The organism is Collinsella sp. HCP3S3_E11 (assembly GCF_052067375.1).
GTDB lineage: Bacteria > Actinomycetota > Coriobacteriia > Coriobacteriales > Coriobacteriaceae > Collinsella.
Map to the genome: position 1 here is coordinate 1 of NZ_JBQHQI010000002.1, position 115,343 is coordinate 115,343.

Genomic DNA, 115,343 nt, shown 5'->3' on the forward strand with positions numbered 1-115,343 from the left:
TGGGCATCGAGGCGGTCAGGGCGGGGCGCGAGGTCAGGTTCGTGGACTGCGCCCGGCTCGTCGAGGACCTGGAGGACGCCTCGTCGCGCGGCATCCTCAAGAAGAGGCTCAGGTACTACGCCCACTCGAGGCTGCTGATCATCGACGAGCTCGGCTACCTCGACGTCGGCAGCGCGGGCGCGGACCTGCTGTTCCAGCTGATATCGACGCGCTACGAGCAGCGCTCGACGATCATCACCACCAACGTGGGGATCAGCGGCTGGGGCAGGGTGTTCGGGGACGACGTGGCGGCGAGCGCGATCGCGGACAGGGTGTGCCACCACTGCCACCTGGTCAAGATAACCGGCAGGTCCTACAGGCTGAAGGACCTGCCGAGGGACGGTCCCGTCAAGCCGTGACCGGAATCGGTGAAAATACGTTAGCGCAACCGGTGAAACCGCCTTTGCGCAAACGGCGCGCCTGTTTAGCGAAACTGGTGAAAAATAGATTGACGCTAACACAGGACGAGATATGGCAGGAGTCCAGGTACTTCTCGGAGGCGAGGATGAACGAGCTCTACGACGACGGTCGCACCCGGGGGATCGACGGTCCCGTCGAGTGGGCGCGGCTTGAGGCGGAGGCCAGGAAGATGCTCGAGTCCGGCCTCGAGCTTGCGGACAGGGTCGAGGCGGCATAGGATATCAACCGTATTCCAGATTCTGGGACGCCGGGCCGACTCGCTTCGGATCGGGCGCTACACCAACTTTCTCGACACTACCGCCTTATCCCCTCCGAGTTGCGGTGAAATAAGGACTGAATAGGCCTTTTAACGGCTAAAACACTCCCTATTTCACCGCAACTCAGGGGGGGGATTGCATTACTGGTAGCGCAGGCACTCCACGGGGTCGAGTTTTGCGGCCCGGCGGGCGGGGTAGAAGCCAAAGATTACGCCGATGCCGACGGAGACCGCAAAGGCCAGCAGCACCGTGGCGATCGAAAAACTCGGCGTTATGGTACCGCTGGCACCGAGTTCGCCAAGCACGCCGGAACCCGAGGCGAACATCGCTAGGCCCCAGGCAAGCAGGTAGCCAATCAGGACACCTAGCAGACCGCCGGTGATGCACAGCGCCGAAGACTCGGCCAAAAACTGTGCGGTGATATCGCGACGGCTGGCACCCAAGGCTCGACGAATACCGATCTCGCGGATGCGTTCGGTCACATTGGTGAGCATCATGTTCATGATGCCGATACCGCCCACGAGCAGCGAAATGCTGGCAACGGCGCCCATGATGAGCGAAAACGCGCCCATAAAGGAGTTGAGGGCGTCGATGGCGCTTTTCATTGAGGTCGCCGACACGCTGTCATATTCGTCGTCATCCGCGATGTCCTTCATGCTGCGCACCTTGGATTCAATCATCTTGCACAGCTCATCCATGTCCGTACCCTCGGCGGCGAGCGCCGTTACGCTGGGAAAAGACGGGTTCTCGTCGCCAAAGAGGCCCGAGATGGTCTCGCGCGGCATGTAGAGCGTGAGTGAGCCCATGGAGTCGCTGCCGCCGTCGATAACGCCGATAATCTGCACCTCGCCGTTCGACACCTTGATGGTCTTGCCGAGCGCGTCCTGTTCGTTGCCGTACAGCTGGTCCGCGCCGCCGCGGCTGATGAGCGCCACGCGTGCGCCAGATTGGGACTCAGCCTGGGTATAGGTGCGCCCCGCGACGAGCTTGCTGGCTCCCACTGCGTCGAGCATGTCGCTATCGACGCCCTGCGCCATGACGTTATAGCTTTTGTCACCGGCCTTGTACTCGGTATAGGCACTGTCCACGATACCGATCTGCTCGATCTGCGGCACCATCTTGCGAAGCTTCTCAACGTCCGACTCGGTGAGCTCTTGCGACGAATAAATCTGCACCATACGCGCGGCGTTGAGGCCCAGGCTGTTGACCAGGCTGTTTTGGATACCGCCGATAAGCGAGGTCATGGCAATGACGGAGGCGATGCCAATAACAATGCCCAGGATGGTGAGTAGGCTGCGTCCCTTGTTGGCCTCGAGGGAGTGAAGGGCTTCTTGGATAAGGTCGCACGTGCTCATGCCTTCACTCCTTTCGTCGGATTGGCGTGTGCGGAAATCATGGGCAGGTTATCAATGGCGCCGTGCAGGGTCTGCGGTGCGTGCGCGATGTACGCGCCGTCGTGGATTCGGCCGTCGCGAATGGTTACGGCACGGTCGGCCTCGGCGGCGATACCGGGATCATGCGTGATGAGCACAATGGTCTTGCCACGTTCCTGGAGTTTGTGGAAGGTCTCCATCACGAGCGCTCCGGTGGCGGAGTCCAGGTTTCCCGTCGGCTCGTCCGCCAGGATGATGGGCGGGTCGTTGACGAGGGCGCGCGCGATGGCAACCCTCTGCATCTGTCCGCCTGAGAGCTCGGAGATGCGGTGGTCCCAGTGGTCGACCGGCAGCGTGACGGCTTGCAGCGCATGAACGGCGCGCATCTCACGCTGAGCCCGCGGCACGTTGGTGTACGACAGCGGCAGCATGACGTTTTCGATGACCGATAGGCGCGGCAGCAGGTTAAAGCTCTGAAAGACAAAGCCGATGCTCAGGGCGCGGACTTCGGTGAGCTCGTCATCGTCGAGCTCCGCCACGTTGAGGCCCTGCAGGTAATAATCGCCTGCCGTTGGCTTGTCCAGGCAGCCCAGGATGTTCATGAGCGTTGACTTGCCCGAGCCAGAAGGGCCGGTAATGGCCACGAATTCGCCGGGATTCACTGCCAGGCTCACGTTATGCAGGATATGGGCGCAGCCGGCCTCGCTCTCAAAAATGCGATGCACGTTGCGGATGTTGATGACGGGACGCATTACAAGCCCTCGTCGGCAGACATGCTGCCAGAGTCGTCGCCGTCGGCCGTCATGCCTGCGCCGGTGTCCACGATGAGGGTGTCGCCGTCGCGCAGCTTGGTAACCGGTACGTCTGCGTTGATCTCATTGCCCTGGTCGTCGCGCTTGACCTGCGTCTTGCCGACCACGGCGTCGTTTTCGTTTTGCGTCACAATGGTCACCTTCACGCGGCGCATCTCCTTGCCTTCACCGTCGGTTGCCACGTTGACGTAATAGTGCTCGCCATCCTCGGTCATGAGCGCCATGGTCGGCACCATCACCACATCGTCGAGCTGCTCGGTTACCACCGAGACCTCGGCGGTCATGCCCGGCTTGAGGCGCGCGTCGGGCGCGTCAATCAAAATATCGACGTTATAGGTCACGCTACCGCCGCCACCGTAGGTGGAGTCGGAGTTTGCCACCGAAGCGATTGTCGTGACCGTTCCCTGGCTCACGATATCGGGAAAGGCCGGATAGGTAACGTTGGCGCTCTGGCCCACTGCGATCTTGGCGATATCCTTTTCGCCCACCTGAACGGTGACCTTCATCTTGGAGAGGTCAGCGATCTGCATGCACTGCTTGCCGCCGGTCGTATCGCCTTCGCCCATAATCATGCCGCCCGTCACCGTGGCGCCGACCTTGGCGTTGAGCTCGACGATGCTGCCCGAGCTGGGCGCGGTCACAGTGCGCTCGGCGGCTTTGGCGTTGGCCTGGTCCAGGGTCGCCTGGGCCGAGGCCAGGTTACGTTGGGCGCTCGAGATGGCGCTCGTGTCGGCACTCGTGCCGGTGCTACCGCTGGCGCCACTTGCGCCTGCCGCATCTGTGTCAGTCGCCGGAGCGGCTTGGGCGGCAGCTACCGCTTTCTGCGCGTTGGCGAGGTCTTCCTGTGCCGCCGCCACCGCGCGCTGCGCCTCGGCAACGTTGCGATCGAGCTCGTCATTTTTAATGGTCATGAGCACATCGCCCTCGTTAACGGACTGGCCGGCTGATACGTTGATCGATGCCACCGTGCCGGCGACAGAAGGGGAGACCACCGAAGCCGAGATAGGCTTGAGCTGGCCTTTAGCCTCGACGGTGGTCGTAAATGTACCCTCGGTGACCATGTCGGTCACCGGCCCGTTGGTACCTGCGGGCCGTGCGTTAATGACGAAGGTTACGACAACGGCGATGAGCACAATGGCGGCCACGACGCCGGCCGCAATGCCGCGTCGGATGAGCTTTTTGCGCCGACGCTCGGCACGCTTCGCCTTGAGCTTGGCGTAGGCCTCTTCGTCAGAAATCTCGGTTGCATCGCTTGTGCTGCCGTTTTGCTGTGTGGCGCGCATGTTTGTTATGAGGGGAAGCGTTTCGGTGGCACCCTCGGGCGCTCGCTCGGTATCATTCGGTCCCGGGGTGATGGTGGGGACATTCGACATGGCGTCTCCTTTATAGAAAGTTCTTCGATAAGTATATGCGCCCGTCGCGAGAAGCGGGCGCATATGGCGGATTCTTTCGGAACTGTTAGATTGGAGCGTCAGTTCCCCGTTGTGCGAAGGCGTGTTTCCCTACGAGTGCACGACCACGCATAGGCCTACGTTGATGCAATCGTGGAGTGCCTTGGCATCGGCCAGACGCAAGTTGATGCAACCGTGGCTGCCGCACCATTTGTACGAATTTGGGTCGTCAAAGCTCTGATCGTTTTGCCATGTTGCATCATGGAAACCAACCATGTTGCCTTCAAACGGCATCCAATATGACACGGGGCTTTCGTATTTTGGTTTTCCGGTCTTTGGGTCTTTGGCACCGATGAGCTTGCTTGCGCCGTCATTGCTATTGATCTGCCAAACGCCCTCGGGGGTGGCATCCTCTCCCGGTTTGCCCGAGATAAAGTTGGCCTCCCAAACGATATTACCGTTCTCGTCATAGTAGCGCGCGTGCTGCTCGGACAGGTCGACGTCGATATACGCCTTCCAGTCGGGCTCTCCCTTTGCGGTATAGGTGTCGGCCTTCTGGGAGTACTTAATCTCGATTTCGCCGGTCTGCTTGTTGTTAATGGCGTCCTCGACCTGCTTGGCGAGCGCGTCGCTATCGACGGACCAGCCAAAGTCACCGCCCTCGACGGCACATTCTTTGCCGTCGGCACGCGTCCACCAGCGGGTGGTGCCCACGGTATTAAAGCCGTTGGCGAGCTCGGCTGCCCAGCTACCGATCTGCGACGTATCGAGTGTGGGGTTGGCCGGATCGGCAAAGCTGATCCACTGCAACACGGAGCTGCCGTCGACCTTGCCGGCATCCTCGCCGTTGAGCTTGAGGGTCACGTTGACGCCCAAGAAGTTGTTGGCGGCATCGCATGCGGCCTGAATCTGATCATTGGTCAGCGTTTCATTGAGCGGCTCATAGGCATCGTTGCCGAGCTTGGAAAGATCTACGGTCTCGGCCAGCGAGGCAAGCTCGAGCTCGGCATACTTAATGACATGCTCGCGGTTGAGTTTTTCGTTGGAGCGCGCCTTCTCGACGGTAAACTTGCCGGCTTGCTCGTCATAGGAGCTATTGGCCTCGAACGTACCCGAACGGCCCTCGTTAAACTCGTCAATGGCGGCGCCCAGATCCTCCTCAAACTTCTTTTGGTCAAAGGTGTCAGAGAGCATGGACAGGTCGACGTCTTGTTCAAGATCGACTTCGTTGGAGGTAGCGATTGTTTTGGTCTTGCCGCTTAAGGATTCCACAAGGCGGACCGGCCATATAAAGGCTTCGTTGCGGCTGATGATTTCTTTTGCGGCAGCTTCGCCGTCGACGATGGGTTCATCGGACTCGGGCTGATAGCTCCAGTTAAAGTCATCGCCTGTCACCGTGAGCTTATAGTGCTTCCATGCCGAGTTGACCTTAGTGGCAGCAGACGAAGCATTGGAGAACGAGACGTCGACGCCGGCAATGGTGGTGTTGGGGTAGGCTACCTGCGAAAACGCGACAACGCCAACAATGTAAACGACAACAATGAGGCCCAGAGCAACGAAAAGGGTCATTTTGGCCCCGGATTTTTTCCCGTTGGCGTGGTTCTCTGACCCACGGGGGCCCTTGTGATGGTTTTGCGTGTGTGAAGGCGCGTGCTTAGTCGCTTTATTGCTCTGACGCTGCTGATACGCATGGGGGTTCTGGCGCTGTGAGGTGTTTCCCGAACCATGCTTTGTGCTATGCGTTGGCGTAATGGGGCGCGGCGACTGAACGCCGCCGGTAGGCCTAGAAGGCTGCTGCGGATCGGGAATCAGTTGGGTGCGGTCGTTTTGCGACATCGTATGCATATCCTTCGAATTTCGCCTTGCGGCTCATCGTGTTTTTACTGGGCTTGCATTATAGCGATTACCTAGTTGTTTGTGGTATTGAAACGGTGGCATTGGCAAGAGGTTGGACATTTGTCCCACCTCTCGTTTTGGACTGCTCTTTATCCGCACACGCCGCATTTAGCGCAAGCCGAAAGTGCTGCGGGAGCTTGTGCGATGCCGCCCTTGGCCGTCTCGCGCAGCGTGGCCGGCAACGCGTGGCCCACCGAGAGCATGACGTGTGCCATCTGGTCGAAGGGCACAAGGCTTTTGATACCTGCAAGGGCGAGCTGCGCCGAGCTAAATGCGGCCGCCACGCCGATCGCGTTGCGGTTTTGGCATGGCACTTCGACAAGGCCGCCCACGGGATCGCATACAAGACCAAGCAGATTGCTCAGTGCGATAGAGCTGGCGTCGAGTGCCTGCTCGGGCGTACCGCCCAGCATCTGGACGAGCGCGGCAGCGGCCATGGCGGCGGCGCTGCCCACCTCAGCCTGACATCCGCCTTCGGCACCCGCGACGCAGGCACTTGTGGTGAGGTTGAGACCAATCGCGGCAGAGCAGTAGAGTGCGTCCATGACCTGTTCGTCATCGAGCTGTAGATGGTCGGCGAGCGCCAACACGCAGCCGGGCACGACGCCCGCAGAGCCGGCCGTGGGGGCTGCGACGATGACGCCCATGGTGGCAGAGCGCTCAAGCACGGCCATGGCGCGGGCTACGGCTTCGGTTTGGACCGCGCCCATCAGGTTTGTGCTCAGATCGTTGCGGCGTGTGGCGTCGACGAGTTTTGCCTCGCCGCCGATAAGCCCGCCGAGCGAGCGCTGCGGTGCGGCGATGGGCGCCGTTGTCTCCTCGCGCATGACCTCGAGTACGAGGCGCATGGCGGCGACGGCGTGCTGCTCGCCGGTCAGGCGGGCTTCGCGTACGGCCATGACGGCGCCAATGTTGAGGCCCAGTTCGGCGCAGGCGTCGAGGAGCTGTTCGCCATCGTCGAAGATTTCCTTGGCGGAAACGCCGGGGGAGAGCGATGAGGCCGAGCCGGGAAGCTCAATGAAGGTGGCGTAATCGACATGGTCGAGCATGCGTAGCATGGGAACGACGATGTCATCGGGGGTGCCGTCGGTCTCAAAGACGGAATAAGCTTGGCCGCCTACCTCGGTGCGGTAGGTGCGGCAGAAGGCAATGTTTACGTGTGCGTAGGCGAGCTGGTTCGTGAGCGCGGCGAGAACGCCGGGGACGTCCTGGTGCGCCACAAACAGGGTGGAATACATGCCCGAGATATCGACGCCGACGCCGTTGATGCGGCTGATGCGCATCTTGCCGCCGCCAAGGCTCTCGCCGCGGACCTGCGCCGTGGCGCCCGTGTCATCGACCATGTCGATGTCGACGGTGTTGGGGTGGATGGAGGCGTCGTCGCCCTTAATGTCAAAGTGATAGCTGAGGCCCCGCTCGCGCGCGAGGTCAAAGGCCTGCTTGATGTTTTCGTCGTCGGTATCGAGGCCCAAGATGCCCGCGACGAGTGCGCGGTCGGTGCCATGGCCGCGGTAGGTGTGGGCAAAGGAGTTCCACAGGCCAAAGGTGACCTTGGTGATGCGGCCTTCCAGCAGGCTGGCGGCAACCTGGGCGCAACGCAGGGCGCCGGCGGTGTGCGATGAGCTGGGGCCGACCATGATGGGGCCCAAGATCTCGAATGCCGAGGTCGTAGCTAGTGTTTGCGGCTTGCCTGCCATGGCTGCTCCTTTTCTATCCCGTCGTCCCGAGGGGCGGGGCATACGCTGTCCCGCCGTTCCGAGGGCTTTAGTATTTGGTCGCCTGCTCGGACAGTCCTGACTCGCACGGAGAGCACATTAAGTGGCCTCCGGCTCGTGCGGAACTCGCGATCGACCTTATGCCCCGCCCCTCGGGACTAAGGATACATGGTAGAAGTGCGCGTGCGCAAAATTCATTAGCTGGTGACGCGTCATGCATTGCATATCGAAATATCTTCACCACCGTTCAAATAAAAAAGAGGTACCGGTTGTTCCGGTACCTCTTTTTGGTGCGTTTTTATTTGGCTGTGGTTTTTCTCGTTAGCTTACAGGCCGCAGGCTGCTTTGAGTTCGTCGATGCGGTCCGTTTTCTCCCAGGTAAAGTCGGCGTCTTCGCGGCCAAAGTGACCGTAGGCTGCCGTCTTTTCATAGATGGGGCGACGCAGGTCCAGGTCGCGGATGATTGCGCCCGGGCGCAGGTCAAAGGTCTTCTCCACGGCCTCGACGATCTTGTCCTCGGCAACATGCGCGGTGCCAAAGGTGTCGACCATGATCGACAGCGGCTTGGACACGCCGATGGCGTAGGCCAGCTCGACCTCGCAGCGATCGGCCAGGCCGGCGGCGACTACGTTCTTGGCGACCCAGCGAGCGGCGTACGCGGCAGAGCGGTCGACCTTGGTGCAGTCCTTGCCGCTAAAGGCGCCGCCGCCGTGACGGCCGTAGCCGCCGTAGGTGTCGACGATGATCTTGCGGCCGGTCAGGCCCGTGTCGCCCATGGGGCCGCCCACGACAAAGCGTCCGGTGGGGTTCACATAGATATCGGCGCCATCCCACGGCATGTTCTCGGCATCCATGACGGGTGCGATGACATGCTCGATGAGGTCGGCCTTGATCTTGCCCATGTCCTCAACTTCGGCAGCGTGCTGCGTGGAGATGACGATGGTTGTGACCTCCACGGGCTTTCCGTCCTCGTAGCGCACGGTGACCTGGGTCTTGCCGTCGGGGCGCAGATAGGGCAGGGTGCCGTCGTGGCGCACGGCGGACAGGCGTTCCGCCAGGCGGCTTGCCAGGTAGTGCGGCATGGGCATGAGGGTCTTGGTCTCGTTGGAGGCGTAGCCAAACATCATGCCCTGGTCGCCGGCACCGATCAGGTCGATCGGGTCGGTGGTGGCGCCGGTCTGGGTCTCAAATGACTCGTCGACGCCCTGGGCGATATCGGGGGACTGCTCGTGGATGAGGCTCATGACGCCGCAGGTATCGCAGTCAAAGCCAAACTTGGCGCGGTTGTAGCCGATGCGGCGGATGACGCCACGGGCGATTTCCTGCACGTCGACGTATGCCTGGGTGCGAATCTCTCCGGCGACGATGACGGTGCCGGTGGTCACGAGGGTCTCGCAGGCGCAGCGGACGTTTTCAACGTTGGCGGGCACGCCGTTGGGCGCAATATAGCCCTGCTCCTGCAGCTCTATTTCTTTGGCGAGGATTGCGTCGAGGACGGCATCGCTGATCTGGTCGGCGATCTTATCGGGATGGCCTTCGGTCACCGACTCCGACGTAAACACAAAAGACCCCTGCTGGGGCGGGATGGAACGAAGCTCTTCTGACATGATTGTCCTTTCGAATAACGTGTCCCAGCGACCGTTACCATTCCGCTGGGCTCTGTATGCAGGGGCACATCATAGCGCGTAAATCCAACATTCACACCCTTTCCGCACCTACTCATTAGGTAGCTAATTTGGGACGGGGCTTTTTTAGCTACCCCGGCTGATTGTTTGCTGGTTTAGCCGATAGCCTGCCGGGGCAGCTAAAAAAGCCCCGTCCCAAATTAGCTACCCGGCTTCGATGACTGGGTCGGTGCCCTTTGTGCGGAGGTGGGCATTGTTGCTTTATACTGGTGCGGTTAGACATCCATCCTGCAATCGAGGAGATTTCCATGGCATCAGACGTTCGCGTCCGCTTTGCACCCTCACCGACGGGCAAGCTGCATATCGGCGGCGCCCGCACCGCTATCTATAACTGGGCTTTTGCCCGCGCAAACGGCGGCACGTTCATCCTGCGCATCGACGACACCGATCCCACCCGCTCTACCGACGAGAACACGCAGATCATTCTGCGCGCTATGCGTTGGCTGGGCCTGGACTGGGACGAGGGTCCCGAGGTTGGCGGCGACTTTGGCCCCTATGCCCAGACCGAGCGCCTGGACCTGTACAAGCAGGCCGCCCAGAAGCTTTGGGACGAGGGCAAGGCCTATCCCTGCTTCTGCACCAAGGAGCAGCTCGAGGCCGACCGTAAGGCCGCCCAGGAGCGTAAAGACCCCTTCCAGGGCTATCAGCGCCGCTGTCGCGATCTCGATCCCGAGGAGGCACGCCGCCGCATCGAGGCCGGAGAGCCCTACGTCCTTCGCATCAAGGTGCCCGAGGACCGCGGCGATGTCGTCATCCACGACGCCGTCCACGGCGAGGTGACCTTCGACGCCAAGGAGCTCGACGACTTCGTCATCTTCCGCTCCGATGGCACGCCCACGTATAACTTCGCGACTGTCGTCGACGACGCCATGATGAAGATCACCCATGTCATCCGCGGCGATGACCATCTGTCCAACACCCCGCGCCAGGTCATGGTTTACGAGGCCCTTGGCGCCCCCGTTCCCACGTTCGCCCACATCTCCATGATCTTGGGTGCCGACGGCAAGAAGCTCTCTAAACGCCACGGCGCCACCTCGGTGGAGGAGTACCGCGACGCCGGCTACCTGTCCGACGCGTTCGTTAACTACCTGGCGCTGCTCGGCTGGTCGCTCGACGGCGAGACCACGATCATCCCGCGCGATGTCCTTGCCAGTAAGTTCTCGCTCGACCGCATCTCTAAGAACCCGGCGACCTTCGACCCCAAAAAGCTCGACTGGGTCAATGCCGAGTATATCAACAACATGTCCGACGCCCAGTTTGCCGACGAGATCATGGTCCCCGAGCTGCACGAGGCCGGCATGATCGAGGGTAACATCGAGTACGGCGAGGACTGGATCGACGCGCTTGCCGCCATCGTCAAGCCTCGCACCAAGATGCCGGCCGACGCCGTGACCGTCGCCGCCCCCATCTTTGCCACGGCCGAGACGCTCGAGTATGACGAGAAGTCTGTCAACAAGGGTCTGGCCAAGGAAGGCATGGGCGCCATTCTGGATGCCGCCAAGGCCGCGCTCGAGGGCGTGGATGAGTGGACGGCTGCCAACATCGACGCCGCGCTTGAGCCGCTGCCCGAGCAGATGGACCTCAAGAAGCGCGTGGTGTTCCAAGCTGTGCGCGTCGCCGTCTGCGGTAACATGGTGAGCCCCCCGCTGGGCGAGACCATGGCGCTCGTCGGCCGCGACGACTGCTTGGCGCGTATCGACCGCGCCCGCACGATGGCGCTGTAGCAGCTGCGTAAACGTATGTTTCCGAGCCCCGTTCACCCGAGCGGGGCTCTTGTTTCTAAAGACGTATGGGATGGGAGGTACAGAGACCATGGTCGAGCAACTGTCGCTGTTTGGTTCGCCGGAACCTAAGGGAGCTCCGAAGTCCGAGGCCTCTGCCGCCGTCCCGGCGCAGCCCGAGCTCGCACCCGAACTCGTCTCCGCCTACGCGAGCGTGGTCCTCGACATCCCGACCCGTGCGCTCTCCGAGCCATTCGACTACGGCATCCCGCAGTCCCTTGCCAACGATGCCCAGATCGGGTCCACGGTCCTGGTCCACTTTGGCAACCGTGCGGCCGCGGGCTATATCGTCGATATCGCGCCCGAGCTGGGCGACCTGCAAGGCAACGACGCCCTCGACCCCTTGCGCATCAAGCCCATCGAGGCCATCCTCAGCAAGCCGCTCTTTACCGCCGAGGCTGCACGCATTGCGCGCTGGATGAGCCACGAGTACGTCGCGACGCTTTCCGAGTGCCTGCGTCTGTTCTTGCCTCCGGGCGGCAGCCCGCGTGTCGTAAAGGGCGATGACGGCGTGTGGACCGTTGAGCGCCCCGCCGTAAAACCCATCCAAAACCGTTGGGTCATGCTCACGCCCGAGGGTTTCGACTACACGCCGCCTAAGACAGCGGTCCGTCAGCGTCAGCTCATCGACGCGCTCCAATGCGGCCCGGTCACGACGCGCGACCTCAACCTGCTCTACAACAGCATGTCGGCGACCATTAAAGCGCTCGAAAAACGCGGTGTCGTGGTGGTGGAGGAGCGCCGCGCCTGGCGTGGGTGTAGCGAGCAGACCACGTTGTCCTCGGCAAGCGGCAAGGCGCCGGTCTCTCTCACCAACGGCCAGCAGCAGGCGCTCGCGCAGATTGAACGCGCCCGCCTTGATGCCCATGGCGACGTGGTCCTTGTCGATGGCGTCACCGGTTCCGGTAAAACCGAGGTTTACCTTTCGGCCATTGAGCGCGTGCTGGCGGCCGGCCGTTCGGCCTGCGTGCTCGTGCCCGAGATTTCGCTGACGGCGCAGACTGTCGGCCGCTTCCGCTCGCGCTTTGGCGAGACGGTCGCGGTCTTCCACTCGCGTCTTTCGGCCGGCGAGCGTCTGGACCAGTGGGATATGGTTGCCAGCGGTGCCGCGCGCGTGGTCGTGGGCGCCCGCTCGGCGCTCTTTTGCCCGCTCAGCGATCTTGGCCTCATCATCATCGACGAGGAGCACGAGACCAGCTACAAGCAGGGCTCCAGCCCGCGCTACCATGCGCGCGAGGTGGCTGCCGAGATGGCGCGCCGCTATCGGTGCCCGCTCGTGTTGGGCTCCGCCACGCCCTCGGCCGAGGCCCTCGACCGCTGTCGTCGCGGTATGTACAACGGTGCCACCTGGACGCGTGTCGAGATGCCCGAGCGCCCGGGACACGCCGTGCTGCCCACGGTCCGCATTGCCGACCTGCGCCGCGAGTTCGCGCACGGCAGCCGCTCCATGTTATCAAAACCGCTGATGGAGGGCTTGGAACGCGTGGTCGAGCGCCGCGAGAAGGCCGTACTGCTGCACAACCGCCGCGGTTTTGCGCCGTTTTTGATGTGCCGTGAGTGCGGCTGCGTCCCCACCTGCAACCACTGTTCTACCGCACTCACGTACCACGAGCGCACGCACACACTGCAGTGCCACACCTGCGGATCGTCCTGGCGCGTGCAGCCCTATCCGGCGCCCACGAGTCGTTGTCCCAAGTGCGGCAGCCGCTACCTGGCAAAAATGGGCCTGGGTACGCAGCAGATCGAGGACGCCCTACACCAGATACTGCCCGAGGACGTCGCCATCATTCGTATGGACGCCGATTCCACACGCGGCAAGGATGCGCACAAAAAACTACTCGAGCAGTTCGATGCCGCCGATTGCGCGGTGTTGCTGGGTACCCAGATGATTGCCAAGGGCCTCGATTTTCCCGAGGTCACGCTCGTGGGCGTGGTCAATGCCGACTTTGCGTTAAAGCTGCCCGATTTTAGGGCGGGGGAGCGCGCCTACGATTTGCTGGAACAGGTCGCCGGTCGCGCCGGTCGCGGCGATCGTCCCGGCGAGGTTATCATCCAGACGTATCTGCCCGAGGACCCGGTCATTCGCGCCGTTGCCGAGCACGACCGCTCGATCTTTACCGACTACGACCTGGACCAGCGCCGCGACGCCCTGTACCCGCCTTTCGTGCGTCTTGTCAACATTTTGGTGTGGTCGGCGAATCGTGATAATGCGCAGGACTACATTGGGCGCATCGCAAAGCTTCTCAAGCGCCGCTGGCATGCCGCCGCGCCTGACTTTTTGCGGGCCGGAAGTGTCGTGCCGCAGGTGCTGGGCCCGGCTTCGTGTGTAATCGAGAGAGCCAAAGACCGTTATCGCTTCCATCTGCTTGTCAAGTCGCCGGTAGGGTACCATGTCTCTGATGATATCGACGCCTGCCTCAAAGAGGTGGGCTCCGTGCGCGGCGTGAGCGTGAGCGTTGACGTCGACGCCTATGATTTGATGTAACAACCCGAAAGGATGGCCATGGAAGCCAACGGAATCGTACTTTCGCCCGACCCTCGTTTGCGCCAGGAGTGCGCCGTCATCGAGGAGATCACCCCGGCGATCGAGGCGCTTGCCGAGAAGATGAAGAAGATGATGTTCGACAACGGCGGTTGCGGCCTGGCTGCCCCGCAGATCGGCGAGCTCATCCAGCTCGTCACCATCGACTGCGACTACACCGACAAGAACGACTATGACCCGTACGTGCTCATCAACCCTGTCATTGTTGAGCAGAGCGACCATCTGGTGCCGTTTAGCGAGGGCTGCCTTTCTATCCCTGGCATTAGCTGCGAGATCGAGCGTCCCGACCATGTCGTTGTCGAGGCATACGATCTGGACGCCAATCTGATTCGCTATGAGGCCTCTGGCGACCTGTTCTGCGTGTGCCTGCAGCACGAGATCGATCACCTGCACGGCAACACCATGTTCGAGCGACTCAAGCCGATGCAGCGCATCAAGGCCGTCAAGGAGTACCAGGACGCCCTGGCCCGCGGCGCTCGACCGGGCGAGACTGAATAAGGTCGTCCGTCCCTGGGGCTGGCCGCCTATATATCGTCCCGCGCGCAGTTTCGCAGCGCAGCGAGAATGTTTGAGCACGGGATGATATATAGGCGGCCAGCCCCAGGGACTACTAGTTCTTGACTCGGTTCGCTCGGGTGCCGTCGGGCCAGGGAGGGGCGTCTTCGCTGATAATTGCTTTGTTGGAAGAGCTGCTTTTATTGCGGCTCTTTCTTTGGTTTTGGGTATATTTGTTCTTGTTGAATTGTTATTGCGGATGGGCTGGCGACTTGGCTTTCCGCTGTTATTTGTAGCCGTCTCGGTTTTGTTTGAGGGGAGACGTTCTTTATGCGTATTGTGTTTATGGGTACGCCCGATTTCGCGGTGCCGTCGCTGACTTCGCTTGTTGAGGCTGGGAATGAGATTACGCTGGTAATTACGCGTCCCGATGCTGTTCGCGGGCGTGGTAAAAAGCTGGAGCCGTCTCCTGTTAAGGCCAAGGCGCTTGAGCTTGGTCTGCCCGTTGTTGAGGCAAATCGTATGACGCCGGATGTTATTGATCGCCTTAAGGCTGCTGATGCCGATATTTTCTGTGTGGCTGCCTATGGCTGCATTTTGCCCGATGAGGTGCTGCATATGGCGCCGCTCGGTATTGTGAATGTTCATGCTTCGCTGCTGCCGCGTTGGCGTGGCGCTGCTCCCATTCAGCGTGCCATTCTTGCTGGTGACGAGGTTGCCGGCGTTTCCATTATGCGCATTGGGCATGGCGTGGATACGGGCGCTTATTGCGCGCAGGTGTCGACCTCGGTTGCCGGTAAACATGCCGAGGCACTCACGATGGAGCTTGGTGAGCTGGGCGGTAAGTTGCTTGCCGATACGCTTCCCTCGCTTGCCGATGGCTCGGCTGTTTGGATTGAGCAGGATGAGTCACTCGTCACTCATGCTGCCAAGATTTCCAAGCAGGAGATGCGTCTGGATCCGCAGATGGGGGCGCTTGATTGCGTGCGTCATGTGCTTGCCTCTTCCGACACCGCTCCCGCTCGCTGCGTGATTGCCGGCAAGACCGTGCGCGTGCTCGATGCCGCGCCGGCAGATGTATCGCTTGGCGAGGGGCTCGTCGCCGTTCAGGCCAAGCGCGTCTACCTGGGCCTGTCCGATGGCGCGGTCGAACTGCTCGAGGTTAAGCCCGACGGTAAGCGTGCTATGGCTGCTTCTGCCTGGGCTGCCGGCCTGCAGGGTGCGGATCTTTCGTGGGGTGTTTTGTCATGAGTAAGCTTTCCCCCGCGCGCAAGCTCGCGCTCGATGTTTTGATGGAGGCCGATCGCCGCGGCATGTACGCGCGTGACGTGCTCTCGTCCCGCGCCTCGGCCAAGGCCATTGACCAGCGCGATTCTGCTTTTGCCGCTCGTTTGGCACTGGGCGTTACAGCCACCCAAGGCATTTTGGATGAGCTGCTCGACCAGTTTCTCGATAAGCCTAAAAAGGTCGCGCCTCGTGTGCGCATGGCACTTCGTATTTCGGCCTTCGAGATGCTCTACCTGCATACCCCGGGTCGCGTTGCGGTGAGTCAGGGCGTTGAGCTCGTGCGCAGCGGTGCTAAGTCTGCCGCCGGTCTGGCGAACGCCGTGCTGCATAAGGTTGCGAACAACGTCGAGGACTTTGCCACTGCGGCGGATGCCGATGAGTCCGAGCGCCGTTTGGTTCGCCTATCTCGCCTGATGGGCATGCCGCGCTGGCTGTGCGCTCGCATTATGGCGTCGTTCGATACACCCGAGGGCGCGCTCGGCTTTGCCGGCAATCTGGCGCCCGCGCCGCTGGCTTTGCACGAGAATGCCTTTGCAACAAAACCCGATCCGTACATTTCGCAGCTTGTGGCACCCGTGTTCCCGGGTTGCCATGCGCCGGTCGACGCGCAGGCCACGGTTGCGTCGGGTGTGTTTGAGCGCGCGGCTGCCGTGGCCTCGGACCTTAACGCCCAGCTCATCGCTACCGCGGCGACCCGTCCCGGGCGTTGTCTAGAGATCGGCGCCGGTCGTGGCACCAAGACCTATGTGATGATGTGCCAGGCCAAACGTGCCGGTTACGACCGTCAGCACACCGCACTCGATTTGCACGACCGCAAGTGCGACCAGAATCTCGCACGTCTGTATAAGGCGGATATTACGGGTGTTCGTACGGTGTCGGGCGATGCCTGCGAGCTCAATGAGGTGCTCACGTCCTTTGACGCGATGCTTGGCGAGCCTGCCCTGTTCGACACGGTGTTTATCGATGCTCCGTGCTCGGGCACCGGCACCATGCGCCGTCATCCCGAGATACCGTGGCGTCTTGCCGAGGGCGACGTTACGACTGAGCTGCCCCGCCTGCAGCTGACGATGCTCAAGGAAGCAGCCGCGCGCGTGGCTGCCGGCGGTGAGCTTATCTATGCCACCTGCTCGGTCTTCGACGAGGAGAACACGCAGGTCGTTGATGCCTTCCTGGCCTCTCCCGAGGGCGCCTGCTTTACCGTGGCGCCCCTCTCCGAAGCCCAGATTTTGCAGCTCCCCGATTTCGCGCAGGCAAAGAAGCTTGTCTCCGTACGCCAGAACGACCGTGGACTTTTCCAGAGCGTCCCCGCAAACGCCGATTCCTACGACGGCCACTTCTGCGCCAGACTGATCCGCAAGTAAAACGGATTTCAAGGGTAGCTAATTTGGGACGGGGCTTTTTTAGCTGCCCTGGCCGCCAGTCGGCCAAACATTTGCGTTATCAGCTGGGGCAGCTAAAAAAGCCCCGTCCCAAATTAGCTACCCTACGTTTCAAGGTGACCTGCCCGCCACGAAATGGGCCTATCTACTACATTAAACCCATTACCCTCAACCATGCCAAATTTAGCGAAATCAAAACCGCAGGTAGACGGCTCGTCGATTTTGTAAAAACGCAGGTGTGCTCGGACCATACGGGTCAAACGTAGTAGATAGGCCGTTTTCGTGGCGCAACCCCAGACCAGTCGCCGGGGCGTGGGACATTCCTGAAAAATTCGACCCCGCGATCGGGCTTGAACGCGGGACCGCTTGTCGCTAGTGGTTGTTCGGGCAGTCGGCGCAGCAGCCACTGGTGGCGCTGGTGCTGGACCCGCCACTGCGCTGGTCGGTGTTGTAGAAACCGCTGCCGTCGAACTTAATGCCGCTGGCCGAGAACGTCTTGGATGCCGGGGCGCCGCAGCTGGGGCATACGACCTCGGGAGTCTCGGACATGGGGTGCTCAACCTCAAAAACGTTGCCGCAGCTCGTGCACTTGTATTCGTAGCGCGCCATAATACTTCCTTTTCAGCACAAAGCGGGCAGATCGCTCTGCCCGCAAAAATTCAAACAGCTGTAACTGTACCCCATATCGGGGGTTTTATCACGCTTCGCCCCAGAATCTATGGGTGCTGCGCAGGAGCTTCGCAGTTTTCCCTTCGGCCTCCGCAACGTCTGCCTCTTGTGCCTGCCACGTCCAGTTGCCTGTGGCTACACCCGGCACGTTCATACGTGTGTCATCGCCCAGCCCCAGCACATCCTGCAGCGGCATCATAACGAGCGGAGCATCGCTTGCCAAGGCATTGCCCATGAGCTCTCTTGCCACCTCAGCACCGCTCGGCTCGTCGCCGCCTGCAAAGGAGCGCGTGCACCAGCCAGCGAGCGTCGAAGTGTCGTGCGTCGAGGTGTACAGGATTTTGCCCGGCGTGGGATGAATTCCGCAGCGAACGTCGTAGTCACTAAACTCCAGTACGTCCATGCCGGGAAAACCGCAGGTCGAAGCCATAGCGCGAACGCCAGGCGTCAGATAGCCCAGATCCTCGGCAATAAAATTGAGCGGACCCAGCTCGTCGTAGGCGGTCTGGAACAGATCCTTGCCCGGACCAGCAAGCCAGCGGCCGTCGGCACAGGCTTTGCCAGCGGGAATGCTAAAGTAGTTGTGGAAGCCCAGGAAGTGGTCCAGGCGCACGCGGTCGTAGAGCGCGAACGCTCGGCGCAGGCGATCGAGCCACCAGCGATAGCCGTTCTCCTTCATGTGATCCCAGCGGAAGGTGGGGTTGCCCCACACCTGACCTTCGGGCGCAAAGTTGTCGGGCGGCGCACCGGAGATCTCGATTGCCTTGCCGGTATCGGACAGCCAGAAGTTCTCGGGCTCGCTCCACGCATCTGCCGAATCGTCCGATACATACATCGGGATATCGCCGATGACCTCGATGCCCTTCTTGTGCGCATAGTTCATGAGCTCGCACCAAGCCAGGTCAAAGCGGTACTGCATGTACGCCTGAAGCTCGGCCTCGTCGTGGAAGCGCTTGTCGTCGATCAGATGCTCGTTGTAGCGCGCGACATCTGCCGGCCAATCGTGGCGCGACTCGCCCTCAAAGTATTTCTTAACGGCCATGTAGACGCAGTACTTCTCGAGCCAATCGGCATTGCGATGTTTAAACGCGGTGTACAGCGGGTCGGCATCTTCGCCACCGTGGGCCTTCCAAGAAGCGAAGTCGGCGGCCAGCTCCTCGTGACTCTCGGGCAGCAGGTCGATGTTACCCGCAAAAGCCGAGGGTCCGGCATAGGGGGAGCGGAAGAAATCCGTCGGGTTGACGGGCAGGACCTGCCAGTAGCGCATGCCCATGGCGGCCAGGTGGTCGATAAAGCGGCGCGTGGGTGCGCCGATCGTACCCGGCTTGCCATCGTCAGTCGGCACCGAGGTAATGTGGCATACGACGCCCGCACCATGATCGAGCGGCTCTTGCAGGCGCCTCTCGGCATGGTGATAGATGATCGAAGAGCCCAGCGGGTACAGGTCGAGCGTAACCGTGCCGTTGTGGATCTCGCACTCGTGGCCGCTGATCACGTCGCTCGCGCATTCACCGAGCGCCGGAATCGTCACGCGGTGCGAATTGCGCAGGCTGCGATTGACGATAACAGTCGCAGCCTCGCCGTCTTTGCCCGTGCGGGTGTAGGCTAGGACGTCGTCGTTAAGCGCGAAGGCCTTGATCTCGCCGTCAACCATAAACGGCAACGCGCGGCGCAGGGCAGATGCGTTCTTCACGATGGCCAACGTATCGAAATCGTGGAGCTGGTCCTTTGTCGGCAGGGTACGGCGGTTGCCCGGATCGGTGAGGCCCTCCAGGCCGTACTCATCGCCATAATAGATCGAGGGCACGCCGGGGAAGGTCATCTGCATGAGCGTCGCCAACCAAAAGCGCCTCTTGGCCAGGTCCATGGAGTTCTCGTCCAAGCGCCATTTGCTACGCTCGCTCTCGGGTAGCTGCGACTCGTCGGGACCACCGCCGAGCACCGAGATAATGCGCGGACGGTCGTGGCTCGAAAGCAGATTGAGCGCGCAGGCCAGTGCCTCGCGCGGGTAGTTCTCGCGCAGTGTCTCGATGTCCTCGGCAGCCTGATAGGCATCTCTGTAGCCCATCAAAAAGCCGATGACCATGTCGCGGAAGGGGTAGTCCATGGCGGAATCGAGTTCGGAGCCCTGCAGATAACGGCGCAGACGGCCATAGCTGATCTTGTTGGACGCGTCCTCCCAGACTTCGCCGAGCAGCAGCGCATCGGGCTTCTCTTCGAGCACGGCGGCCTTGATATCGGCCAGGAAGTCATCGGAAAGCTCGTCGGCCACATCGAGCCGCCAGCCGTGGGCACCGGCGCGCAGCCACTTGCGAATGACGCCGTCCTTGCCCAGAAGCTTTTTACGCACGAGCTCGGAATTCTCGTTGAGGGCGGGCATGTTGCTCACGCCCCACCAGCAGTCATACGAACCGTCCTCGTGGAAGGTAAACGCATCGCGCCACGGGGAGTCCTCGCTCTGCCACGCGCCGACGCCGGGATAGTTGCCGTAGCGGTTAAAGTAGATCGAGTCGTCGCCCGTATGGTTGAAGACGCCGTCCAGGATGATGGAAATGCCGAGCTTCTCGGCCGCCTCGCATAGCTCCGTAAAGTCCTGCTCGGTTCCCAGAATCGGGTCGATCTTGGTGTAATCGGCCGTGTCGTAGCGGTGGTTGCTCGCGGCCTCAAAGATCGGGTTGAGGTAGATGGCCGTAAAGCCCAGCTCGGCGATGCGGGGCAGGTCATTTTGGATACCCTTGAGAGAGCCGCCGTAAAAATCCCAAGTCTTGATGGATCCATCCTCGGCACGCTCGTACACGGGCGGCTCGTTCCAGTCCTCGACCATGCGACGCTGGATTCCCTTACGCGGTTTTTCGACCTCGGCCAGCGTGCGTTCGCGCCAGTTATCGTCGCGGGCGTAGCGGTCGGGGAAGATCTGGTAGACCATGCCGTGCTCGTACCAGGTGGGACGGTTCTCGCGGTGCTTGTAGACGGTAATCTGGAAGGACGGAACCTCGGCGGAGTTGTATACAACGCCCTCGCCGCCGGTGCGACCCTGCGGCGCACCCAAGCGGACCTCGGACTGGCCTTCGATATTGCATATAAAGCTGTACCATACAAGACAGGGCTCGTCGCAGTTGAGTTCACCGGTAAAGATGCCATCGCCCTTGTGCTCCATGGCGATCAAGGTTTCTCCGATGCCGTCGACCCAGGTGCGCAGGGTGAGCGTTGCCTGGTTGGGGTCGGCATCCTCCAAAATCACCGAAAGCGAAACGGAAGTTCCAGTGGTCACAGCGCCAAAAGGAGTGCGAAACTGCGTCAGGCGGCTGTTGTGTATCAATCTCATAGTACGGTCCAGTTCTATACAATCATGGCCAGCGGGTCATGGGCTTAACGCACAGTGCATAAGTATATCCGTTGCACTTTAGTTGTATAAACTACAGTCGCACACTATCGGCGAACGGTTGTCCTAGAAAATCGTTTTACCAACTATCTACAGAGAAGGGGCGCCCGATTGGAGCGCCCCTTGTTTAGGGTTTTTATTAGGTTTTAGATCGTCTGTGGGCTAGCGGCGCTTGCGGGTGGCCGTTGCCTTGCGGACGGATGTCTTCTTGGTCGGAGCCTTTTCCTCGGCTGGAGCGGCGGGGGAGACCGGGGCCTTCTTGGCGGGTTCGGTCTTTACCGTAGCCTTTGGAGCGGTCTTGACCTCGGCGGCCTTCGGTTCTGGCTCGGCCTTTACTGCGGGTTTGTCCTTGGCTTTAGCCTCTGCCTTGGGAGCGGCTGTCTTGGTCGTAGCCTTTTTGGCCGTTGTCGTGGCGCGCTTGCGTGTGGTGGTCTTGGCGGCCGGCTTTGCCTCGACCGTTGCCTCGGCCTTGGGCTCGGAGGGTGCCTCCTCGACCTTGACGGCGGGCTTTGCAGCAGCCTTCGGGGCCGTCTTCGCGGCGGCCTTCGTCGTAGCAGCCTTGGTCGCCGGCGACTTCGTAGCCGTGGCCTTCTTGGCGGTCGCGGTCTTGGTCGCGGTCGTCTTCTTGGCAGCGGTCTTGGCCGCGGTCTTGGTCGCGGTCTTAGCCTCGGCAGTGGTAGCCTCAGCGGTGGCCTCGGCCTTTACCACGGGAGCGGCCTCGGCTTCGACGGCCTTCTTGGCAGCGGCGGTCGTACGCTTACGCGTGGTGGTTGCCTTGGCAGTGGTGGTCTTGCTCGTGGCGGCCTTCGTGGTCGTGGCCTTCTTAGCCGTCGTCTTGCGGGTCGTCGTCTTCTTGGCGGCAGGCTTCGCCGTGGGCTTTACCTCGCCGTCGTCAGCCGGCTTCTCCTCGGCCTTGGGCTCCTCGGCAGCAGCGGGCTTCTTAACGGGTGCCGCAGGCTCGGCCTCAGCGGCAACAGGCTCCTCCACAGCCGCAGCAGCCTCCACTGCCACCGGCCTCTCAATCTCCGGATGCATAAAGAAGTACAGGTCCAGATACTTATCGGCCGAACGTGTCCAGCTAAAGTCCTGGCTCATGGCCTGCGTGACCAGCTGATTCCAGGCCTCGCGGTTATCCCAGAACAGGCGAGCCGCGCGGAACACCGCGTCGCCCATCTCGTCGCCGTTAAAGTGACTAAATGAGAAGCCCGTGCCCTCGCCGGTAAACTCGTTGTACGGTTGCACGGTGTCCTTCAGGCCACCGGTCTCGCGCACAATGGGCAGGGTGCCGTAGCGCATGGCGATGATCTGCGACAGGCCACAGGGCTCAAACTTCGAAGGCATCAGGAACATATCGGCGGCGGCGTACATGCGCTGCGAAAGCGCCGGGTCAAACTCGATACGCGCCGCCATGGTGCCGGGGTATTTGCCCTGGAAGTAGCGCAGGCCGTCCTCGTAGTCGCGGTCGCCGGTACCCAGCACGGCCACCTGAACGCCACCGGACAGGATGCGGTCGAGCGCGTACATGACCAGGTCCATGCCCTTCTGTCGCGTCAGGCGCGTGACCATCACCATAAGCGGGCGGTCGTCGCGAATCTCGAGCCCCAACTCCTCCTGCAGTTTGGCCTTACATACGGCCTTCCCCGCGCGGTCATCAACCGTGTAGTTGGCGGCAATGCGCTTGTCGGTCGCCGGATCAAAACCCACAACGTCAATGCCGTTGAGGATACCCTGCAGAGCGTACGAACGCTCGCGCAGCACGCCGTCCAGGCCCTCGCCAAACTCGGGCGTCTGGATCTCGCTCGCATAGGTGGGGCTCACCGTGGTGATGGCATCGGCATAGTGCAGCGCGCCCAGCATATAGTTAATGCTGCAGGCGTCACAGCGCAACTGCGTGGCGGCTGCCGGAATATGCGCCATACCCAGTATGTCTTCCATCACGGTGTCGCTAAACTGGCCCTGGAACGCCACATTGTGGATCGAGAACACGGTCTTGACGCGGTCGTAGAGCGGCAGGCCTTGGTAGAACTCTCGCAAGAACACGGGCGCCAGCGCCGTCTGCCAGTCGTTGCAGTGCAGGATGTCGCACTCAAAGCCTTCGGGCAGGTGCTGCAGGCTCTCGGTGATGGCCTTAGAGAAAAACGCGAAGCGCTCGCCGTCGTCAAAGAAGCCGTAGGGATAGTCGCGCGCAAAGTAGTGCTCGTTGTCCACGAACATATAGGTGACGCCGTCGTGCTCGAGCTTCTCCAACCCGCAGTACTCGTTGCGCCAGCTCAGGCTCACGTAAAAGTCGGCAAAGTGCTCCATCTGCGCCTTGTACTCGTCCTTGATGGTGGCGTACTTGGGCACCATCACAATGACTTCGGCGCCAGCGCGCACGAGTGCCGCAGGCAGCGAGCCCGCCACGTCACCCAAGCCACCGGTCTTAACAAACGGTGCGCACTCGGCCGAGGCAAACACGATCTGCATCTTTTTGCTGGTTTGTGCCATTATGTCTCCCATGTTGCAATTCGAGAATAGCCGCCTGGCGCTAACCGGGCGACTATTCTACAAGTTACGTGCGATTATGTGGTGCCAACGTTAACGAGCGATGGTGGTATCGGAAGTTAACGGAGCCTTGCCCAGCACCAGGATATTCTCGGGCGTACCGCGAAGCTCGGTGTTGGTGGGAACCACGTTGTTCTTGTCCAGGATGGCGTTCTCAACACGGGCGCCGCTCTTGATGATGCAGCTCTGGTTGATGATCGAGTTGGTCACCGAGGCGCCTTCCTCGATCACAACGCCGCGCGACAGGATCGAGTTGCGCACGGTGCCCTTGATGATGCAGCCGGCCGAGATAATCGAGTTGCAGGCGTGGCTGCCGGTCGCGTAACGAGAAGGCGGCACGTCGTGGGCCTTGGTCAGGATCGGGCGCTCGGGGTCAAAGAGCTGATCGGCCACGGTCTGGTCGAGCAGGTCCATGCTGCGACGATACAGCGACTTCTCGCTAAACACGCCCACGACCTCGCCCTTGTACTCATAGCTGCACACGTCGATGTTGCCAAAGTCGCCCTGGAGCGCCTCGAGCAGGTCCAGATAGTCGGCGGCTTGGTAGTGGTCGATAATCTCGAGCAGCGTCTCGCGGTTGACGATGCAGCAGTCCATAGAGGCGTTGTCGCCGTACGCGACGCCGGCGCTTACGCCCGTCAGGCGGCCGTTCTCGTTGATATCGAGCTTGGTCTCGTCTTCGACGTTGTGCGTGGCCTTGCAGTACACCACGGTCATCTGGGCACCGGATCTCTCGTGCGCCTCGATAATGGTGTTGAGGTCCATGTTAAAGATGACGTTGGTGCCCATCATCACAACATAGGGCTTGTCCGAGCGCTGGAACAGCGTCTTGTTGGAGATGATGTCGCGGAGCAAGAAGCGCATGCCGCCCTTGGTGGTGCCATACGCGTTGCCGGGCACCATGAACAGGCCGCCCTTCTTGCGGTCCAGGCCCCAGTCCTTGCCCGAGCCCACGTGGTCGATCAGCGAGCGGTAGTTGCCCGGCATGACAACGCCGACGGTCTTAATGCCGGCATTCATCATGTTGGACAGCGGAAAGTCGATCAGGCGGTAGCGGCCCAAAAACGGAACGGACGCGATGGGGCGATCCTTGAGCAGCACGCTGCCGTAGGTCGAAGAGTAGTTAGCGGTGATATAGCCGATGGCCTTGCGATTGATCATCGGATCATTCCCCCTTCCCGACAACGACGTCATTTCCAACGACGGCCGTATCCTTGGTGGTATCGACAGAGCCGAGCTTCACGCCCTCTTCGACCGTGGAGTTCTCGCCCAAAATAGCGCGGCAAATGTGCGCGCCGCTCTTAACGTGCGCACCCGGCAGCAGCACGGAGTCCTCGACCACGGCGCGCTCCTCGATGATGACATCGGTCGAAAGGATCGAGTGGCGAGCGGTGCCGTAGATCTTGCAGCCATTGGAGACCAGGCAGTCGTCCAGGCGACCGTCCGGGCCAATGTAGTGCGGCGGACGCGTGGTGATGTTGGACATGATGGGGAAGCTCTTGTCAAACAGATCGAACTCGGGGTTGTTGCCCAGCAGGTCCATCGAGGTCTCGTGGAAGCTGGCGATGGTGCCGACGTCCTTCCAAAAGCCGTGGAACTCGTAGCTGTACAGGCGCTTGTCCTCGCCGAGCAGCTTGGGGATGATGTCCTTGCCAAAGTCGTGGCTCGAGCGCTGGTCCAGAGCGTCCTCCTCGAGCGCCTTGACCAGCACGTCGGCCGAGAAGATGTAGATGCCCATGGACGCGAGGTTCGAATCGGGCTTCTCGGGCTTCTCCGTGAACTTGGTGATGCGGCCGTCCTCGGGGTCGGTGGTCAGGATGCCAAAGCGGCTGGCCTCCTCCCACGGCACGGGCATTACGCTCACCGTAAGGTCGGCGTTGTTCTCAATGTGCGTCTTGAGCATCTTGCGGTAGTCCATGCGATACAGATGATCGCCCGAAAGAATCAGGACGTACTTGGGGTCGTTGGACTTGATGTAGTCGAGGTTCTGCGTGATGGCGTCGGCCGTGCCCGCATACCATGCGCCACCGGTTTGCGTCTCGTACGGCGGCAGGATCGACACGCCACCGTCGCGACTGTCCAGATCCCACGCCTCGCCAGAGCCCACGTAGGCATGCAGCAGGTAGGGACGATACTGCGTCAGAACGCCCACCGTGTCGATGCCCGAATTGGAGCAGTTGGAAAGCGAAAAGTCGATAATGCGGAACTTGCCACCAAAGCTAACCGCCGGCTTAGCGATCTTTTGGGTGAGTGCCCCCAATCGGCTTCCCTGTCCTCCTGCGAGGAGCATCGCGATGCATTCTTTCTTACTCATCGATTTCTCCTTCTGTCATCGATGTTCCTAAACCCATTAGCGACGGGCGCGGCGCTCGGTCGCGCCCGTCGAGTAATGCCGTGCGGCAAAGGGAACTCGCGGGCTTTACGCGTGCCAGATCTCGTCGCGGTACTCGCGAATGGTGCGGTCGCTCGAGAACCAGCCGCTCGAGGCGGTGTTGAGCAGGGCTTTGCGGTTCCAGGTCTCCTGGTCGCCATAGCTGCCCGTGAGCTTCTCCCATGCATCCACGTAGCTGCGGAAGTCTGCCATAACCAGGTCGGGGTCGTTGTTGTTCATAAGCTCGTTGTAGATGCTCTCAAAGTTACCCGAAAGGCCGGCAAACGTGTTGTCCTTGAGCTCATCCATCACGCGGCCCAGACGTTCGCGATCATTGTTGAGCGTATCCCACGCAAAGTAGCTGTTCGATGCCCAGAGCTGCTCGACCTCGGGAGCGGTCAGGCCAAAGATCGCCTCGTTCTCGCGACCGGCCAAATCGGCGATTTCGATGTTGGCTCCGTCGAGGGTGCCCAGCGTAATGGCGCCGTTCATCATGAGCTTCATGTTGGACGTGCCCGAGGCCTCCTTGCCAGCTGTGGAAATCTGCTCCGAAATCTCGGCGGCAGGGTAGATGAGCTGTGCGTTGCTCACGCGGAAGTTGGGGATAAAGCAGACCTTCATGACTTCGTTGACGCGCGGGTCGTTGTTGATGACCTCGGCCACCGAGTTGATCAGGCGGATGGTCTCCTTGGCAAAGGTGTAGCTCGAGGCAGCCTTGCCGCTAAAGATAAAGGTCGTCGGTGTCACGTGGAAGTTGGGATTGGCGATGCGACGGTTGTAGATGTCCATCACCTTCATGATGTTCATGAGCTGGCGCTTGTAGGCATGAAAACGCTTTACCTGAACATCAAAGACGGTGTTGGGGTCTATAACCAGACCGGTCTCTGCCTTAACGTAGGCGGCAAGACGCTCCTTATTGGTGCGCTTGGAGGCACCCACGGCCTTAAGGAACTCGGTGTCGTTCTGGAAACCTTTAAGTTTCTCCAGCTCAAAGGCGTCCTTCAGCCAGCCGTCGCCAATGGCCTCGGTCACGAGCTTGGCGTAGGTGGGGTTGGCCTCGGCAAAGAAGCGACGGTGCGAGATGCCGTTGGTCTTGTTGTTGAACTTCTCGGGCGTTAAGGCATAGAAGTCCTTGAGCACATTGTTCTTGATGATATCGGAGTGAATCTTGGCCACGCCGTTGACGCTGTGGCTGCAGATCACGGACAGGTTGGCCATGCGAACCTCGCCGTCCCATAGGATGGCGGTCTGGCGCAGACGCTCCTGCCAGCCCTCCTGCGTAGTATCGAACGACTCATGCCAACGACGGCTGATCTCGTCGATGATCTGGTACACACGGGGGAGGAGCTTGGAGAACGTGCCGATGGGCCACTTCTCCAGGGCCTCGGGCAGGATGGTGTGGTTGGTGTAGCTCACGACCTGCGTCACGATGTTCCAGGCGTCATCCCACTCGAGCTTCTTCTCGTCGATGAGGATGCGCATGAGCTCGGGGCCGCACATGGCGGGGTGCGTATCGTTGGTGTGGATGGCCACAAACTGCGGCAGCAGCTCCCAGTTCGCGCCGTGTTCCTTCTCAAAGGTTTCGAGCAAGCTATAGATACCGGCCGAGACAAACAGGTATTCCTGCTTCAGACGCAGCAGACGGCCGTGCTCGCCGGCGTCGTTGGGGTAGAGGATGGCGCTGATGGCCTCGGCCTCGGCGCGCTCGGCGTCGGCCAGGGCGTAGTCGCCGCGGTTGAAGGCCTCCAAATCGAAGTGCTCCTCGACCGGCTCAGCGGCCCAGACGCGCAGCTTGTTGACGGTCTCGCCGGCATAGCCCACCACGGGGATGTCATAAGGGACGGCCAGGATGTCCTGCGTGTCCACGGTTCGATAGAACGTGCGGCCGTTCTCCTCAAAGCCCTCGACGCGGCCACCAAACTTAATGGTCACGGCCTTGTCCTGACGACGGACCTCCCAGGGATAGCCGTTGGTGAGCCACTCGTCGGTGGTTTCGACCTGGCTGCCGTTGACGATCTCCTGTTTAAACAGGCCGTAGCGGTAGCGCATGCCGTTGCCGTAGCCGGCAATGCCCTCGGCTGCCATGGAATCCAGGAAGCATGCGGCCAGACGACCCAGGCCACCGTTGCCCAGCGCCGGATCGGGCTCCTGGCTCTCGATGACGGACAGGTCAAGACCCATATCGTCGAGCGCCTCGGCGACCATGTCGCGCACACCAAAGTTGAGCAGGTAGTTGTCGAGCAGGCGGCCGATCAAAAACTCGATCGAGAAGTAGTACACGCGCTTCTTGCCCTCGGCGGTGGCGCGGGCGTCGCTCTTGGTGGCAACGGTGCGCGCCTTTTCGGCCACGAGCTTGGCCAGGGCGTTAAAGCGATCCAGATCGCTGGCGGCCTCGACGCTCTTGCCGCTAATGCTCATGACGGCATCGCGATAGAGCTCGGTAAACTCCTGCTTGTTGTCGAAGATCTTATTCATACGTTCCTTCCCCCGGGGATGTTTCTCCCGGAACGGTTTTGACTTGTATCCTACGCCCCGCTGGGGCGGGTAATTACAGCTGTAACGGCTTTGTTACGCATCCTTAGGTGATGACTTAACAGAAGCAGGCTTGGGTTTGGTAGCGGCCTTTTTGGCAGCCGGCTTCTTGGTCGCGGTAGCTTTGGCAGCGGGCTTTGCGGCGGCCTTAGCCTTGGCCTTGGTCGTCGTAGCCTTTGCCTTAGCCGGAGCCTTCTTGGCGGTCGCTGGCTTGGGCTTTACCGAGGACGCACGCTTGCGGGTCGCCTTCTTGGGCTCCTCGACCACGGGCGGCTTATAGCTGCTGGGGCCGCGACGCTTAAGCACCACGCCTGCCAGGCTGGGCACCTTAATCTCGATGGAGTCCATCTGCCCGTTCCAGGGATAGGGCTCGCTCGAGCAGGTGTAGGGCTCCTCGCCAGCATAGCCGCTGCCGCCAAACTCGGGACGGTCGGAGTCAAAGATGACCTCCCAGTCGCCCTCACGCGGCACGCCCACACGGAAGCTCTCGTAGGCCGCCGGGTCAAAGTTGATCAGGATCACGAGGTCGTCATCGACGTTCTCGCCCTGACGCACAAAGCTCACGATGGACTGCTTGGAGTTGTCCGCGTCGATCCAGGTAAAGCCGTCGTCATTGTAGCCGCGCTCGTACAGGGCGGGCTCGGCGGTATACAGGTGGTTGAGCGCCTTAATGAACGCCTGATGATGACGGTGAGTCTCGTACTCCTCGGTCAAGAACCACTGAATAGATTCGTAGTAGCGCCACTCGATAAACTGGCCGATCTCGTTGCCCATAAAGTTGAGCTTGGCACCGGGGTGCGTCATCTGGTAGAAGGCGAGCGTGCGCAGGCCGGCAAACTGGCGCCACCAGTCACCCGGCATGCGGCCGATGAGCGAGCACTTGCCGTGCACGACCTCGTCATGGCTCAGCGGGCAGATAAAGTTCTCGGTAAAGGCGTACATGATGGAGAACGTGAGCAAGCCATGGTTGCCGGGGCGCCACGGAAAATCGGTCTGCATGTAGTGCAGGGTGTCGTTCATCCAGCCCATGTCCCACTTGTAGTGGAAGCCCAGGCCGCCGTCCTGCGGCGGATAGGTCACAAGCGGCCACGCGGTGGACTCCTCGGCCATCATCATCACGTCGGGGTAGTGCGCCTCAACAGCGCAGTTGACCTGACGGATAAACGCGCTGGCGTCCAGGTCCTCCTCGGTACCGTACTTGTTGAACTTCTTTTGGCCAGGATCGTCAATGCCAAAGTTGAGGTACAGCATGCTGGACACGCCGTCCATGCGAATGCCGTCCACATGGAAGTTCTCGATCCAGTACAGCACGTTGGAGACCAAGAAGGAGCGGACCTCGCCGCGGGCGAAGTCAAACTTGTGCGTGCCCCAGTTGGGGTGAATCTCGTGCTCAAACAGCATGTGGCCGTTAAAGGTGGCAAGGCCGTGGGAGTCGGCGCAAAAACCGCCGGGTACCCAGTCCATAATCACGCCGATGCCCGCCTCGTGGCACGCATCGATAAAGTGCATGAGCTGCTGCGGGTTGCCGTAGCGCGACGTGGCGGCAAAGTAGCCGGTCGTCTGGTAGCCCCAGGAGCCATCGAAGGGGTGCTCCATAAGCGGCATGACCTCGATATGTGTGTAGCCCATATCGCGCACGTAGTCCACGAGCTCCACCGACAGGTCGTCGTAGGTGTAAAACTCGCCGCGCTGCGCAGGGAAGGGGTCCATGGGACCGGGGTAGTTGCCGTACTCGTCCGGCTCGCCCTGTGGCTCGTCTCCGTGGCGCTTCCACGAGCCAATATGCACCTCGTAGATGTTGAGCGGCTGCGACATGTGGTTGTGGCCGGCGCGGCGCTTGAGCCACGCGGCGTCGTTCCACTGGTAGCCATCGAGGGTCCACAGCACGCTCGCCGTTCCCGGAGGGCACTCGGCCTTAAAGGCGTACGGATCGGCCTTGTAGAGCTTTTCGCCCTCGTTGGTCTCGATGAGGTATTTATAGAGCTGGCCCTGCTCGGCGCCAGGAATAAAGCCTTCCCAGATAGCGCTCGTGTGTACGGGCACCAGCGGGTTGGCTTGTTCGTCCCAATTGTTAAATTCACCGATAACGTGGACGCTCTTAACGTCGGGCGCCCAAACGCAAAAACGCCAGCCGCGCGTGCGCTGCTGCGTGTCGGGATGCGCGCCCATCTTTTCCCAGCTGCGCTCCCACATTCCAATGCCAAACAGATAGACATCGTCCTTGGTGAGCTCCGGTGCGTGCGGGGCGGCTTTACGGGTAGCGGGCTTTTTGGTTGCTGGCTTTAGCTTTGTATCGCTCACGTTTGATCCCATCATGACGCGGCAGCGTGTTGCCTTGGTGACTAGATGCGAAAGGTCCAAGGCTGCACGAATCGAAGGGACGGCGATAGCTCTATGATTCGTCCCACCTCACGTGCTCGGTGGAACTTTCGGCAAAAACCACAATAACACCTGTCCGTTACTTTTATGGACGAAAGTGGATTTACGGTGGCGTTTAATCGGTGAGCGCCATGTTTATGCCACTGACAGAATTGCGATGGTAAAACTCTTGACAGTTTTACCAATTAGGGTTTCAAGATTTTTAGATTTACGTTTGGTAAAACGTTTTTAGCAGGTTGTTTACCATTTGACATTGAAAGGTTTGCGAATGAGCCACACAGCCGCCTCTAATGTTGCTTTTATTTTTGATTGCGACGGCACACTGGTAAATAGCACTCCCGTTTGGGCCTATGCCCAGCCCGAACTATTGCGGCGTCACGGCATTGATGTAACGGTCGACGATTTTGCCCAGTTTGAGCATTTGTCGCTCGAGGACGAGTGCCAGGCCTACCACGACACGTGGGGCATTGGCGAAAATGGCGAGGAGCTGTATCGCGAGCTGAGCGACATCCTGATCGATGGCTACTCCAAGGTGCCGCCGCGCGAGGGGCTCCTGGCATTTTTGGAGCAGGCGAAATTGGCCGGCATTGCCATGTGCGTGGCCACGTCCACGCCGGCCGAGCTGGTGCAGTCCGCACTCGCGGGTGCGGGGCTCGACGCCTATATGGAGTTTATTACCACGACGGGCGAGGCGGGCCGCTCCAAGCAGTTCCCCGATGTGTACGAGCTGGCGCTGCGCCGCCTTGAGGAGCGCCACGGGCACCAGTTTGAGCGCGCGTGGGTGTTTGAGGACGCCGTCTTTGGCCTTAAGAGCTCTGGCACTGCAGGCTTTAAGCGCGTGGGCATTTATGACCCGCACGGCCGTATGGAGCGCGACGAGGTTCGCGATAACTGCGATATCTTTATCGATAGCTATGAGGACTTGGACCTGGCCCGCGTTCTTTCGTTTGAGGGCTAGGCGAGGGCTGTGGCTTGTAAGGTATTAGTTGTTTGCGGCTCGCCGGTGCTGTCGAGCGCGGACCTGTTGCGTCGACTAGCGGGGGAGTGCGACCACGTTGTCGCCGTGGACCGCGGGCTCGATGCACTGCTGGGCGCGGGTCTGGGTTGCGACGTGTATGTAGGAGATGCCGACACGGTGAGCGACGCCGGTCGCGCGTTGGTAGATGCCGCCGAGGCCTTTGAGGTAGAGCGCCACGACCCCTACAAGGACTATACCGATTTGGCACTTGCGCTCGATTCCGTCCGCCGGCGCTGGCCGGGTGCCGAGGTGGTTGCGACCTGCGCCACCGGCGGTCGTCCGGACATGGCGCTTTCCGTAACTGGGCTGCTTGCGGGCTACGAGGATGCTCCCATTTGGATTGCCGAGGACAAGGTGGTCGCCCGCATCCTTCACGCAGGCGAGACCTGGATCATCGAGGGTGCCGAGGGCAAGACGTTCTCCATCATTGCCATAGCCCCTAGGACAGTAGTAAGCGAACACGGTCTCGAGTGGGAACTCGACCACAGCCCTCTAGGCCTGTTAGCTGACACGGGCATCTCTAACGTCGTTAGAAGAACGGCCACGATCCAAATCCACACCGGCACGGCCATCGCTTACCTTTACAAGTAAGGTGCCGCGGCGTGAGGGTTTTATCGGGACGATGGGCGAGTAGACAATCCCCGCGTGAGGGTTTTATCGGGACGGTGGGTTAATTAGCTGGTTTTGGCTAAGCCAAAACCAGCTAATTCAGCCCCGTCCCAGGAAAACCCGTAAGGCAGGGCAACAACCCAAAAAAGTCCTTGCATCAAAGGAAATCTTCCCCTATAGTATCTCCTCGTCACGGGGGCGTAGCTCAGCTGGGAGAGCGCTTGACTGGCAGTCAAGAGGTCAGGGGTTCGATCCCCCTCGTCTCCACCATCGTGAATGCAAAGGCCTTCGGAAAACCGAAGGCCTTTTTTCATACGTGTCCACACTACTAACCAAAGTGACGCTCGCATCAACCTGCAAAAAGTTGCGCAATTACCTCCCCGTTTTGTACAAAGTTTGTTAGCCAAACACAATAGTTTGAGCAATTCATGCCGCCAGTAATACATCTCAGGCAGTGCTCACCAACCCACATACCCCCATAAACCTGCGGCAATGTGTGCAAGGCGGCACAATATCCCCCATAACCACGGCAAGTAACCAATATGTTGCTAAACACACCCCAAAACGTATGGGCTACCTGCTGTGCTAGGATAACTAACATTACATGGGTTCAACTGTGTTCACGGCTCCAGCAAGCCGCAAAGCACAGGGTCGATCAGCATCCGGTCGTAACGGCGGTGCCAGAAAAACCACGAGCTCCAATAGTCGTCATGCGTTTCGCATCGAAAGGCTTTGTTCTTGTCTATGTGCAAGCTGTTCTTTCGATTCGATATTCCATGACTCATCGCAGCAGTCCTACAGCTGTTTGCGTGCGATCCAGTTTTGTTCCCGCTTGACTGGATCGCACGCAGCCAGCTGGGGTTGCGGTCATTTTGCGATACACGTCCGCGACTCTAGCAACTGCACTTATACATACCGTTCACGGTGGGGCAGAGCCACGCGCTTGTCTAACTGGGCTCAGGGTTTGAATATGGAGCGCCTTCGCGCACAAGCGCCCTGGCGAAGCCATACCCAAACCCTGTGAGCCACACGTAAGACAGCAAGGGGGTGGTGCTCGTGTGGTATGTGATCCAGGTCATTAACGGTCGCGAAGATGTAATGCGCGAGCGCATTGAGCGCATGGTGCCGGCTGGCACCATTCAGGAGCTCTTTTATCCCCAATTTCAAACCGAGATTAAAGTACACGGCGAATGGGTCAACACGACCAAGCCGCTCTTTCCCGGTTACCTTATCTGCGATACGGCAGATCCCCGCACCGTGCAACAGTATCTGCTGCGCATGGACGACTTTGCCCGGGTGCTATCCCAGGACGGTCAGTTTGTGCCGTTGGCAAAAGAAGAGGTCCAGCTTATTGGCAGCTTTACGCATAAGGGATACCGCGTAGTTCCTATGAGCGAGGCCTTAAAGGACGGCGACCAGGTCGTAGTGACGGCAGGTCCGCTGCTGGGCCACGAAGGCCTTATCAAAACCATTAACAGACGCAAGAGCACTGCTTATTTGGAGCTCGACCTGTGTGGCCGACGCGTAACTACGCGCGTTGGCCTTGCCGTGCTTTCGGCCGAGCAGCGCGCAATGCGAAACCTTAAAAAGGCGATCGCCTAGCTGCGGGCGACTGTTTAACGGGACAGGGAGGATCCCCGGGGGCGGGGACGTAGGTTTGAAGGAAATAGTGTCAGACAAAACTGAATCTTCAGAAGGAGCGCCGGTGGGGGCTGCGCTCGTTGCCCAGGCCATGAACGGCGGCGACGTGAGCATGCGCTACAAGGCCATGCAGGCCCTCAAGGACTGGGACAACTCCCGCCTGGCCTACCGCACCGTCAAGCGCGCCTTTGACATCGTGTTCAGCGGCTGCGTGCTGGCGGTCATCGCCATACCCAGCCTTGTGCTCGCAGCGGCAATCCGCCTGGAGAGCGAGGGCAACCCGTTCTACAGCCAGATTCGCGTGGGGCAGACCCACCGCGACGGCACCCTGTCTACCTTCCGCATGTGGAAGTTCCGCTCCATGTACAGGGACGCCGACGAGCGCCTCGCCGAGCTCAAGGAGCGGAACGAGATCGCCGGCGCCATGTTCAAGATGAAGGAAGACCCACGCGTAACGAAGATCGGCAAGTTCATCCGAAAGCACTCCATCGACGAGTTCCCACAGTTCGTCAACGTGTTCCTGGGCCAGATGTCCGTTGTCGGCCCGCGCCCGCCTCTGCCCAACGAGGTTGCGGAGTACACCGAGTACGACCTGCAGCGCCTGGCCGTGAAGCCCGGGATCACTGGCTGGTGGCAGGTTACTGACCGTAACTCGACCGGCTTCGACGGAATGGTCCAGCGCGACCTTGAGTATATCGCCAACAGGGGTGTCGTCACAGACCTCAAGATTGTCGTCCTCACGGTGATCGAGGTTATCACAGGCAAGGGTGCGTGCTAATGCTCGATTGTTATTCAAAATACCCCGAACTCAAGCGCGTCCCGGTAATTGATGTCCCAATTACCGGGACGAATATGTCTAGCTGCATTCAATTTCTCACTAAACATATTGATGAGCTCCATGGCGAATACGTATGCGTTTCAAATGCTCACACGTCCGTTATGGCCCACGATGATCCTTCTTATTGGGCCTGCCAGGCTGAATCGGTCATGTCCGTTCCCGACGGTAAACCCCTGTCAGTTTTGGGGTCTAAATCAATTGAATCAATGGACCGCGTTACTGGTCCGGACCTGATGCGCGAGATTTTCAAGATTTCCAATCAATACGGATGGAGTCATTATTTCTACGGAAACGAGCAGAAAAACCTCGACGCTCTAAAGCAATCGCTTCAAAAAACCTATCCTGGCCTGAACATCGCAGGCATGGAGCCATCAGTTTTCCGGCCTTTGACAGAAAATGAGAAGTGCGAGCTCTCCAAGCGTATTGCCGATTCTGGTGCAGATTTTGCCTGGATTGCTCTGGGCGCCCCTCGCCAGGAAGTCCTTATGTACGAGCTCAAAGGCGGTCCTCAACCTTTGATGATTGGCGTCGGCGGCGCCTTTAACGTTCTCGCTGGTGTGGTGCCAGAGGCGCCGATATGGATGCAGGACCTGAGCCTCGAGTGGCTATACAGACTTATTCAAGAGCCGAAACGACTCTTCAAACGATATCTCATTACTAATACCAAATTCCTCTTTTACCAGTTCACAGGTGCAAGGCGCAAGGAAGGCAAGTAGATGAAACCCACGAATGCATTCAAAGACAAGACCCTCATGATCACGGGCGGCACCGGCTCGTTCGGCAACACCGTGCTCAAGCACTTCATGGACACCGACCTGGCCGAGATCCGCATCTTCTCGCGCGACGAGAAGAAGCAGGACGACATGCGCCACCGCCTGCAGGAGAAGTCCCCCGAGCTCGCGTCTAAGGTGCGCTTCTTCATCGGCGACGTCCGCAACGCCCAGAGCGTGCGCGATGCCATGCACGGCGTGGACTACGTCTTCCACGCCGCCGCCCTGAAGCAGGTGCCCTCCTGCGAGTTCTTCCCCATGGAGGCCGTCCGCACCAACGTCATCGGCACGGACAACGTGCTGCACGCCGCCATCGACGAGGGCGTGGACCGCGTCGTGTGCCTGTCCACCGACAAGGCGGCCTACCCCATCAACGCCATGGGCAAGTCCAAGGCCATGATGGAGTCCATCATCTACGCCAACGCCCGCAACGGCGCCGGCCGCACCACCATCTGCTGCACGCGCTACGGCAACGTCATGTGCTCGCGCGGCAGCGTCATCCCGCTGTTCATCGACCGCATCCGGAAAGGCGAGCCGCTCACGGTCACCGACCCCAACATGACCCGCTTCCTCATGAACCTGGACGAGGCGGTCGATCTGGTCCAGTTTGCTTTCGAGCACGCCAACCCCGGCGACCTGTTCATCCAAAAGGCCCCCGCCTCGACCATCGGCGACCTCGCCGAGGCGGTGCAGGAGGTCTTCGGACGCACGGGCACCCAGGTGATCGGCACCCGCCACGGCGAGAAGCTCTTCGAGACCCTCATGACCCGCGAGGAGCGCCTGCGCGCCGAGGACATGGGCGGCTACTACCGCGTCGCCTGCGACTCGCGCGACCTGAACTACGACAAGTTCGTCGTCGACGGCGAGGTGGAGACCCAGGCGGACGAGTCCTACACCTCCCACAACACCGAGAGGCTCGACGTGGAGGGCACCATTGCCAAGATCAAGACCGCCGAGTATGTGCAGCTGGCACTCGAGGGCCGCGAGCACGAGGCGGTGCAGTAGGGTGCGCGTCCTCGTCACCGGCGCGAGGGGCTTCGTCGGGAGGAACCTCTGCTGCGCGCTCAAGAACATCCGCGACGGCAAGGACCGCCGCGCCAAATACCAGCCGCTCCTTCCCCTCGAGGTCATGGAGTACGACCTCGACTCGACGCCCACTGAGCTGGAGGAGTACTGCTCCCGCGCCGACTTCGTCTTCAACCTGGCGGGCATCAACCGCCCCAAGGACCAGGCGGAGTTCATGGAGGGCAACTTCGGGTTCGCCTCCACGCTGCTGGAGACCCTCGAGCGCCACGGGAACACGTGCCCCGTCATGCTCTCCAGCTCCGCGCAGGCGAGCCTGTCGGGCCGCTTCGAGGGCTCCGTCTACGGCGAGTCGAAGCTCGCGGGGGAGGGCCTGTTCCGCGAGTACTCGGAGCGCACCGGCGCCCCGGTGCTCATCTACCGCTTCCCCAACCTCTACGGCAAGTGGTGCCGCCCGCGCTACAACTCCGCCGTGGCCACGTTCTGCGACGCCATCGCCAACGGCCGCTCCTACACCGTGAACGACCCCTCCGTCGAGCTGGAGCTCCTCTACATCGACGACCTGGTCGACGAGATGCTGGGCGCCCTGCTGGGACGGGAGCACCGCTGCGGCTACGAGGGGCTCGAGAGGGTAGAGGGCGACGAGTTCTGCTACGTCCCTAAGACCGACGTGAAGACCCTGGGCGAGATCGTGTACCTGCTGGGCACTTTCCGCGACAGCCGCGAAACGCTCTCCGTACCCGACCTTTCCGAGGGCTCCTTCTCCAAGAAGCTCTGGAGCACGTTCCTGTCCTACTACGAGCCGGGCAACTTCGCCTATAGCCTCAGGCCCAACACGGACTCGCGCGGCTCGTTCACGGAGTTCCTGCGCACGCCTGAGCGCGGGCAGGTCTCCATCAACGTCTCGAGGCCCGGAATCACCAAGGGCAACCACTGGCACATGAGCAAGTGGGAGAGGTTCCTGGTGGTCTCCGGCACCGCCTCCATCAAGCTGAGGAAGGTGGGGGAGGACGCCGAGGGCAACCCGTTCCCCGTCGACGAGTACGTCGTCAAGGGGAGCGACATGCGCGTGGTCGAGATGATCCCCGGCTACACGCACTCCATCACCAACCTGTCCGACACCGAGGACCTCGTGACGGTCATGTGGGCCAACGAGCCCTTCGACCCCGAGAACCCCGACACCTACTACGAGGAGGTCTAGCCGCATGGGCAAGGACTATTCCGATATCGCATTCAGGGACGACGGCCGCCTGAAGCTGCTGATCATCGTGGGCACCCGCCCCGAGGTCATCCGCCTGTCCGAGGTCATCAAGAAGTGCCGCCGCCACTTCGACTGCCTGCTGGCGCACACCGGGCAGAACTACGACTACACGCTCAACGGCATCTTCTTCCGCGACCTGGAGCTCGCCGACCCGGACGTCTACCTGGACGCCGTGGGCGCCGACCTGGGCGAGACCGTGGGCAACATCATAGCGGCGAGCTACAGGCTCATGGTCCAGGTTCAGCCCGAAGCGCTGCTGATCCTGGGCGACACCAACAGCTGCCTGTCCGCCATCGCGGCCAAGCGCCTGCACATCCCCATCTTCCACATGGAGGCGGGCAACCGCTGCAAGGACGAGTGCCTGCCCGAGGAGACCAACCGCCGCATCGTCGACGTGATCTCCGACGTCAACCTGGCCTACTCCGAGCACGCCCGCCGCTACCTCAAGGACACCGGCTGCGCGCCGGAGCGCACCTACGTCACAGGCTCTCCCATGGCCGAGGTCCTGCGCGCCAACCTGGACAAGATCGAGGCCTCCGATATCCTCTCCGAGCTCGGTCTGGAGCCGAAGAAGTACATGCTCCTCTCGGCGCACCGCGAGGAGAACATCGACACCGAGGCGAACTTCGCGAGCCTGTTCACCGCCATCAACGCGCTGGCCGAGAGATACGACATGCCGATCCTGTACTCCTGCCACCCGCGCTCCCGCAAGCGCCTGGAGGCCACGGGCTTTCAGCTGGACCCGCGCGTGCGCATGCACGAGCCCATGGGCTTCCACGACTACAACTGCCTGCAGATGAACGCCTTCGCGGTTGTCTCCGACTCCGGCACGCTGCCCGAGGAGTCCAGCTTCTTCGCGAGCGTCGGCCGCCCGTTCCCGGCGGTATGCATCCGCACCTCGACCGAGCGCCCCGAGGCGCTGGACAAGGCCTGCTTCACGCTGGCCGGCATCAGCGAGCGCGGCCTGCTCCAGGCGGTCCACACCGCCGTCGAGCTCGACGCGGAGGGGTCGCTTCCCGAGGCGCCCGTGCCCGACTACGCCGACGAGACCGTGTCCACCAAAGTGGTTAAGATCATCCAGAGCTACACCGGCGTAGTGGACAAGATGGTGTGGAGGAAGAGCTAGTGTCGCAGAACCAAGGGCTCACGACCGACGCGCTTGTCGATGAGGCTCTCGCTCTGGGTGAAGGCTTGGGGCGGCCTCTGCGCTACGTCCAGCTCAACAGCTTTTACAACGGTTCCACCGGCACCATAATGCGCAAACTCCACCGTGGGCTGACCGAGCGCGGGGTTGACTCGTACATCTTCTGGGGTCGTCGCCACGACACGATAAGCGACCATGAGCAGTGCTGCGCTTCGAAGGCCGGCTACCTCTCCCACGGAGCCATGACGCGCTTGCATGACCGCATGGGCTTCTACTCTAAGCGGGATACCGCAAAATTGCTCAAGCGTCTGGACGAGATCGATCCCGATGTGGTGCACTTGCATAACATACACGGCTATTACGTGAACATAGAGATGCTGTTCTCCTGGCTCGCTTCTCATCGCTGCCAGGTTAAATGGACGCTCCACGATTGCTGGGCCCTTACGGGCCATTGCGCGTACTTCACATATGTGAAGTGTGCGCAATGGCAGTCTCATTGCGCGTACTCGAAATGCTGCCCGCAGCTCGACACCTATCCCAAAACGATTTCAAAAACCAACTGCTCGAGAAACTATGAAGATAAGAAACGTATCTTCACGAGCGTGCCGCCCGAGCGGATGGCGCTGATAACACCTTCACAGTGGCTTGCAGACCTGGTCGGGAAGAGCTTTCTCAAAGAATATCCGGTGGAAGTTCGTCATAACACCATCGACACCGACATCTTCAAGCCCACCCCTAGCGACTTCCGCGAGAGGTACGGTATTGGCGAGCGGTTCATGGTGCTAGGCGTTGCGAGCCCTTGGACTGAACGCAAGGGTTTGAGCGATTTCGTAAAGCTGGCGGAAAAGCTCAGCACTGAAAATTACGCAATCGTCCTCGTCGGGCTCTCTAAGAAACAGATTAGGCGGCTCTCCAGACAGCTCATCGCCCTTCCTAAGACCGAGAGCCCCGAGAAACTGGCCGAGGCCTACAGCGCCGCCGATGTGTTTGTGCACCCCGGCGTCGAGGAGACCTTCGGTATGACGGTGGCCGAGGCGCAGGCCTGCGGCACCCCCGTGGTTGTGGCAGAAGGCTCTGCTTGCGCTGAGATAGCCGAGCCCAGCGCCGCGATCACGGTGCCCGCCGACATGTCTACCCTGAAGGCCACCATCGTGAAAATGGCTGGGGGGGGGTTGCAGTTCTGATGCGTAGGACTGATTCGGCCGCACAACTGGCGGCCATTTACAGCGCCGCGAATGTCTTCTTCAACCCGACTGTTGAAGACAACTACCCTACGGTAAACCTGGAAGCGGAAGCCTGTGGGACTCCCGTTGTGACATACGACACGGGCGGGTGCGCCGAGACAATAACGAGCCCTGCGTCGATCGCGGTCGAAGGCCTTGATGAGGGCCTCAGGGCCCTGTCGGATCTTTTTCAACCCTGAAAGGGACTTCATGCTAGTTCTCTATGATACTACTAACTACGTTGACCACCCCATCGGTGGCCAGCTTACGAGTGTGCGTAACTTCCTGCGCTTCCTCGCAGAGGAGGAGCCCTCGGCGGCTCAAGGCGCCCTCCTTGTGGGCGTTACCAAGGATCCCAGGGCCGTGGGTATCGAGTCCAAGGTTGAGATCGGCGGCGTTGCGTATCGTTTTCTACCTGTGGCTTATGCGGATACCGACCTCGCGCACGTGCAGGGGTCTCTGCGTATGCGATTCGCGAAGGGGCTTTTGAAATACGTTCCGAAGATCGGCCTTAATAAAGGTGACGTCAACTTCATACACACGCCTGAGGCGTTCGGCCCCGTAAAGGTACTTGGTCGTGGCAGATGTGTCGTAATGTCGCATGGCAGCTTCCTGCATATGAAGGATAACCTGCGATTCTACAAGAAGAGCTGGCTTGCGGACGCTTTTCAGCGGTACCTAGTATGGGTTATAAAGAAGGCAGATCGGCTGTTGGTTCTGGACGAGGGGACCAAGGCAGATTATGAGCATCTGAACGACGACGTACGCATAGTATCGAACTCTATCGATCACCGCGAGAAGATCGAACGCGACTTCGACCCGAAGGCTGTGAGGCTACTCTTTGTGGGAAGGCTTTCGGCCGTCAAGAACATTGGCCCCATCATCGAAGCGGCCGAGGCTATGCCCGAGGTGGAGTCCCTTGCAATTGTGGGCGACGGTGAGGAGCGGGAGCATCTGAAGGCCCTGGCGGGCAGAAAGGCTTCCTTCAAAGGAAGCCTCGAGACCGAAGGCGTGCGCGCGCAGATGCGAGATTCGGATATCTTGGTGATGAACTCGTTACACGAGGGTGTGCCAATGACGATCCTTGAGGCGATGGGTATGGGCATGCCAATCATTAGCACGGATGTTGGTGGCATCTCCGCTGTTGCGCCTTTTGGGTCCGTTGCCGAGAGGACCGATGGGACGGCGAGGTCCATCGCGGATGCAGTGCGGACAGTTGCGGACTGTTATGCTGAGCTTTCGGCTGCAGCCTATGCCAAATCCGCAGATTTTGATTTCCGTGTTGTGAACGGTAGAGTCTTCGGTTATTTAGGAGTCTGTCGCTGATGGAGCTTCTCATCCTTGTCCGACCGTTCTTCCAGCTCGTCAACCAGTATGTCAGCGGTTTCACCTATCTTTTCAGCCTGGCTTTCTTTATTTGCTTTATTAGAGATTGCGCGAAGAGCAGACTGCGGTTCAAGCGGTTCGAGATAATCGCTCTTTGTTATTTCGTGTTGAGTATCGGCACTAGCTTTCTCGCTGGGGCTAGTGCAGGCACTGTAGTGGGACAATTTAATAAGCTGTTTCTCTGCTTATTTGCATTGTTGACTATCCGGCGGTTGTCTACGCTTTCTTTGAATGGAAAACTCGCTACCGCAGTAAGGGTGCTGACGTATGCGTCATCTCTATTCGTATTGGCTTCGTTGGTCATGCCCTCTTCCTATCGAATCCTTTGGGGTGTAAAGACGTTTCAGATGGCGTTCTCGAGCCAGCATGAGGCAGCCGCACTAATCACTTTGCTCATCGCGCTCGTTGGCTATGATTTGAAACGCTATGAACATTATGTGCTCGTTCGCCTTTGTATTTCGACCGGGCTATTTTTTGCCCTCCTTATGACAGGGGCTAGAACTATCACGATTGCAGGTTGCGCGATTTACCTTATTCAAGTCCTCGCGGCATCAAGACGTATTGATCGTAGACTAAGGGGCATCCTTCTTGTATTTGTTGCAGTTGTCGTCGTGGTGTCGGTCCTGCCCGCGCTTTTTTCAACTGCTCTGTTCGAGAAGAGTAGCAACCTTGAGGGAAACGCCTCATCTTTTTCCAACGGCAGAGACCAGATTTGGGAATACTACTTTGCAATGTACAGCTCGCTTCCGACGCTTAACAAGTTGTTCGGCGCTGGCGTGGGAATGATCGTAGAACATTCCGTCCTGACGGTTGGCACTCACAACGACTTTCTTTCTTTTCTCATTTCCTATGGGTTTATAGGACTAATTCTTTACTTTGTGTATGTCGTTCGTTCTTTCATTCATTGTGGGTCGGGCTCCTATGGCTACGTTGTAGTTGGTCTTTTTTTGTGGTGTGCCTTTTTCAACGGGTTCTCGGGCTACACCGAGTTGGTTTTTGCGTTTTGTGTTTTTCTGGCCACTCATTCGTGTGAGCCCGCACTTGTTGAGGGGTTTTGATGGGACCTCTGCGTTGCCTGGTCGGAGGGTGTTGGCGGGAGGCCGACACCTCTCTTCTGCGATAAGGAGTATCTACTAATGCGTTTTTCAATCATTGTCCCTGTTTACAACGGGGAAAGATACTTATCTGAATGCCTTCAGTCGGTTGCGAGACAAACTTACAGCAATTATGAGCTCGTTATCGTTGACGACGGATCAACAGATCGATCCGGCGCCATCGCCGATAAGTTTGCAGCTGCACGAACAAACATCCGAGTTTTGCATGGTGAAAACCGAGGTCCTCTTCTTGCAAGAAGAAGAGGACTGTCTCATTGCAGAGGCGATTACGTAGTGTTTCTAGACGCTGACGATGCATTCCGTAGCGATGCCTTGGAGACCGTTTCTAATTGCATCGACAAGACCGGTGCCGACATCGTGTCCTTCCGGTTTTCCCGGCGCGAGGATTTCTCCACAAGGGACGACCTTCCCTTTCTGCGAGAAGGTTTCTATGGCGGAGATGATTACAAGCTGTTCAAAAAGGCTGTCTGCGGCGGCCTCTCGAACAGCCTATGTGGCAAAGCCATTCGTCTTTGCCACATAGATGTGAATGCAACCTACGGGACAAGCGCAAGGCTTATGCTCGCGGAGGATCTTCTCCAATTGCTTCCCATCGCAAATTCCGCGGACTCATTCGTACGCATCGAGGACGTTTTGTACTTCTATAGGCCCAATGAGGGCAGTAGCACGACCAGCTACAAACACTCATACATTGACAATACCGAGCGTGTAGCTAGAAGACTGTTGGAATATGGTCGGAGCTGGGAAATGAATGATGAAGCAATGGACGGTTCTCTCAGGCTCTATGTGAGTCTTTCAAAAGTGCTGGCCGACTCGGCCGCTGCCTTGGGAAGAGAGACTTCAAGAGGTGAAGTCGCTCAGATAAGATCTTCTCTTTTGGGACTCGCTCCTGATGTGCGCCGAGGAGTGAGGCGCTTGAGGTTCGACCAGCGCTCCATCCTCGGTTCTGTGCTTGCGGGCAGTCATTTGAGACTTTGGCTTGTGACCAATGTTTCGCACTTATGTCGGAGAATTCTCGGTAGGAGTATCTGAAAAAAGTGCGTACAACACGCTTGTTGAATTGGTTTGAATTTGATAAGCACTTTATCAATCGTGGAGCAAGAAGCCGGGTCGGTGCTTATGGGGCTTTGGTGCTTGGAGGGATTTTACCACCGCATGGTTCTGTTGGATATTAAGCCACTTTTGCACCGCGATAGGCGCTTCGTCCATTCCCTGTTGGGCAGCGGTCATAACATTACGGTCAATTTAATTGCTCGAGATAGATCTATTAATTCAAGGGCAGATATGTCTAGGCGTCCACTACTTTCTATCTGCATTTCCGCATATAACGCTCGGGAAGTTATTGAGGACTACGCGCCGATTGCCGTACAGTCATTTTACGACCACGACGTCGTGGTGGTCGATGACGGCTAAAAAGAGCCCTTGAATATCAGGAACCATGTCGGCTCGGTGCCATACCTTTCGCACGTAAAAATAGTTCGTAAGGAAACGGCGGGACCTATGCCGTTCGGCAGAGGGCTACTAAAGAGACCTGGTGCGCTACGTGTTTTGCATGGACGCCGATGATGCTGTTGCTCATTCGGATATGCTGACCCATATTTCCTGCGCTCTGGAGAAATACTTCTTCCCCGTCGTCCTGTTGTTGAATGCGGTTCGCGAAGACGGATCTCTCCACATTAACTTCTCTGGCATGGATGATGGCTTGCTCGCGAAAGCCGATGTTGTAAGACGATTCTTCCTTGAAGTAGGATGGCATTCAATGTGTACGCTGACTTTCAGGCACTCACTTTTCCATCGAGAGAGCAAGCGTTCCCTTTTGGCCGAGGCCAGCCTTCTGAAGGCGGAGTTTTTCGTCAAAGCGAACACATTCGCGTTGATGGATGAAGAGGTCTACGTTTACCGTTCCGTTAAGGGCTCCGCAATAAACTCACCGTTCGAGACACGTGACTTTTACAATCGGGCGTATGTCGGAAATGTGACTCTGGAAATGCTGCCTGAGCTTGGTGGCACAAGAGGGAATTGGGCTCTTTCGTTTAACGGTTGTGTAGCTACCACCATTTTGAGCTCTGCATTGATTACCGTCGTTCGCGCAGAGAACGCTTGGAACTTAATTCCCGGTTCTGGGTTCCGCCGGCTGCGACGAGGTTCTCGTTTGTGTCGATGACGTCTCCGCGTGGAAGGTTCAGGTCTGCCTCGTTGCTTTTAGGGATCGGGAATGGGGTCGCTTGGACGTATTTTTGAAAATTAGAAGAATTGCTTCGATCGCGAAACATCTATTGGATTGATATGTGAGGTCTTCAGTGAAGAATATTCGAGTTGGAATCATAACACTGGCAGGTAACTTCAACTACGGGAATAGATTGCAGTGCTACGCGATGGCACGGCTGGTCGAGCGGGTGGGTTGCATCCCCTTCGTATTAGAAAAGGAGCAACAGTTTTCACTACCGCGAAGAGCGTACTACGCCATTAAAAAGGCAGCATGCGTCCTTTTAGGCAAGGGTCCTAGCAGCAACGCCGAGAAGAATCGGACTCCTGAACGAGCTGCTGCGTTCAGGCGCTTTGGTCGGAACATCCCGACTGTGATTTTGCCTGGTATGGGGCGGTCTGCCCGCGACTCGTACGACTATTTCATTGTTGGCAGCGATCAAGTTTGGAATCCCGAGGGAATCCGTCATCAAGAGCCATGGTTCTTTGCGAAGTTCACACGACCGGAGCAGCGCATTGCCGTTGCCGCGAGCTTAGGAATTGACTCTTTTGCTGATTCCAAACAGTCGGAGCGTGTTGCTGGGGGAGTGAGTGGTTTTGCTCACGTATCAGTTCGCGAGAAACGCGGCGCCGAGCTCATTAAGGAGTGCAGTGACATCGATGCAAAGGTGATATGTGACCCGACCTTGGTGCTGTCTTCCGACGATTGGCGTACTGTCGCTGACGGTCGTTGTACGCCGGAGAAACCGTACGTCTTCACGTACCTGTTGGGAGGCCTCGGTACCGAGGCGGCTGACGTACTCGAGATGGTAACTGACCACGGGCGCATCCCCGTTGTACCGCTCTCCGACAGGCAGAAGCCCGGAGAGCCGGATGCCGGCCCGGCGGAATTCATCGATCTCATTGACAATGCCGCGCATGTGGTGACCGACTCGTTCCACGCCGCCGTGTTCAGCTCGATCTTGCACACGCCTCTTACCATCGTGCACCGCGAGGGTGGGGCCAGCATGTTCTCTCGCCTGGAACAGCTTTCGCAGATGCTGGGAATCGAGGAGAAGGTATACGGTACCCCGGAGTATGACCTTACCCGGGCGGGGGAGTACAAAGGAGTTGATGAGGCGATTGCCTGCGAGAGAGAAAAGTTCATGGGATATCTGGAGGGTTGCTTTGAGCGATAGATTAAAAGGGATGAGCAGGACCGCTTTCGCCGCGAAGAGCTCTATTTACGGACTTGTGGGAAAGGGGGCGAGTCTTCTTGCGAGTTTCATCTCTAGGACTGTTTTCATCTATGTCCTGGGAAAGTACTACCTCGGTGTCAACGGCCTTTATACCGAGATTCTGAGTTTCCTCTCATTTGCCGAGTTAGGCTTCGGCTCCGCCATGACTTTTGCGCTTTACGGTCCAGTAGAGCGCGGCGAGCGCGAGAAGGTCCGCCAACTCATGCAGTTCTACAAGCGCACTTACCGACTTATTGCTTTCATAGTGCTTGCGTTTGGCCTTGCTGTTACGCCCTTCCTTCAATACATCGTTCACGGCGCAGAGGGTCTGTCCCTTTTCGAGCTCAGGCTTTATTTCCTGATTTTTCTTGCCAACACGGTCACGTCCTATTTCGTCACCTATAAATTCGGGTACTCTAACGCTCTTCAGGAGACCTATGTCTCGACTAACGTTGATACCCTTACAAACCTGGTCTGCGTTGCCGTTCAGCTCGTGGCGCTTGTGGTCACCAGGAGTTACCTTGTTTATCTGCTTTCTAATACCGTGACACTCATCCTTACCCGCTTCCTAGTCGCCTTCTACCTCAACAAACGCTACCCGATTCTCAAGGGTAAGCCGGAGGAAAGGTTATCCGCGGACAACCGCAAAGGCATCTTAAACGAAGTCAAGGGGCTTGCCGTCCACCAGTTTGCCGGTGTTGCGGTGCACGCCACTGACAGCACCATCATCTCCGCAATCCCTACGCTTGGCATCGCCGTTGTGGGTGCGGTGAGCAACTATAACCTTGTGATTAACGCCGTCTCCGCGGTTGTGCTCATCCTCTTCAACAGTGTTGTTGCTGGTTTCGGCAATCTCGCGGTCTCAGCTACTAAAGAGCGCTTTGAGAGGGTTTTCGAGGAGGCAAATTTTATTAACTTTTGGATCTACGGATTGTGCACCGTATGTTTCGTCGTTCTCCTGACCCCGTTCGTCACACTATGGGTGGGTTCCGACTACGTCATAGATACTGCAAGCCTTGCGCTCATCATCCTCAATTTCTATCTCCAGGGTCAGTCCACCATCTACAACAACGCGCGCATTGCAAAGGGCAACTTCAACATTGATAAGTGGTGGTCGCTCCTTCAGGCGATCGTAAACCTTGTCGTGTCTGTCCTCGCGGCGATCAAATTTGGGCTCGTTGGCGTTTACATCGGCACGGTGGTCTCCAGACTCGTGTTCGTGGTTTCTCGGCCCATGTCCACGTACCGATTCCTCTTCGGAAAGTCGCCCTTCAGGTATTTTGGGAAGCTGCTGGTCTACCTTGCGGCCGTCGTCGCTGCGACGGGCGCGTGCTGGGTCGCCTGTTCCCCGTTCTTGGCGAGCCTCGGGTGGCTCACGCTCATCGTGTCCGCCCTTATCTGCCTTGTCGTGTCCAATTTGTTCTTCTTCGTCTTGTTCAGGAAATCGTATGAGTTCGCCGCCCTGCGCGAGCGCGTGTTTGGTCTCTTGGGGGCGATTCGATGAGTGACAAGCCACTCGTGAGCATCGTTACCCCTTGTTATAATGGGGAGGCCTATCTCGACCGCTTCTTCGGAAACATCATGGCTCAGACGTGGCCGAGTATTGAACTTATATTCGTGGACGACGGTTCGACCGATGCTACGCTCGCCGTGGCCGAGTCCTGGCGAGATAGGCTCGAGGGACGCGGTATCGTGTTCAGGATCCTCACCCATCCTAACGGTGGCCAGGCGAGTGCGATGAACTTGGGTCTTCCCTACGTTTCCGGAAAGTACGTTACGTGGCCTGACAGCGATGACCTCATGGACCCGAAAAACCTCGAGCTCAAGGCCAAATATCTTGAGGCTCATCCTGAAAAAGGTCTCGTTGTCTGCGACATATCCTTCGTGGATGAAAGCGACCCGGGGACGGTCGTGAACCGATGTGTCTTCGATGACTCTCAGCCCCGACTTTTCGACGGGCTCATTAGGGAGAATAAGGGCATCTTCTGCTCAGACATTGCGTACATGGCGCGCGCCGACGCTCTCTTTAGGGCAATCGGTGGTAGGCGGATTTATGAGAGCAGGTCAGGGCAGAATTGGCAGCTTCTTTTCCCACTTACATATCATAACGATTGTGGTTTTATTCATAAAGACCTGGCAACCTACGTTTTGCGTGGGGACAGTCACTCGCACAGTTACGTTTCGCTCGAGGATCAGATGCGCCGGACTCATGAACTCGAGGACATCATCGTTCATGTCCTGCCATCGATGGGAATGAGCGATATGGATCTCTCCGACTACATGGGGTACGCGAAGCGGAAGTATCTACCTCAGCGCTTCGGACTTGCCGTCAAGATGGGAAACAGGGGCCTTGCGCGCGACTTGAAGGCAGATCTTGATGCCCTCGAGGGTAAGTCGTTAAAACGCGAACTCATGGCTGTCATTTGTGACGCTGGCTTCGCGCCCGCCGGCTTTGCCCTGGCCCGTGCAACAAGGGGTGCCGTAAGGCTAGTCAAGAATATGATTGGGGGAATTTATCGACATGGCTGAAAATACGCCTAAGATCTCATCGCTTGGTGATGAGTGTTATGGTTGCGGTGCCTGTGCCGCCAAGTGTCCGAAATCATGTATAAAGATGTCTGCCGACGGCTGTGGGTTTCTCCGTCCGAGGGTTAATGCGAAGGCGTGCGTGGGTTGCGGAGGCTGTGATTCTGTGTGTCCCGCTATGATGGAACGACCTAAGGATGACGTTGGGTGTGTGTTTTGGGCGAAATCGAAGAATCGATATGAAAGACTTGCCTCTTCCTCGGGTGGCGTATTTGCACTTCTTGCCCATGATGTTCTTGCCGCCGGCGGGGTCGTCTGTGGTGCGGCTTGGAGTAAAGACTACAGAATTGTCCATCATGTTCTCATCGAAAATGAGGCTGATCTCGACACTGTCATGCGTTCAAAGTACGTTCAGAGTTCTGTGGGCCGCGAGGTTTACAAGGGTATAAGAAAGGCGCTCCGAGACGGTAGGCGGACGCTTTTCGTTGGTACGGCGTGTCAGGTCGCGGGCATGGTGGCATACCTTGGTAACCTCGCCGGCACCGATGACTTCCTTGCCGTTGACGTTATTTGCCACGGTGTCCCCTCGCCCCTCCTGTGGAAGAAGTGGGCTGAGCACAAGGAGTCCGTTGCTGGCGCGGCGCTCAGTACTGTGAATATGCGGAGTAAAACGACTGGATGGTTGAATTTCTCCGAATTATACGCATATGCGCATGGTACGGAGAAAGACAGCTCCTCGGCTTCGTCTGCGCTGGTAGATAGTTGCGTTTTCGGTGATGACTGGTATATGAAGGCCTTTCTCGCTAACGCAAGCCTGCGCTCATCGTGTCTAAGGTGCCTCGCAAAACGTTCCTGCGGTTCAGATATCACGTTGGGTGACTATTGGGGTATACAATCAGCACATCACGAGGTCGATTACGAAGGAGGCGTTTCTGCCGTACTCTGTAACACCGCCAAGGGCACTGCTGCATTTGAAGGCGTGAAGCACAAGCTTGAGTGGGGGATGTCCTCGCTCGAAAAGGTCCTGCCGGGTAACCCCGCTTTGGTGAGATCCGTTCTGCCATATGAGAAACGTGATGAGTTCCTTAAGGAGCTTGAAACCGGCTCTGCTATCGAATCTATGATTGAGATGTTTCGCTTCGAAGTTTCATTCTCAAAGAAACTGAGATCGTTTCTTCGGAGAAGCGTTTTGTGCGTGCTGAGGCCCGTTGTCAAGTTGATGAAAAGGAACATGGAATAAATGCCCGCGTTGTCGATGTCGGCAACGCGGGCATTTATCTCGCCGTTTCGGTCTTGTGTTGCAACGAGGTGAACGCTCTAGATATCGTACCTTATAAAGACAAGTTGTTCGTTAGCTATAGGTCGTTCGTCCAGATCGATGATATCGAAGGGTTCTTGGCGTAGGTCAAGGTGCGCGCTGCGATAGACTTAACGACTACGACGCACTAAAGATATTCTACTACACCAGCTTGTTTGCGGCCGTTGGCCGCTTCGGCTGCCTTTTCGCTTAAGGCGCCGAAGCCATAAAGTCTGAACACGTGAACACTGACGGCGCAGTTGGTTTTTCCGATTCATATTATATCGGGCATTACCTAGGACAAGGCCGTAAGACTGCTTGAAAACACCTCTCTAACAATGAGTGCGGTCTACTTCAGTGAGCCTGAGGTTGGTGGGGGTCCGCAACCTCTACACTTGCTATGTCATTGACGACGTGTGATTTGATTCCCGCATCCGTGGTTGTTGCAATAAGCAATTTAGAATAGCCTCCACGCCTGCACCGCACCGCTGTTGGGCTCGTAGAGCCAGACGCGGTTGCCCTCGGCGGTGGAGGCGTAGCGGTCGTCGAAGTCCAGGCCCGAGAACGACGTCGCCGTGTAGCCGTTGCTGCACGGCGAGACACGCCACAGCCGCAAGGCCGACCCGTCGGGGTCGGCGAGCACTGCATGCGAGCCGGATTCGGTGAGGAGCTTGCCGTCCGACGGTATACGGTAGAGTCCCGTTGCGAAGTCGCGCTCGAACGTCAGGCGCCCGCGCCGGACGAGAGGAGGCAGCTAGACGCGGAGGCCGCGACGACCATGAAGTGATCGAGGGAGGTCGCGAGGCGGTAGGAGCCGTCGTCGATGACTCCTAGCAATGACCTGTTCTATATTTAGCTTTCAACTCGAATTTTGCACTCCATTTGATGTTCGATTCTTTGGTGACGTTCGAAGTCGCAGCAAGCTCAACTTTGCTGTAATTGGTTTCTCGCTCCCGCAGATTCATCGCATATGCAACAATCCCGTTCTGAATCCCCGAGATGCTCGGCGGGAAGGACTGGTTATCAGCATCGATGGAAAACTCTCTGCCTTGACATCCAAGTGCTGTTGAATGCGGTCGGTGTACCTTGTTGCCCATTCATCGGCCTTGCCATTTCGCACAAAGTAATTGTTGGATAGGTCGGTTGAGCGGTAGGCGTAGCCGTCCTTCTGGTAGTTTGCCGTGTGGCCGGAGTGAGCGATTGCCATGAGCTGCAGCTATCAAAGTAGATTAGTCTTACGATTTATGCCCGCAATGGCCCGTTGATACAAACTCGAGTTTTCATGAACGCCAATTGCTGCCGGTCGTCCCTTCCATTCACCGACTGGCAAAACGATTTACACCTAATTCCTGACACTGCTCACGGGTATTTTCTTTGCTTATAACCTGATCTCGCTACACTAATAACTGCTGCTACCAGGTAGTTTTTTGGCGCAGTTTCCATTGGCTCTTGCGAAGATCGGAGCGGTTATGTTTGCTGCCGCGTTCCACACCAGCCGTCACTACATCCTGTTTACTGCCATGGCCTGCCTATGCGTTTTGCTGGGCGGGCCTTCTTATGCCGCGGGTGCGGACAGCCTGTTCATCGCGGGCGCCACGTACTACGAGCCGGGCGTGTCGGGCCCCGGGTGGGCCTGGACCGATGCCGTCCATCTGGAGCTTAACGGCTACGCGGGCGAGGCCATCGGCGCCGACGGCGACCTGGTGGTGACGCTGACCGGGCAGAACACTGTTGTCGAGACGAGCGCGCCCGACGTGGACATCTCGCGTTGCGGCATGGAGGTGTGGGGTGATCTGACGCTCCGCGGTACCGGGTCGCTGACGGCCACGGGCTCGCAGTGCGGGATCTACGTGTCGGGGACGCTCGCGGTGGACGGCTGTAAGGTTGACGCGCGAGCCGACGGCGACGGCATCGCGGACGCACGGGTGGCCGGCGTGATCGCGGACGGTCTTGCCGTTCGCGGCGGTGGGCGCGTTGTTGCCGCGGGCGCGGGCTCCGGGGAGGGCGTGCGCGCCTTTGGCGTGTGCCTGCCGAGCGGGGCTGCCGGCGGCGGTGCGGCCGGGCAGCTTTTCGTCGATGCGTCCTGGCTGGATGCGTCGGGCACCAAAGGCGGCGTCGCCTGCCTGGGCGGGTCGCTTGCATCCGCGCGCTTTGTGGCGCCTGCGGGCGGGGCCTTTGGCGCAGGCGGCGTGACGGATGCCGACGGGGCCGTGGCATCGCATGTGACGATCGAGCCCGTGGATGTCACGGCCCCGGCGGGGGAGGCCGGCGGGCCCGACGTGCCGGGCGATGGCCCGTCCGCCCCTGGCACCGATCCCGCTACCGGCGAGCCAGCTGCGAATCCGCCGACGAACCCCACACAAAAGCCCGCAGCCGCGACTAAGACAGTGACCACGACCACAGTGACCAACACCGCGGCCGCCAAGGCCTCTAGGCCCAAGGCCACCGCCGCGACCGCCTCGCTCCCCAAGGCCGGTGATAACTGCTGGATCGCCGCATCCCTTACGCTAATCTTTCTCGGCATAGCGCTCCTATGCGCCGCGATTCGCTGCTAAAGCACTCGCTTTCCGGATTGCTCCTGAGTGAGGGTATTGGCTTACGCCAATACCCTCACTCTCTTTGAATAGGGAAGCTTCTACGATGTCGATTGTTTGTAATCATCTTTTCTATACTTGTATGTACGTTATACTAAGGTTGTACTCACGCTATTGAAAGGACCTATAAATGGCAAGCTCAACATTAACCATCAGGGTTGACGACGACCTTAAGCGCGAGGCGGCAGAAGTGGCCGATTACTATGGGCTTGACCTATCATCCGTTACACGCGCTTTCTTTAAGCAAATGGTCAACACTCATCGCATCCCGTTGACCTTTGCTCCCGAGGAACCCAATGTCGAAAGTCTCGAGGCCATTCGCGAAGGAGATGCATTCCTGGCATCCGGTAAAAAAGGACGTTTTGACAACGGTGCCGATCTGATCGCTGCGGCGATGGCGCAATGAGTACGCTGACCGCTGAGTTCTCTGCAGCTTTCTCACGCGATTTAAAGAAAAAAGCAAAGCGCCGGAATTGGAATCTGACAGAGCTTCAAAAGCTAATTGACCTAGTGCTGCAGAATACACCTGAGTCAACAGAGATATTAAAGCGACGCCATAATATGCACCGGCTAAACGGCAACTGGAGCGGACGAAATGAATGCCACGTAGCAAACTCCGGTGATTGGCTTGTCATATGGTCATCAAACGAAGAGGTGGCATTCTTTGAGCGTACGGGCACCCATGATGAACTGTTCCGATGACATCCTTTGGTTCAACACCAGTAAAGCTATTCGAGTTTCAGCAATTCATTTCCTTATTGTTTAACTGTGATAGCTACTTAGCTGCAAAATGACTCGCTCATAGAGCCGGCGTATGGCTATACGCAATCAGGTTTTCCTTTCACCGACTGGCAAAACGATCTACACCTAATTTTGGGAATCAATCACGGGCTGTTTCCCTGCTCGTAGTCTGATCTCGCTACACTAATAACTGCTGCTACCAGGTAGTTTTCCGGCGCAGTTTCTATTGGCTCTTGCGAAGATCGGAGCGGTTATGTTTGCTGCCGCGTTCCACACCAGCCGTCACTACATCCTGCTTACTTTCATGGCCTGCCTATGCGTTTTGCTCTGCGGGCTTTCTTATGCCGCGGGCGCGCGGCCGGGCAGCTTACCGTCGATGCGTCCTGGCTGGATGCGTCGGGCGCCAACGGCGGCGTCGCCTGCCTGGGCGGGTCGCTTGCATCCGCGCGCTTTGTGGCGCCTGCGGGCGGGGCCTTTGGCGCAGGCGGTGTGGTGGATGCCGACGGGTCCGTGGCGGCGCGTGTGACGATCGAGCCCGTGGATGCCACGGCGCCGGCGGGGGAGACCGGTGGGCACGACGTGCCGGGCGATGGTCCGTCCGGCCCTGGTACCGAGCCAGCTGCGGATCCGTCGACGAATCCCACACAAAAGCCCGCGGCCACGACTAAGACGGTGACCACGACCGCTGTGGTCAACGCCACTGCCGCCAAGGCCTCTAGGCCCAAGGACAACACCGCGATCTCCTCATCACTCTGCAAAACCAGCGACAGCCATTGGATAGCCGTGTCCGCATTGCTGTTCGTGTTGGGAGCAGCGGTTCTTAAAGCTGCACGCCGTTGCTGATGCTCCCGATTTCTGGATGTGCGGGAAAACCGGAGCCCGCCGAGCGCAAGCCCAATTTCTGTTAATAAAACTGCAGGTATAGTGTTGCCGCTTTCCAGTGTGGTCGACATGTACTAGATATACCGCATACTTACGGAGATGGCCCCTCGGCGTCGTAAGAGTCTGGGCTTGGCGCTCAAGTATATGTCCGGTCGACGTGAAATAATTTGTCGTGTAGATTAGAAGAGAAATTATCTAGGCCTAACTCGACATATCCTTAAATTGGGTACATAATCAGCCCATTTAAGGTCTATAGGAATAGTTTTGCCAACTGAGGGGAGAGCGAAAATGGAAGCGCTGAACGTTGCGAACTACATCATTGATAACTGGAGCGACAAGTTCGAGATTACGAATCTCAAGCTGAATAAGCTCGTCTATTATTCGCAAGTCGAATCGTTGCGCAAATACAATCGTCCGCTTTTCGATGACATAGTTGAGGCTTGGCAGTATGGCCCAGTTGAACCTGTGGTCTATCATGCGTTCTCCTCGTATGGTAGAAACCGTATCAACAAATCGACTGGCCTAGCGATACTTGACGCGATCTCTAAGAAACTCATTGATTCCGTCATGGATAAGCTTGGGATGCTCACTGCGTTCGATTTGGTTACCTTGTCGCATAAGCCAGACGGGGCATGGGCGAGTGTGTATTCGCCGGACAGGGATAACCCCATCACTCCGGAGGCAATTCTCGCGTCTAATGATGGCTTAGGCAACAACGACGTCGTAACAATCGATCAGGCAGTGCAATCGACAATTGCAGCCATGCCCAATGCGCTGAGGCTCCTGGAGAACTCCTAATGTCTCAGATAATGAGGCAATCGACCCCTACCGATCCCCTTGTATTTGATGACGAGGAAGCGATAGGGGCCCTTGCATCTTCTGTAATGCATGCGCACGAACGCTTGTTTGCATCTGGAAAATGCTACACAACCTGCATGACGGGCGATAGAGCCGCCCTTATTCATGGTCGAATTGAGTCTGTTCTATCAAACGCTTTTTGCACCATCTTTGGGCAGTCCCCGATTGATAGATTTTCGGACATCTTCGACCAGGCAAGCTATATTGCGGAACACATGGCAAAGGATCACATCTTTGAGGATGGAAACAAGAGGACTAGCCTAGTTTTTGCTTTTGCCATTATTAGAGTGAGAAAAGTATCGGTGAACTTTTCTGATAGCCCAAATCCTCAAGATAACCCCTACTATGAATGGATTCAGGACCTGGTCTCCGGGAAACGCACACGCGAAGAGCTCGCAGACTCATTGAGGAAGAGCAGCAAACCAACGGAGGGCTAGAGCTTTCTTTGGATCTCTTTATGGCGTCGCGTGTCGCGGTCAAAACGCCCGAATTTCGAAACTGCGGGGAAAATCGACAACCGTCGAGCACGATTCGATTTTTTGCAACAAAGCCGCAGCTCGCGGAAGCGTAAAACCGGGGTCTGGTCAGCAGAACTCGGTTTTTCCCGCACTTCCAAATTTTCAAAACGGAAGTATGTGGCAAATTACGGAGCCTCCGACAATGAAATAAAGCCCTGGCACACAAAAAGGGCCTCAAAGCTGCACGAAAGGCGGCCGGCCTAACGCAAAAACAGCTCGCCGCCCAATCGGGGGTTAAACTTCGCGCCATACAACTCTACGAGCAGAACCAGCTCGACCTACGCCGCGCCTCAGTCTCCTCGGCATTGGCGCTCGCAAACACCCTAAGTTGCGCCATTGAAGACCTCGTCTGGCAGCCAATCGCCCTGGAGTACGACTCCTAATGCCGCCGTGTTGTGCTCCCCGGTATTGTATCGCACGTATGGAATCTAAGCATCCGCATGCCTGCCATTATCTTGATTGGAAGCCATATGGAACTCCCTAGCACCCTGTGCAGCAATGTGTACGACTTTGCGTTTTGCTCCGAGCCCTGCTACGACCGCCTGGTCGATCTCGCCGACCCCGAGGACTGGGGCCCAGCAACCGCAGCCTCAAAACTACCTGTCGTTTTCTTTTAGCAGCACGGTGTTCCTGACCGAGCGCGACGCGGAGCAGACCGCGCCGTCCAACCTGCCGATGCTGTTCGACGACGACAGCTGCCTTTTCAACACTGGCCTGTACACGCGCCGCTACGAGACCTTCTACGGCCTGTTTGAGCCCAACACCAAGCCCGACGCGCGCCAGCGCTGGTTTTTGAAAGGCCTCTTTAAGGAAAGCGACCCCATGCTGGTCTCGTTTGAGTACCTGCCGTGCCGCATGCGCTTTGCCGAGGACCCCTCCGAGCTGGTCTTTGACTACCGCCTGCCCATCCGCTCCAACATCGATCACATTCTGGGCGACGAGGAGAACCTGACGCGCATTCCTACCAGCCTGATGGGGGAGGGCAACTCGCTGCTGCTGCGCCGCGCCTTTGAGGGAGCCGTCGTCGAGGCCGCCCGCCGCGCGCACCTGCCTCACGCTCGACATGGCTTACAACAACGCGCGACTTATTTGCCGCCCCGAGACCTTGTGGATCAAGCGATAAAGGACGGTTAAGCTGCGGTTTTGTCGGTTACTTTGGTTGCTTTGGCTTGGCTGGAGCCCACGAATTTAAAATCGAGGGCAAAAAAGTTCTTGGTAAACCACGCACGGCTATGTTAGTATCTCTTTTGCCGAAAGGCGACGGGCGATTGGCTCAGGGGTAGAGCATATCCTTCACACGGATGGGGTCACAAGTTCGAATCTTGTATCGCCCACCATCAAAAGCACAGGTCAGAGGTGTTAAGCCTCTGGCCTTTTTCTTTTTGACACCAAGGGTGACACCAAAACTGGCACCAAAATCGAATCGCAGTCGTATAAGGCGTCATTTTATATCGCGCCCTATTTACCGACGCCATTGCATGTTTTGTATAAAACGCATGCGTATTTTCATTGAATTCCCCTTCTGATTCGAGCGCAAATGTGGAGACAGGGACCACACGCCCAGAGCTCCTGCCAGCGGATTTCTATCACACGAGGGATCTTCGGCAGAACTCGTCAAGCTATTGGTCAGCGTTTGGTCAGCTTCCGGTACTTACCCGCATGAAGGCCCAGTAGATTATCGGCCATGCCCGTGATCCACACGGCCCGCGGCCGAAACCAGGGGAGGCGCAAATGGACGAAATCGTCTGCGCAAACACCGCATTCCGCTACTGGCGCTGCCCGCCGCAGGTGCGCGATCTCTACCCGCGCCTGCCCAACTCCGAAGACGGCTGGCGAGCTCTATCCCAAGCCCCTTTCGTAACCGACGTCCTCAAGACCCCGATTATCGCTGTAGCTTCGCCAGGTTGTTGTAATCACCACTCGGGATTACGCTCCACTATTCGCTGGGAAGGGGCATCGGATGCCGGCACAACAATCGACACTCATTTAGGCTTTAGTGTCACCAATCCGCTTAACACGTTATTTACTATGACACGCTTTGTGTCTCAAATAGATCTCGTGCTGGCTATGTACGAACTATGCGGCTGGTTTTCTGTTTTCGAGCCAACTCCCGCTGCCGAAATGCAGCTAAAAATTGCAGAAGAGGAGAATCGCAATTCCAGCACGCAGGATCTGTTCGAACTTGGAGAAGGCGAAGACGAGGTTCCTTGGAAACGAGTTTATGCCCACGCAACCGTTAAGGTCCCAGATAATGAAGGCCAAACGAACAAGCGTGAGGATGGAAGAGAGGTTACGAAACTCAAAGGTACTTCTCTTTGGATGAGAAAGCCGCTTATCGAACTGAGCGACCTGCATCGATTCGCCGATAAGGTCAAAAGTCAAATGTGGGGAAAGCAGTTTTATGATGCCGCTCAACAGGTTATCGGCATTGCTGCATCTCCACTCGAGGTCGCGGGAGTCCTGCTCCTAAGTCGTTCTCGACGTCTAGGTGGTTCAGGTTTCAGATACGTATACCTCAACGATTTAACCCCTCTATCCGAGGCAGCCCAAAGCATCGCAGGTCAAAAGGTCTGCTACGGCGACATCGTGATTGTAAACCCAATGCTAATGAAGGCAGTAATTATCGAGATTCAAGGTGAAGTCATCCATGGATCAGGCGCGGTACTTGACCACGATGCGGAACGTATGACTGCGCTCCAGAGCATGGGTTTCGATGTGTTCCTGGTAACCCACGATATGCTTAACGACAAAAAGCAGCTAGACACCATAGTCAAAAGCGTCTGCAGTCGTTTGGGGATTCGATATAAAGCCAAATCCGCGGCGATGAAGCGCGCCGAGACGCGACTGCGAGCAAATGTTTTGTGCAACTGGTTGGAAATCGGGAATTAGCCGGCAACGAGATACTAGAACAACCTTGTTTGCCTGCCAGTGAGTTAGTGCCATTTCAAAACCATGCCGGATTACGGGGCTGGACCCGGACCGGCCGTCCATACCCTGCATCTCACGAAATTCGCAAGTCGTCTACCTGCGGTTTTGATTTTACCGATTACGGCATGCCCGAGGGTTCCCGGCCTGGCCCCGTAAACCGGCATGGTTTTGGGATCGCCGGGTGGGCGGGGGCGCGATTGGTCCCGATAATGGGCCTGGTGCCGGCAGGATGGCCGTTGGGCGGGTGGCGGCCCGCGCCGCGGAAGCGAAAAAACGGCGGCCGGCGGGACTCGAGATGTCCCAAGGGCGCAGGGAGGGAGGGCGGCGGCCACGCCGCCGCCCGCGGGGCGCGCCCCCGCGGGCCGGATCGGGCGTCGCGGGCCCCTCGCTCCCGAGCCCGTCCCGCATCCCCGGCCCCGCCGCCGAAAGATTTTTCCGAAATTGTCCTTGCATCGGCGGGGGAGTTCCCGTATAGTACTTCTTCGCACGGGGGCGTAGCTCAGCTGGGAGAGCGCTTGACTGGCAGTCAAGAGGTCAGGGGTTCGATCCCCCTCGTCTCCACCCGAGCATTGAATGAGGCTCCAACGCAAGTTGGGGCCTTTTTCATATCAATCGTCCTACAGTTTATCTTTACTTAGTGGCTGTTGAAGTAAATCCATCCTAAATTGCAAATATGAATGAAATTAACGCCCTACGCCATTGCAGGCCAAAATAAGGCGTCAACGCAATGTAAAGAGGCCAGGCGTGTTGCCCGGCCTCGAAATACTCTGGTGGGCCCTCCGGGATTCGAACCCAGAACCCAGGGATTATGAGTCCCCTGCGCTAACCGTTGCGCCAAGAGCCCTTATGTACTGTGATAATAATTTCAACAATGGAAATTCATTTCCCATCGGGTTAAATCACGATTTGAAATACTACCATGCACAAGCATGTCGCACAACGCACGATCAAGCCATGTTTTTAACACCCGGTATTCCCTGACAATCAAGATGCATCACAAGAAATATCACTGGATGGGAATTGTTCAAGCCATTATCCCAAGACTGCAAATAGAGTTAACCATCGGCGAACTAGTGCCATTTCAAAACCATGCCGGATTACGGGGCTGGACCCGGACCGGCCGTCCATACCCTGCATCTCACGAAATTCGCAAGTCGTCTACCTGCGGTTTTGATTTTACCGATTACGGCATGCCCGAGGGTTCCCGGCCTGGCCCCGTAAACCGGCATGGTTTTGGGATCGCCGGGTGGGCGGGGGCGCGATTGGTCCCGATAATGGGCCTGGTGCCGGCAGGATGGCCGTTGGGCGGTTGGCGGCCCGCGCCGCGGAAGCGAAAAAACGGCGGTCGGCGGGACTCGAGATGTCCCAAGGGCGCCGGGAGGGAGGGCGGCGGCCACGCCGCCGCCCGCGGGGCGCGCCCCGCGGGCCGGATCGGGCGTCGCGGGCCCCTCGCTCCCGAGCCCGTCCCGCATCCCCGGCCCCGCCGCCGAAAGATTTTTCCGAGATTGTCCTTGCATCGGCGGGGGAGTTCCCGTATAGTACTTCTTCGCACGGGGGCGTAGCTCAGCTGGGAGAGCGCTTGACTGGCAGTCAAGAGGTCAGGGGTTCGATCCCCCTCGTCTCCACCCGAGCATTGAATGAGGCTCCAACGCAAGTTGGGGCCTTTTTTCATATAGGCACACAAGGTCAAAGGCGGCACCATGATCCTACTGGTCGACAAGATCGAAAAAAGCTTCGGCGCGCGCGTCCTCTTTAGCGGCGCGTCCTTTCAGATCAACCCTGGCGAACGCTTTGCGCTCGTGGGACCCAACGGCGCCGGCAAAACCACCATGCTCAAAATCATCATGGGTATCGACAGCCCCGACGCCGGCCAGGTCCAGTACTCCAAGGACTGTCAGGTGGGCTACCTCGAGCAGGAAACCAACCTGGAGCACAAGGACACGACCATCCTCGCCGAGGTCATGGCCGCCGCCAAGGAAATCCGCCGCATGGGTGAGCGCGCCAACGAGCTGCAAGCCCAGATCACCGAGCTCTCTGAGCAGGGCAAGGACGTCGACGCGCTCCTTAACGAGTACGGCCAGGTCCAGGACCGCTTTGAGCACTTGGGCGGCTACGAGCTCGAAAGCAATGCCCGCAAGATCCTGTCCGGTCTGGGCTTTAAGGTCACCGACTTTGAGCGCCCGTGTTCCGAGTTCTCGGGCGGCTGGCAGATGCGCATTGCGCTGGCCAAGCTCTTCCTGCGCCATCCCGACCTGCTACTTCTGGACGAGCCCACCAACCACCTGGACCTCGAAAGCGTCCAGTGGTTGCGCGGCTTTATCGCCAACTACGACGGCGCCGTACTCATCGTCAGCCACGACCGCGCCTTTATGGACGCCTGCGTCGACCACGTCGCGGCGCTCGAGAACCGCCGCGTGACCACCTACACCGGCAACTACAGCAGCTACCTCAAGCAGCGCGAAGACAACCTGGAGCAGATGCGCGCCAAACGTGCCGCCCAGGAGCGCGACATCGCCCACATGCAGGTCTTCGTCGACAAGTTCCGCTACAAGCCCACCAAGGCCGCCCAGGCGCAGGAGCGCATCCGCAAGATCGAGCAGATCAAAAAGGAGCTCGTCATCCTGCCCGAAGGCCACAAGCACATCGACTTTAAGTTCCCCGACCCGCCGCGCTCCGGCGACATGGTCGTGGGCCTGGAGGGCGTGTCCAAGTCCTACGGCAACAAGCACATCTATAGCGATATCGACCTCAAACTCTACCGCGGCGAGCACGTGGCGCTTGTCGGCCCTAACGGCGCCGGCAAGTCCACCCTCATGAAGATCATCGCCGGCCTGGAGCCGCCCACTACCGGCACGCGCGAACTGGGTACCAACGTGGGCGTGGCCTATTACGCCCAGCACGCGCTCGAAGGCATGACCGAGTCCAACACCGTCCTGCAAGAAATCGACACCGTCACGCCCAAGTGGACCGTGCCGCAGCAGCGCAGCCTGTTGGGCGCCTTCCTGTTTAGCGACAACGATTCCATCGAAAAGCAGGTTCGCGTTCTTTCCGGCGGCGAAAAGGCGCGTCTGGCCCTGGCTAAGATGCTCGTGGCCCCCGAGGCACTTCTGTGCCTGGACGAGCCCACTAACCACCTGGACATCGACTCGGTGGACATGCTCGAGAACGCCCTGCAAAACTTCCCCGGCACCATTGTTCTGATCAGTCACGACGAGCACCTGGTGCGAGCCGTGGCCAACCGCGTGATCGACATCCGCGATGGCAAGGTCACGGTCTATGACGGCGACTACGACTACTACCTCTACAAGCGCGAGGATCTCGCGGCCCGCGCCGCCGCCGAGGCGTCCACGGAGAGCACACCTTCCGCGGCCAAGCCCACCAAAGCCTGCGCCGCCCAGGCCGATACCCCCGCTGCGGCCCCCAAGCCAGCCGAGGGCAAAAAGACCAAGGAGCAAAAGCGTGCCGAGGCCCAGGCCCGCGCTGCGCTCAACAAAAAGCTCAAGGGCGTGCGCAACCAGCTCAAGAAGATCGAGGCCGAGCTCGACAAAAAGCGCGCCCGCTATGACGAGCTTATGGAATTGATGGCAAGCGAAGAGCTTTATGCCGATCAGGATAAGTTTAACGCCGCGCTGGGGGAATATAACGGGCTTAAGCAAGAGCTGCCCAAGCTCGAGGACGAATGGCTGGAGCTTTCCACCCAAATCGAAGAGGAGACCGCGCGTGAACTCTCGTAAGGCCGCTGCCGTGGCGATGAGCATCATCGCCATCGCTTGTCGCATCTGCGGCATCTTTATGAGCGCAATGACTGTGCTGCTGTGCTTTAGCGGCCTCTCCGCCAAGCTGCAGATTGTGGGCTTTGTCGCTGAGCTTTCGCGCGCGCTGCCGAGCGCCATCGCCGGCTATGGCGTCATCACATCGCCCTTCGGCGGCGTGTTCCGCCTGGATTACGCCATCGTGGCCGTCATCCTGTTTGTGGCCGACTACCTGCTCACGCGCGCCTCGCGCCGCGTCCGCTAGGGGAGCGCCATGTCCAGTAGCTACCTCATGAACCTGCTTGCCAGCGCCGTCGCCGTCATCGTGGGCATCGTGATCCACGAGAGCGCACACGCCGCCGCAGCCTGGGCGCTTGGCGACAAGACGGCCCGTTCGCGCGGCCGCGTCTCGCTCAACCCGCTCAACCATATCGACCCGTTTGGCACCATCATCCTACCGCTGCTCATGCTCGCCGCCGGCGGCCCGGTGTTCGCCTTCGCCAAGCCCGTGCCGGTCTACCTCAACAACCTCAAGCACCCCAAGCGCGACGAGGTCTTGGTGAGCGCGGCCGGCCCCGCATCGAACATCGCGCTGGCATGCCTTGCGGCCGCCATCATGCACGCAGCATACGGCAACCTCTACACCAGCATGTCCTTTGCCGTAGCGTCCCAAATCATGAACTTCGGCGCCACCTTTATCGTGGTCAACCTGTCGCTTGCGTTCTTTAACCTCATCCCGACTCCGCCGCTTGACGGCTCGTCTATCATCGTGCCGTTTCTCAAAGGCAAGGCGCTCACCAACTACTACCAACTTCAGCAATACGCCATGCCGATTCTTATCATTGTGCTGTATCTGCTGCCCATGTGGACCGGCATCGATGTGATCGGCCGGTATTTCGACGTTACCGTGTATCCGCTCGCTGGGCAGCTGCTTAACTTCGCAATCGCCGGCATCTAGGGTAAACTTACAGGTCGACCGTGCAAAACGGTCGCAACATGCACCCAAACCGCGCCGCGAAGGCGCCGTCAAAGGAGGTCGAAGATGTCGTATCGCGTGTCGACGCAGGTCTACAGCGGACCGTTCGACCTGTTGCTGCAGCTGGTAACCCGCCAAAAAGTTGATATCGGCGCCATCTCGATCAGCGAGGTGGCCGGGCAGTACCTGGCCGAGGTCGAGCGTATTGAGGCGCTGGACCTGGACGTGGCGAGCGACTTTTTACTGGTCGCGGCAACCCTTTTGGACATCAAGGCCGCCTCGCTGGTGCCCCAGGAGGCTCCGCACAAAGCCGACGACGATGACGAGATTGACGAAGACCTCGAAGAGCTCAGCGCACTCGACGGCGACGCCCTGCGCGAGGTCCTGATCCAGCGCCTGATAGCCTACAAGCAGTTTAAGGGCGCGGCGGCGGCTCTTGGCGCGCGCATGCAGGCCGAAAGCCGCATGCATCCGCGCGTGGCCGGCCCCGACCCCGAGTTTTTGGGCCTTATGCCCGACTACCTGGCCGGTATCACGCTGCGCGGCCTCGCCGTCATCTGCGCCGACCTGGACGGCAAGCGCCAGACCTTCCTGCTGGAGGCCGAGCACGTGGCGCCGCATCGCGTACCGCTCGACTTGACGGTGGCCTCGGTCGACCGCTTCACCATGGCGCACCAGACTTGCACCTTCCGCGAGCTGTTGGACGGCGACGCCACCACCGAGCAACTCGTCGTCACCTTCCTGGCCATGCTGGAGCTCGCCAAGCGAGGCTCGCTCACCCTGAGCCAGGACGAGATCTTTGGAACCATCCGTATCAACCGCGTCGAGGGCGCCGAGGCCTATGTGCCTGGCGAGGGCCCCGAGCTCACCGAATAGGAGCGGCAACCATGTCAACCCTTTCTACGCTAGAGGCAAACAGCCTCAAGGGCGCCCTCGAGGCGCTGCTGCTGGTTTCGAGCGATCCGGTGAGCGCGCCCGCGCTGGCAGATGCGCTGGATATCGCCCCGGGCGAGTGCGCGTCGCTTTTGGCCGAGCTCAAAGTTGAGTACGAGGAGGCCAACCGCGGCTTTCAGCTGCGCGAGGTCGCCGGCGGCTGGCGCCTGTTTACGCATCCCGCCTACCATGACGTGGTCGAGGCCTATGTGCTGAGCTGGGACACGCAAAAGCTGTCGCAGGCGGCGCTCGAGACCCTGGCCGTCATCGCCTACCACCAGCCCGTCACGCGCGAGGTGGTCAAGGGCATCCGCGGCGTCAACTCCGACGGCGTCATCGCGTCGCTCGTTGACAAGGGTCTGGTGCGCGAGCTCGGCCGCGACCCCCAGCGCGGTCAGGCCATCATTTACGGCACGACCAACGCCTTTTTGGAGAAGTTCGGTCTGCGCTCCACCCGCGACCTGCCCGATCTGGAGCAGTTTGCCCCCGACGAGCAGTCGCGTCAATTTATCCGCGAGCGCCTGAGCGGCCGCAGCATTCAGTCTACGCTCGAGGAGCAGGCCGAGGACCTAGACGAAGAGCGCGAGCTCCTGGATACCGATGTTGAGGATGTCGAGGCAGTCGGCGGCGAGGAAACTCTTGCCACCGACGACGCTGCGGAGGATACGCATGAGGAGGACTAGCGAAGCAGGGGAGACGCGCGCCGCCGGTGCCACGGGCGCACCCGCGATCGACCCCCAGCCCGTCTACCCGCACACCATGCGCCTGCAGCGCTTTTTGGCGCGCGCGGGCGTGGCGAGCCGCCGCGGCTCGGAGGACCTGATGACCGCCGGCCGCGTGACTGTCAACGGCCAGGTCGCGACCGAACTGGGCACCAAGGTCGATGTGGACCGCGACCATATCGAGGTTGACGGCATGCCCGTCAAGCTCAACCAGGGCGCCGTGTACCTGATGCTCTACAAGCCGACCGGCTATCTCACCACCATGAGCGATCCGCAGGAGCGCCCTTGTGTGGCCGACCTTGTCCCGCGCGACCGCTTTCCGGGGCTCTTCCCGGTGGGTCGCCTGGACCGCGACACCACAGGCCTTTTGCTCTTTACCACCGACGGCGATCTGTCGCAGGACCTTCTGCACCCCAGCAAGCACGTCTACAAGACCTACCAGGCGCTCGTGGACGGCCACCTGACCGATCGCGACTTGGAACCGCTGCGCCGCGGCATCGAGCTCGACGACGGCTTCTGCCAGCCGGCAATCTGCCGCGTTATTACCGCGCGCGAGGCCGAGGCCGTGGCTCCGCAGGGTGTGAAGCCCGGCACAACCGCCGTGGAGGTCATCATCCGCGAGGGGCGCAAGAACCAGGTCAAGCGCATGCTGAGCAAAATCCACCATCCGGTGATCCGCCTGCACCGCTGTAACTTTGCCGGCCTGGAGCTCAAGGACGTGGCCAAGGGCTCGTGGCGCGAGCTCACCGACCGCGAGGTGCAGATCCTCAAGGCCGGCGGCATCCCGCCCAAGCAGGCCGGCGCCAAGCGCTCCGCCGCGCCGGCGGCCAACACCGCGAGCCGCACGCGTCACTACGGCAGCCACGGCTCCGCGCCCAAGCGCAACACCTACCGCGAGCGCTACACGGGCTAGCCAGTCCGCCAAGCCGCAGCGCCCGCGTCCCACACCAGCACGTCAACCACCGAAAGGAAGCATTGCATGATCGTCGCCATCGACGGCCCCGCCGGTTCCGGCAAGTCCACCATCGCCAAGGAGATCGCCCGCCAGCTGGGCTTTAACAAGCTCGACACGGGCGCCATGTATCGCGCCGTCACCTTCGCCGCGCTCGACCGCGGCATCGATCTGGACGACGAGGCTGCCATCGACGCCCTCGCTGAGCAAATCGAGATCCGCTTTACCAACGGCACCGGCGAGGACACGCGCCTGACCATCGACGGCGCGGACGCCTCGGCTGCCATTCGCACCCCGCAGGTGGACGCCAACGTCTCCAAGGTCTCGGCCTACCCGGGCGTGCGCGCCGCCATGCTTATCCATCAGCGTCGCGCCGCCGAGGACCGCGACATCGTGGCCGAGGGTCGCGACATCGGAACCGTCGTGTTCCCCAACGCGCAGGTCAAGGTCTTTCTGACCGCCGACCCGCGCGAGCGCGCCCGTCGCCGCGTGCTGCAGCGCCACCAAAACGACGCCCAGCCGCCCACCGAAGAGCAGCTCGAGGCCGAGGTCGACGAGACCCTCGACGCCCTCAAGCAGCGCGACAAGCTCGACAGCAGCCGCGAGGTCGCGCCGCTCGTGCCCGCCGAGGACGCCGTGCACGTCGACTCCACCGCACATACCATCGACGAGGTCGTCTCGATAATCGAGGACCTCATCAACCAAAGGAGGTAGCTCATGCGCCTGTTTAAGCAGACGCCCGAGGATTACTACAACGCGCCTTATGCCGAGTTCCCCGTGCTCATCCGCGGCACCGTCGCCGTGGTCATGGGCATCCTGTGGGTCTTCTCCAAGCTCATGTGGCGCTGGAAGGTAGAGGACAGCGACCTGCTGTTTGAGCGCCAGGAAGGCCGCGGCAGCGTGGTCATCTGTAACCACACCTCGATGGCCGAGCTCCTGGCTGTAGAGACGGCGCTATTCTTTGGCGGCCGCCGCGTTCGCCCCATCTTTAAGTCCGAGTTTGCCAAGAGCAGGATCGTGCGCTGGGCCTTTAGCCGCGTGGGCGGTATTCCCGTCGAGCGTGGCACCGCCGACATGAAGTGCCTGCGTGCCGCCCAGCATGCACTGCAGCGCGGCGAGGACGTCCTGATCTTCCCCGAGGGCACGCGCATCCGCTCGCGCGAGATTAAGCCCGAGGTCCACGGCGGTTTTGCGCTTATCGCCCAGATGGGCAAGGCACCCGTCAACCCGCTCGCCATCTGCGGCTGGTCCGATATCACGCCTGCGGGCAAAAAGCTCATGCGCCCCAAAAAGTGCTGGATCCGCGCCGGCAAGGCCATCTCGCTATCCGATGCACCGGCTGAGCTCAAGCGCAAGGAGCGCCTGGCATGGTTTGAGTCCGAGGCCATGAGCCGCGTCTACGCCATGCGCGACGACCTGTGCGCCGAGCACCCCGGCAGGTTCTAGCCATGGACGAGAACGTCATGAATACCGCCGAAGCTGCGCCCGGCAAGGCAGACGCCCCCACCATCGAAATCGCAGCGCATGCCGGCACCTGCTACGGCGTGCAGCGCGCGCTCGACATGGCACTGGCCGCCGCGCCGCAGGCAGGGGAGAGCGCTCAGGTGCACACGCTGGGTCCGCTCATCCATAACCCCATCGTGGTGCGCGAGCTCGCCGAGGCAGGCGTCGGTCTGGCCGACACCCTGGACGACGCCGCATCGGGCACCGTGGTCATTCGCGCGCACGGCGTGGTGCCGCAGGTCATCGAGGCTGCTCGCGAGCGCGGCCTTACCGTGGTCGATGCCACCTGCCCCTACGTCAAGAAGGTCCATGTGGCGGCCGAGCGCCTGGTGCGCGAGGGCTACCGTGTGATCGTCGTGGGCGAGCCGGGCCACCCCGAGGTCGAGGGCATCCTGGGCCACGCCGGCGATGACGCGCAGGTCGTGAGTTGTGCCGCCGACGCCGACGCGCTGCCGCTCAAGGGCAAGGTGGGCCTGGTTGTGCAGACCACCCAAACCGCGCAGAACCTGGCCGAGGTAGTGGCCTCCATCACCCCGCGCGTGCAGGAACTACGCGTGATCAACACGATCTGCGCTGCCACGAGCGAGCGCCAGCAGGCGGCCGCTGCACTTGCCAACCGCTGCGACTGCATGGTCGTCGTGGGCGGCAAAAATTCGGGCAATACGCGCCGCCTGGCACAGATTTGTGCCGATGTCTGCGAGCACACCCATCACATCGAGGAAGCATCCGAGCTTGAGGCCGCATGGTTTGCCAACGCGCGCCGCATCGGCATCACCGCCGGAGCCTCAACTCCGCAAGAACACATCGAACGCGCCGTTGCGCGCATCAAGGAGCTTTGTCGCTAATCATGGACCAGACCGTACCCGCATACGCCGCCGAGGTGGCCGATTACGGGCGCAGCCGCGACCCCGAGCCGGGTGAGGGTGCGCTCGTAAAGAACGTGCGTCCCGAATCGCCCGCATGGGATGTGGGTATCGAGCCGGGCATGCGCGTACTCACGGTCAACGGCGAGCAGCTGACCGATATGATCGTGTGGCTCTGGGAGGCCGACGAGGACACCGTCGAACTTGAGGTTCTCGACCCGCGCGACAACAGCGTCACCCCCGTCGAGCTCGATCGCTTTCCCGGCGAGGACTGGGGCCTTGAGTTCGATGGCCCCATCTTCGACGGCATGCGCACCTGCGTAAACGCCTGCGTGTTCTGCTTTATGACCATGCTGCCCAAGGGCGGCCGCTCCACGCTCTACATTCGTGACGACGATTATCGCCTGAGCTTTTTGCAGGGCAACTTTGTCACGCTGACCAACCTTTCCGACAAGGACGTGCAAAACGTTATCGACCGCAATATGAGTCCCATGAACGTGTCGGTCCATGCCGTAAGCCCCGACGTCCGCCGCCGCATGATGGGCCGCAACGCCCAGCGCGGCATGGACGTGCTCGAGGCCATCATGGCCGCCGGCATCGAGATCCACGCGCAGATTGTGCTGTGTCCCGGCATGAACGACGGCGAGGAGCTGCAAAAGACCCTACGCTTTTGCGAGGAGCACGAGCAGATCACGAGCCTGGGCATTGTGCCACTGGGCTTTACCAAGCATCAGAGGCGCTTTAGCTGGTCATACAGCGACAAACCTGAGCTCGCGCGCGAAACCATTGCCATGATCCGTCCCTTCCAGGATCGTGCCTACAAGCGCTTTGGCCGCCACACCTTCCAGATGAGCGATGAGTTCTATCTGGACGCCGGCATCGAGCCACCCCAGGCCGATTTTTACGACGGCTACCCGCAGTATTACGACGGCATCGGTATGATCCGCTCGTATCTGGACGAGACCGACGACGTGCTTGCCGCCGACGCCGAGCGTCTGGCCCGCGTCCGCGCTGGCATCGCCGGGCGCAACCAGCGCCTCCTGTGCCTCTCCGGCACCAGCGCGCGCGACACCGTGGCGCGCTTTGTGGAGTCGCCACGGGGCCTTGCCGGCACCGTCACCGCTATCGAAAATCGTTACTTTGGCGGCAACGTGGACGTGACCGGCCTCATCGTCGCCTGCGACATTCTGGAGCAGCTGCCGCAGGACCTCTCGGGGGTTATGCTCTTTGTGCCTAAGCTCATGTTCAACGCTGACGGCATGACGCTTGACGAGTATCATCGTGACGATTTACTCGCAAGCCTTGAAGCTCGCGGCGCCGAGGTTCATGTGGTGTCGACCATGCCGCATGAGCTGCTCGATACCCTGGAGCATATCCTTGGCATTGTGCCCGCAGGCTCTACTAATTCCGCTGACCCTACCCATTAAAGGAGTGCAGATGAAACCTATCGTCGCCGTCGTCGGACGCCCCAACGTGGGCAAGTCCACGCTCGTTAACCGCCTGGCCCAGACCTCGGACGCCATCGTCCATGAGTCCCGCGGCGTAACGCGCGACCGCTCCTACCACACGGCCGATTGGAACGGCCGCGAGTTCACCATCGTCGACACGGGTGGCATCGAGCCGCTCAAGAGCGATGACGTCTTTGCCACGTCCATCCGCGACCAGGCCCTCGCCGCCGCCGAGGAAGCCGCCGTCATCCTGTTTGTGGTCGACGGCCGCACCGGCGTCACCGAGGAGGACGAGTCGGTCGCCCGCATGCTCAAGCGCTGCGACAAGCCGGTCTTTCTGCTGGTGAACAAGCTCGACAACCCCGATCGCGAAAACGACAGCATCTGGGAGTTTTATTCGCTCGGCATCGGCGAGCCAACGCCGCTCTCGGCCCTGCACGGCCACGGCACGGGCGACCTGCTCGACGACATCGTTGCCCTGTTACCCGAGGAGGAGGACGAGGTCGCCGACGAGTTCCCCGATGCGCTGAACGTCGCCATCATCGGCCGCCCCAATGCCGGTAAGTCGTCGCTGTTCAACCGCATCCTGGGCGCCGACCGCTCTATCGTGTCCAACATCGCCGGCACGACGCGCGACGCCATCGACACCGTCGTGGAGCGCAACGGCAAGCACTACCGCATGGTCGACACCGCGGGTATTCGCAAGAAGAGCACCGTGTACGAGAACATCGAGTACTACTCCATGGTCCGCGGCCTGCGCGCCATCGACCGTGCTGACGTGGCACTGCTCGTCGTCGACGCCTCCGTGGGCGTTACCGAGCAGGACCAGAAGGTCATGGGCTTGGCCATCGAACGCGGCTGCGCCATCGTCGTTCTGCTCAACAAGTGGGATCTGCTCGACGACGACCGCAAGCGCGAGGCCTGCATGGAGACCGTCGACCGCCGTCTGGGCGTCATGGCTCCCTGGGCCCAGTACCTGCGCATCTCGGCCCTGACCGGCCGTAGCGTCGAGAAGATCTGGGCGATGGTCGACGCCGCCGAGAAGACGCGCTCGCAAAAGATCACCACCTCGCGCCTCAACACCTTCCTCACCGACCTGCGCGAGTTTGGCCACACCGTGGTGGACGGCAAGCGTCGCCTGCGCATGCACTACGTGACCCAGACGGGCGTCAACCCGCCGACGTTTACGTTCTTCGTCAACCACAGCGACCTGGTCAACGACACCTACCAGCGCTATGTGGAGAACCGTATGCGCTCGACCTTCGATTTTTCCGGCACGCCCATTCGACTCTTCTTTAGGAAGAAGGAGCAAAAGGATGCATAATCCGATTCTGCTGACCGCCATCTGCGCCGTGGTCTCGTTCTTTATCGGAGCGATTCCGTTTGGCCTGATCCTGGGCCGCGTGTTCAACCACACGGATATTCGCAAGGCGGGCTCCGGCAACATCGGCACCACCAACGCCCTGCGCGTAGCCGGCCCCAAGGTCGCGGCGCTCACGCTGCTGCTCGACTGCTTGAAGGGCGCCATCTGCGTCCTTATCGCGCGTCCGCTCATCGCGAGCGTGGGCTATGGCTTCCCGGTGAGCATCATGGCTCCCGGTGCCGCCGGCGACTGGATGCTCGGCGTCATTTGCCTGGCTGCCGTGTTGGGGCACATCTTCTCGCCGTACCTTAACTTCCGTGGCGGCAAGGGCATTGCCGTGGGGCTGGGCGTCATACTCGCCTGGTACTGGCCCATCGGACTTTCGCTGCTGGGCATGTTTATCTTGGCCGTCGCCATCACCAAGTATGTGTCGGTGGGCTCGCTTGCCGCGGCCATCGGTCTTCCCATCGCCGCCTGCGCGGTCTTTCCGTATAGCAGCCTGGGCCTCAAGTTTTGCATGGCGATGATCGGCATCACCGTGGTGTGGGCCCATCGCGCGAACATCAAAAAGCTCATGACGGGTAAGGAATCCAAGCTCTCGTTTACCAAGCGCGTCACCGAGCCCGACGATAAGTAGGAGAGAGTCATGAATGTTGCGCTGATTGGCTCCGGCTCCTGGGGAACCGCCGTCGCCGGCCTTGCCGCCGCGCGAGCCGAGCGCGTGACCATGTGGGCCCATAGTGAGCAGACGGCCGCCGGCATTAACGGCGAGCACCGCAACCCGCGCTATCTGGTGGACTATGTGCTGCCGGAAAACGTTGTCGCCACGACGGACCTGTCGCGGGCGCTCGACGGTGCCGATGCGATCATCTTTGCCGTGCCTTCCACGCACCTGCGCAGCGTATGCCATCAGGCGGCACCCTTTATCGCCGCCGACACCCCCGTCTTGTGCCTTACCAAGGGCATTGAGCCCGAGTCCGGCATGCTCATGAGCGAGGTCATCGCCAGCGAGATCGGCAACGAGGCACGTGTGGCGGCGCTCTCGGGCCCCAACCATGCCGAGGAGATATGCCGCGGCGGACTTTCCGCCGCCGTCATCGCCAGCAAAGACTCGCAGGTAGGGGAGACCTTTAAGGACCTGCTCCTATCCACGGCCTTCCGCATCTATCTGTCGCAGGACATGACCGGCGTCGAGGTTTGCGGCGCCATGAAAAACGTCATCGCCATCGTGTGCGGCATCTCCGCCGGTACCGGCGCGGGCGACAACACGCTCGCCCTTATCATGACGCGCGGCCTGGCAGAAATCAGCCGACTGGTGCACGCCCGCGGCGGCCAGGCCATGACCTGTATGGGTCTTGCCGGCATGGGTGACCTTATTGCCACCTGCACCTCCGAGCATTCGCGCAACCGCACCTTCGGCTACGAGTTTGCCCACGGCGTATCGCTTGACGAGTACCAGGCGCGCACGCATATGGTGGTCGAGGGCGCCGTCGCCGCCCGCAGCGTGAGCGAGCTCGCCCGTTCGCTGGGCGTAGACATTCCGCTCACCTTTGCCGTGGAGCAAACGCTCTACAACGGTGTTACTTTGGATAGGGCGCTCGAGATCCTTACCGACCGCGTCCCCTCTCAAGAGTTCTACGGACTCACCGACTAGCGCAGAAAGGCTACTACCATGGGTTCCATCAAAATCGCTCCGTCCGTCCTTTCGGCTGACATGGCCAACCTCAAGGGCGAGCTCGACAAGATCGCCGGCGCCGACTTTGTGCACTTCGACGTCATGGACGGTCACTTTACCGGCAACCTCACCTTTGGCGTCGAAATCCTCAAGGCCGTCAAGCGCTCCACCAAGGTGCCGGTCGACGCGCACCTGATGGTGTCGAACCCCGACGAGACCGTCGATTGGTATGCCGACGCCGGCGCCGATATGATCACCGTGCACTATGAGGCCTCCACGCACCTGCACCGCACGCTCACGCATCTGCAGCAGCGCGGCGTCAAGGCCGGCGTGGTGCTTAACCCCGCCACGCCCGTCTGCGTGCTCGAGAGCATTATCGAGGTCGTCGACATGGTGCTGCTCATGAGCGTGAACCCCGGCTTTGGCGGCCAGAGCTTTATCCCGGGCACGCTGCATAAGCTCCACGAGCTCAAGGCCATGTGCGAGCGCCACGGTGTGTCGCCCATGATCGAGGTCGACGGCGGCATCTCTTCCAAAAACATCGCCGAGGTCGTCAAGGCCGGTGCCAACGTGCTCGTGGCCGGCTCCGCCGTATTTAAGTCCGAAGATCCCGCCGCCGAGGTTGCGCTGCTGCAGAAGCTGGGCAACGAGGCCGCACAGGAGGCATAAACCCTTATGACCGCAGGTCAAAACCGCATACCCGTGAATCTTGACTATGCCGCCTCGACGCCCATGCGCGCCGAGGCGCTCCTTGCGCAGCGCGAGTACGACGAAAGCGAGCTTGCAGGCGTCAACCCCAACTCGCTGCACTCGCTCGGCCGCAAGGCTGCCGCACGTCTGGAGGTTGCACGCCGCGAGATCGCCCGCAGCTTTGGCGCGCGCGTTCGCCCGTCCGAGATTGTCCTAACCAACGGCGGCACCGAGGCCAACCAGCTGGCGCTCCTCGGACTTGCCGAGGGTGCTCGTCAGCGCGATCGTAAGCGCGAGCGCGTGATCGTGTCTGCGATCGAGCACGATTCGATTCTGGACAACCTATCGCTGCTGCGAGCCGCCGGCTTTACCGTCGACCTGGTGCAGCCCTGCCGTGCGGGCTACATCGAGCCTGCCGCGCTGAGCGACTTGTTGGGCGACGACGTCGCGCTCGTGAGCATCATGGCCGCCAACAACGAGACCGGTGTGGTACAGCCTATCCGCGAGCTTGCCGCGGCTGCGCACACCGCGGGTGCCCTGTTCCACACCGATGCCATCCAGGGCTATCTGCATATTCCGCTCGATGTCAACGAGCTGGGCGTCGATGCTATGACCGTTGCAGCACACAAGATTGGCGGTCCTGTGGCATCCGGCGCGCTCTACGTTAAGACCCGCACGCCGCTGCGCCCCCGCATCTTTGGCGGAGGACAGGAAGCCGGACGTCGTGCCGGCACGCAGGACCTGCGCACGCAGCTGGCCTTTGCCGCTGCCGCCTCGTCTCTGGCGCCCCATGTGGCTCAGGAGCGCGAGAAGCAGCAAGCCCTTTCCGACAAGCTCTACGCCACGCTTACGGCCCATCCGCGCATTCACGCTACCATGGGCGACTACATGCAGGCCGACCGTCTGCCCGGCATGGTATCGATCTATATTGACGGCATGGACTCCGAGGAGCTCATCATCAAGCTCGACGCCGCCGGCTTTGAGGTTTCGGCCGGATCGGCTTGCTCGAGCGGCAGCATGGACCCGAGCCACGTGCTCAGCGCCATGGGCATTGGTCGCGAGCAGGCGCTGGGCGCACTGCGCATCTCCTTCGATGACCGCGTGAATCCGGCCGATCTGGACGACTTTGCCCAGACGCTGCTCTCGATCGTAGGTGCCGCATGATCGTCGCCGAGCTCGAGCGCGCCCTGCTGGCACGCTATCCCAAGACGGACGCCGAGCCCTGGGACCACGTAGGCTTATCCGTTGGCGACCCCGACGACGAGATCCGCGGCGTTGCCTGCGCGCTTGACGCCACCAGGGACAACGTGCAGCGCGCCTTGGAAGCCGGAGCCAACGTGTTGCTCACGCATCATCCCGTCTACATCAAGGCGCCCGATTCGTTTTGCCCGCCCAGCGCAACGCACCCCCAGTGCAGCGCGGCGCTCTACGAGGCGGCCCGCTGCGGGGTGAGCATTATCTCGCTCCACACCAACCTGGACCGCTCGCACGAGGCGCTTGCCTGTCTATGCAAGCTGCTGAACGCCGTGCCCGATAGCTCGCTGGAGCACGTGGACGACCCCGAGTCGACCGGCCTGGGCGCGCTTGCAACACTCAACGACCCGTGCACGCTGCGCGATCTTGCCGCCCGTGCTGCCACGGCCTTTGGCAGCGACCCACGCGTATGGGGCGATGCCGAGCGCCCGTGCCGCACCGTCGCCATTCTGGGCGGCTCCCTCGGCGACTTTGGCGAGCTTGCCATCGCCGCCGGTGCGGATGTCATCGTGACGGGCGAGGCGGGCTATCACGTGGCGCAAGACCTTGCCTTGCGTGGGCTGAGCGTGATCTTGCTCGGCCACGACCGCTCCGAGGAGCCGTTCGTGGATATCTTGATGAACTCTGCGGTTGACGCCGGGGTCGACCCCCGTCATGCGATTAAAATACTGAACCCTTGCCAATGGTGGACTGTGACAAAAGGAGAGAACTTATGAGCGCCGGCGCTACGCTACTCAAGCTGCAACAGATCGATTTGGAGCTCGCCCGCAACAAGAGCGAACTTGCCAATATGCCGGAGCTCAAGGAGCTCGCCTCAAAGCGCAAAACCTATGTAAAGCTTAAGTCCGAAATGACCAAGCTCTATGCTCAGCGCAAGGACCTCGACATTGAGCTGGACGATCTCAACACCACCGAGATCCAGACCAACAACGCCATCGAGGCCGCCAAGAAACGCCACTTCGACGGCTCTGACTACCGCGAGGTCCAGGATCTGGAAAACGAGCTCGCCACCCTGGCCAAGCGCCTGGACAAGATTGAGCACACCCGCAAGGATGTCGTTGTCGCCCACAAGGAGGCGCTCGACCGTGAGGCTCGCGCGCAGGCCATCATCGCCAAATTCGAGGAGGGCGTGAAGGCCGACACCAAGGCCGCCCGTGCCAAGGCCGCCGACCTGCAGGCCCAGATTGATGCCGCCACCAAGGAGCGCACCGCGCTCGCCGCAACGCTGCCGACCGACGTGCTCACCGACTACGAGCGTTTGCTCAAGCAGTTCCGTGGCCTGGCCGTCGAGACCATTAAGGGCAACATCCCCACGGTCTGCCACACCGCGCTGCAGGCGTCGTCCATGAGCGACCTCAACCACGACGGTAGTGAGATTACGCACTGCCCGTACTGCCACCGCCTGCTCGTGCTCCCCAACAAGGAAGCCTAACAATGACGACGGCACCCGACAATTCAATGCAACTTGAGGGAAAAACGATCCTGCTGGGCATTACCGGCGGGATCGCCGCCTATAAGTCGTGCAATATCGTGCGCCTGCTGCAAAAACGCGGCGCACGCGTCAAGGTCGTTATGAGCGAGCATGCCACGGAGTTTGTGGGGCCGCTCACCTTTCGCGCGCTCACGGGCGAGCCGGTCGCCGTGGGTCTGTTCGACGACCCCTCCGACCCCATCCACCATATCTCGCTGGCGCAGGAGCCCGACTTGGTGATCGTGGCGCCCGCGACGGCCAATATCATCGCCAAGATGGCCAACGGCATCGCCGATGACCTCATCTCCACCACGCTGCTTGCCACGCCGCGTCCTATCGTGGTCGCGCCGGCCATGAACAATGGCATGTGGAAGGCGCCGGCCACGCAGGCCAACATGACCACGCTGCGCGAGCGCGGTGTCCACGTTGCGGGTCCGGGTAGCGGCTACCTTGCCTGCGGCGATGTGGACACGGGACGCATGAGCGAGCCCGAGGACATCGTCGAGGCCGTCTGCAAGCTGCTCGACCCCGCTCCTCAGGACCTTGTGGGCAAGCGCATCGTGATCACCGCCGGCCCCACGCACGAGCCGATCGACCCCGTGCGCTTCATTGGCAACCGTTCATCGGGCAAGATGGGCATCGCCCTGGCGGGGGAGGCCGCGCGCCGCGGTGCCGCCGTCACGCTTGTGCTGGGACCGACATCGCTCGACGTTCCCCGCGGTGTAGAGTGCGTGCGCGTGCAGACCGCCGCAGAAATGCTCCAAGCTGCGCTGAGCGCCTTTCAGACGGCCGACGCGGCCATTTGTGCCGCCGCCGTCGCCGACTACACGCCTGCGGCCCCGGCGGACCATAAACTCAAAAAGGCCAACGAGCGCCTGGATCGAATTGAGCTCGTCGAGACCGTTGACATCCTGGCCGAGCTCTCACGCCAAAAGGGCGATCGCCGTGTGATCGGCTTTGCGGCCGAGACCGATAACGTCGTGGAGTACGCGCAGCGCAAACTCGTGCGCAAGGGTTGCGATGCCATTATCGCCAACGATGTCTCGCGCGCCGATTCGGGCTTTGGGACCGATACCAACAAGGCCTGGATAGTGAGTACAGCGGGCACGCAAGAACTTCCCGTACTAACAAAACCCCAGCTCGCAGATACAATTTTAGACTTGCTTCAAAATTTGTAAAAAAGTTCTTGCACAAGGACAAAGTTTCGGGTTACTATACTCCCTGTTGCGAGCGAGAGCAGAGCAACAAACAAATGCTTCGGGACGTGGCGCAGCTTGGTAGCGCACTTGACTGGGGGTCAAGGGGTCGCTGGTTCGAATCCAGTCGTCCCGACCAGAAGTTTGCAGGTCAGGCACCTAGTGCCTGACCTTTTTTGTTTTAAGCAATTGCTTAATTTTGATTAAGCAACAGGGTGCCAAAAATCTACCTACGCGATAATCGCTTTTTGCGGTTACTTGCGCGTTTTGTACGCGCTTGAGCCGATTTATTAACGCGTTATGAATCTACATACGCGTAGCTGGTATACAGCCGAGTTCAGGCTGTATTTATCGCGGCGATTTACGCGGATATAGCGACTATAACGAACAAGCGTGTCGCTGTATTGATTCCAGTAGTTCACTTGATCGGTGGACAAGTGGGCTGTTGCAACGAAATGCCAAGCAGGATGGGCTCTATACGAGGACGCCGCAGGGGTAATGGCGGGGGAGTGCGGCGGGCGCTCTGATAGCCGTTGTATGGTCTCATTTTTCTTCGAACCGACCACCTGTGCCATGAACCTCAAATTGTTCGTGTAACTGCCAAACGCAAGGCCCGCACGGAATCGCGCGGGCCTTGCGTTAGACGAATATGAAACTAGAAACACCAAGCGGGGCAGACGCAATACGAGTTCGTCGCAATGCTGTTGACCAACGGATTGCCGCTGCTGTCGACAGTGAGGAGGCCGCCGGAGAAGCTCGGAGTCGCCGAGCGCTCCCACCAAAAGTCGCCAAACTTCAGGCAGTCGTTGCCCGAATAGTTCTCCGTCACCTTGTCCTTGAAGGCCTCGTACTGGGTGCCCTCGGAGGAAGTCCAGGGGTCGCTGGATGCCCAGTAGGAGGTGGGGACGATCTCGGAGTAGCTGAGCAGGAACAGCTTGTCCGAGGTAGCCGTCACGGCGGCATTCTTGTTCGCGCTACCGCCACCGACGTTGTTCGTGAGCTTATTGACCGATTTCACCTTGGATTGGAAATCACTGGGCATCAGGTTCCAGATCTCACCGGAGTTCATCTTCGCACGGAGCTCGGATTTCTCCCAGCCGCCTGCATTCGAATTCGTGGCGTTCATGCGGGAAGAGATGGTCGTCGAGGTGGTGAGGAACGTAAGGCCGGCCTTCCCCGACCCGTCGGCCAAATCATCATGGTTGATGCCGATGATTCGGTACTCGAGGGTCCGCCCATCTGTCAGCTCCATCGAGAACTTCGTCCCCGCGTCCATCGCGGCCTTGGCCTTGGGGAACGCGACCGAGGCGGTTCCCTTCTCGGCGATGTCCTCGGCGGCCTTCTTCTGGTCCTCGAACGTCCAGTCCTTCGGGTCCTTGTCCGTCACCGTCTTCATGTCTTCGAGATAGTCCTTCTGCTCCTGGTCGGGCGTATTGCCGCCGGACCCGCCGCCCGAGGTGCCGCCGAGGCCCGAGCCGGAGCCATGGATGCCGCCGGCCAGGGTATTCGCCACGCCGGCGAACTGGTTGCGGATGGCTCCCGAGACCTGAGGTCCGGCGAAGACGACGACGAGCGAGATGACGGCGATGATCAGGACGTACTCGATGGTAGACTGGCCCCGGAGGCGAGCCGCCCTGCGAGCGACCCCCCCCCGAGGCGAAAATGCCGCTGTATGCATATGCGGCTCCCTTCGCTTAAGGGTTTGCAATACGAGCCAAGCGTAGGACTAATTCAGATTTCTGCACCGGTCTTGCCGCAGCGGCAACGATGACGGTAGGGGAGAAAACCGAGCGTCTTGAATGCAGTCAATTGCCCTCTCAAAGCCTCGCACGGCTGCACCTTGTCGATATAGAGGCGATTGTGGGCGCCACCCTTGTACCGCCCAATGTTCGACAATCTTGCTCGAGTTTCCCGCGCCGGGTCTGGCAGCTGAACCAAAGGCATAAAGACGCATGGCTATAATAACGCCCGTATGAGAAACAACGCGATTCGAACTGTCTGTTCGCCCACGAGAAAGAATCGTCCATGAGCATATTCGACAAAGGCTTTTACCCGCTGCAGGAGATTCAGAGGGCCACTAAAACTGTCGGCGAGGCGACGGCCAGGATTGCCGAGGGGGCATCTGGGGTTGCGGTAGCGGCAGGCGCTGCGGTCGTGGACGCGGCGATAACGGCGGGCGCGGCGGTCGCAGGGGCGGCGGGCGGCGCGAGGGCCGTCCTCGACGAAAAAGAGGCCGAAAGACTTGATGCGGAGAAGGCGGAGTATGCGCCCAAGGTGCAGGAAGCCCTGAGGGCGATTGAGGGCACCCACGCACAGGGGCTACTCGGCTCATTCCAGGAGTCTCCGCTCCCGTTGACGGAAGCCAATGCCGCCAAGGTGAAGTCAGCCTTCCCGATACCGAGGGAGCAGACCGTCGTCTGGGCCGACGCCGAGTTCGATCTCAGGCCCAGCGGCATCGCCATGACCGAAAAGGGCGTCTACATCAAGGCGGACGCTGACGCGTTCGCCGTCCCGGGGAAGGAAAAGAGACAGTCCCGCCTCTTCTACTTCGAGTGGGCGTACTTCGAGCCCGGCCCCTTCGCCTCCGACGGTGAAAGCAACCTTGCGCTCACCGTCGACGAAGCGTGCCGGGGCCAGTTCGTATCCCGCTGCAAGGCGCTCCGCAGCCTTGAGGATGACCGCGCCGCCGGCATCGACAGCGAGCTTGCCATGGCGGGCGATACGACGGTCAAAGCCGCAGCAGTCACGGCGGCGGCGACCATCAACAGCAACGGGGAGGTCTTCGTCAAGCAACGGGCCTCGGTCAACAACCCTGCGGGCCACGGAGAACTTGCCGAGGAGGCGAACAGCATCATCGACAGGCTCCAGGGTCACCAGGCCGAGATTCTGGGGAGGGACAACGCGAAGAACGGACCCGATCGGAGTGTCGACGGCGTTCTGATCCAGACCAAGTACTACAAGACGGCACGCGGTTCCCTCGAGGCATGCTTCGATCCGAGCAGCCATCAGTATCGCTACCTCACAGAAGACCGCACGCCGATGCAGCTCGAAGTCCCGAAAGACCAGTACCAGCAGGTGCTCCGCGGTTTCGAGAAGAAGATTAGCCAAGGCAAGGTCCCCGGCGTCAGCGACCCCAGGGACGCCGAGAAGATCGTCCGCAAGGGCAAGCTCACATACGACCAGGCGGTGAACCTCACCAAGCCGGGAACGATTGAATCGGTGGCCTATGACGCCGCGACCGGCGCGGTCACATGCTCCTGCGCGTTCGGCCTGTCGTTTCTGGCGACGACGTTCATGGCGTACAGGGAGACCAAGGACATCACCGGTGCCGTCCAGGCTGGCATCGCCGCCGGCGTCCAGGTGTTCGGCTTGTCCTTCGCCCAGCATATGGTCGTCTCGCAGCTCTCCAGAGCGGGGCTTTCCAACGCTTTGATGGCGCCCAGCCAGGCGTTGGTCGGCAAGCTCGGATTCAAGGCGTCCGCAACGATCGTCAACGGCCTGCGTGCCCTCACAGGCAAGACCGCCATAAGCGGAGCAGCCGCCTCCAAGCAGCTTGCGAAGATGCTAAGGGGCAATGCAGTCTCGGCAGCGGTGACCCTCGCCGTGTTCTCAGTCCCCGAGACCTACAGGCTCTTTCAAGGCAAGGCGAGTGGCGCCCAGTACGCCCAGAACATGGCATGCCTAGCCACCTCGGTCGCCGGGGGAATCGCCGGCGCCACCGCGGCAGGAGTCGCGGCGGCTAAGGTTGGCGCCACGGCCGGCACGGCGGTGTCGCCCGGCGTGGGGACCATCGTCGGCCTTGCGGGCGGCATGGTCGGCGGAACGGTCGGCACAGCGGCCGCGGGCGCACTCGGCGGGATACTGTTCGAGGGCGACAGCGCGTCTTTCGGGCGGTACTTCAACGCCATGGTGTCGTGCATGGCGGTCGAGTACCTGCTTGACGGGCATGAGATGGACGAGCTGCTTGCTGTCCTGAACGGCGTAAAGCCGGAAGAGTTCAAGACTCTGATGGAGGAAACGCTCTCATCGCAGTTCCAAGAGGTGAAGGTCCGGGCGTTCCTTGTCCCGATGTTCGATGAGGTCGTGTCGCGCAGAGAGCACTTCGCGCTTCCCACCAGCAGTCAGATATCCGACGCCCTTGTCAAGTTCGAGCAGACGATGCATGCGGATAATCACTCGGCCTCCGCCGCCATGCGCACGACCTCTTCCATCGGGTAGCGGGTGCCGCCATCCCCGTCCAAGGCCTCGTTGTAGGCCTCGGTGTCCGCCATGTCCTCAGCCTTCTCTAGCGCGGCCCTTTTCACGAACACGGAAAAGGACATGCCCGCAGCATCCGCACGGTCCTGAATCAAGGCCCTTTCGCCCTCATCGAGCTCGATCCCGCACATCGCCATGGTCGCTCCCGTCAACGCCGTCATCGAAGTGAATCCATTATCCACCCACCGCGTACGCCCTGAACTCAAAACAACAAGCAGGATGGACTCCATACGAGGACGCCGCAGAGGTAATTGCGGGGGAGTGCGGCAAGCGCTTTGAGAGCCGCTGTATGGTCCCGTTTCCCTTCAAACCGCATTTTCTGTTCTACGAAACTGAAACCATTCGCGCGGGCTTTTCATCCAGAAAGCTAGAAGCAACAAGCTGGGAATACGTAGACCTTAGACGAAGAACGTTCGGCCGAAGGCTTTCCTGAGGCGACAAATTGAAACGTCTTTGAGCTATACGGAGAAACGAATCGAGTCCAATGTCGGCATCCGGATGAAGCTCCGTCAAAACTTGAAGTGGGTACGCCCTTTGAAGCATAGAACTTATTGCGGGTGTTCTGGACGCCACTGACCGACCTGCGGGGTTCCTGGACGCCACGGGCCGATGCCAACCTCGTCGCTGCCGGTCCCTTCGGTACCGCTTGAATCTTGCTCCACCCCTGGACGCCACGGACCGATGCCGCCTCCTTCTCCGGTATTTCCGCCTCCGACCCCACCGGTGCCGTCCGTCCCACTGTCCAGGGTGGTCGAGACTTGGTTGAACTGGTTGCGGATGGCACCAGAGACCTGGGGCCCGGCGAAAATCACCACCAAGCCGATAACGGCCGCAATCAGAACGTACTCGATAAGTCCTTGCCCGCGGAGGCGGGTCGTCTTAGGAGCGACCCCCCCCCGAGGCGAAAATGCCGCTGCATGCATATGCGGCTCCCTTCGCTCAAGGGTTTGCAATACGAGCCGAGCATAGGGCTAATTCAGATTTCTGCACCGGTCTTGCCGCAGCGGCAAAGAGTAATTAGCACAACGTCTGCGCAGCTTAACCGACCGCTCACACAATCGAATTTGTTGCTCAACAAATTCGCAGGTGAGGACAGTAGAATTGGTGTTATCGGAAGTAACGGAGGACCGCCGGTGTCGAAGCGGGCGGTCGAGAAGAAAGGACGGAAATGAGAATGCTGGAGCTGATAATCCTCATCCTGCCCCTCCTGGCAATCGTCGCCAACATCTGCGGCGTGGCGGAGCTTGTCAAGATCGCCAGAGCCAAGGGGCATTACACCAATGGCGCGGGAATCCTCTGGTTCATCGGCCTTTTCGGCACGGCGCTCATGGTCGGCCTGATCGTCTGCGCACTGCCCGACCGAGCGGCACCGGCGCCTAGCGCACCAAGGGATGAAGACGCCCTGCCCGAGGTGTAGACATGTCTAAGTACAAGATAATCTACCGCAACGCCAATCCCCCCTGGCAGGAACTCTGCCCCGTCAGGGTCCTGGCCGTGCAGGTCTCCAGAGACACCGAGACGGGAGCCTGCTTCCTCCAGACGAAGGTCGCCAACGTATCGACGAAACCCGTCAGCCGCATAGAGTTCACGGTCGGACTCGAGGGCGAGGGAGGGGAGACGGAGACCGTCGACTTCTCGCTCCTAGATGCCGACCTGCCCGCCGGCGAGGTACTTAGGCCCAAGGCGGTGAGAATCAAGCTGTCTGTTATCACCGGCTTGCGTGCCGTTGTGACCCGAGCGGACGGCGAGACGTCCTTCGGAGACCCGATCGACATCGATAGCCCCGCGCCACTCGCACTCACCGGGGTCGAGGAGTCGGAACGCGATGTCCTGCTCTCCGAGATGGGAGCCGATACCTTCAAATGCTCAGGCGTCCATTCCGAGCACGATGGATGGTGGCAGTGCGGCTGCGGTGCGGTGAATCTCAAGCGCGATACCTGCTGGAACTGCAGTGCCGTGTGCGAGAAACTGGCGGATCTGGAAGATCCCGCGTTCCTGGATGAATCCAGAAGGGACAGGGTCTACAAGACGAGCGTTGCGATACTCGAGAAGGGCAACAGGAAGGAAGCTGAAGCCGCCAAGGAGAGCCTCGAGAGGCTGGCCGAGCAGGGCTACGGGGATTCGGGCGAGAAGGCAAGAGAGGCCGGCGCGAAGATTGCGAACCTCTCGAAAAGGAGGAAGAAGATAGCCGTCGCGGCTGTCGCTGGCATCGTCCTGCTTGCCGTCATGGTCGCCATCTCGCCCCTGCCGTCCATGCTCGAAGCGCGGGTGGACATGAAGGCGGAGCAGGAGACAATCGACAGCAAGTCGATTGGGCAGACCGTCGAATTCGGAACCTATTCGGAAGACCTTTCGACCTATAAGGGTACCTCAGTCGCCGGCAGACCGATCAGATGGATCGTAGTCGACAAGGAGGACGGACGGGCCCTTCTCGTAACCCAGAAGTGCATCGACGAGATGGCGTTCGATACGCAAGGCGACGCAATCGATTTCAAGTCCAGCTCGCTATACGACTATCTGAACGGCAGCTTCAGGGATTTCGCCTTCAGTGATGTCGAACGGGGCCTCATCGATGGAGACGTCACGATTCTCAACACCTCTCTCCTTTGCGAACCGGCGCTATCGGACGATTTTCGGTACGCAAAGTCAGTGAAGGACGACAAAGTTAAGGACTGGTGGACCTCTACCGTCGAGAAGTACGGCGGCAGCTCTGACTATAGAGATTTCTACTATGTCGGGCAGCCCCTAGCCAATTACGTGCGCAAGTGGGGCGATATCAAATTTGGCGATGACGGGAGCGAGCAGGATGAAGTGCTCGGAGTCCGCCCCGCTATCTGGGTCAAATTGAATTAGCAGTCGGTTTTCCCATAGGTTGAATAGCGAAGGCGGCTCCCGAATCATCGGGAGCCGCCTTCATGCGTTCACTTGAACTTGTATATTGCCATGCCTTGGGAAGGATTACGGCGGGTGCGTACTTGTTGAAGTCGCTATGCAGTGTATTCGGGCCGATGTTCCAGTCGGAACAATCCAGATGGAGACTCCGGTACCGCTCGAACATTCCCGTTAAGTCATATGCAGCACCGAAATCGCACGTGGCACAGAGACCAGTTACGTCAACATCCGCGTCCGGAACGAATCGAAGCTGTATCCCGTTCAAAAACTTATGCCGTCCGTCACCCCAAAAGCACTCTCTCAATGCCGTGCAAATCGAGTGCCCAAACCCAGTGCTATAACCTACCGTCATCGCATGTTTGAAATTCAAATATGAGGCGAGACGATCAAGATGACGAGCCAATACAGTTTCCATAATCACAATCGCCAAAAGAAAAAGCCCGCGCGGATTGCACGGGCTTAGTAGTTGGAATTAGAAGCAGAAGGCGGGGAACACGCTCCAGGTTGGCGCCGCGTCGCTGCTGTACCAGTTACCGTCGGTATAAACAAAGCGGAAGTCCCTGGAGTTGCCCGGAGTCACGGAGCGAGTCCAGTGCCAAGAGCTGGACGAAGCCCCGGAATAGCTCGACGTCGATACGCCCTTGGATTGGTAGTACTCGTACTGGGCACCGTCGGAGTCGAGATCGCCGTTAACTTCGGTCGTAGAGAGCAGGAAGACCTTATCGGTCGTAGCCGAGGGGGTGCCGGCAGTGCCGCCGCCTCCCTTGTTGTCGGTCATCTTCGTGACGGCCTTCACATTGTATTGGATCTCGGCCGGCAGGAGCGCCCAGAGGTCACCGGTGTTGAGGCGTCCGCGGAGCTCGGAGGCCTCCCAGCCGCCTGCATTCGAATTCGTGGCGTACATGCGCTGAGCGCCCAGGGCATCGTTGGTCGCCTCGAACGTGAGACCGGCCTTGCCCGAACCGTCCGCGAGGTCGTCGTGGTTTATGCCGATGATGCGGTACTCGAGTGTCTGGCCGTTGTTCAGCGTGACGGACCACTTTGTCCCCGAGCCCATGGCATCCTTGGCCTTGGGGAACGCGACCGAGGCGGTTCCCTTCTCGGCGATGTCCTCGGCGGCCTTCTTCTGGTCCTCGAGCGTCCAGTCCCTCGGGTCCTTGTCCGTCACCGTCTTCATGTCGTCGAGATAGTCCTTCTGCTCCTGGTCGGGCGTATTGCCGCCGGACCCGCCGCCCGAGGTGCCGCCGAGGCCCGAGCCGGAGCCATGGATGCCGCCGGCCAGGGTATTCGCCACGCCGGCGAACTGGTTATGCACGGCTTGCGATACCTGCGGTCCGGCGAAGACGACGACGAGCGAGATGACGGCGATGATCAGGACGTACTCGATGATAGACTGGCCCCGGAGGCGAGCCGCCCTACGCGCGACCCCCCGAGGCGGAATTGCCGCTGCATGCATATGCGGCTCCCTTCGCTCAAGGGTTTGCAATACGAGCCGAGCGTAGGACTATTTCAGAATTCTGCACCGGTCTTGCCGCAGCGGCAACCGCATCGACGGTCAACCATCGAGATTGCGCTACAATAGAACACACGTTCGTTATAGATTCCAAAGGAGTGCCGCATGGAGCATGGTGAGAAGTCGATACGTTTAGTCACAGCCCTCGTTGAATGCCGCCCCGATGGTGAGTACGTCCCCTGGGGAATCAAATGGTACGACGGCACCGTCTACCCGTTCGACCGCATCGAGTCCTACAGCGCCCGCTCGTGGGCACTCGGCAGGACTAGGCAGTCCGAGTCCTGGCGAGTGGTCGTCGGGGACGGGACCTGCCGCGACATCTGCCATTACGGGAACAGCTGGTACGTGGTCCACGACCCCGACAACGATGCCCCCGCGGCGCTTCCGAAACGGGGACCATGTAAATAGCACCAATGGACATCAATCCTGCCGGCTGCCGACGATTGCCGACGCGAGCATATCCGAAAGTCTTGAAATCTGCCCAGACGCGTACTCGACTATAAGCTCCGGCTCGGCCATTTCCCCGTGGGCGGCCGCCTCGAGCGCCGAGGCGAGTCCGCGCATCTCGTGGCAGACGTCGTAGACCCTGCCCTTGGCCCGCTCGTCCATATTCTCACCTCCCTTCGGTTGGAAACGCGATAGACCATACTTCATCTGGCGCACCCCGGGCACGCCCGGAACGCGACCGTTCGCCAGATAGAATTTGTTGCTCAATAAATCGAGGGGCGCAATAAGTAAACTAATGGCGTATGGCAACGAATGCGGGGCTTGCGGCGCGACTGCGCCCGCCGGCCCCCGACGATTATTTCCGGAGGTCCCCATGGGGAGTCGCACGGTGAAGAACTACCCCTCGCCGCGCCTGATGGCGAACATCGGCGCGACCAACCAGTCGGTTCCCGAGTCCATCGGCGAGCTGGTCGCGAACTGCTTCGACGCTAGGGTGGGAAATGAGAAAGTCGAGGTCGCCGTCGTGCTCGGCGACGACAAGATCAGCGTCATCGACAACTGCAGGGGCATGACGGGCGACATCCTCGAGAAGGCGGTCTGCATCGCCGAGGACATGTCGCGCCATCTCGAGCGCGGCGAGGACGCCAAGGGCCACTTCGGCATGGGCTTCAAGGCCGCGTGCTCGGCCCTCGGCGCGTACTACGAGATCTTCACGCGTCCGGTCGGCGAGGACACCGAGTACCACGTCGCGTTCGACATCAACGACTACAGTCGCAGGGACTCGGGCGCGGACGCCTGGGACGTCGTCATCGAGGACAGTCCGGTCGACGGCACGGGCGTGCTCGCCAGGGTCCCCCACGGCAGCGCATTCATCATCAGCCGCCTGAGGAACCCCGACCCGATGCCGGGCGCCATCGTCAGGTACCTGGGCGCCGCCTTCAAGGGACACCTCGAGACGGGCGACCGCATCGTGCTCGTGCAGGGGCGCGACAGGACGGAGATCGAGCCCGTCAGCTACAAATACCTGCCCGGTACCAAGGTCGATATCGACACCGCCTGCGGGCCGAACGGCAAGTACCGCATCACGGGCTGGATGGCGCTCAGCGACCAGACGCACAACGACGGCATGTACGGCTTCAACATCTACCGCCACGGGCAGCTCGTCATGCCCTGGGACAAGTCCTGGTTCAAGGCGCACCTCATGACGAGCCGTATCATCGGCGACGTCGAGCTCGGCTTCATCGACTCGACCTTCTACAAGCAGGGGCTTCAGGAGACGCCCGAGTGGAAGCTGGTCTCCAGCTACATGAAGGAGTACCTGAAGACCCTCGTCGCGGGCTCGCGCCACCTGTCTCGCTCCGGCAATGTACACGACGCGCAGGAGGTCCGAAGGGTCGCGGAGAGCCTCGCCGAGCAGTACGGCGGCGAGTCGATCCTGCCCGACGACGAGCTGACCGCTCCCGTTGAGGAGAGCACCGCGGCGGACACGGCGGGCATCAACACGACGGTGCGAAACGTCGTGACCGAGAGGTCCCTCGAGCTCGAGTCGGGCCTCACCGTCAACATCACGATCGTCAACAGGGGCAGGGGCAGCGACGTCAACGCGCCCTTCGACTACATCTACGAGGAGGGCGACGACGACGGCGACCCCTCGGCGCTCCAGGTGATCGTCTACGAGGACCACCCGCTGTGGAAGAAGAAGGTCAGCGACGAGGTGAGGCAGGTGCTGGCGGCATCCGACGCCATCTACCGCGTGCTCGTGGAGAAGCTGTCCGTCGCCCCGGCGGAGGCGACCAGGATGCGCAACGACTGGGTCGCGGTGCGCTGCGGCATGAAGGGAGAGGAGTAGCATGAACAGGCTTGATGCGCTCGAGTCGGTCAAGAGGGCATGGGACGACCCCGGAATGCCGCTGGACGAGAGGGCTTCGTCCGTCTCGTCCGACTTCTACTCGGCGGGACTCGACCTCGGCACCGCCGCGGCCTATATCAACGCGACGCCGTCCGAGCTGGAGGCGCTCCTCGAGCTGGGCGGCCTAGACGAGGACCTCCTCTCCGAGATCGCCGCCGCGAACCCGCCGAGGACCGCGTGGACGTTCCTCAACTGCGCGAGCGAGGACGAGGCGAGGCGCTCGCTGGAGGCGCTGACCGCCCAGCGCGGGCGGGACTCCCGCGACCGTATGGATGCCGCCGAGGCAATGTACCGCTCCATGGTCGCCATCGCGGAGCCGACCGCCGACCAGAGGGTCGCGGCGCTGTCCGGCGCCGACATCAGGCACGCCCTCGAGAAGGCCAGGCAGTACAAGGCGGACGACAAGTTCATGGTCAAGTTCATGACGAGCGTGGCGGGGCAGAGGGGCAGGGGCAAGGTCCTGTCCGACAAGCAGTCGAGCAAGCTCCGCGAGCTCCTCGAGAAGATCGCGGACGCGGGCGCGATATGCCGCGACAGCATCGACGGCGATGCCGACGCCTGCGACCGCATCCTCGACGCGCTGGGAAGGTAGCGCATGCCCCGCGACCAAAGGCGGGAGGGCTTCCCCTCCCTCGGCATCGGATACGTCTACACCGGACACGGCAGCAGGCTGCTCTCCGAGTTCCTCCTGCCGCTGCTCGGCGCGGCGAGCGAATACGACCGGGTGACGAGCTACTACACGCTCGACTCCCTCATCGCCATCTCGGCGGGGGTGGAGGGGCTGTACGCCCGCGGCGGCCGCATGCGCCTCATCGTCGGTATCCACAGCGTCCCCGGCGAGCTGGCCGCGGCGGCGGACCCCGCCGAGCCGCTACGCGCCGAGGCGGAACGAATCGGCCGCGAGATCGGGGAGGGCATCCTCGGCCTATCCGACGCAATCCAGCGCGAGCGGCTGGCGACGCTCGCGTGGATGATCGCCGACGGGCTTCTCGAGGTGAGGGCCGCCGCTGTGGACGACGGCGGGCTCTTCCACACGAAGCTGTTCCTGCTGCGGGACGCCCAGGGCAACTCCGTCATCGCCTCGGGGAGCGCCAACGAGACGCGCTCCGGGCTCGGCGGCAACTACGAGACGATCATGGTGCAGAAGTCCTGGGAGACGCCCGGCATCGAGAAGGTCTGGCGCGGGGTCTTCGAGGGCCTGTGGGAGGGCTCCGCCGAGGGCGTGACGTCCTGCGAGATAACCCAATCGTTCGCATCCGCCATCGAGCGCGGCCTCGGCGGGAGCGTGCCCCGACCCGGCGCGTCGCATGCCGCGGTCGCGGAGGGCGCCATCGCGGCGGCGCGCAGGATGCCCTCGTACTTCTTCGTCTCCGGCGACATCCCCGGGCTCTACCAGCACCAGGAGCGTGCGGTCATCGACGCCCTTTCCCGCTGGCCCGTCAGGGTCCTGCTCTCCGATGAGGTCGGGTTGGGGAAGACGTTCGAGGCCGCGGCTGCCATGGCCTTCATGGTCAGGTTCTGCGGGGTGCAAAGCGTGGTCATCCTCACGCCCAAATCCGTCCTCTCCCAGTGGCAGTCCGAGCTGCGCGACCGCTTCGGCATCGAAGCGTGGCTCTACGACTCCACAAGGTGCCTCTACGTGGGCGCGGACGGGACCGAGCGCCCGCAGGCGGGAAACCCCCTCGGGGCCGGCCGCCCGGATATAGCCCTGGTCTCCGCCCAGTACGCCCGCGGGAGCCGCGGCAGGCCCGGATGCCTGGAGCGCGGCGACGCGGTCCTTCCTGACCTGCTCGTCGTGGACGAGGCCCACGCCGCCCGCGTCAGCACGCAGGCGGGCGGGCGCAAGAAGACGACGAGGCTCTACGCCATGCTCGAGTCCGTCTGCGCCCAGATACCGCACGTGATCCTCGCAACCGCCACGCCGATGCAGAAGGAAGCATCCGAGTACCACGCGCTCCTGCGGCTTCTCGGGCTGCCGAAAAGATGGGGGAAGGAGAGCCGCTTCCTCGGCTCCCTCGAGACGATAGCGTCGAGCGCGGCACCCGACCTCACATCCGCAGCAGAATCCGCGAAGCTGCTCCTGTCGACCCTCGACGAGATGCGCCCCGACCTCTCCGAGCTCGGTCCCGCGTCAAGGGCGTCGGTGGCGTCGCTCGCCGGCATCGACCGCGCCGACTCCATCGCGCTCGCCGACTACGTCCAGAGGAACTGGGGCGCGGTGCGCGAGGCACTCACCATGCTCCACCCCGCGCACCTGCTCACCGTCAGGAACACCAGGCGCTCCCTGGAGGGGGTCGGCTACCGCTTCCCGAGGCGCAACCTGCATGCCGTGTCGCTCGACGGCCAGCGCGAGGTCATGTCGTTCTACGGCAGGGTCGACGCTTACATCTCGAACGAGTACTTCTCGATTGAGGAGGCGATGCGCCCCGGCAGGAGGAACTCGACCGGGTTCACGAGGGTGAGTTACCAGCAGAGGATCTCGTCCTCGCTCTGGTCGTGCTACAGGAGCCTGCAGCGCCGGCTCGCCAAGCTGAATTCCATCAGGGCCGACCTTTCCGGAACGGCGGCCCCCGACTGGGGAATCCTCGCCGACCTCGGGCTCGACCTCGACCCGGATGACGACTCCGACCTGTTCGAGGACGGGGATGCCGCCTCGGCGGACATCCCTGGCGACCTCGACGGCCTGAGCGCGGCGAACGTCGCCGCCACCGCGTCCATTGAGGCTGCGGCCATCAGGCCGCTGATCGAGGAGGCCGAGGGCCTCATCGAGCGCGGGCTCGACATGAAGGTCAAGAAATCGGTGGACATCGCCCTCGAGAGCCTGGCGGCCGGGGACAGGGTGCTCCTCTTCTCGCGCTACACCGACACCGTGGACGCGCTGGCGGGGGAGTTCCGCGGCCGCGAGGACTCGGACGCCTACACGTACGGCATCTACAGCGGCTCGGTATCCGAGATCCACCGCGGGGACGACGTCCGCGCATGCGCGAAGACCGAGATAACCGACGCCCTCAGGCGCGGCGACCTCAGGCTGCTCATCTGCTCCGACGCGGCATCCGAAGGCCTCAACCTCCAGGCGGCACGCGTGCTCGTCAACGTCGACGTCCCGTGGACGCCCTCGGTCCTCGAGCAGAGGATCGGACGCGTCGCGCGACTCGGCCAGAGGGCGGCCGAGGTGGATATCTACAACGTGTGGTACCCCCGCAGCGTCGAGCAGCGGATGTACACGAGGATCCAGGAGAGGTTCCATACCGCCAACCTCGCGGTGGGCGAGTTCCCCGACGTCGTGGCCACGGAGATCCGCGACGCCATCCTCTCCGGCTCGCCCTCCATCGATGAGGGGATGGAGTCGCTGCTCAAGCTCAGGAACTCCGCGCAGACGAGGGCGCTCGAGAGGCTCTTCGCCGGCGGCGGGAAACCGGGCGAGACGGCATCGGACTCCATCCGCTCCGCCCTCATGGACGCGGCGGAATCGTCCTTCGCCCACACCGACCTCGGCGCGGGCCGCATGAGCTTCTCGCTCGCGGGCGGCGGTGAGGTCGAGCTCACCGCGGAGGTGGGATGCGACCAGACGGTCTCGCTCTCGTCCGCGCCATGGCGGGAGAGGGACTTCGGAACCGACGGCCTAGCGGTCATCGAGGACCCCGACGGCCGCCCCGCCGCCTTCTCCTCGGCCGGCGACCCGTCGCGCCCGCTGGACAACGCGGTCCTTACCGACATCCTTGTGGGCAGGGATTTGGTGGCGCGGGCCGGTGACGGCAAAAGGCCCGAGACCCTGCCGAACCCCTCCGCGCTGTCGATGGCGTTCGCGTGCGGCGAATGCCCGACGAGGCCCGAATTCTGGAATCACGAAGCAAGGGAAGGGGAGAGATGAGACTTCGCTACACCGCCGCGCCCTGGGCCGCGCCCGAGTTGACCCCCGAGGCGGCAGAGCTCGCCGACATCCTCGCGGACGACGTCTGGTCCGAGTCGTCCGTCGAGTTCTACGCCGAGCGCGACGCCAAGATACGCCTCGGGAAGAGGGCCCCCAAGGGGATGCAGAAGACCCTCAACGCCGTCATCGACCGCAAGCTCACCGAGGCGGGCTGGCTTGGCGACTCGGGATACTACGTGAAGGGCTCCACATGGGCCCGGATAACCTTCAGGCACCAGATGAGCATCGGCTCCGATTTCCTCGATGCCCTGAAGGTCTGCAAGAAGCAGGGGATGGAGCTCGCCGTCATCATCGCGGCGAACCGTGAGACGCTTGACGTGATAACGCCCAACGACGCCGCAGCGCTCGTCTCGTTCGAGAAGCTGCGCTCGCTGGCGCTCGACCTGGACGGCGCCATGGACATCCCCCTGCTGATAGGCGAGCTGACCCCGATGACCTTCGCGCCCTCGGACATCGATGCCGAGATACGGAAATACCGCCCGCGCGACACGACGGTGTCCTCGGAGTCGCTTCCCTCGTAGACGCCCCGATAGGCGAAAGATCGCTATCCTTGGGCGAAAGGGATACGGAGGGGGAGAACATGGCCAAGGGCAACCACAGCTTCAGCGAGCGGGACATTCACAGCCGCTTCGGCGCTATCGTCGGCCGCACCGTGGCCGAGGTCGATACCGCCGGAGTCCTCGCCGCATCATCTGCATCCCGCAACAAGGGCAGGATCGGTGCCATCATCGAGCAGTCTGTGCTGGGCTACCCCGCAGATTCAGATCGCCGCCCCGATATCCTCATCGACGGGCAGCCGTGGGAGGTCAAGGCGACAGGTCTCGTCGAGGGCGCCCGCGGCGGGTGGCGTGCGAAGGAACCGATGTCCATCACCGCCGTGGCGCCCGAGGGCATCGTGGCGGAGAGCTTCTCCACCTCGGCCTTCTGGCGCAAGGCCGAGCGCCTGCTGGTCGTCTACTACCTCTACGTGCGCCCCGGCAGGGGAGTGACGGTCGAGTACGCCGGCTTCGAGTTCAAGGGCTACGATCTCCACACGTGGCACGAGGTCGACCGATTCCGCCTGGAGGCGGACTGGACGGTCGTGAGGGAGTTCGTCCGCACCGCCCTCGAGGGCGATGTCGATACCGAGATGCCGAACCTCTCCACGCTCATCAATCCCCAGCTGCTCTACCTCGACACCTCGCCGAAGTGGCCCAACAGGCCGAGGTTCCGCCTGAAGGCATCCCTCGTCACCCAGATGGCTCGCGAGCGGCTGGATGACGATATGGGGATGATTCCCGACCAGGGCTGGCTGTCCTCGATGGGGTCGCTCAGGGCGCACCTGCACGGTATCTCCGATTCCTGCGCCGGCAAGACGCTCGAGGACCTTGCCGCACAGTTCGACCTGCCGATTAAAACGAAATCCGGACGCGAGAATAAGTCCCTCGCCGAGCAGGTCGTGGTCAGGCTCTTCACGGGGCATGCCGGCAAGATCTCGCAGGTGCCGCTCTTCGCCAAGGCCGGACTCGTCTTCAAGACGATGACGCTGACTCCCACTGGCGGCAGGACCGAGGACATGAAGCTGAACCCATCGATCGACTTCGACGAGCTGTGCGACCCCTCGGTCGAGTTCGAGGACTCCGCTTTCGCGGCGCCCTTCATCGACTCCACCATGGTCGTGGCGGTGCTCGAGGAACGATACCGCGACTGCCCGCTGCGCCAGTGCCGCTTCATGGGTTTCAAGACCCTTTGGCTCAGGACCTACCTCGATGCCGCCAGGGCGCTCTGGGACGGCATGCGCGACCTTATCTTCAGCGATTCACTTATAGATGCTCCCGTCCTGAAGAAGGACGGCACGCCGCGCGTGACGCCCAAGACGGGGATACCCATGACGGCGCCCAACTGGCCGAAGAGCCGTGACGGCGTCCTGTTCGTCCGCGGCACTGGTACCGATGCGAACGACAAGCCTGTAGAGGTCAACGGTGTGAGGATGTACCGCCAGAACGTATGGGTCAAGGGTAAGGAATTGGCCGAACGACTCGACGTGACGCCTTGTATCTGAGTTCTATCGCTCCAGATAGAAACTTTCATTTAACTCATTTGATTCGCCATGGGGGTCGCTGATTTTTACCGTGATCGGAGACATATCGTTAATCCTGTAGATTGAAGACCCAAAGGCCTGCCCGCCCGGCGCAAGCTCCGTTTTTTCGGATAAAAAGATCCTATTGCCCGCGGCACCTGGATGGAGTACCTGCTTGTTTTGGTAAACCTTGAGGTGAGGGACGGCGTAAATGTCTTCAACGCTGTTGTTGATGGCATGCCATCGAATGACGGCGACTTTGCCGAAACCAGGACCAGGAACAGCATCAAGTACCTCGATACCGGTGATTGAGTAGTTCATCTTGCCGGCGGTCGAATCTGAACCGCTGTCGGTCCCATTCATAGCATGATTGCGTCCTAAAGCTCCGACCACGGCCACCGCGAACAGGCTAGCAAGTCCGAGCGCCCGAGCGGCAGTACACATCTTTGGCATAAAGCATTCCTTTCAGAAGTGTTTACCAGCTCATTCAACTTATCGAACGTCGATTGCGCTCCAACTGTTTTGCCGCTGCGGCAATCGCCCTCTAGCCGCTCCCCTTGATCTTGTCCGCGAGATCGGTTATCATCGATCTCACAAGAACGGACACAGCAGCGATTGGAGAAACGTGTCTGAAATCAAGATCGCCGAGCTCTTCGCGGGCGTCGGCGGGTTCCGCCTTGGCCTAGAGGGCTATGCAGACCCCAACCATCCCGAGTTCTATATGAAGCCGGCAGGCCCCTTCACCACCGTCTGGGCGAACCAGTGGGAGCCGCCAGGAACCGAGTCTAGGCAGTTCGCCGCCCGATGCTACGCCGAGCGCTTCGGCGAGAGCTCCGTGGTGAATGAGGACATCAACAGGGTACTGGACAAGGCTGAGGCGGGGGAGACCCAGATCCCCGACGTCGACATGGTCGTCGGCGGCTTTCCATGCCAAGACTACTCCGTTGCGCGTCCCCTCAACCAGGCACACGGCATCGAGGGCAAGAAGGGCGTCCTTTGGTGGGACATCTACCGCTTCCTCGAGATGAAGAAACCCCGATTCGGCCTGTTCGAGAACGTCGACCGCTTGCTCAAGTCCCCCGCGTCCCAGCGCGGGCGCGACTTCGCCATCATCCTGAGCTGCCTCGCCGACCTCGGCTACACAGTCGAGTGGCGCGTGGTCAACTCCGCCGAATACGGCTTCCCGCAGCGCCGCAAGCGCGTCTACATCTTCTGCGAGAAGGACGCGGGCGATACCGACCTGGCCGACCGCATGCGCCGTGGCGTCATGGCCAAGGCGTTCCCCGCCGTCTACCCTGACGAGATGGCAGAACTCGATGTCCTGCCCGACCCCTACGAGAACTCGACCCGCTTCGGCGTCGGCCAGAAGGTCTCGCAGTTCAAGAACGCCGGCGTGATGCAGGGCTGCCATGTCCTCACCTGCGACTTCGCCGAGGACTACCGCGGCGAGCGCCGCGTGCTGCGAGACGTGCTGATAGACGAATCGGACGTCCCCGAGCAGTTCTACATCGCCGACGAGAAGCTGCCCGACTGGCGATACCTCAAGGGCGCCAAACGCGAGGAACGCACCAACAAGAAGACGGGCTTCACCTACACCTACTCCGAGGGCGCCATGAGCTTCCCCGATTCCGTCGAGAAGCCGAGCCGCACGATCCTCACCGGCGAGGGCGGCACCGGCGCGAGCCGCTTCAAGCACGTCATAGAGTGCCCCGACGGACGCTTCCGCCGCCTGGTGCCCGACGAGCTCGACCAGTTGCAGGGATTCCCCAAGGGCTGGACCGACACGGGCATGACCGACGGTCACCGGGCCTTCTGCATGGGCAACGCCCTCGTCACGGGCGTCCCGCACCGCATCGGCGAGGCGATGGTCGAGGTCTACGACCTATAGCTAAAGATAGGGGAGGGCTTGGACCCTCCCCCTTACTTTCCACAGACGGGACAGCTGCCGCCGCCCGCCTTCCTCCTGTATACGATGGCCTGCCACTCATGACCCTCGGGGCATCGCCACCAGACCCTTTTGGAGGAGCCCGCCACGACGTCGGTGGGCCTCAGCTCCCCGTTGCGTTCGCAATCCCACTCCGCCGCGATTTTCGGATGCGTGGTCGCGAGGTCGTTGATTCCCTTCACTGCGACGCGGTTGGAGCAGCAGGGACAGGAACAAGAGCGCAGGATCGTGGCCGGAAATGCATCCCAAGAGTATCCGCAGGTACGGCAGCGGACGGTCAGTCTCGTGTTGGCGCCCATATATTTACCGACGATTTCGATATCCGGGCAGGCATCGGCCGCACGGCCGACGAACGCCTCATGCGTCAACGTCCTCGATTTCCCCGAGGATTTGCCAGCCGCCACCCGGGCGCATTTGGGGCATCGCGAGTTCCGGCGCAGCATCGAGTCGGGGTTGCCGACCCAGACGTTACCGCATACCAGGCAGCGACACCGAAGGGGAGCACTGATGCCGGCGTATTCGCCGAGCACGTCGAACTCGCCGTCGGCGTAGTGCGAGTTGTGATAGCGCAGCCGCGCAAGGAACTCATCATGGCTCAGTTTTCCCATCTTTCCCTCCCCGAGATCTAGACGACCGGTTCGGACAGCGATAGACTCTTAACCGACGAAACTATCGAGAAAAGGGTAATCTAAATGAAGCAAAACGAGAATACCGACGAATCCGCCATCTTCATCTGGGTGACAGCCGCCGAGGGCGCGTCTTTCGAGACCTACCGAAACGACCCGAGCGTCGGCGCCGAGATCCACCTGCCTCTGGAACCCGCCGCGCTGGCGGACGCGCTCGCAAGCGAGGCCGGGCGCGAGGGAGTCGAGACGGAGTCCCTCCGACTCCGCGCATGGGAGTACATCGGCCGATTCGTGCCGTTCGAGTGGCTCCCCCTCGGCGAGGCCTACACCATCGAGGAAGCCAATCTGCTCGCCGCGGCGGTCATGAACAATCCCGAAATCGACTGCGACGTCCTCTTCCAGTACTGCGACCTCCGCGAGGTCTATGACCCGATCGAGGTCTTAAACTTCATTCTCCAGTACGGGTCGATCCCGTACCGCAAGTGGTCGTCCCCGCTCGACCTCGGGGAGATCGGGATGGATGACCTCAGCCTGCACGAGAAGTGCGCCCTGCAGCTCGGCTGGGAGCTCGCGGGCAAGGATGCTAAGCGCGACCGTGCCGACATGTCCGTCGAAGAGCTGATTGAGCTCGGCGAGAGCAAAGCCGAGGACCGCGAGCTGGAAATCTGGCTCCACGGCTACATGGACCCCTATGAGGGCGAGATCGACACCGGGAAGTATTCCAAAGAGCAAATCATCAAGATGCTCTTCTCCTGATTCAGACATAATCTTATCTACAAAAAGAAAGGGGTCCTCTCGATAAGCGGGGACCCCTTTACCATGTGTCTGTTGTTGGGTCCAGAGGCAGAACTATAATTGCCTGACCTCGGATGTTAGTCGCATTAGGAGCAACGATACTCGTTTTTCTAAACGCAACTTTTCGTGTGCTCGTAAAAAATCGAAACGATAAAAACTAGTACAACCCTTCTGAATGGGTGGGCGGCTGTTTCGCCTGTAAGCAAACATGAAATCGGCCGCAGCAGCACCGCCTGGGAGGGCGGGCGAGGGGCTTGGCCGCAACTTAATTACCGGATGCGGCCACCACGCTAAATACTTGAGAATCGTCGACCGCCCAGTATCTGCCATCCAAAAGTTTAAACACGATATAGCTGCCGTCTTTGCCTATTTCGGCGGCGTTTACGCATTTCTGAAGATCGGCGTGGCGCGCGTAGCGGCCGACGAGCACATCTCCATTTACAAGCCCGACTTCAAGATTGAGACCCATCTTCTCATACATAACGATACGATCCGAATCGTCCACGCCCTTGCTTGAGTCGAAGTCGGGCCTTAGCCCAGCGAGGCGAACCCCTCGCTTATCCAACGCTTTGTCGATTCCGCCCTTGGCGTAGTCGCTCAGCTGGTAATAGATTCTGCGCGCGAGATCATCGGCCAAGACGCGCTCTGGGTCCCCGCCTGACCGTTCCGCTCGAAACTCGCCTAATGCCGACAGCATCAGGTACACCTCATGCAATCGCAGCGGCAGAAAGATCGGGTGGGCCGTCGACTTCAGGCCGCCGCGGCTTGTCGGCTCGGCCTTGATGTAGGAGTCGCCAAAACGCACGCCGTCTGCCAGGGCGCTCAGGCGCTTTTGCACCGCCGTGCGCGAGCAGCCCAGGTACGCGGCGATCGCTTGCTGGGTCATTCCCTTATGCGCCGCTTTGAGCAGCATGAGATTTGCCTCGTCCGTGCCTATGAACGACTTGTCCAGGTTGTAGTGGCGCTTTTTTGGGGCGCCGCCGATCTCGTTGCCCTTTTCGAACAGCTCGTGCACGCTCAGGAACAATTCATGGCGGCCGTTGCTTTGGGGGCCTTCCTCTGAGTTGGCATAATCTGCCAGCGCCTTGCAAAACAAGCGATAGTTTTCGTCAGTGACGAAAGTGGGCCACTGCATGTTGTGAAAGCGTGTGCCTTCACGTGTGTCGGCGAATTTCGAATACGCAGACTCAGGATCGCAACCGACCCTTTCCGCAATTTCCGCAACTCTCATGCCAATCCCTTCCGCAACCCAATCACACGCACGAAAAACCTATCAAGCCAGAAGATTGATGTGGCAAAAAAGAAGAAGAGGCATTACACCCCTCCTTCTGGACAGCCTGCACCCCGGTTCCCTGCCTGCCAGTTCGCCCCCCGAAACCCTCGGGGCGCTGTGGGGTCGAACCCCTCCGCATGGAAAATTCTATCGCGGCCATGCCCGCTATGCGTGTCACGCACACCACGCCAAACGTCAGGTTTACCAGCCGGGACTGATCCCTCTTTCGAGAGCAGGGTTATATTAGCATCTACAAACTCGAAAAACCCTGCCGCATTTGAGGAGTACCAAGAAAACGGTCTACACCTTGAATATCAACCTCATCCGAACACCTCCCGCATTCACACGAACATGTACGGATGAATGCGGGAATCCGATACCCTGAGGGCCGGATCGGCCGAGCCACTGGGCACGAGCGGGACACGGTCCAGAGGATGCCGGGGCGCGGGGTCCCGTGCAGGGAGATCGCGGGGGAGCCGGGCAGGTCGCCCTAGACGGTGAGCGCCGAGGTGCCGTCGCGCCCACCCATGAAAAGAGGGTTTCTTTGCGGGCGCCGCATCCGCACGCCCCCGCAAAGAAACCCTCGCACTCGCATCTCTACCTGCGAACCCGCACGCGCCCTCGCGCACGCGCCGCGGCAGCTGCTAGTCGCGGTAGAACGAGCCCATGTAGCGGATGTACTCGTCCTCGGTGTGGTTGGCCTTCCAGTCGTGGACGGAGTCCTTGTTGCGCTGGCCGGCGATGACGGAGAGCTCCTTACCCAGCTTCTCAAAGGCCTCGTCGACGCACTCCTCGGGGGTGAGGGCGATCTTCATGACGGCCTCGCCCTGCGGGCCGCCGGGGAGGTTGGACAGCAGGCTGGGGGTTAGGGTGGTGCCGAGGGTGATGACCTCGACGTCGACACCGGTGCCCTCGCACTCGCAGGCCACGGCCTCGGTCATCTTGAGGATGAAGGCCTTGCCCGCGCCGTACTGGCCGTTCCAGGGGCTGGAGCTGATGCCGGTCATCGACGAGACGTTGATCACGGCGCCGCGGTCCTGGGCGGCAAAGATCCGCATGTAGTGGTGGAAGCACTTGAGGAAGGTCACGACGTTGACGTTGATCATGGCCTCGTGCTTCTCCCAGGGAGTGTCCTGGATCTTGCCGAAGCTGTGCAGGCAGGCCACGTAGCTCATGAAGCCCATGTCCAGGCCCTCGGTCGCGGCGAAGACGGTCTCGGCAGCGTCGGGCTGGCTAAAGTCGGCGCGCACGACCTTGGTCTCCACGCCGTAGGTCTCACGGATCTCGCCGGCGAGCACGTTCAGCTTCTCCTCGCGACGGCCGACCATGACGACATTCATGCCGCCGGCGGCGATCTTCTCGCAGAACGCCTTGCCGACGCCCTCGGTCGCGCCCAGGATCAGGCCCCACTCACCGTACTTTTCCCTCAGGTTCATACTGCATCCTCTCTCTCGATGCCCATGCGGGCACCTCTCCTTTAGCGTGCGGCCGCTCAGCCGCATACGGTGCGCCATTATGCACTGAACAAGAGGGGAGTGCGTTCACGACTTTGCGAACGAACCCGAAACAACGATGAACGGTGTCGGTCTATCACCACAATGAAACCCTTGCAGTATCAAGAGGGGAGGTGCTGGCGGGTAAAACCACATCGAACGCCGCCCTGGCGTGAGCGGCGTTCGATGTGGTTTTACCCACCTTGGTAGCTATTCACCAGGAGGGCATTGCGACCTCCGGTCGCCTTTGCTGTATCCCCTTGTGTGCCCATGTACAAAGGGATGCATCGCTATTCTGCGCCGGTGCTCGACGAGCGCGTGCGCTGGGCGCTCATCAGCGGCTACCTCTACGGCGTGCGCGACGCGCTGCTCACCCTCAACAATAACTGTAGCTGCAACTACCAACATAGCCCTCGCGGCTACTTCCTGTGAGAGTTTTTTGTTAAAGCAACGGCGCGAGAGTCCTCGTGGCACCCAGCAGCGTCCTCCACATGTCTGGACTCTCTATGCTTACGCTGGATAGACATCGCCAGAACGGGTATAGTATCGAGAGTTTTGTCGTTTACCAGCGGGGGAGTCCTGTGGGCATCAAAAAGAAGATCAAAAAGGAGCTTATCGGCACCTCCGATTACCCGTCGAATAAGATTTTCACGATCTCCAATTTCATTACCTTCACGCGCCTGGTCCTCACGCTGGTCTTCCTGTACCTGTTTGTGACGGACAACAACCGTGTCGTCGCCATTGTCATCTATGCCATCGCGGCTTCCACCGACTGGATGGACGGTCAGATTGCCCGCATGACCAAAACGGTCTCGTGGCTCGGCAAGGTTATGGATCCCATCTGCGACCGTGCGCTGCTATTTACAGGCGTTTTAGGTCTCGTGGTTCGCAGCGAGCTTCCCATCTGGGTCTGCGTGCTCATCATTGGGCGCGATATCTACCTGGGCATCGGCACGCTCATCGTGCGCCACTACCACCGCCGCCCCATCGACGTAGTATTTCCCGGCAAGATTGCCACGGCGCTGCTCATGACCGGCTTCTCGCTCATGCTGCTGGGCTTTCCCACCGTGGACGGCTGGCATCTGCTGCCCGCCACGTTCACGGCCTTCCCGGGCCTCAACGGCAGCTCGGTACCGCTCGGCATCTTCTTTGTGTATGGCGGCGTCATCTTCTCCATGCTCACCGCTGTCATCTATTCCATTAAGGGTGGAGCGGCCATTAAACAGGCTGTTGCGCATCCAGAGGACGAAGACGTCGACTTTCTTAACCCCGAAATCGAAGACTAAGCCATTGGGGTATTATTACGTACAGTTCATTCTTTGCGGCATGTCCGCGTTAAGTTAGGGGTTGTCATGGACAACATGGTTAACAATATGCCTCAAAACGATAAGACTGCCGACGCAACCTGCGTCTTCCGTGTGCCTTCGAGCGACGTTACCGTTCCCGATCTTATGGCGAACGTTCGCATCACTGCCCCCGTTCTGTCTATTGTCAAGGGGCCGCAGACCGGTGCTGCCTTTGAACTCGAGGACGATGTGACCACCATTGGCCGCGATCCGGCAAACGGCATTTTCCTCAATGACATGACCGTATCGCGTAGCCACGCACGCATTATTCGCGAGGGTCTGGCTGCTCGCATCGAGGACTTAGGCTCGCTCAACGGCACGTGGGTTGACGGCGCTATCGTCAATGCCGCCCCGCTGCACGACGGATCTTCCGTCCAGATCGGTACGTTCACGCTCATCTACCACGAGAGCACGCCGGAGCGCATCGAAACCGGTGAGTAGGGCATGGCCGAACGCAACTATCTGAGTATCGGCCAAGTCGTCAATTTACTTCGAGGCGCATACCCCGATCTTTCGAACTCAAAAATTAGATTTCTAGAAGATGAGGGGCTCATCACCCCTCATCGTACGCCAAAGGGGTATCGCCAATACTCCAAGGAGGACGTTGACCGTCTAGAGGTCATTCTGCACCTGCAGAAGACTCGCTACATGCCGCTCAACGTGATCAAGCAACGCCTGGAAAACGCTACAGATCTCTCCACGCTTGCCTACGAGGTGGGTCTGCTGTCCGATGTTCCGCTCAAGACGGAACCAAAGGAAACCAAGCAGAAACTGCACCCCATCGAGACCATTCCGGATATGTTGGGCGTCGAGATCTCGTTTATTCGCTCCTTGGCCGAAAACGACCTTATTCGCATTATCAAGAGTCCGCAGAACCGTGAGCTCGTCGACGGGCGCGATTTTCCGATTATCCGCTACTGTTCTGAGCTGTCACGCTTTCATATCGAGCCGCGAAACCTTCGTCAGTACGTATCATCCGCCAACCGCGAGTCTTCGATGTTCGAGCAAGTGCTCGTGAGTATGCTTGGCATGGACACCTCCGATGACGAACGCGATGCCAAGCTCGAACGCGCGTTTAAGAAGTTACATGACCTCACCGAGGGCGTGCATACTGCGCTGCTCAAGAACCGCGTATTTGAGTCACTCAACGCCGTAGTCGAGGACGCCGATATCGATGCCCTCGATGAGGAGATCGCACGCTCCGAATCAACCAAGGCCAAAAGCGAAGAGGCATCTGCCTCCGCGGTCCCCGTGCGCGAGGAATCCCTCGTGCAGCCGCTTAAGGTTGTCGCCCCCTCGCACACCGGCACCGCCAGCGCGGACAAATAAACGCTTCTACAAACCAGCCTCCCATGAAAGGTCACACCATGTACGACTTCGAATCTCACATCGTCGACATCCCCGACTATCCCGAGCCCGGAGTCGTCTTTAAGGACATCACGCCGCTCTTTAGCAATCCCGAAGCACTTAAAGCCATGGTCGACGCGCTAGCGGAGCATTTCTCCGGCATGGGCATCACTAAGGTTGTAGGACCCGAGGCTCGCGGTTTTATGGTAGGCGTGCCTGTTGCCGTGGCACTCGGCGCCGGCTTTGTTCCCGCACGTAAACCGGGAAAACTGCCACGTAAGACCGTTAGCCAGGAATACGAGCTCGAATATGGAACCGATTCGATTGAGATTCACGTCGATGCCATCAGCTCTAAAGATACCGTGTTGATTCTTGACGACTTGGTCGCGACAGGCGGAACCGTCGAGGCAACAGGTAAACTGGTGCGAGATATGGGCGCAAAGCTCGTAGGTTATGGTTGTATCCTTGAGCTTGCGTTTCTTAATCCGCGCAAGAAGCTCACGCCTTCTAACGAGGACGTTGAGCTCTTTAGCCTGGTAACGGTGGACTAGCCGCTACCCTTAGATACTGGAAAGGAAGCTCCATGCGCACAGCAAACACGCACAAAAACATGGCACGCTGCGCAGCTACGGCAACCCTCGCTTGTGTTTTGGGCTTGGGCCTCGCGGTTCCTGCCTATGCCGATACCGCGTCCGATCTTGCCGCTGCTCGTACCAAACTCGAGCAGATCGGTACGCAAACCCAGCAAATTCATGAAGAACTCTCCGCACAGACGCAGGAGCTTGATCAGACTGCAGGCGAGATCACGCAAAAGCAGCAAGAGATTGCCGAGGGTCAGGCAAAGCTTTCGTCCTACGTTGCCGGTGAGTACAAGACCGGCGGTCTGAGTCTCCTTCAGGTTCTGACGGGTGTCGACGATCTGGGCGATATGCTCAACCGTTTGTTCTACTACGGCAAGGTTTCCGACAAGCAGGCCCAGACCATTCAGGAGGTCAAGGACCTTAAGCAGCAGCTCACCGATAAGCAGGCCGAGCAGGAGAAGAACGTCGCCGCGACGCAGAAGAAGGTCGACGAACTCAACGCCCAGCAGGCTGAGGCCCAGAGTGTCGTGAACTCCCTGGATTCACAGCTGCAGGCCGAGCTTGCTGCCGAGGCCGAGGCGAACGCCGCGCTGCAGGCTGGCATAAATGCCAGCACCGCCGAAAAGGCCACGGTGAGCAACGACACCGCCGGTACGACCGAGAACACCAACAATGGTGGCGGTACGACCAACAACGGCGGCGGCAACACGCCTGCGCCCGCGCCCGCTCCTGCTCCCACGCCGCAGCCCTCGACGCCCGCCCCGGCACCGGCCCCTTCCGCGCCGAGCCAGTCCGTTGACGGCGGCAGCGTTGTCTCTCGCGCTTATAGCAAGCTTGGTTGCGCTTATTCCTGGGGCGGCATTGGCCCGAACAGCTTTGACTGCTCCGGCTTTGTAAGCTACTGCCTCACCGGTCGCTACTGCCGCCTGGGCACTACCGGCACCTTCATGGGTTGGCCCCGTGTTTCTGATCCTCAGCCGGGCGACGTCGTTGTTAACTCTTACCACACCGGCATCTACATTGGTAACGGCCAAATGATCCATGCTTCCGACTACAGCACGGGCGTTATCATCAGCTCCGTTGCCGCTGGCATGAACAACAATTATATTTTCGTTCGCTATTAAGTGTTTTTAACTCAGCTAACGAAAGTGGACCTCGTATCCTTTGGGAGCGAGGTCCATTGTTTTATCTCGACCGCCCATTTTGTGTGTAAACTACAATCTAGTTTTGAATACTAGATATGCGCAGCATCTATCCAAAAGATAGCTATAATTGTTGAGGAACAACTAGAAAGGACCCTCAATGAGCTGGGCACTCATCTCAGATTCGAGCTGCAATCTTCGCGATTGGCAACCAACCGCACCTCATACCACCTTTGCATTTGCACCCCTTAAGATCCGAGTGGGGGAGCGTGAATTTGTCGACGATCTCTCGCTCGATGTTCACGAGCTTAATGTTGCCATTCAATCGGAATCCAGCGCATCATCGAGCTCCTGCCCAAGCGTAGGGGAGTGGGCTGAGCTCTTTAAGCTCGCCGACAAGACGATCTGCATGCCCATCTCCGAGGGCGTCTCGGGAAGCTACAATGCCGCGGCCACCGCGCGTGACATGGTGCTTGCCGAAGAGCCAAATCGTAAGATTTACCTGGTTAATTCGCGCGCAGCAGGCGGAAAGATGGACCTGATCTTCTTACTGTTTGACCGTTATCTAGCAAGTAAACCGGATGCCTCCTTTGAGGAAGCCTGCGCCTACTTCGATAGCTTGGAGCGGAACAGCAAGATCCTCTTTAGTTTATGCAATTACGAAAACCTTGCGAAGGCCGGACGTATCCCCAAGGCGGCCGGTGTTATTGCCAACAAACTCAACATCCGCATTTTGGGCACGGCGAGCGAAGCGGGCGAAATTGAACTCGTTGGGCATACGCGTGGCGAAAAGAAGATGCTCACCAAGATTGTCGACACCATGGAGGCCGAGGGTTTCACGGGCGGCGAGGTCATCATCGATCACGTTGAGAACGAAGCTGGAGCCCAAGCGCTTGCCGACCGCATTGTGGAGCACTGGCCAGGCTCCAAGACTATCATCATGCCCTGCAACGGCCTCGATTCCTATTACGCCGAGATGCATGGTCTCATCATCGGCTACGGCATGGGCATGGCTTCGGGCCAATAAAGCTCAACCAAGCTAAAACGCGGACGGGACAAAGTGACTGATGGCTCTTTTGCTGGGGTTAGATAGCGATACTTTTTACATCTAATTGCCCGCTGATACCGCGCCTGTCCTGTACGCTGATAGCGCAACGCTCCAATCGTCAAGACTTTGTTTTCCGCAAGCCATTTTTGGATTTCGCACATACGCACGCCGCTAACAAACATAGCGAAAACCTGTTTGACAATCGGCGCGGTTTCCGGGTCGGGTATAAGGTGGTGGCGGTTGTTCGGGTCTGGGATATAGCCGTATGGATATTCCCCGTTGACGCGCTCGCCTTTTTGCGCCTGTGCCTGTTTAACTGCGCGGATTTTCTTGCTTGTGTCGCGGGCGTAAAACTCGTTAAACCAGTTCCGCAAGGGGGTAAACTCGTTATCCTCCCGCGCTGTGTCAACTCCGTCGTTGATCGCGATATAGCGTACTCCGTTTTCGGGAAATACAATCTCTATGAGTTCGCCCGTTTTCAGATAGTTTCTGCCAAGACGGGAAAGGTCTTTGGTAATGACCGTCGCCACTCGTCCGGCTTCCACTTCCTGCAACATCGCTTGCAGCCCCTCGCGCTCAAAACTCACGCCGGAAAATCCGTCGTCCACAAAAAACTTGGCTCTTCGGTGGTTTCTGTGGGAGAGATTCCGGCATAGGCCCAGCTCAGCGGGCGAAAACAACGATCTGGAACTGAAACGGCCCCGGGAGGGGCCGTTTCCGCGTCATCCGCCTATGATTGCTAAGCCAAATTCAGACAACCGAAGAGGTGTGACACATGAAGAGTCTACTACTTCTCGCCCTCGGTCTGGCCCGCACGGTCGTCCTGGGCGCGCGCATCGAGGCCGAGCGCATCGTCGTGAGCGTCCGGCCCTACAAGCGCGAGCAGCGCCGCTGCCCCGTATGCGGCAGGGCCTGCGACTTCTACGACATGGCGAACCGCGGGGCCCCCAGGCTGTGGAGGGCGATGGACCTGGCGCGCTCGGCCTGCTACCTGGAGTACGCGCCCTGCAGGGTGCGCTGCCCGGAGCACGGCGTGCGCACCGAGGCCGTCCCCTGGGCGCGGCACGGGGCGCGCTTCACGCGCGACTTCGAGGACTGGGTGGCGTGGCTGGCGGTCCGCTGCACCGCCTCGGCGGTCTCCGAGCTCGCCCGCGTCGAGTGGCACAGCGTGGGCGGCGTGTGCAGGCGCGTCTACGCCGAGCTGGAGGCCGCGCGCGGCGCCTCGAGGTTCGACGGCGTGCGCCGCATCGGCATCGACGAGACGTCGTACAAGAAGGGCCACAAGTACGTCACGGTGGTCGTCGACCACGACCGCGGCTGCCTCATCTGGGCGCACGAGGGCACCGGCAAGGACGTGCTCAACCTGTTCCTCGACGAGCTCACGCGCGAGCAGAGGCGCGCCATAGAGGTGGTGACCGCCGACGGCGCGAGGTGGATAAGGCAGCTGGTCAAGCGCCGCTGCCCCAACGCGAGGTGGGTCATGGACCCCTTCCACGTGGTCCAGTGGATGAACGACGCGCTCGACGCCGTGCGCTGCGAGGAGTGGAACGCCGCCAGGGCCGCCAGGCCCAGGCCCGAGGGCAAGCGCGGCAGGCCTGCCAAAGGCGAGCTGCCGCCCGAGGAGGTCAGGGCGCTCGAGGAGGAGGCGGCCTCCATCAAGGGCAGCCGCTACGCGCTCGTGAAGAACCCCGAGGACCTCACCGACGGCCAGAGGGCGAGGCTCGAGGCGCTCAAGAAGAGGGCCGGCTCGCGGCTGGTCAGGGCCTGGGAGCTCAAGGAGGACCTGCGGGCCGTCTTCCGGGCAGCCGACGGCTCCGAGGCCGCCGAGCTGCTCGACGACTGGATGCACAGGGCCGCCTGCTGCAAGATCGCCAAGGTCGTCGCCGTGGAGAAGAAGGTGCGCCGCCGGCGCGACGACATCATCGCCGCAGTCGAGCTCGGCATCAGCAACGGGCGCGTAGAGGCCATCAACAACAAGATCAAGGTGACGGTGAGGATGGGCTACGGCTTCCGCAACACCGACAACCTCGTGGCCCTGCTCATGCTCAGGTGCGGCGACTGCCAGCCCCAGCTCCCGGGTCGCCCGGTGAAGGCGAGGAAGAAGGGCGTGAAGGGAGCGAAGAGCGTTGCTGCCTAGGCTAGCCCCTTGTCACACAAACTACCGAAGCCTCCTTTTTTCACCTGCTGAAGGTTATCAATCTTCTTATTGAGTATCTCGGCATTCTTTCTTCTGCCAATGCCCTGACGGGCAGATCCACCGCCCTTTCGGCTGGTTCGGGGTCGCAGGCATGCCCTGGCGGGCAGATCAGCGCCTTTTCGGCAGGTTCGGGGGCGCAGGCATGCCCTGACAGACGGCTGCATTGCCCATATGCGTTTTGCGCGCGAGGACCCTGTTGCTCCTGTCAAAAGCGTGGCGAAATGAAGTGGCCCAAAAGAGGGCAGCAGAATACCGAAATCCCAGCTTGAAATAGCTCAGCTATTTGTCACTGTGCGGTTCTGCCTGCTATGATTAGCCATGCACTGCTGGGGAAGACTCATCCGCTAGAATTGCTTGGACGAAAGGAGACGCAATGGTACTCGACAGATACGCGCGATTTGCTGACAGCGCCGACGTGCTCTCTTGCCCCCTTTGCCACAGCGCCCTGAAGCTGCAGGAAGGGAGCCTCGTATGTCCGAAGAGGCACTGCTTCGATATCGCAAAGCAGGGGTACGTAAACCTTCTAGGGCCCTCCAGGCAGTCAGCCCACTACAGCAAAGAATCCTTTGAGAGCCGCATGGCAATCCTGGAGGCAGGGTATTACGACCACGTGAAAGAAGCCGTCCTCACCGCGGTAGGAAGGGCCCTTTCCCCAAGCGAGGGTCCTGCAGCTGTGAACGCGACGCCATTCCGCGTGCTCGACGCGGGATGCGGAGAAGGCTTCTATGCACGTGCAATCCGAGAAAACCTCTGTGTCGACGTGGTGGCGTTTGACCTCTCAAAAGACGCCATGCTGATGGCGGCCCGCCACGATTCCAGAAAGGCGGTCAAATGGCTGGTTGGCGACCTGACGAACATCCCCGTGCTGAAAGGCTCCATCAACTGCGTGGTGGACGTATTCGCTCCCTCGAACTACGACGAATTCAAGCGCGTTCTCACCCCAACCAGAAACGCCTCCGCGCCAGGAGTGCTGGTCAAAGTGGTTCCAGGCAGCAATCATCTTACGGAGCTGCGCCACCTTGCTGAAGGATCTTTGCGCAGCAAGGAATACTCAAACCAGCTGGTGACCGATTGCTTTGAGAAGCACTTCAAGATGACCGACCGCATCAAGGTGACGCGCACCTTCGAGATGTCCGAAAGGGACGTCCGCGTGTTCGCCGAGATGACGCCGCTGCTGTTCGGCATCGACGCGGATTCCCTAAATCTATCGCGTGTGAAAAGCATCACCATCGAGGCTGAATTGCTGGTGGGCACCCCTCGCTCCCAAGGCCCTTCATGAGCTCAGCCAGCTCATCATCCTCTTAATTGCAGGGCTGAAGGACAGCCCTTGTCAACCGCCCCAGAAGAAATCTGGCTCTTCGGTGGTTTCTGTGGGAGAGATTCCGGCATAGGCCCAGCTCAGCGGGCGAAAACAACGATCTGGAACTGAAACGGCCCCGGGAGGGGCCGTTTCCGCGTCATCCGCCTATGATTGCTAAGCCAAATTCAGACAACCGAAGAGGTGTGACGCATGAAGAGTCTACTACTTCTCGCCCTCGGTCTGGCCCGCACGGTCGTCCTGGGCGCGCGCATCGAGGCCGAGCGCATCGTCGTGAGCGTCCGGCCCTACAGCACCGCTTTTAGATACTGCTTGATGTTGCGCACTTTGGTTGTGTTCTCCCTCATGCAATCCAAAACAAACTCAATATGGCTGCTGTTCAGCTTCAAAAACTTGGATTTCACCAATTCGGCGGGGTAGTCGTCCCCGGCAATACGGATTGTCTTTCGGGCTGTGCAGACGGTTTCCAGCATAAGGTCAACAATCTCGTCCAAACGGTCTTTGTCAATTTTGCAGTTTTGAATGAGATGGTCGTATTCGATATTGTCCTTGATAATCTCCCTGTAAATCTCTACTGCGCTATTGCTTTTCGCTTCCGTTCTTTTCCTTTCCGGCGGCGTAGCCGCTTCGCCATGCGCAAAGGGCAAGGGGTTTAGGGAATGGAAAGGAATGGAATCGGTACTTGATAAATCAGTAATTGATTGTTCTTTACTTAATATATCTTTATTTAATTGCGTTGGATTTTCCAACGTAGGTTTTTCCTGCGTAGGTTTTTCCAACGTTGGATTATCCAATGTTGGATTTTCCAATGTAGGTAAATCCAATATAGGCGGCTGTCCGCCGCTGGTAGCTGCTTCCGGCTCTCGCGGCTGCGGCTGCTCCTATATGACGTAATCTGCGCCCCGCAAGCGTCCCTTTTCGTCGCGCTCCCGGCTGCGCACGATATATCCGGCTTTTTCGAGTTCCTTTACCGCTTCGCGGATTGCGTCGATCTTCTCCCGGTTGATATGGGATAAGCCCGCAAGGGTATAATCCCAATCTTCGGGCAGCGAAAGCATTTGCGACAACAAGCCCTTTGCCTTTAAGGACAATTCCTTGTTTCGCAAGTGGTGGTTGCTCATAACGGTATATCCCGTATTTCGCTCCACTCTGAAAACTGCCATATTTCCTCACTTCCTCTCTTGGTATGCGTGGACAATTAGAAAGCCGTTTTCGGCTGTTTTGGTATTGCAATATGCCCTTTGCCGTTTTCGCGTCTGCAAAGCCGCATGTCACAAGGGCTTTTGCCCGTCTATTTGTCCATGCTGGCGTGCGTTTTCCGCGTCCTTTTGCCGGGGCAATAGGGACACTCTTTGAAAACGCAAAACTCATATTTCCACCCGGGGCGGTAGAAACGGTAAGTGCCGCAATCTTCATCATCTCCGGCACAACCGGATTGATAGCGGTCAAATCCCGGCTTCTGCTGCATGAGCAATTCAAACGCCCGCTGCTTGCCCTTTGTGAAATACATTCCGGCTGCACCTCCTTTCCTGCGGGCATAAAAAAACGGCGTTACTTTCTCCCCCAAAGGGGTTAAGGTAACGCCGTTTGTGTGCGTATTCAGTTTTTAACACATTCCCTGTCTATCCGCTGTCCGCAAAACCATTGATTTTATTAGCTTTTTGCCGCTATCGCTATCACACCTCATTATTATCCCGCCCGCGTTATACGTCGCCTAGCTATTAAACCCATTGAACTTGAGGTAGCTCATCAGGTACGCCTTCGATACAAAAGACGAAACCGCACTGCGTACGAGCAATGACTCGCGCGTAACCTGATGTGCGGTATCGGGCACGGGAGTCTGCTCAAGGGAAAACGCCGCACGAATCGATGCCTCAAGTTGATCGACTACATAATCGAAAGCCGTCGGAGCGTCGTAGCTCAAGCGCTGAATATTAAAGAGCGCCTGAACCGCAGCGATGGGCAGCACCTGCTTAAAGATACAAATGGCGATGAGACGCGCAATCTGCTCACGGCCATACTGCTTTTTAACTGGAGCAGGAACAAGGCCGACCTTTACGTAATTATTGATCATCGAAGGCGTGATAACGGGCTGCTCTACGCAAATCGAAAGCGGCTCCATCCACAGCGCAACATATTCAATAACCTGATCGCGATAGAGCGTTACGTTGGGCAGCTGGTCATAGCGTGGCAGGCTCAACGCATTGAGTTTACCCACCATATCGGACTGAATAAATGCATCCGGCAGCACCGTCGGCTGAATATCCTCCGGCTTAATGCTGACCGATGTATCGGACATCGGGATAACATGTTTTACGTGGTTCATAAGAGACCTCCGTTCGTTTTCTATATTGTATTCTAGAATATCTAGTTTTGCATACCACATAGCCGCTAAGTAAAAGTGGTTGGACAGCACATTGACGCACCGTCCAACCACTTTGCATATAGATAGCAACCTTACATAAGATATATTATCGTACTTATCCTCGTAAGAAGGCGTATGCGCTGGTAGCCGCTATGGCTCCGTCCGAAACGGCGGTCACAACCTGGCGTAAACGCTTGGAACGGATATCGCCGGCAGCAAACAAACCCGGCGTGCGCGTGGCCATCAAGTCGTCGGTAACGATACCGCCGTCAGGCGCCAGATCCACCAGATGCTGTACAAGCTCGGTATGGGGCTGTGTTCCGGCAAAGACAAAGATGCCAAACGAACCTGGATCGAAGGACTCGGAATAGGTATCACCGGTGGCGTTGTCCTTAAACGTGATAGTTGTAGGCATGGCCTCGCCCGATAGCTCCACAATACTAGTTTGGTACCTAACAGAAATATTATCTTTAGCGAGCACCTTTTGAACCACGCCATCGGGAGCACGGAACTGATCACGGCGCAAGACGATGGTCACGCTGCTGGCAATTTCTGATAAGAACAGGGCTTCCTCGCAGGCAGCATTACCGCCGCCAATGACAAAGACCTGTTTGCCACGAAAGAACATGCCGTCGCACGTCGCACAATACGAAACGCCGCGACCGCGATACGTATCCTCGCCGATAAAGCCAGCAGAGCGCGGCGTCGCGCCCATACAGGCAATAACGCTTGAGGCCACCGTGTCGCCCGTATCGTGATGCACCGTAAACAGCGCCGCATCCGCATCGTAATCGATACCCGTAACCATGCTCCATGCAACCTGTGCTCCCAGGCCCTCTGCATGTTGCTGAAAACGCTCGCCGAGTTCGGCACCGCTCAAGAGCGGAATACCCGGATAGTTTTCGACCTCATTGGTTGTGGCGATCTGTCCTCCCGACATGCCTTGCTCGATCACGGTCGTCGTTAGATTGGATCGCGCAGCATAAATGGCTGCAGCATAGCCCGCTGGGCCGCCGCCGATAATCGCAACATCGATCGGCTGATTGGTAGTCATGGAGTGTCCTCTCATCGAAACATTGGCGTTCTTTGCGCTCATACCCAAATTTAGGAGAACATGACAGTCATGCACTACAATGATTCTTTGCGAAACAACGATGAAGGGGAGTTATCGATGGATCAAACGCAGATGGGCAATGACGCTCCCCTGCCCACGCAAAGCGCCCCCCAATCGGAACAATTGATGCCGTCACCTGGACAAAAGCCCTTAGTGACCATTGTCCATGCATCGGTTGGTTCGGGACACAAAGCGGCAGCAAACGCTATCGCGCAAGCATTCGAGCTTATACGCGGCACCAAGGGCATACCGCAGGATGTCGAGATTGAGGTCTTGGATATCCTCGATTTTGGACGCATAAAATTCGACGGCAACAAAACGGCCGCATCGTTTACCGGCGCCACACGCCCAATTTATGACTTGACCTGGCGATATACCCTTACCGGACACCTGCTTTGGGGCGGCGGCACGGCATGGTCGCGCATTATGTTCCCCGCATTTAACGAATACGTTCGCACTCGTAGGCCTATTGCCGTGGTCGCCACACATATCACGGCAGCCAACGTTGCGGTTGGTGCGCGCGTCATTACTGGCATCGACTATCCCGTCATTTGCGTGCCGACCGATTACGAGGTCGAGGGCTGGTGGCCCCATAAGGACACTGACTTATTCTGCGTGGCAAACGAGTTTATGGCCGAGACGCTCCGCCCACGCAAGGTTCCCGAGGCAAAGATACGCATTACGGGCATCCCTATTCGCGCTGGATTTGACACGGATTACAGTCGTGAGGAAGAACTCGAGAAGTTCAAACTCCCTACCGACAAGACCATTGTGTTGGTAATGGCCGGCGCCAGTTTGCCTCAACCGTACGTTCGCTTTCGCGCGGCGATGGACCACACCCTCCCCTTCCTCCGTAGCTTCGAGGATATGCACTTTGTCTTTTTGCCGGGCAAGGACACGGAATACGCCACGCGCCTGAAAACGCTCTTCGAAGCCATAAAACTCGAAAACGTCACGGTTCTTGACTATGTCGATGACATGGCAGCGCTCATGCACGGCTGCGATCTGGCAATTCTCAAATCGGGCGGACTCACTGTTACCGAATGCCTGTGTGCACACCTGCCGATGATTCTGCTGGGCAAGTCCTATGGCCAGGAAAAGGCCAACACCACCATGCTCACCGACTTGGGCGCCAGCATGCATGTCACCACCGCACGCGAGCTCATCGTGACGCTGCGCCATCTCCACGATCATCCCGAGTCGCTCAAGGCACTGCTCATCAATGGCGAAGTGCTACGCCGTCCACACGCGGCCGAGGACATCGCCATCGCAACCATGGAGCTTGCAGGCAAGCCCCAAAAGCGCAAACGAGCCTTCTGCCGCTTCTACTGGGGCGGAAAACCTGCGCATATCCGCTAGGGTCTTAATGTCCGCTTACCCGTGGGAGGCCCCTATATATCATCCCGTGCTCAAACATTCTCGCTTCGCTGCGAAACTGCGCGCGGGACGATATATAGGGGCCTCCCACGGGTAAGCTGCGTTTACGTATTAGCAGCTATACCAGATTCCCCACCATTAGAATCTGCAAAGGCAAAACCGGAAAATTCAAATGTAGTAAGCCAATGCGACAAAGGGACTGTTCCTTTGTCGCATTGGCTTACTAGAATGTAAATATTTTTCAAGCGAGTAGCCGCCCGCCCGCCTCTCACACATATCGTTCCACGCGCAGTTTCGCAGCGAGCGAAGCGATGCGAGAATGTTTGAGCATGGAATGATATGTGTGAGAGGCGGGCGGGAGGGATACGAGCGCCCCCGCGAGAATGTTTGAGCATGGGATGATATATAGGGCCCTCCCACGGGTGAGCGGACGGAAGCAACTAGGCGACGCCGCTGGAACCGAAGCCTCCGTTGCCTCGGTCGGTTTCGTCTAGTTCGTCTACCTCCACGAGATTGACCGTGGGAACTTCTTGGATCACGAGTTGAGCGATTCGGTCACCCTTGTTGATCTGGATTTCATTGGATGGATCCAGGTTGATAAGGATGACTTTGAGTTCTCCTCGGTAGTGGGCGTCGATGAGGCCAGGAGTGTTGACTATAGACAGACCCTGCTTAATAGCCAGGCCACTGCGAGGCTGAACGAAGCCAGCGTATCCATCGGGCAGCGCGATCGCAAGACCAGTAGAGACCAAGCGCCGCTCGAAGGGCTTAAGGGTACAGTCCTCATTGGCACGGAGGTCCAAACCGGCATCTGAGGGATGGGCGTA

At 59.8% G+C, this 115,343-nt stretch carries 104 protein-coding genes, 6 tRNA genes and 1 pseudogene (1 of these 111 running past the window's edge); 80 read left to right on the forward strand and 31 right to left on the reverse strand.

Annotated elements, in window-relative coordinates; genetic code table 11:
• Window positions 1-398: ATP-binding protein (locus tag ACTM86_RS02100; protein ID WP_441053290.1), on the forward strand; the 398-nt coding region annotated here is incomplete at its 5' end.
• A 146-nt stretch (window positions 399-544) separates the two neighbouring features.
• Complete coding sequence (locus tag ACTM86_RS02105; protein WP_441017385.1) at window positions 545-676, forward strand: hypothetical protein; 132 nt, start codon at window positions 545-547, stop codon at window positions 674-676.
• A 180-nt stretch (window positions 677-856) separates the two neighbouring features.
• Here ACTM86_RS02105 and ACTM86_RS02110 read toward each other — a convergent pair whose 3' ends face one another.
• The 6 genes from ACTM86_RS02110 to metK form a co-directional block, all read right to left on the reverse strand.
• The gene (locus ACTM86_RS02110; RefSeq protein ID WP_441017388.1) at window positions 857-2,071 is read right to left on the reverse strand and encodes an ABC transporter permease; all 1,215 of its coding nucleotides are present in this window, start codon (window positions 2,069-2,071) and stop codon (window positions 857-859) included.
• Window positions 2,068-2,841 carry an ABC transporter ATP-binding protein gene (locus tag ACTM86_RS02115; protein WP_427717357.1) on the reverse strand — a complete coding sequence of 258 codons (774 nt, stop codon included), beginning with the start codon at window positions 2,839-2,841 and terminating at the stop codon, window positions 2,068-2,070. Before ACTM86_RS02115 ends, ACTM86_RS02110 begins: the two co-directional genes overlap by 4 nt.
• The gene (locus ACTM86_RS02120) at window positions 2,841-4,274 is read right to left on the reverse strand and encodes an efflux RND transporter periplasmic adaptor subunit (protein ID WP_441017391.1); all 1,434 of its coding nucleotides are present in this window, start codon (window positions 4,272-4,274) and stop codon (window positions 2,841-2,843) included. Before ACTM86_RS02120 ends, ACTM86_RS02115 begins: the two co-directional genes overlap by 1 nt.
• 129 nt (window positions 4,275-4,403) lie before the next feature.
• A complete protein-coding gene (locus ACTM86_RS02125) occupies window positions 4,404-5,861 on the reverse strand; it encodes a L,D-transpeptidase (protein ID WP_441017394.1) in 1,458 nt (485 codons plus the stop codon).
• Between the two features lie 416 nt (window positions 5,862-6,277).
• Window positions 6,278-7,885: an L-serine ammonia-lyase, iron-sulfur-dependent, subunit alpha gene (gene sdaAA, locus ACTM86_RS02130; protein ID WP_441017397.1), complete on the reverse strand. Its 1,608-nt coding sequence runs from the start codon at window positions 7,883-7,885 to the stop codon at window positions 6,278-6,280.
• A gap of 344 nt (window positions 7,886-8,229) precedes the next feature.
• Entirely contained in the window at window positions 8,230-9,510 is a 1,281-nt protein-coding gene (gene metK / locus ACTM86_RS02135) for a methionine adenosyltransferase (RefSeq protein WP_427747377.1), read from the reverse strand.
• A 326-nt stretch (window positions 9,511-9,836) separates the two neighbouring features.
• Here metK and gltX point away from each other — a divergent pair, with 326 nt between their 5' ends.
• The 5 genes from gltX (at window position 9,837) to ACTM86_RS02160 (ending at window position 17,054) form a co-directional block, all read left to right on the forward strand.
• A complete protein-coding gene (gltX, locus tag ACTM86_RS02140) occupies window positions 9,837-11,312 on the forward strand; it encodes a glutamate--tRNA ligase (protein ID WP_427795876.1) in 1,476 nt (491 codons plus the stop codon).
• A gap of 70 nt (window positions 11,313-11,382) precedes the next feature.
• Window positions 11,383-13,854, forward strand: coding sequence for a replication restart helicase PriA (priA, locus tag ACTM86_RS02145; RefSeq protein WP_441017400.1), 2,472 nt, complete (start codon window positions 11,383-11,385; stop codon window positions 13,852-13,854).
• An 18-nt stretch (window positions 13,855-13,872) separates the two neighbouring features.
• Entirely contained in the window at window positions 13,873-14,409 is a 537-nt protein-coding gene (def, locus tag ACTM86_RS02150) for a peptide deformylase (protein WP_118449363.1), read from the forward strand.
• Between the two features lie 327 nt (window positions 14,410-14,736).
• Window positions 14,737-15,657, forward strand: a complete 921-nt coding sequence (fmt, locus tag ACTM86_RS02155; protein WP_441017403.1) for a methionyl-tRNA formyltransferase — start codon at window positions 14,737-14,739, stop codon at window positions 15,655-15,657.
• The gene (locus ACTM86_RS02160) at window positions 15,654-17,054 is read left to right on the forward strand and encodes an RsmB/NOP family class I SAM-dependent RNA methyltransferase (RefSeq protein ID WP_441017405.1); all 1,401 of its coding nucleotides are present in this window, start codon (window positions 15,654-15,656) and stop codon (window positions 17,052-17,054) included. Before fmt ends, ACTM86_RS02160 begins: the two co-directional genes overlap by 4 nt.
• 390 nt (window positions 17,055-17,444) lie before the next feature.
• Here the strand turns inward: ACTM86_RS02160 and ACTM86_RS02165 are convergent, their stop codons facing one another.
• From ACTM86_RS02165 to glgB, 7 genes are all read right to left on the reverse strand, one after another.
• On the reverse strand, window positions 17,445-17,681 hold the full coding sequence (locus ACTM86_RS02165; RefSeq protein WP_427729057.1) for an FmdB family zinc ribbon protein: 237 nt from the start codon (window positions 17,679-17,681) through the stop codon (window positions 17,445-17,447).
• Window positions 17,682-17,769: 88 nt separating this feature from the next.
• Window positions 17,770-21,066: a 4-alpha-glucanotransferase gene (locus ACTM86_RS02170; RefSeq protein WP_441016865.1), complete on the reverse strand. Its 3,297-nt coding sequence runs from the start codon at window positions 21,064-21,066 to the stop codon at window positions 17,770-17,772.
• Window positions 21,067-21,285: 219 nt separating this feature from the next.
• A complete protein-coding gene (glgA, locus tag ACTM86_RS02175; RefSeq protein ID WP_441016868.1) occupies window positions 21,286-23,610 on the reverse strand; it encodes a glycogen synthase GlgA in 2,325 nt (774 codons plus the stop codon).
• Window positions 23,611-23,700: 90 nt separating this feature from the next.
• Complete coding sequence (gene glgD, locus ACTM86_RS02180) at window positions 23,701-24,828, reverse strand: glucose-1-phosphate adenylyltransferase subunit GlgD (RefSeq protein WP_441016871.1); 1,128 nt, start codon at window positions 24,826-24,828, stop codon at window positions 23,701-23,703.
• A gap of 4 nt (window positions 24,829-24,832) precedes the next feature.
• On the reverse strand, window positions 24,833-25,981 hold the full coding sequence (locus tag ACTM86_RS02185) for a glucose-1-phosphate adenylyltransferase (protein WP_154518056.1): 1,149 nt from the start codon (window positions 25,979-25,981) through the stop codon (window positions 24,833-24,835).
• 105 nt (window positions 25,982-26,086) lie between these two features.
• Window positions 26,087-28,513 carry a glycogen/starch/alpha-glucan phosphorylase gene (locus tag ACTM86_RS02190; protein ID WP_441016874.1) on the reverse strand — a complete coding sequence of 809 codons (2,427 nt, stop codon included), beginning with the start codon at window positions 28,511-28,513 and terminating at the stop codon, window positions 26,087-26,089.
• A 93-nt stretch (window positions 28,514-28,606) separates the two neighbouring features.
• Window positions 28,607-30,886, reverse strand: a complete 2,280-nt coding sequence (gene glgB, locus ACTM86_RS02195) for a 1,4-alpha-glucan branching protein GlgB (RefSeq protein ID WP_441016958.1) — start codon at window positions 30,884-30,886, stop codon at window positions 28,607-28,609.
• A gap of 331 nt (window positions 30,887-31,217) precedes the next feature.
• On the opposite strand from glgB, the gene ACTM86_RS02200 reads away from it, so the two are divergent.
• The 19 genes from ACTM86_RS02200 to ACTM86_RS02290 all read left to right on the forward strand — a co-directional run bounded on the left by ACTM86_RS02200 (window position 31,218) and on the right by ACTM86_RS02290 (window position 50,165).
• Window positions 31,218-31,907 carry an HAD family hydrolase gene (locus ACTM86_RS02200; RefSeq protein ID WP_441016877.1) on the forward strand — a complete coding sequence of 230 codons (690 nt, stop codon included), beginning with the start codon at window positions 31,218-31,220 and terminating at the stop codon, window positions 31,905-31,907.
• Window positions 31,908-31,916: 9 nt separating this feature from the next.
• Window positions 31,917-32,558 carry a thiamine diphosphokinase gene (locus tag ACTM86_RS02205; RefSeq protein ID WP_441016880.1) on the forward strand — a complete coding sequence of 214 codons (642 nt, stop codon included), beginning with the start codon at window positions 31,917-31,919 and terminating at the stop codon, window positions 32,556-32,558.
• A 212-nt stretch (window positions 32,559-32,770) separates the two neighbouring features.
• Window positions 32,771-32,846: transfer RNA gene (locus tag ACTM86_RS02210), tRNA-Ala, on the forward strand.
• A gap of 780 nt (window positions 32,847-33,626) precedes the next feature.
• Window positions 33,627-34,178 (forward strand): antiterminator LoaP, encoded by a 552-nt coding sequence (loaP, locus tag ACTM86_RS02215; protein WP_441036896.1) that lies wholly within the window; start codon window positions 33,627-33,629, stop codon window positions 34,176-34,178.
• A 103-nt stretch (window positions 34,179-34,281) separates the two neighbouring features.
• The gene (locus ACTM86_RS02220) at window positions 34,282-34,995 is read left to right on the forward strand and encodes a sugar transferase (protein ID WP_441016886.1); all 714 of its coding nucleotides are present in this window, start codon (window positions 34,282-34,284) and stop codon (window positions 34,993-34,995) included.
• On the forward strand, window positions 34,995-35,771 hold the full coding sequence (locus tag ACTM86_RS02225) for a WecB/TagA/CpsF family glycosyltransferase (protein ID WP_441016889.1): 777 nt from the start codon (window positions 34,995-34,997) through the stop codon (window positions 35,769-35,771). Before ACTM86_RS02220 ends, ACTM86_RS02225 begins: the two co-directional genes overlap by 1 nt.
• Window positions 35,772-36,830: a polysaccharide biosynthesis protein gene (locus tag ACTM86_RS02230; protein ID WP_441016892.1), complete on the forward strand. Its 1,059-nt coding sequence runs from the start codon at window positions 35,772-35,774 to the stop codon at window positions 36,828-36,830.
• Between the two features lies 1 nt (window position 36,831).
• Window positions 36,832-38,049: a polysaccharide biosynthesis C-terminal domain-containing protein gene (locus tag ACTM86_RS02235; RefSeq protein ID WP_441016895.1), complete on the forward strand. Its 1,218-nt coding sequence runs from the start codon at window positions 36,832-36,834 to the stop codon at window positions 38,047-38,049.
• 4 nt (window positions 38,050-38,053) lie between these two features.
• Window positions 38,054-39,235, forward strand: coding sequence for a non-hydrolyzing UDP-N-acetylglucosamine 2-epimerase (gene wecB / locus ACTM86_RS02240; protein WP_441016898.1), 1,182 nt, complete (start codon window positions 38,054-38,056; stop codon window positions 39,233-39,235).
• Window positions 39,235-40,437, forward strand: coding sequence for a glycosyltransferase (locus tag ACTM86_RS02245; protein ID WP_441016901.1), 1,203 nt, complete (start codon window positions 39,235-39,237; stop codon window positions 40,435-40,437). The genes wecB and ACTM86_RS02245 overlap by 1 nt, the downstream gene beginning before the upstream one ends.
• Window positions 40,437-40,676: a glycosyltransferase gene (locus tag ACTM86_RS02250; RefSeq protein WP_441016904.1), complete on the forward strand. Its 240-nt coding sequence runs from the start codon at window positions 40,437-40,439 to the stop codon at window positions 40,674-40,676. The genes ACTM86_RS02245 and ACTM86_RS02250 overlap by 1 nt, the downstream gene beginning before the upstream one ends.
• A gap of 10 nt (window positions 40,677-40,686) precedes the next feature.
• The gene (locus ACTM86_RS02255) at window positions 40,687-41,802 is read left to right on the forward strand and encodes a glycosyltransferase family 4 protein (RefSeq protein ID WP_441016907.1); all 1,116 of its coding nucleotides are present in this window, start codon (window positions 40,687-40,689) and stop codon (window positions 41,800-41,802) included.
• Window positions 41,802-42,920, forward strand: coding sequence for an O-antigen ligase family protein (locus ACTM86_RS02260; RefSeq protein WP_441016910.1), 1,119 nt, complete (start codon window positions 41,802-41,804; stop codon window positions 42,918-42,920). Before ACTM86_RS02255 ends, ACTM86_RS02260 begins: the two co-directional genes overlap by 1 nt.
• A gap of 78 nt (window positions 42,921-42,998) precedes the next feature.
• Entirely contained in the window at window positions 42,999-44,009 is a 1,011-nt protein-coding gene (locus ACTM86_RS02265; RefSeq protein ID WP_441016913.1) for a glycosyltransferase family 2 protein, read from the forward strand.
• Window positions 44,010-44,511: 502 nt separating this feature from the next.
• Window positions 44,512-45,141, forward strand: coding sequence for a hypothetical protein (locus ACTM86_RS02270; RefSeq protein WP_441053293.1), 630 nt, complete (start codon window positions 44,512-44,514; stop codon window positions 45,139-45,141).
• Between the two features lie 136 nt (window positions 45,142-45,277).
• Window positions 45,278-46,360, forward strand: a complete 1,083-nt coding sequence (locus ACTM86_RS02275) for a polysaccharide pyruvyl transferase family protein (RefSeq protein ID WP_441016919.1) — start codon at window positions 45,278-45,280, stop codon at window positions 46,358-46,360.
• Entirely contained in the window at window positions 46,305-47,903 is a 1,599-nt protein-coding gene (locus tag ACTM86_RS02280; protein ID WP_441036897.1) for a lipopolysaccharide biosynthesis protein, read from the forward strand. The genes ACTM86_RS02275 and ACTM86_RS02280 overlap by 56 nt, the downstream gene beginning before the upstream one ends.
• Window positions 47,900-48,928 (forward strand): glycosyltransferase family A protein, encoded by a 1,029-nt coding sequence (locus ACTM86_RS02285; protein WP_441016925.1) that lies wholly within the window; start codon window positions 47,900-47,902, stop codon window positions 48,926-48,928. The genes ACTM86_RS02280 and ACTM86_RS02285 overlap by 4 nt, the downstream gene beginning before the upstream one ends.
• Window positions 48,921-50,165: a Coenzyme F420 hydrogenase/dehydrogenase, beta subunit C-terminal domain gene (locus ACTM86_RS02290; RefSeq protein ID WP_441016928.1), complete on the forward strand. Its 1,245-nt coding sequence runs from the start codon at window positions 48,921-48,923 to the stop codon at window positions 50,163-50,165. Before ACTM86_RS02285 ends, ACTM86_RS02290 begins: the two co-directional genes overlap by 8 nt.
• A 514-nt stretch (window positions 50,166-50,679) precedes the next feature.
• Here ACTM86_RS02290 and ACTM86_RS02295 read toward each other — a convergent pair.
• Window positions 50,680-50,838: an RICIN domain-containing protein gene (locus ACTM86_RS02295; RefSeq protein WP_441016931.1), complete on the reverse strand. Its 159-nt coding sequence runs from the start codon at window positions 50,836-50,838 to the stop codon at window positions 50,680-50,682.
• 214 nt (window positions 50,839-51,052) lie between these two features.
• Window positions 51,053-51,319: a hypothetical protein gene (locus ACTM86_RS02300; protein ID WP_441016934.1), complete on the reverse strand. Its 267-nt coding sequence runs from the start codon at window positions 51,317-51,319 to the stop codon at window positions 51,053-51,055.
• A gap of 330 nt (window positions 51,320-51,649) precedes the next feature.
• Between ACTM86_RS02300 and ACTM86_RS02305 the strand changes: the two genes are divergently transcribed.
• The 12 genes from ACTM86_RS02305 (at window position 51,650) to ACTM86_RS02360 (ending at window position 59,304) form a co-directional block, all read left to right on the forward strand.
• Window positions 51,650-52,777 (forward strand): hypothetical protein, encoded by a 1,128-nt coding sequence (locus ACTM86_RS02305; protein ID WP_441036898.1) that lies wholly within the window; start codon window positions 51,650-51,652, stop codon window positions 52,775-52,777.
• Between the two features lie 169 nt (window positions 52,778-52,946).
• The gene (locus tag ACTM86_RS02310; protein WP_427729109.1) at window positions 52,947-53,222 is read left to right on the forward strand and encodes a type II toxin-antitoxin system RelB/DinJ family antitoxin; all 276 of its coding nucleotides are present in this window, start codon (window positions 52,947-52,949) and stop codon (window positions 53,220-53,222) included.
• Window positions 53,219-53,518, forward strand: coding sequence for a type II toxin-antitoxin system YafQ family toxin (locus tag ACTM86_RS02315; RefSeq protein ID WP_427747403.1), 300 nt, complete (start codon window positions 53,219-53,221; stop codon window positions 53,516-53,518). The genes ACTM86_RS02310 and ACTM86_RS02315 overlap by 4 nt, the downstream gene beginning before the upstream one ends.
• A gap of 354 nt (window positions 53,519-53,872) precedes the next feature.
• A complete protein-coding gene (locus ACTM86_RS02320) occupies window positions 53,873-54,400 on the forward strand; it encodes a hypothetical protein (RefSeq protein WP_441016940.1) in 528 nt (175 codons plus the stop codon).
• Window positions 54,401-54,727: 327 nt separating this feature from the next.
• Window positions 54,728-55,237 carry a Panacea domain-containing protein gene (locus ACTM86_RS02325; RefSeq protein WP_441016943.1) on the forward strand — a complete coding sequence of 170 codons (510 nt, stop codon included), beginning with the start codon at window positions 54,728-54,730 and terminating at the stop codon, window positions 55,235-55,237.
• Window positions 55,237-55,734, forward strand: coding sequence for a Fic family protein (locus ACTM86_RS02330; RefSeq protein ID WP_441016946.1), 498 nt, complete (start codon window positions 55,237-55,239; stop codon window positions 55,732-55,734). Before ACTM86_RS02325 ends, ACTM86_RS02330 begins: the two co-directional genes overlap by 1 nt.
• A gap of 236 nt (window positions 55,735-55,970) precedes the next feature.
• Window positions 55,971-56,198, forward strand: a complete 228-nt coding sequence (locus tag ACTM86_RS02335) for a helix-turn-helix transcriptional regulator (protein ID WP_441016961.1) — start codon at window positions 55,971-55,973, stop codon at window positions 56,196-56,198.
• Window positions 56,199-56,285: 87 nt separating this feature from the next.
• Window positions 56,286-56,432, forward strand: a complete 147-nt coding sequence (locus tag ACTM86_RS02340; RefSeq protein WP_441016949.1) for a hypothetical protein — start codon at window positions 56,286-56,288, stop codon at window positions 56,430-56,432.
• 7 nt (window positions 56,433-56,439) lie between these two features.
• Complete coding sequence (locus ACTM86_RS02345; RefSeq protein ID WP_441016952.1) at window positions 56,440-56,949, forward strand: DUF3825 domain-containing protein; 510 nt, start codon at window positions 56,440-56,442, stop codon at window positions 56,947-56,949.
• A 128-nt stretch (window positions 56,950-57,077) separates the two neighbouring features.
• Window positions 57,078-57,152: transfer RNA gene (locus tag ACTM86_RS02350), tRNA-Val, on the forward strand.
• Between the two features lie 394 nt (window positions 57,153-57,546).
• Window positions 57,547-58,704 (forward strand): hypothetical protein, encoded by a 1,158-nt coding sequence (locus ACTM86_RS02355; protein ID WP_441016955.1) that lies wholly within the window; start codon window positions 57,547-57,549, stop codon window positions 58,702-58,704.
• Window positions 58,705-59,231: 527 nt separating this feature from the next.
• Window positions 59,232-59,304, forward strand: a tRNA-Ala gene (locus tag ACTM86_RS02360).
• 207 nt (window positions 59,305-59,511) lie between these two features.
• Here ACTM86_RS02360 and ACTM86_RS02365 read toward each other — a convergent pair.
• Window positions 59,512-59,587, reverse strand: a tRNA-Ile gene (locus ACTM86_RS02365).
• Between the two features lie 708 nt (window positions 59,588-60,295).
• On the opposite strand from ACTM86_RS02365, the gene ACTM86_RS02370 reads away from it, so the two are divergent.
• The 20 genes from ACTM86_RS02370 to ACTM86_RS02465 all read left to right on the forward strand — a co-directional run bounded on the left by ACTM86_RS02370 (window position 60,296) and on the right by ACTM86_RS02465 (window position 77,680).
• A tRNA-Ala gene (locus ACTM86_RS02370) sits at window positions 60,296-60,368 on the forward strand.
• Window positions 60,369-60,443: 75 nt separating this feature from the next.
• Window positions 60,444-62,477, forward strand: coding sequence for an ABC-F family ATP-binding cassette domain-containing protein (locus tag ACTM86_RS02375; RefSeq protein ID WP_441015394.1), 2,034 nt, complete (start codon window positions 60,444-60,446; stop codon window positions 62,475-62,477).
• Window positions 62,464-62,760 carry a hypothetical protein gene (locus ACTM86_RS02380; protein WP_441015396.1) on the forward strand — a complete coding sequence of 99 codons (297 nt, stop codon included), beginning with the start codon at window positions 62,464-62,466 and terminating at the stop codon, window positions 62,758-62,760. The genes ACTM86_RS02375 and ACTM86_RS02380 overlap by 14 nt, the downstream gene beginning before the upstream one ends.
• Before the next feature lie 9 nt (window positions 62,761-62,769).
• Window positions 62,770-63,453 (forward strand): site-2 protease family protein, encoded by a 684-nt coding sequence (locus ACTM86_RS02385; RefSeq protein ID WP_441015398.1) that lies wholly within the window; start codon window positions 62,770-62,772, stop codon window positions 63,451-63,453.
• 84 nt (window positions 63,454-63,537) lie between these two features.
• Entirely contained in the window at window positions 63,538-64,347 is an 810-nt protein-coding gene (locus tag ACTM86_RS02390; RefSeq protein ID WP_441015400.1) for a segregation and condensation protein A, read from the forward strand.
• Between the two features lie 11 nt (window positions 64,348-64,358).
• Window positions 64,359-65,087, forward strand: a complete 729-nt coding sequence (scpB, locus tag ACTM86_RS02395; protein ID WP_441015401.1) for an SMC-Scp complex subunit ScpB — start codon at window positions 64,359-64,361, stop codon at window positions 65,085-65,087.
• Complete coding sequence (locus ACTM86_RS02400; protein ID WP_441015403.1) at window positions 65,074-66,039, forward strand: pseudouridine synthase; 966 nt, start codon at window positions 65,074-65,076, stop codon at window positions 66,037-66,039. Before scpB ends, ACTM86_RS02400 begins: the two co-directional genes overlap by 14 nt.
• A 66-nt stretch (window positions 66,040-66,105) precedes the next feature.
• Entirely contained in the window at window positions 66,106-66,792 is a 687-nt protein-coding gene (gene cmk / locus ACTM86_RS02405) for a (d)CMP kinase (protein WP_154516475.1), read from the forward strand.
• A gap of 3 nt (window positions 66,793-66,795) precedes the next feature.
• Window positions 66,796-67,524: a lysophospholipid acyltransferase family protein gene (locus tag ACTM86_RS02410; RefSeq protein ID WP_441015405.1), complete on the forward strand. Its 729-nt coding sequence runs from the start codon at window positions 66,796-66,798 to the stop codon at window positions 67,522-67,524.
• A gap of 2 nt (window positions 67,525-67,526) precedes the next feature.
• Complete coding sequence (locus ACTM86_RS02415) at window positions 67,527-68,426, forward strand: 4-hydroxy-3-methylbut-2-enyl diphosphate reductase (RefSeq protein ID WP_441015407.1); 900 nt, start codon at window positions 67,527-67,529, stop codon at window positions 68,424-68,426.
• A gap of 2 nt (window positions 68,427-68,428) precedes the next feature.
• A complete protein-coding gene (locus ACTM86_RS02420) occupies window positions 68,429-69,871 on the forward strand; it encodes a DUF512 domain-containing protein (protein ID WP_441015409.1) in 1,443 nt (480 codons plus the stop codon).
• A gap of 10 nt (window positions 69,872-69,881) precedes the next feature.
• Complete coding sequence (gene der, locus ACTM86_RS02425) at window positions 69,882-71,216, forward strand: ribosome biogenesis GTPase Der (RefSeq protein ID WP_427748050.1); 1,335 nt, start codon at window positions 69,882-69,884, stop codon at window positions 71,214-71,216.
• On the forward strand, window positions 71,209-71,892 hold the full coding sequence (gene plsY / locus ACTM86_RS02430) for a glycerol-3-phosphate 1-O-acyltransferase PlsY (RefSeq protein WP_441015411.1): 684 nt from the start codon (window positions 71,209-71,211) through the stop codon (window positions 71,890-71,892). The genes der and plsY overlap by 8 nt, the downstream gene beginning before the upstream one ends.
• Before the next feature lie 9 nt (window positions 71,893-71,901).
• Window positions 71,902-72,909, forward strand: coding sequence for an NAD(P)H-dependent glycerol-3-phosphate dehydrogenase (locus tag ACTM86_RS02435; RefSeq protein WP_441015413.1), 1,008 nt, complete (start codon window positions 71,902-71,904; stop codon window positions 72,907-72,909).
• Window positions 72,910-72,927: 18 nt separating this feature from the next.
• Window positions 72,928-73,599, forward strand: a complete 672-nt coding sequence (rpe, locus tag ACTM86_RS02440; protein ID WP_441015415.1) for a ribulose-phosphate 3-epimerase — start codon at window positions 72,928-72,930, stop codon at window positions 73,597-73,599.
• Between the two features lie 6 nt (window positions 73,600-73,605).
• A complete protein-coding gene (locus ACTM86_RS02445) occupies window positions 73,606-74,784 on the forward strand; it encodes a cysteine desulfurase family protein (protein WP_441015417.1) in 1,179 nt (392 codons plus the stop codon).
• Window positions 74,781-75,590, forward strand: coding sequence for a Nif3-like dinuclear metal center hexameric protein (locus tag ACTM86_RS02450; RefSeq protein WP_441015419.1), 810 nt, complete (start codon window positions 74,781-74,783; stop codon window positions 75,588-75,590). Before ACTM86_RS02445 ends, ACTM86_RS02450 begins: the two co-directional genes overlap by 4 nt.
• Window positions 75,587-76,306, forward strand: a complete 720-nt coding sequence (locus ACTM86_RS02455) for a zinc ribbon domain-containing protein (RefSeq protein WP_427726754.1) — start codon at window positions 75,587-75,589, stop codon at window positions 76,304-76,306. Before ACTM86_RS02450 ends, ACTM86_RS02455 begins: the two co-directional genes overlap by 4 nt.
• A 2-nt stretch (window positions 76,307-76,308) precedes the next feature.
• Complete coding sequence (gene coaBC / locus ACTM86_RS02460; protein ID WP_441036899.1) at window positions 76,309-77,523, forward strand: bifunctional phosphopantothenoylcysteine decarboxylase/phosphopantothenate--cysteine ligase CoaBC; 1,215 nt, start codon at window positions 76,309-76,311, stop codon at window positions 77,521-77,523.
• 80 nt (window positions 77,524-77,603) lie between these two features.
• Window positions 77,604-77,680 (forward strand) — tRNA-Pro (locus ACTM86_RS02465).
• 516 nt (window positions 77,681-78,196) lie between these two features.
• Here the strand turns inward: ACTM86_RS02465 and ACTM86_RS02470 are convergent.
• Complete coding sequence (locus ACTM86_RS02470; protein WP_441015423.1) at window positions 78,197-79,219, reverse strand: DUF6273 domain-containing protein; 1,023 nt, start codon at window positions 79,217-79,219, stop codon at window positions 78,197-78,199.
• Window positions 79,220-79,566: 347 nt separating this feature from the next.
• Between ACTM86_RS02470 and ACTM86_RS02475 the strand changes: the two genes are divergently transcribed.
• Window positions 79,567-81,759: a hypothetical protein gene (locus ACTM86_RS02475; RefSeq protein WP_441015425.1), complete on the forward strand. Its 2,193-nt coding sequence runs from the start codon at window positions 79,567-79,569 to the stop codon at window positions 81,757-81,759.
• Here ACTM86_RS02475 and ACTM86_RS02480 read toward each other — a convergent pair.
• The gene (locus ACTM86_RS02480; RefSeq protein ID WP_441015427.1) at window positions 81,714-81,980 is read right to left on the reverse strand and encodes a DUF6290 family protein; all 267 of its coding nucleotides are present in this window, start codon (window positions 81,978-81,980) and stop codon (window positions 81,714-81,716) included. The genes ACTM86_RS02475 and ACTM86_RS02480 overlap by 46 nt on opposite strands.
• A gap of 986 nt (window positions 81,981-82,966) precedes the next feature.
• Between ACTM86_RS02480 and ACTM86_RS02485 the strand changes: the two genes are divergently transcribed.
• Window positions 82,967-83,215 (forward strand): hypothetical protein, encoded by a 249-nt coding sequence (locus tag ACTM86_RS02485; RefSeq protein WP_441036900.1) that lies wholly within the window; start codon window positions 82,967-82,969, stop codon window positions 83,213-83,215.
• Window positions 83,216-83,217: 2 nt separating this feature from the next.
• Window positions 83,218-84,651, forward strand: coding sequence for a hypothetical protein (locus ACTM86_RS02490; protein WP_154516430.1), 1,434 nt, complete (start codon window positions 83,218-83,220; stop codon window positions 84,649-84,651).
• Window positions 84,652-85,162: 511 nt separating this feature from the next.
• Here the strand turns inward: ACTM86_RS02490 and ACTM86_RS02495 are convergent.
• Window positions 85,163-86,146, reverse strand: a complete 984-nt coding sequence (locus ACTM86_RS02495) for a DUF6273 domain-containing protein (protein WP_441015430.1) — start codon at window positions 86,144-86,146, stop codon at window positions 85,163-85,165.
• Window positions 86,147-86,308: 162 nt separating this feature from the next.
• On the opposite strand from ACTM86_RS02495, the gene ACTM86_RS02500 reads away from it, so the two are divergent.
• Window positions 86,309-86,611, forward strand: a complete 303-nt coding sequence (locus tag ACTM86_RS02500; protein ID WP_154516424.1) for a hypothetical protein — start codon at window positions 86,309-86,311, stop codon at window positions 86,609-86,611.
• A 12-nt stretch (window positions 86,612-86,623) separates the two neighbouring features.
• Here ACTM86_RS02500 and ACTM86_RS02505 read toward each other — a convergent pair whose 3' ends face one another.
• A complete protein-coding gene (locus tag ACTM86_RS02505) occupies window positions 86,624-86,812 on the reverse strand; it encodes a hypothetical protein (protein WP_154516421.1) in 189 nt (62 codons plus the stop codon).
• A 253-nt stretch (window positions 86,813-87,065) separates the two neighbouring features.
• Here ACTM86_RS02505 and ACTM86_RS02510 point away from each other — a divergent pair, with 253 nt between their 5' ends.
• From ACTM86_RS02510 to ACTM86_RS02530, 5 genes are read left to right on the forward strand one after another with little or no spacing between them, the layout of a single operon-like run.
• Window positions 87,066-88,499 (forward strand): ATP-binding protein, encoded by a 1,434-nt coding sequence (locus ACTM86_RS02510; RefSeq protein WP_229770673.1) that lies wholly within the window; start codon window positions 87,066-87,068, stop codon window positions 88,497-88,499.
• A 1-nt stretch (window position 88,500) separates the two neighbouring features.
• Window positions 88,501-89,151: a hypothetical protein gene (locus ACTM86_RS02515; protein WP_154516415.1), complete on the forward strand. Its 651-nt coding sequence runs from the start codon at window positions 88,501-88,503 to the stop codon at window positions 89,149-89,151.
• Window positions 89,152-89,154: 3 nt separating this feature from the next.
• The gene (locus tag ACTM86_RS02520) at window positions 89,155-92,430 is read left to right on the forward strand and encodes a helicase-related protein (RefSeq protein WP_441015432.1); all 3,276 of its coding nucleotides are present in this window, start codon (window positions 89,155-89,157) and stop codon (window positions 92,428-92,430) included.
• Window positions 92,427-93,011: a hypothetical protein gene (locus ACTM86_RS02525; RefSeq protein ID WP_154516409.1), complete on the forward strand. Its 585-nt coding sequence runs from the start codon at window positions 92,427-92,429 to the stop codon at window positions 93,009-93,011. The genes ACTM86_RS02520 and ACTM86_RS02525 overlap by 4 nt, the downstream gene beginning before the upstream one ends.
• A gap of 59 nt (window positions 93,012-93,070) precedes the next feature.
• On the forward strand, window positions 93,071-94,531 hold the full coding sequence (locus tag ACTM86_RS02530; protein ID WP_441015434.1) for a MutH/Sau3AI family endonuclease: 1,461 nt from the start codon (window positions 93,071-93,073) through the stop codon (window positions 94,529-94,531).
• Window positions 94,532-94,534: 3 nt separating this feature from the next.
• Here the strand turns inward: ACTM86_RS02530 and ACTM86_RS02535 are convergent, their stop codons facing one another.
• Window positions 94,535-95,002, reverse strand: coding sequence for a DUF5067 domain-containing protein (locus ACTM86_RS02535; protein ID WP_154516403.1), 468 nt, complete (start codon window positions 95,000-95,002; stop codon window positions 94,535-94,537).
• A 172-nt stretch (window positions 95,003-95,174) separates the two neighbouring features.
• Between ACTM86_RS02535 and dcm the strand changes: the two genes are divergently transcribed.
• On the forward strand, window positions 95,175-96,437 hold the full coding sequence (dcm, locus tag ACTM86_RS02540; RefSeq protein ID WP_370450602.1) for a DNA (cytosine-5-)-methyltransferase: 1,263 nt from the start codon (window positions 95,175-95,177) through the stop codon (window positions 96,435-96,437).
• A gap of 32 nt (window positions 96,438-96,469) precedes the next feature.
• Here the strand turns inward: dcm and ACTM86_RS02545 are convergent, their stop codons facing one another.
• Window positions 96,470-97,102, reverse strand: a complete 633-nt coding sequence (locus tag ACTM86_RS02545) for a zinc-ribbon domain-containing protein (RefSeq protein WP_154516400.1) — start codon at window positions 97,100-97,102, stop codon at window positions 96,470-96,472.
• Between the two features lie 84 nt (window positions 97,103-97,186).
• Here ACTM86_RS02545 and ACTM86_RS02550 point away from each other — a divergent pair, with 84 nt between their 5' ends.
• Window positions 97,187-97,876: a hypothetical protein gene (locus ACTM86_RS02550; protein ID WP_441015436.1), complete on the forward strand. Its 690-nt coding sequence runs from the start codon at window positions 97,187-97,189 to the stop codon at window positions 97,874-97,876.
• A 304-nt stretch (window positions 97,877-98,180) separates the two neighbouring features.
• Here ACTM86_RS02550 and ACTM86_RS02555 read toward each other — a convergent pair whose 3' ends face one another.
• Together ACTM86_RS02555 and ACTM86_RS02560 are read right to left on the reverse strand one after the other, a co-directional pair.
• Window positions 98,181-99,146, reverse strand: coding sequence for a helix-turn-helix domain-containing protein (locus ACTM86_RS02555; protein ID WP_441015438.1), 966 nt, complete (start codon window positions 99,144-99,146; stop codon window positions 98,181-98,183).
• Between the two features lie 686 nt (window positions 99,147-99,832).
• Window positions 99,833-100,624, reverse strand: coding sequence for a 7beta-hydroxysteroid dehydrogenase (locus tag ACTM86_RS02560; protein WP_154516391.1), 792 nt, complete (start codon window positions 100,622-100,624; stop codon window positions 99,833-99,835).
• Window positions 100,625-100,963: 339 nt separating this feature from the next.
• On the opposite strand from ACTM86_RS02560, the gene ACTM86_RS02565 reads away from it, so the two are divergent.
• The 7 genes from ACTM86_RS02565 (at window position 100,964) to ACTM86_RS02595 (ending at window position 106,124) form a co-directional block, all read left to right on the forward strand.
• Window positions 100,964-101,113, forward strand: a complete 150-nt coding sequence (locus ACTM86_RS02565; RefSeq protein WP_441015440.1) for a hypothetical protein — start codon at window positions 100,964-100,966, stop codon at window positions 101,111-101,113.
• A gap of 149 nt (window positions 101,114-101,262) precedes the next feature.
• Window positions 101,263-101,967, forward strand: a complete 705-nt coding sequence (locus ACTM86_RS02570) for a CDP-alcohol phosphatidyltransferase family protein (RefSeq protein WP_441015442.1) — start codon at window positions 101,263-101,265, stop codon at window positions 101,965-101,967.
• A gap of 66 nt (window positions 101,968-102,033) precedes the next feature.
• Window positions 102,034-102,468 carry an FHA domain-containing protein gene (locus tag ACTM86_RS02575; protein WP_195838557.1) on the forward strand — a complete coding sequence of 145 codons (435 nt, stop codon included), beginning with the start codon at window positions 102,034-102,036 and terminating at the stop codon, window positions 102,466-102,468.
• Between the two features lie 3 nt (window positions 102,469-102,471).
• The gene (gene ftsR, locus ACTM86_RS02580) at window positions 102,472-103,356 is read left to right on the forward strand and encodes a transcriptional regulator FtsR (protein WP_154516382.1); all 885 of its coding nucleotides are present in this window, start codon (window positions 102,472-102,474) and stop codon (window positions 103,354-103,356) included.
• Between the two features lie 38 nt (window positions 103,357-103,394).
• Window positions 103,395-103,925 carry an adenine phosphoribosyltransferase gene (locus tag ACTM86_RS02585; RefSeq protein WP_195838556.1) on the forward strand — a complete coding sequence of 177 codons (531 nt, stop codon included), beginning with the start codon at window positions 103,395-103,397 and terminating at the stop codon, window positions 103,923-103,925.
• Window positions 103,926-103,957: 32 nt separating this feature from the next.
• On the forward strand, window positions 103,958-105,079 hold the full coding sequence (locus ACTM86_RS02590) for a coiled-coil domain-containing protein (protein ID WP_441015446.1): 1,122 nt from the start codon (window positions 103,958-103,960) through the stop codon (window positions 105,077-105,079).
• Window positions 105,080-105,257: 178 nt separating this feature from the next.
• On the forward strand, window positions 105,258-106,124 hold the full coding sequence (locus ACTM86_RS02595) for a DegV family protein (protein WP_441015448.1): 867 nt from the start codon (window positions 105,258-105,260) through the stop codon (window positions 106,122-106,124).
• Here ACTM86_RS02595 and ACTM86_RS02600 read toward each other — a convergent pair.
• A complete protein-coding gene (locus ACTM86_RS02600; RefSeq protein WP_441015450.1) occupies window positions 106,094-106,825 on the reverse strand; it encodes a recombinase family protein in 732 nt (243 codons plus the stop codon). The genes ACTM86_RS02595 and ACTM86_RS02600 overlap by 31 nt on opposite strands.
• A gap of 95 nt (window positions 106,826-106,920) precedes the next feature.
• Here ACTM86_RS02600 and ACTM86_RS02605 point away from each other — a divergent pair, with 95 nt between their 5' ends.
• From ACTM86_RS02605 to ACTM86_RS02615, 3 genes and pseudogenes are all read left to right on the forward strand, one after another.
• Window positions 106,921-108,282, forward strand: a complete 1,362-nt coding sequence (locus ACTM86_RS02605) for an ISL3 family transposase (RefSeq protein ID WP_441015452.1) — start codon at window positions 106,921-106,923, stop codon at window positions 108,280-108,282.
• A 433-nt stretch (window positions 108,283-108,715) separates the two neighbouring features.
• Window positions 108,716-108,856: pseudogene (locus ACTM86_RS02610) on the forward strand (putative RNA methyltransferase); the annotation flags it as partial.
• A gap of 63 nt (window positions 108,857-108,919) precedes the next feature.
• On the forward strand, window positions 108,920-109,621 hold the full coding sequence (locus ACTM86_RS02615) for a methyltransferase domain-containing protein (RefSeq protein ID WP_441015535.1): 702 nt from the start codon (window positions 108,920-108,922) through the stop codon (window positions 109,619-109,621).
• 326 nt (window positions 109,622-109,947) lie between these two features.
• On the opposite strand, the gene ACTM86_RS02620 is transcribed toward ACTM86_RS02615, so the two are convergent.
• From ACTM86_RS02620 to ACTM86_RS02640, 5 genes are all read right to left on the reverse strand, one after another.
• Window positions 109,948-110,454, reverse strand: coding sequence for a DUF6017 domain-containing protein (locus ACTM86_RS02620; protein WP_441036901.1), 507 nt, complete (start codon window positions 110,452-110,454; stop codon window positions 109,948-109,950).
• A gap of 87 nt (window positions 110,455-110,541) precedes the next feature.
• Complete coding sequence (locus ACTM86_RS02625) at window positions 110,542-110,823, reverse strand: helix-turn-helix domain-containing protein (protein ID WP_441036902.1); 282 nt, start codon at window positions 110,821-110,823, stop codon at window positions 110,542-110,544.
• Between the two features lie 128 nt (window positions 110,824-110,951).
• On the reverse strand, window positions 110,952-111,170 hold the full coding sequence (locus ACTM86_RS02630; RefSeq protein WP_441015458.1) for a hypothetical protein: 219 nt from the start codon (window positions 111,168-111,170) through the stop codon (window positions 110,952-110,954).
• A gap of 204 nt (window positions 111,171-111,374) precedes the next feature.
• Window positions 111,375-111,986, reverse strand: coding sequence for a DUF1836 domain-containing protein (locus ACTM86_RS02635; RefSeq protein ID WP_427726793.1), 612 nt, complete (start codon window positions 111,984-111,986; stop codon window positions 111,375-111,377).
• A gap of 154 nt (window positions 111,987-112,140) precedes the next feature.
• Window positions 112,141-113,079: an NAD(P)/FAD-dependent oxidoreductase gene (locus ACTM86_RS02640; protein ID WP_441015460.1), complete on the reverse strand. Its 939-nt coding sequence runs from the start codon at window positions 113,077-113,079 to the stop codon at window positions 112,141-112,143.
• A 117-nt stretch (window positions 113,080-113,196) separates the two neighbouring features.
• Between ACTM86_RS02640 and ACTM86_RS02645 the strand changes: the two genes are divergently transcribed.
• Window positions 113,197-114,498, forward strand: a complete 1,302-nt coding sequence (locus ACTM86_RS02645) for an MGDG synthase family glycosyltransferase (protein WP_441015462.1) — start codon at window positions 113,197-113,199, stop codon at window positions 114,496-114,498.
• A 458-nt stretch (window positions 114,499-114,956) separates the two neighbouring features.
• Here ACTM86_RS02645 and dut read toward each other — a convergent pair whose 3' ends face one another.
• Window positions 114,957-115,343 carry the 3' portion of a dUTP diphosphatase gene (gene dut / locus ACTM86_RS02650; protein WP_427794758.1) on the reverse strand. It continues 57 nt past the right edge of the window, so only the last 387 of its 444 coding nucleotides appear in the window; the start codon falls outside the window, past its right edge; it ends in the stop codon at window positions 114,957-114,959.

Excerpts from the sequence above, each read along its gene's own strand:
- ACTM86_RS02105 (WP_441017385.1), top strand. The coding sequence starts at position 545 with ATGAACGAGCTCTACGACGACGGTCGCACCCGGGGGATCGACGGTCCC.
- ACTM86_RS02110 (WP_441017388.1), bottom strand. The coding sequence starts at position 2,071 with ATGAGCACGTGCGACCTTATCCAAGAAGCCCTTCACTCCCTCGAGGCC.
- ACTM86_RS02115 (WP_427717357.1), bottom strand. The coding sequence starts at position 2,841 with ATGCGTCCCGTCATCAACATCCGCAACGTGCATCGCATTTTTGAGAGC.
- ACTM86_RS02120 (WP_441017391.1), bottom strand. The coding sequence starts at position 4,274 with ATGTCGAATGTCCCCACCATCACCCCGGGACCGAATGATACCGAGCGA.
- ACTM86_RS02125 (WP_441017394.1), bottom strand. The coding sequence starts at position 5,861 with ATGACCCTTTTCGTTGCTCTGGGCCTCATTGTTGTCGTTTACATTGTT.
- sdaAA (WP_441017397.1), bottom strand. The coding sequence starts at position 7,885 with ATGGCAGGCAAGCCGCAAACACTAGCTACGACCTCGGCATTCGAGATC.
- metK (WP_427747377.1), bottom strand. The coding sequence starts at position 9,510 with ATGTCAGAAGAGCTTCGTTCCATCCCGCCCCAGCAGGGGTCTTTTGTG.
- gltX (WP_427795876.1), top strand. The coding sequence starts at position 9,837 with ATGGCATCAGACGTTCGCGTCCGCTTTGCACCCTCACCGACGGGCAAG.
- priA (WP_441017400.1), top strand. The coding sequence starts at position 11,383 with ATGGGAGGTACAGAGACCATGGTCGAGCAACTGTCGCTGTTTGGTTCG.
- def (WP_118449363.1), top strand. The coding sequence starts at position 13,873 with ATGGAAGCCAACGGAATCGTACTTTCGCCCGACCCTCGTTTGCGCCAG.
- fmt (WP_441017403.1), top strand. The coding sequence starts at position 14,737 with ATGCGTATTGTGTTTATGGGTACGCCCGATTTCGCGGTGCCGTCGCTG.
- ACTM86_RS02160 (WP_441017405.1), top strand. The coding sequence starts at position 15,654 with ATGAGTAAGCTTTCCCCCGCGCGCAAGCTCGCGCTCGATGTTTTGATG.
- ACTM86_RS02165 (WP_427729057.1), bottom strand. The coding sequence starts at position 17,681 with ATGGCGCGCTACGAATACAAGTGCACGAGCTGCGGCAACGTTTTTGAG.
- ACTM86_RS02170 (WP_441016865.1), bottom strand. The coding sequence starts at position 21,066 with ATGAGATTGATACACAACAGCCGCCTGACGCAGTTTCGCACTCCTTTT.
- glgA (WP_441016868.1), bottom strand. The coding sequence starts at position 23,610 with ATGGCACAAACCAGCAAAAAGATGCAGATCGTGTTTGCCTCGGCCGAG.
- glgD (WP_441016871.1), bottom strand. The coding sequence starts at position 24,828 with ATGATCAATCGCAAGGCCATCGGCTATATCACCGCTAACTACTCTTCG.
- ACTM86_RS02185 (WP_154518056.1), bottom strand. The coding sequence starts at position 25,981 with ATGAGTAAGAAAGAATGCATCGCGATGCTCCTCGCAGGAGGACAGGGA.
- ACTM86_RS02190 (WP_441016874.1), bottom strand. The coding sequence starts at position 28,513 with ATGAATAAGATCTTCGACAACAAGCAGGAGTTTACCGAGCTCTATCGC.
- glgB (WP_441016958.1), bottom strand. The coding sequence starts at position 30,886 with ATGATGGGATCAAACGTGAGCGATACAAAGCTAAAGCCAGCAACCAAA.
- ACTM86_RS02200 (WP_441016877.1), top strand. The coding sequence starts at position 31,218 with ATGAGCCACACAGCCGCCTCTAATGTTGCTTTTATTTTTGATTGCGAC.
- ACTM86_RS02225 (WP_441016889.1), top strand. The coding sequence starts at position 34,995 with ATGCTCGATTGTTATTCAAAATACCCCGAACTCAAGCGCGTCCCGGTA.
- ACTM86_RS02230 (WP_441016892.1), top strand. The coding sequence starts at position 35,772 with ATGAAACCCACGAATGCATTCAAAGACAAGACCCTCATGATCACGGGC.
- wecB (WP_441016898.1), top strand. The coding sequence starts at position 38,054 with ATGGGCAAGGACTATTCCGATATCGCATTCAGGGACGACGGCCGCCTG.
- ACTM86_RS02250 (WP_441016904.1), top strand. The coding sequence starts at position 40,437 with ATGCGTAGGACTGATTCGGCCGCACAACTGGCGGCCATTTACAGCGCC.
- ACTM86_RS02255 (WP_441016907.1), top strand. The coding sequence starts at position 40,687 with ATGCTAGTTCTCTATGATACTACTAACTACGTTGACCACCCCATCGGT.
- ACTM86_RS02260 (WP_441016910.1), top strand. The coding sequence starts at position 41,802 with ATGGAGCTTCTCATCCTTGTCCGACCGTTCTTCCAGCTCGTCAACCAG.
- ACTM86_RS02265 (WP_441016913.1), top strand. The coding sequence starts at position 42,999 with ATGCGTTTTTCAATCATTGTCCCTGTTTACAACGGGGAAAGATACTTA.
- ACTM86_RS02285 (WP_441016925.1), top strand. The coding sequence starts at position 47,900 with ATGAGTGACAAGCCACTCGTGAGCATCGTTACCCCTTGTTATAATGGG.
- ACTM86_RS02290 (WP_441016928.1), top strand. The coding sequence starts at position 48,921 with ATGGCTGAAAATACGCCTAAGATCTCATCGCTTGGTGATGAGTGTTAT.
- ACTM86_RS02300 (WP_441016934.1), bottom strand. The coding sequence starts at position 51,319 with ATGGGCAACAAGGTACACCGACCGCATTCAACAGCACTTGGATGTCAA.
- ACTM86_RS02310 (WP_427729109.1), top strand. The coding sequence starts at position 52,947 with ATGGCAAGCTCAACATTAACCATCAGGGTTGACGACGACCTTAAGCGC.
- ACTM86_RS02315 (WP_427747403.1), top strand. The coding sequence starts at position 53,219 with ATGAGTACGCTGACCGCTGAGTTCTCTGCAGCTTTCTCACGCGATTTA.
- ACTM86_RS02320 (WP_441016940.1), top strand. The coding sequence starts at position 53,873 with ATGCGTTTTGCTCTGCGGGCTTTCTTATGCCGCGGGCGCGCGGCCGGG.
- ACTM86_RS02325 (WP_441016943.1), top strand. The coding sequence starts at position 54,728 with ATGGAAGCGCTGAACGTTGCGAACTACATCATTGATAACTGGAGCGAC.
- ACTM86_RS02330 (WP_441016946.1), top strand. The coding sequence starts at position 55,237 with ATGTCTCAGATAATGAGGCAATCGACCCCTACCGATCCCCTTGTATTT.
- ACTM86_RS02340 (WP_441016949.1), top strand. The coding sequence starts at position 56,286 with ATGGAACTCCCTAGCACCCTGTGCAGCAATGTGTACGACTTTGCGTTT.
- ACTM86_RS02355 (WP_441016955.1), top strand. The coding sequence starts at position 57,547 with ATGGACGAAATCGTCTGCGCAAACACCGCATTCCGCTACTGGCGCTGC.
- ACTM86_RS02375 (WP_441015394.1), top strand. The coding sequence starts at position 60,444 with ATGATCCTACTGGTCGACAAGATCGAAAAAAGCTTCGGCGCGCGCGTC.
- ACTM86_RS02385 (WP_441015398.1), top strand. The coding sequence starts at position 62,770 with ATGTCCAGTAGCTACCTCATGAACCTGCTTGCCAGCGCCGTCGCCGTC.
- ACTM86_RS02390 (WP_441015400.1), top strand. The coding sequence starts at position 63,538 with ATGTCGTATCGCGTGTCGACGCAGGTCTACAGCGGACCGTTCGACCTG.
- scpB (WP_441015401.1), top strand. The coding sequence starts at position 64,359 with ATGTCAACCCTTTCTACGCTAGAGGCAAACAGCCTCAAGGGCGCCCTC.
- ACTM86_RS02400 (WP_441015403.1), top strand. The coding sequence starts at position 65,074 with ATGAGGAGGACTAGCGAAGCAGGGGAGACGCGCGCCGCCGGTGCCACG.
- cmk (WP_154516475.1), top strand. The coding sequence starts at position 66,106 with ATGATCGTCGCCATCGACGGCCCCGCCGGTTCCGGCAAGTCCACCATC.
- ACTM86_RS02410 (WP_441015405.1), top strand. The coding sequence starts at position 66,796 with ATGCGCCTGTTTAAGCAGACGCCCGAGGATTACTACAACGCGCCTTAT.
- ACTM86_RS02415 (WP_441015407.1), top strand. The coding sequence starts at position 67,527 with ATGGACGAGAACGTCATGAATACCGCCGAAGCTGCGCCCGGCAAGGCA.
- ACTM86_RS02420 (WP_441015409.1), top strand. The coding sequence starts at position 68,429 with ATGGACCAGACCGTACCCGCATACGCCGCCGAGGTGGCCGATTACGGG.
- der (WP_427748050.1), top strand. The coding sequence starts at position 69,882 with ATGAAACCTATCGTCGCCGTCGTCGGACGCCCCAACGTGGGCAAGTCC.
- plsY (WP_441015411.1), top strand. The coding sequence starts at position 71,209 with ATGCATAATCCGATTCTGCTGACCGCCATCTGCGCCGTGGTCTCGTTC.
- ACTM86_RS02435 (WP_441015413.1), top strand. The coding sequence starts at position 71,902 with ATGAATGTTGCGCTGATTGGCTCCGGCTCCTGGGGAACCGCCGTCGCC.
- rpe (WP_441015415.1), top strand. The coding sequence starts at position 72,928 with ATGGGTTCCATCAAAATCGCTCCGTCCGTCCTTTCGGCTGACATGGCC.
- ACTM86_RS02445 (WP_441015417.1), top strand. The coding sequence starts at position 73,606 with ATGACCGCAGGTCAAAACCGCATACCCGTGAATCTTGACTATGCCGCC.
- ACTM86_RS02450 (WP_441015419.1), top strand. The coding sequence starts at position 74,781 with ATGATCGTCGCCGAGCTCGAGCGCGCCCTGCTGGCACGCTATCCCAAG.
- ACTM86_RS02455 (WP_427726754.1), top strand. The coding sequence starts at position 75,587 with ATGAGCGCCGGCGCTACGCTACTCAAGCTGCAACAGATCGATTTGGAG.
- coaBC (WP_441036899.1), top strand. The coding sequence starts at position 76,309 with ATGACGACGGCACCCGACAATTCAATGCAACTTGAGGGAAAAACGATC.
- ACTM86_RS02470 (WP_441015423.1), bottom strand. The coding sequence starts at position 79,219 with ATGCATACAGCGGCATTTTCGCCTCGGGGGGGGGTCGCTCGCAGGGCG.
- ACTM86_RS02475 (WP_441015425.1), top strand. The coding sequence starts at position 79,567 with ATGAGCATATTCGACAAAGGCTTTTACCCGCTGCAGGAGATTCAGAGG.
- ACTM86_RS02485 (WP_441036900.1), top strand. The coding sequence starts at position 82,967 with ATGAGAATGCTGGAGCTGATAATCCTCATCCTGCCCCTCCTGGCAATC.
- ACTM86_RS02490 (WP_154516430.1), top strand. The coding sequence starts at position 83,218 with ATGTCTAAGTACAAGATAATCTACCGCAACGCCAATCCCCCCTGGCAG.
- ACTM86_RS02495 (WP_441015430.1), bottom strand. The coding sequence starts at position 86,146 with ATGCATGCAGCGGCAATTCCGCCTCGGGGGGTCGCGCGTAGGGCGGCT.
- ACTM86_RS02500 (WP_154516424.1), top strand. The coding sequence starts at position 86,309 with ATGGAGCATGGTGAGAAGTCGATACGTTTAGTCACAGCCCTCGTTGAA.
- ACTM86_RS02505 (WP_154516421.1), bottom strand. The coding sequence starts at position 86,812 with ATGGACGAGCGGGCCAAGGGCAGGGTCTACGACGTCTGCCACGAGATG.
- ACTM86_RS02510 (WP_229770673.1), top strand. The coding sequence starts at position 87,066 with ATGGCGAACATCGGCGCGACCAACCAGTCGGTTCCCGAGTCCATCGGC.
- ACTM86_RS02515 (WP_154516415.1), top strand. The coding sequence starts at position 88,501 with ATGAACAGGCTTGATGCGCTCGAGTCGGTCAAGAGGGCATGGGACGAC.
- ACTM86_RS02520 (WP_441015432.1), top strand. The coding sequence starts at position 89,155 with ATGCCCCGCGACCAAAGGCGGGAGGGCTTCCCCTCCCTCGGCATCGGA.
- ACTM86_RS02525 (WP_154516409.1), top strand. The coding sequence starts at position 92,427 with ATGAGACTTCGCTACACCGCCGCGCCCTGGGCCGCGCCCGAGTTGACC.
- ACTM86_RS02530 (WP_441015434.1), top strand. The coding sequence starts at position 93,071 with ATGGCCAAGGGCAACCACAGCTTCAGCGAGCGGGACATTCACAGCCGC.
- ACTM86_RS02535 (WP_154516403.1), bottom strand. The coding sequence starts at position 95,002 with ATGCCAAAGATGTGTACTGCCGCTCGGGCGCTCGGACTTGCTAGCCTG.
- ACTM86_RS02545 (WP_154516400.1), bottom strand. The coding sequence starts at position 97,102 with ATGGGAAAACTGAGCCATGATGAGTTCCTTGCGCGGCTGCGCTATCAC.
- ACTM86_RS02550 (WP_441015436.1), top strand. The coding sequence starts at position 97,187 with ATGAAGCAAAACGAGAATACCGACGAATCCGCCATCTTCATCTGGGTG.
- ACTM86_RS02555 (WP_441015438.1), bottom strand. The coding sequence starts at position 99,146 with ATGAGAGTTGCGGAAATTGCGGAAAGGGTCGGTTGCGATCCTGAGTCT.
- ACTM86_RS02560 (WP_154516391.1), bottom strand. The coding sequence starts at position 100,624 with ATGAACCTGAGGGAAAAGTACGGTGAGTGGGGCCTGATCCTGGGCGCG.
- ACTM86_RS02565 (WP_441015440.1), top strand. The coding sequence starts at position 100,964 with ATGCATCGCTATTCTGCGCCGGTGCTCGACGAGCGCGTGCGCTGGGCG.
- ACTM86_RS02575 (WP_195838557.1), top strand. The coding sequence starts at position 102,034 with ATGGACAACATGGTTAACAATATGCCTCAAAACGATAAGACTGCCGAC.
- ftsR (WP_154516382.1), top strand. The coding sequence starts at position 102,472 with ATGGCCGAACGCAACTATCTGAGTATCGGCCAAGTCGTCAATTTACTT.
- ACTM86_RS02585 (WP_195838556.1), top strand. The coding sequence starts at position 103,395 with ATGTACGACTTCGAATCTCACATCGTCGACATCCCCGACTATCCCGAG.
- ACTM86_RS02590 (WP_441015446.1), top strand. The coding sequence starts at position 103,958 with ATGCGCACAGCAAACACGCACAAAAACATGGCACGCTGCGCAGCTACG.
- ACTM86_RS02595 (WP_441015448.1), top strand. The coding sequence starts at position 105,258 with ATGAGCTGGGCACTCATCTCAGATTCGAGCTGCAATCTTCGCGATTGG.
- ACTM86_RS02605 (WP_441015452.1), top strand. The coding sequence starts at position 106,921 with ATGAAGAGTCTACTACTTCTCGCCCTCGGTCTGGCCCGCACGGTCGTC.
- ACTM86_RS02615 (WP_441015535.1), top strand. The coding sequence starts at position 108,920 with ATGGCAATCCTGGAGGCAGGGTATTACGACCACGTGAAAGAAGCCGTC.
- ACTM86_RS02625 (WP_441036902.1), bottom strand. The coding sequence starts at position 110,823 with ATGGCAGTTTTCAGAGTGGAGCGAAATACGGGATATACCGTTATGAGC.
- ACTM86_RS02630 (WP_441015458.1), bottom strand. The coding sequence starts at position 111,170 with ATGTATTTCACAAAGGGCAAGCAGCGGGCGTTTGAATTGCTCATGCAG.
- ACTM86_RS02635 (WP_427726793.1), bottom strand. The coding sequence starts at position 111,986 with ATGAACCACGTAAAACATGTTATCCCGATGTCCGATACATCGGTCAGC.
- ACTM86_RS02640 (WP_441015460.1), bottom strand. The coding sequence starts at position 113,079 with ATGACTACCAATCAGCCGATCGATGTTGCGATTATCGGCGGCGGCCCA.
- ACTM86_RS02645 (WP_441015462.1), top strand. The coding sequence starts at position 113,197 with ATGGATCAAACGCAGATGGGCAATGACGCTCCCCTGCCCACGCAAAGC.